This window comes from Mucilaginibacter pankratovii (assembly GCF_014773265.1).
In the GTDB taxonomy this organism is placed as follows: domain Bacteria; phylum Bacteroidota; class Bacteroidia; order Sphingobacteriales; family Sphingobacteriaceae; genus Mucilaginibacter; species Mucilaginibacter pankratovii.
The window spans coordinates 1-114,794 of sequence record NZ_JACWMY010000002.1 but is presented as its reverse complement, the minus strand read 5'-3'; the positions used below and the strand labels follow the sequence as shown (position 1 = coordinate 114,794).

Sequence of the window (114,794 nt, the reverse complement as noted above, 5' to 3'; positions counted from 1 at the left end):
CCTACACGGCATCGGTAGTGGAATATACCGGCAGCGCAGGAGCCGAAACCTACCAGGTAACCGGGGTTACCACCAGGGTAACTACCCCTATTGTTGCCCCTAATTACACAACGTTTGTACGCGCTAATCCCGGTAAAAACCCTGCCACGATGATGGACATTGAATACTTCCCTTTTGGACCGCCACCGGTAGGGCTCGCCATATTTGTGAAAGAAATAGGTTTAGTTAGTAGCACTGCATACCCATGGAATTATAGTGAAATGCCTTTGCCTGGAACAGCCTCTTACGCGGCAAACAATAAATTTGGTACAGGCGAACAAATAGGCAATAGTGGCTGGTTTTGCGTTTACAATGGCGAATATTCGCAGAACGCGGTAAGCGTAACCGGTTTGCGGCCTGCTGCATATTACCGTGTTGTTGCTGTTAACTATAACGGAAGCAAGACAATCCCGGTTTACACTGAGCCGGAATATATGGGTAATACGGGTAATACATATAGAACAAATAGCTTTGACCCGCCAACAGGTTATGCCACCGCTTTAACATTTAGTAACACCACAGCAACATCCAGCACTTTAAGCTGGACTAACGGAACAGGTGCTTCGCGCGCAGTATTTATCAAAGCAGGCTCGTTGGGTGCGCCGGCACTCTTAGATGGATATTTTCCCACTGCAAGTAATCCCTATACGCAGGGTGAGCCGATAGATTCTTCAGGAGATAATCAAAATTGGTATTGCGTTTATACAGGTACAGGTAACTCGGTAAATTTATTGGGCCTATCACCTTCAACAACTTACCGTGTTGCCGTGGTTGATTACAATGGCGACAGTGGTTTAGCAACAGTAGCTTTTGTAGCGCGTTTTAACGGCGCAAATGTGACCACCCCTGCACCTGTTGGTGCGCCGGCAACGCCACCAACAGGCTACGCAACGGCTTACGTATTCAGTAACACGGCAGCAACATCAACCACGCTAAGCTGGGCGAAAAGCAACGGCAGTGCACGCGCGGTATTCTTACATTTAGGCACCAGCGGTGCGCTTAATGTAGTACAGGGGCGCACCTATACTGGCAACAGCACATTTAAGCTGGGTACCCAGGCGGGTACCAATGGCTGGTACTGCGTTTACAATGGTACGGGCAGCAGTGTAAATATCAAAGGCTTAATAGCATCAAGCACCTACCGCGCTATACTTCTGGAGTACAACGGCACTGCTGGTTCGGAAGGTTACAACCTGAGCAGGTATAATGCGGCTAACGTAACCACAACTGTAGCCCCGGTTATGCTGTTAACCACCAATCAAAAAAGGATGCTTGTAGAACAGGATGTACTAACAGACGATGCCGCTGCTGAATTGAATGTGCATCAGGGGGTGTCTCCAAACGGTGATGGCGTGAATGATGTATTTACCATAGATGGGATAGGTGCTTATCCGGAGAATATCTTGAAGGTTATAAACAATAACGGCGACGTGATCTACAGCGCTACAGGTTACAATAACTACAGCAAAGCTTTCGACGGCCGCGCGGCTAACGGAACGCTTCAAAAAGCGGGCACTTACTTTTATTCGTTAGAGTATAAAAAAGGAGCGGAGGTGATACGGAAAACGGGTTATTTGATCCTCAAATTCTAATACAATGGTGATGAGCTAAGCTATTACCTATAAGCAAAGGCCACAGGGGATCTCCTTGTGGCCTTTGTTATTTAATATTTATAAGGTACTTAGGATAGTGTTAAAGCCTGATTTACTCAACACGAATTACGCCTGCTCTTCGCCTTCTTTTTTTAGCAGTTCCAGCTTGCCATTCTCGTTTACGCCGTAAATGGAATGGATCTCGGTTTGCTTTTTAAAATCAATTTCGCGCCGCCTGGTTTTGGGGCCAAACAAGGGCATCAGCACCAAAAGGGCGGTAACAATAATCTGTAAAATAACATCTTCCATAAATTCCTTTTTTACTGCTGCCGTGCAAATGCCCGTTGGGTGATATAACGTTGTAATGGCCTGTTTTGTTGGGCGTAACTAAGTATTAGTCAGGCTGGGGGGGATAAATGTTACGCCTGTTACGCCAATTTTTAGCGAATGGGTTATTTAGCCCTCACCGGGATCCATATTTCCTCTTCAGAATCCGCCGAATCGCTTTTGTACTTTTCGCCCATGATGGCAAAATGAGGGCGCTGGTCAACCACGTAAGCTGAGGAGGGGAGCCATTCAGTAAAAATATAACGGAACGTTACAGGGCCGGTACTGGCGGGCCCGTAATGTACAAATACCGCGTATAGCCCTGCGGGCGATAAAAGCGTTTCCATCCCTTCGGGGACACTTGCAACGGACGATACCTCCACGGCGGCCCATTTCTCAAACTGCGCCGCCGGGTTAAAGCCGATGAAAAAATCCTCCGGGTAAACCTCTATCGAATAGAGTTCGGTGCCGATGGTGTTGGCTATCTCCCGCCGCTTTGGCATAAATCCGCGCCATAATTCGCCCGTTTTATTATCCGTATAAGACATAGTAAGGTGCCTGCCGATAAACTTTTTTTCGGGCAGGGTTTCAAACCGGGGCTGCATTATTTCCCTTCGAGGTTTTTAAGCGCGGCCTGCTGTTCCGCCGATGGGCTGGCCATCGGTGCCAGGTAGTTTTTGGTTTTAAAATGGCCGTCGAAGATGGGGCCCTTCATTGTTTTTTCTTTGCCATCGCGCAATACGGTTATCTCAATTTCGGGATGTTTGGTGTTTTCGTTGAAATAGTTATCCCATATATCGTCTACGTTACTTTGCGTTACTTCCACGCCATCCATCTTTTTAAAAATGTCGCCTTCTTTTACCTTTAAAGGATTATCGCCCACGTTCATAAAAACAAAGGCATTGTTTTCAAACTTCAGGCCCATTTTACCGGGATAGTACGATTGTACGTCTTTTGACGCGGCATACTCGTAGCCCACCATTGCCAGGTAATCTCCGTAAGGAACAGTCTCACTGCCGATGATATATTTATCTACAAACTGCCTTACATCCGGATGCGAAGCGGCTACGAAGTCGTTAAAGAACTCATCGTCGTTAAATGGTTTGCTTGGCCCGTATTTTTGGGTGAGCGATATAATAACGCTTTTCAGGTCCTTGGTGCCGCCCGTTTTTTGGCGGATGAACATATCCAATGCAAAGCCTATTAAAGCGCCTTTGCTGTACACGCTGCTGTACTTTTTCTGGAAGCTGTCTTCCATCACGCGCTTGCTCATTTCCGTCATCGAGAAGTTGCCAAACTCCTCTGCCGAATTCATCTTGTCGCGCATTTCTTTAAAATAGCCTTTCTCATCTACCAGCCCGTTCTGCAATTGTATCAGGTGGGCAAAATACTCGGTAACGCCCTCGTACATCCAAAGGTGGGCCGACATTTTCGGGTCGGTAAAATCAAAATTCTCTATCTCGAAGCTATGCAGGTTCAGCGGTGTCAGGATGTGCAAAAACTCGTGCGATGATACATCGTTAACCATAGATATCAATCGTTTTTCATAATCTACCTCGGGCAGGTAATACAACGACGAATAATTATGTTCCAGCGCGCCGTAGCCGCCTTCGCCGTTCTTGCGGTCGGCAAGGGCTTTTTTAGGGTCCTCAAAATAATACAGGAATTGGTACGATTTTACCGGCAGGCCCTTAAAGAAGGCGTTGAGCGATGCCGCGATAGGTTTTAAATACCCCGCCACCTGCGCGCTTTTCACCTTCCCGGTGGCCGAAAATACAAACACGTTTATTTTGCTTTGGCCCACGTAAAACGAAGTAGTATCCGGGCGGGAGTAGATCACCGGGTTATCGGCCAGGTAAACAAAATCTTTTGCTTTGATCACATCCAGGTTGGCAGACGGGTGCTCCACATCCAAGTGGGTGGCACCAAAAAAATCCTGGGGTTTAGTAATTGTTACTTCTATCGGTAGCTTTTTATAATCCTCAAAATAACCGTAGAAGGCATGGTTGTTCATCACCACGTTTACACCCGCTTCGATGTTGCTGCCGCCCGGCTGAAAAATAAAGTCGTCGTGCTTTTGATCCCAGGTATCGTTCACCCTGTATTTGATTATGGAGAGCGTATTGGCCTTGCTGATGCGGTATTGATCTTTATTCAGTTTTTCCACCTTTAGTTTTTCGCCTTCTTTATCAAAGGCCTCAAAGTTGACGATGAAGCGGCCAAAATCCTTGCGGGCGTAGGAGCCGGGTATCGCCTTGGCGAAAGAAAACACGGTGCTCTCCTGCGAAATAGCCGGAGTGGTTAGCGTAACGGCCACCTGATCGTTAATGATGTGCATCAGATCTATCGCGTACTCGTATTTCTGCTGCGCATAGCTGCAGATGGAAATGGCAGAAAATAATAAGCTGAAAGTGATGAATTTCTTCATGGAAATGGAATAAGGTTTATGGGTATGAAAATAGGGGTTTGGTTACATTTTACAAATTATTTAATAAAATATAACAGGTATAAAAAAGCCGCCCCCGTGCAATGGGGCGGCTAAACTATATAAAGGAAATTATATAGTTTTTGGGGTGTAAACTTTTATAACGCCGTCGTTCTCGCTGCTCACCAATAACAAGCTCTTTTTGGTAGGGCTGTTTTTGGCAGGGATGATCAGCACGCCTTCGGGCGCGTCGCCGCATTTTAAAAGCTGCAGAAACGCTGGTTTGGTAGCATCGGTAACATCGTAAACAGCAACTGCGTCGGCGCGTTCCATACCTACAAAAGCCACTTGTTTGTTGCCTATTTTGCCTATGGTGATACCTTCGGGCTCAACAGATTTATCATCGCTGCGGGCATCGTCGTAAGCGTTTGCTGCATTAACTTTTATATCAAGCTCGTTCTTACTATCAAACACCTGGTTTCCGGTGCTGCCGTTCCAAACGCTGAAAGAACGTGCGCCGAGCGAATAAAGCGCCTCGAAGGTGCCATCGGCTTTTGCGCCAAGCGTGGTGGTGATGTTTAGCCTGCCCAATTGTGCATCGGTTCTTAAAGTGGCAGCATTAGGGAAAGCAGTTGTGTTAAGCGTAATATCTTTTACGCGTTTAACCTCTGTTAAAGCGGTGTACTCGCGGGCATCACCTTCGTTGGCGGTGAACAGGTAGGGGATGCCGTTCTGTTCCAGCACCACAATGGCGTCGGGCATATAGATGCCCTTTACCGGCCATTTAGCCAATGCAAATTTATCGTCCTTGTCGCTTGGGTCAATTTCGTTGCCGGCGGCGTTGTAATCTTTAAAGCCGAGCGGGAATATATTGGTGATGCTTTTGGCCGCGATATCAATTTTGGCGATACCGTTGTTCTCCTGCAAGGTTACCCAGGCCGTTTTCGAATCGGCCGAAATAGTGATATATTCCGGTTCGATATCCTTTACAAAATCATTACCCACGCCAAATATACGGAAGCCTTTTGCCATCAGGTCGGCCTTTTGGCCCACATAGCCAGCAAAATCGATGGTGTTTACGCTGTAATTATCGGCCACAGAGATAATGGATATGGTACCTGCCGGGTCGTTAGTATAAGTGGTGTTAGGTTCGCCTTCGTTTGCCGTTAAAATGTATTTACCATCCGGCGAGTAGGTGATCATATCCGGCAGGGCGCCAACGTTTATCACTTTCACTTCGCTCAGGTCGTCGGTTTTAAATACGGCCACTTTGCCGTTAGCCTGCTTGTCTACCGATTCTATAGCAGCGGCCAGCTTGCCGCCATATACAGCAACGCTATTTACTGCGCCGCCGTAAGGTGCCATGTTGATGGAGTTGATAACCACCATGTGCTGCGGGTCTTTAAAGTCTATTACATCTATTTTGTTTACCGTACCATTGTTTACCACAAATAAGCGGTTGGTGGCCGGGTCGAACGCGGTTATTTCGGCTGCGCCTACGTCGCCGATATCAATACTGCCTATCTCCTCAAAAGTGGCAGGGTCTTCATTCACAAAAAATTCAGGTTCGGGCGCCGAATCTTTTTTACAGCTCACCAGGAAAATACATAATAAAATAGGTAGTAAATAATTCTTCATACGATAGTGTTTTATCTAAGTCGTAAAAGTATTACCACAACGTTAAGTAACTTTAATGTAGGGGTTAAGCCTGTGTTATCATTTGTTACGTCGCATCTCACCCCTTAAATAGCCGTATTTGCACCCGACGGCTTTTTTATTAGGAGCGTACCTTTATCAAAATAAACCAAAGTATCAACCCATTTGTAATCAATATCATGACACAGCAGGCCATTAACGAGTATAAAACCGCTACCGATAATTTTTTGAAGGTTTTGAGTGTATTTAACCAGCAGCAATTTAACATGGTACCTTTTGAGGGCAGCTGGACACCCGCCCAGGTTGCCGACCATATGCTGAAATCGCAGTGGGGGTTACCCGAAGTGCTCACCGGCAACACCAAACCCGCCGACCGCAAACCCGATGCAAGTAATGCGATGATCGAAAATATCTTCCTCGATTTTACCACGAAGCTTAAATCTCCAGAGTTTATTCTACCTGCTGAAGAGCCACAGGACAAGGCCGAAATTTTGAGTAAATATCATAGTAAAAGCGAAGAGATCCGGCAAACCTTTAAACCGCTTGATCCAACCGAAATCTGCCTCGATTTCCAGGTACCAGGCGCGGGGCCTTTCACCCGGTTAGAGTGGCTGCATTTTGTGGCCTGCCATACCATCAGGCATACCCGGCAGCTGGAGAATATCCACCAGGTGCTGGTAAACTAAAGTAGCTAAGAAACAAGGTAGAGAATCAATATAGAATAATGAATTTTGAATATCGAACGCCGAAGGTTTAACTTCATCATTCGGTATTGGATATTCGGTGTTCGATATTAAAATTGGGTTTGTCTGTAAGAGAAGGGCGCTTACACCACCAGCTTCCCCTTCATCACCATACTCTTCCAAAAGTAGGGGAGCCTGCCGCAGCCAACAAAATTGGTAACCTCAAAACCGGTTTGGGTAAGCAGCTGGCTCAACGATGCTTTCGACCAGAATTTGATATGCCCGCCAACGGCGACCGCGTTGGTATGCTTATCCCATTTATTAAAAATGCTCAGCATCAGGTTTTTAAGATAGCCATGGTAGGGGGTGGTTAATATCAGCTCTCCGCCGCCATTTTTGGTCAGCACATCCTTACAAAGCGCCATAAAAATGAAGGGGTTGTAAATATGCTCTATCACCTCGGTAGATACGATGGTATCAAAAGGCATATCGCGTATTTCGGCGGGGAGTTGGTTATCGTCAAGGTCCTGTATAAAAAAGCGGCCGGGGTTAACCTTGTTGGCAATGGCTATACCCGTTTGCGAGGCATCAATGCCATAGGCATTATACCCCTGCGAAATAAGGAAGTTTACCAGGTAGCCGTTACCGCATCCCAGATCCAGTATGCAACGGTTTTTATCTTTGCTTAAAAGCGAGATCATAGTGGCTTGAACGTATTGCCAAAACGGGCGGGCATGTTCGCTAAAAAAACTATGTTCCTGGTATTCTGCCATAAATATTATATTATTTGCCGCAATATAATACATTTTTGATAACGGATATGGCATTTATCTAACAAAAATGAATGGGTAAAACACATGGCATAGTTTTGTGTTATAAAGCATAACTTTTATAAATTAGCCCCTTATTTTCCGTTCCGCAGCATGTTACCATCCGCCATTTAAGAAGATATATTTCACGTATGCCTACATCCACCCCCGAGATCGGTTATCAGGATATTTTTAAAAGCAGCCCCGCTGCAATACTTATTATTGATATAGATGCACCCCATTATACTATACTGGATGCCAATGATGCCTATTGCCACGCCACCAATACGCAGCGCTGCGATATGATAGGCACGTCGGTTTTTGGCTCGTTTCCCGCTAACCCAACAGATGAGGTATCGCGCAATATCGAAATGACCCATTATTCGTTTCAGCAGGCCATTCAAACCAAACAATCGCATACCATGGCCAACTACCGCTATGATATCCCCATCCGCGGTACGGGTGAGTTTGAGGAACGATACTGGACAACCACCAACACCCCTATACTGGATGCCAGCGGCGAGGTAAGATATTTTATCCATTCGCCCGCCAACGTTACCGAATTGTATAAGCTAAACCAAAAAGAACAAGCCGGCATCGACGCGCTGAAAAATCAGCGGCAGCAGTTATATTCCTCATTTATGCAGGCGCCACTGGGCATCTGTATCATTAGCAGCGGCGACCTGGTAGTGCAGATGGTGAACGATAGCTACCTGGAACTGGTTGGCAAAGACCGCAGTGAATTAGAGCACAAGGGCATTTGGGAGGCCGTGCCTGAAGCAGCCGACGCTTACGCGCCGATATTAAACCAGGTGATTAATACCGGCGAGCCGTTTTTTGCCAAAGAACACGAAGTTGTGTTCATTCGCAACGGTACGCCCGAAAGCCTCTTTCTTGATTTTGTGTACGAACCCATAAGCCATGTGGCCGGCGAAAACAACGCCGTTATGGTAATAGTGATAGATGTTACCGATAAGGTTTTGGCCCGCCGCCGTATCGAGGAAGCCGAAGAACGCGCCCGGCTGGCCATAGAAGCAGCCGAGATTGGCACTTTTGATTTCGACCCGGCTAATGATACCGTGGTTACATCGGAAAGGTTTAATGCCATTTTTGGTTTTGATGGCACACGTACCCGCGAAGAGTTCAGGCAGCGCATACACAAAGAGGACCTTGCCGCGCGCCAGGCCGCGCATGAGCGCGCGGCGGAAACCGGCAAATTATTTTATGAGGCCCGCCTCATCTGGCCCGACGGCAGCCTGCACTGGATCCGCATACAGGCCGATGTGTATTATAACGGCGGCGATAAACCCTATCGAATGCTGGGCACCGTTTTAGATATTACTGAATTTAAACGCCTGCAGCAGCAGAAGGACGATTTTATAAGTGTTGCCAGCCACGAATTGAAGACCCCCATGACGTCGGTGAAAGCATCTATGCAGCTGCTGGAGCGACTGATAAAAACGCAGCCGTCGTCTGATAAGATCCCGGCGTTTTTGGAGAAGGCCAACACCAGCCTTACTAAAATGCAGCACCTGGTTGATGCGCTTTTAAATGTATCAAAAATAGCGGCCGGGCAGCTGGCGCTGCATAAAAGCGATTTTGTAGCGGCCGATATGGCCAACGAGTGCTGCGATCATGTACGCCTTATGGGTACACATGAACTTATCCTGACCGGCGATACCCGGCTGCAGGTTTACGCCGACAAAGAACGGATTGACCAGGTAGTGGTAAACCTGGTGAACAATGCTGTAAAATACGCTCCCGACTCCAACAAGATCTTCCTCCATATCGCCCAAACAGGCAAAATGGCCAAAATATCCGTGCAGGATTTTGGGAGGGGCATTCCGCCCGAGAAGCTGCCGCATTTGTTTGAACGTTACTACCGGGTTGATGCCAGCGGCGTACAGTTCAGCGGCCTCGGCCTGGGGCTTTACATCAGCGCCGAAATTATCGAACGCCACGGCGGGCAGATAGGTGTAAACAGCGTAGTAGGCGAGGGGAGCACCTTTTGGTTCACACTGCCGTTGAGCTCAAGCTAAATTATACCACGAACTAAATATTATTGGTGCTCTTTAACGCCCAAAAAACCAGCACGGGCTGAAAGAACAGCCTCACCAGTCGTTTCCTGTCGGTATCCAGCCCAAAGGCGCTGCGCTTATGCTGGTATTGCGAAATATTGCCGGGGAAAACGCCCACAAAAAATGCCGCCGCCGCTTTACCAACCGCCTCCTGGTATTTGTCTGGTGTAAGCACCAGCGCGCTGCCCAGAGCAATTTCGGCAATGCCGGAGTATACTACGGTATCATCTTTGTCCAAAGGCACCCAATCGGGCACCTGCGCCTTAAACGCGTTACGGGCAAAGGTAAGGTGGCTTATCCCCGCGAATATCAAATTGGCCCCCAGTAGTATCCTCGCTGCTTTTCTTATATGTTTTGCCTTCACAGTGTTGCTTTTGCTTGATGGTATGCAAATATTGTTCCAAGGGGATTAAAACAAATGATTGCGTTATCGCCCGTGCCTCCACAGGGTCGCTCGAAGAGGGCCTTGCGCGAGCAAAAAAATTAAAAATATATAATTCATAAAACAGTAGGAATCGATTTGTAAAATAATAAATTGCGTAATGTTGTAACTAACTCATCGTCAGTTTATAATACCGGCGTTTTGATATAGGGTTTCACAACTATCACAAAAATAAATTGCGATTATATGCCTAAATTCGGTTCACACATCATTTTTGCAGAGGAGGCTCACAAAAGACGACCAGACCTTTTCCCAAACTTTAATTTAAATGCTTACAGGTTTGGCGCGGTTGGGCCCGATGTTACGCTATTTATGTTTGACCCCGCAACGTCAAATCCCGATATCCGAAAAGGTTTTAAAGTGTGCCTGGATGTGTTGGAGTCGATACAGGATATTAAAAAGCAAATTGAAGACGTGGTTGACAAATTAACTCAACCAATCAGCGACATTCAAGACTGGCTTTCCGGAGGGCTTTCCACCGATCTTTCATATACAGTGAATACTGCTATCGAAACGATGTTGTTAGCGGTAAAGTTAGGTATGGCCGAGGGCTCAAGCTCAATTAATTTAAAAAATCCGTTGATCGGGTTTTTTACTAATCCGAATTTCCCCGTCGATTTTATAAAAAATGAAGACTGGAAAAACCCAACCATCTTAATTTCTGCATTAGATAATTATGGCTTTCCTTTTAGGATGTTTGGGCATCCGTATACAGATGATGGTACATGGAAACAACCGGAGCCAACCGGGGATTATTCTAACTGGTGGAGGATGGATATGCTTCATTACCGAAAAACAGCAACTTTTGCTTATGAAATGCTGAGCAAAGCAACCACTTCTGCCCAACAATCGTACGCGCGGGGCTACATGACTCATGTTGCAGGCGACATAACAGGGCATCCATTTATTAATTCATTAGTGGGAGGCCCATTTAGAAATCACGCATTTCGGCATTTGGTTTTAGAAACGCTCGCAGATACCTGGCTGTGGGACCAACAAGGCCGGGGAGATGTTTTAGATTCCAGATTGAATGAAAAAATTGACGTAACCAATAGCGAAGCGGAAGAAATTGCCAACTTAGTCACCGCCGCTATGAAAGAGGTTTATAAAAGCCCGATGGTGCCGAAATTACTAAGCGGAGGCTACCCATCCAATGAAGAGTTTTTGTTTGGATACGACGCACTAAAGCAATATCTAAGACTCTCTACCGGTGGCAGCGTAAAACGGCCAACAGCGCCGCCAGATACCCCAAAAGAGTTATTTAAAGAGATACAGGAATTATTGCAGAATAACCTGCCGGGGAATCCGCCTGTTTGGAAGGGGGATCTGGCAAGTTTCCTGGAAGCACTTTTTGCGTGGTTTGGTAAAGGATTGGCGTTACTTGCCATGATCGCAACTTTGCCGTATGCAGTTATGATGAGGTTTTTAGCCATTGCCCCAAGGTGGATATTGTACTTTTTAAACTTAGGGATATTTTATATTCATAGTGCAATAAGAACGATGATCTGTATGGTAGGGTGGGGTTACGCCGGCAAGGAGGATTTTGACAATTTTTCTTTCCTCGAAAACCTGATTACTTCAAAACAATACAGTGGAGAAAACAATCAATACCCGTATAAAACGCTGCCCAATCCTAAGTTGCCATTTTATTGGTTACAACCGCCTTCCTGGTTGGGCGAGATCGAAAAAAGAGGCCTTCATCCTCAAGCGGTAAACAAAGCGGTACAGCCCGATTGGATGTTAAGTATTGATAACACAATGAACCCTGAAATTGTAGATGCTTTAATAAATGCTGCAACACCTGCTGCTACTTTGGCAATTCAGAATCAAATTGGCAAGTACCCGCATGGTTTTGGCAATGCCATAGATTTTGGTATTAACATACTCGATGGCACCATAAAAATTCCGGATTTTGACCTTGACGGCGACAGGGGGTATGGCTATAAGGGCTGGGAAGAACTACCACCAAATGAATATTACGTATAAAAATTATAATTATGGAACCAGTAATTGAGATCCCCTGCTGTGGAGGCGAGAATGGTGAAGTTGGCAATCCGTACCTTTTTTTACCATTATATGATGGCGACATTGGGGTAAGGTATGACAGAACAACAAAAAGTGAATTTATTACAAGGAAACCATTTGCAGTAAGCGACTTTACCCAAAATGGGTTGAATTTAACTATTGCTAATTCGGGCCTTGTACCAAGCGATTTGGTAATGATCGAATACCAGATTGTTTATTGTACGGCACCCGGCCATAACGCGCAAGATGGATTTATTCCGGGTCAAAGTTATACAATACATGCAGGTGAGGTAACCAGTAATGAAATTGATTCGTATCAAACAATTGATTTTGTTCCGGCAAAAAATACGGTGATTAAGCAAATTAAATTCCCTAATATTGGTTACGGGGTTTATAATATGTACTTCAGGGCAAAAGTGTCTACTGTGTGGCACAAAAGTGTTCCGATGGAAGAATGGGATTTTGCTACCGATGTTACCGTTATAGAAGCGCATCTGAGAGTTAGGCCCTAACGACGGGCTAATCTCACTCTAAGCATCAAATTGCTCCCACTACAAAGGCTGTATCATAACTTGCATTGCGCAGCCTTTTTACTTAAATGCTAAAAAAAAAGGAGCTAAGAAGAAGCGGTTTACCAGAGGCAATGCCAATAACCACTAAAAGTAATTACAACCGCTTGATCTTAATATTTTTTAACCAAACTTTTTGCCCGTGATGTTGAAACATAATATGTCCGCTGGTTGCTTTGGCAAAATTAGGGTTGGTGCTGTATTTACTTTTGGCTATCAGGTCGTTCAGTTCCTTCGACCCTAATTCGTATTCCACTACTTTTTTGCCATTAAGCCATTGCTCTACATGGCCATGGTTAACCAGTAACCGCGCGGTATTATATTCTCCAACCGGTTTTAGATGTTTGTTAACGGGGGTTATCAGATCATATAACGACCCTGCGGATCGCCGTGGTTCATGGTCATTAAAATCAATATCATCCAATAGCTGGAATTCAAAATTATCCAGCCAGTTTGGGCTGTTTCCATTCCCCGACTCGTGGCTTGAGTTTTCCTGCACGTTATAAAAAATGCCGCTATTACCGGCTTTTGAAACCGCCCATTCAAACGTCAGGTCGAAATTCGTATAAGTGCCCTTACTCACAAGATCTACATTGGGTACATCTGTAAGGGCTACTAAAGCACCGTCTTCAATTTTCCAGGCATCCGGAAATGTGTTCATCTTATAGCCCCGTAATTCATTTACAGCTTTGCCATCGAATAAATAATGCTATTTATGATCGTTTTGCGCGTGCAGATTTAGGCTGATGGTAAAAAGGGCAATTGATAGGAGGATTTTTTTCATTACCGGATGTTTACTGAATATAACGGTGGTTTAATTCAAAGGTAAAACATAAGCATCTACTATTAGCGTCACAACTTCATTACCTTTCCCTGCCCGATGGGGCATTATGTACCCGCAAGGTCTCTTGATAGATAAAAGTTGGCCTTCGTTCCCGCAGGGGGCCTTCATAGCGAACCTGGAATAATAACTTACTTTAAGGATATGCTGCGGACCGTGTTTGCCAAATCGTCGGTAAAATAAATGATGTTCTCGCCCTTGCCCAGCGCCAGGCTGTTTGCATGTACATCGGCCGTTAAATTAGCACCATCCCTGCCGTCGTCTGTGCCGCGTGGCCCGGCTATAACCGTTAGCTTACCACTGTCTACCCGTTTAATGTAGCCGTTATCCGCCACGTACATGGTACGGCTGTCTTTATTAAATATCATGCTGGTAATGTGGCTAAAGTTGAGATCTGTAAAAACCCGTTCGGTTACGCCCCCGGGCGTGTATTTATAAATACGGCCGCTGGTAGTAAAATACACCACTTTGTTGTAGCCTACTGCAATTGCATCCCAACTAAACCCTCTCCTCGCTTCATTTTCCGGATAAAGCAGTTTATCCCTGTTAAACGGTACATTCATTCCATAAATTTCCCCTTCCGGCTGTGCAAGGTGTTGTGTTATGCCTCCGCCCTGGCTGTAGTAAAAAATGTCGGTGTAAGGGTCGCGGGCAAGGACTGTTGCGTTTACGTAGTAGATGTACGATAGCGTTATAACATCGCCATTTGGCTTAAATATCCACGATTGATCGTACGGATCTCCATCACCATTACCATCCTGAACGATATGTATTTTACCGGTATTATATTCAACGCCGATATAAACGGGCTTAGTAAGAATGCCTCCGTATTCGGTTGGTTTTAACGGCACGGTTGACACTACGCCATCAGTGGAAATTTTCCGGACGGCGTTGTTTTTGGTATCGGCCACGTACAAGCTGCCATCAGGCATTAATTGCAGCCCGTGCGGACTGTTGAAACGCGCCTGCATACCTTGCCCATCGGCAAGTGCCCCGGCCGCATACGGCGACCCGTACAGCGTTTGCACATTTATGCTGGCAACGGCTGCCCTGGCCAACGAAAGTTCTGCACTGGGGCTCGCGGTTTTATTTGGTTGAGCAATTTGCTCTTTTTTGCAATTAGATAATGAAAGCGCAATGCAAAGTGCGGCCACATAGTTAAAATTTATTTTCATAATAATAGGTTGGGCAACTGGTAATGCCTCAATCAAAGCTATTTATATGTAAAAAAAGTTTATGGTACTTTTGCGGGATGTATACAAAAATGTATAGTGGTGTGCTAATAAGGGCATTAGCTTGTGTTAGTATGATTACCCATGTCTATGTAGGGCTCTCTATTGATAGACCCTGCGAGGACGGTGACTGACAGATGTTTTACCTTAACTCCGCCTTCGCAGTAGGGATTGATAGGGGAAGCCGCCTGCGCCAGCGGTTGAGCGGCAGGTAGGCGGCCGAAGCGCAGCGTAGCCCGGTAAAGCCCGGCCCGCTTCTATCAGCGGGACTGCCATAATATTTTGGTACCAACCAATCAACCATTCCACAATCTCCCCCTTTGTAATAAACTCTTTACTTCCCCCTCCACAATAACCCGCCGCAGCAGCTGTTAATATCCTATCTATTAACACATCACAGCCCCAACGATGAAAACTCCCGTTCGTTATTTTTTGCTGGCCGCTTTTGCGCTGCCGCTAACTGTTTGCGCCCAATCTAAAAACGAAAAACCTGTTCTGCAATTGCCACCTGCCACTGTTGTGGTTGATGGCAAGCTTAGCGAGTGGGGCGACAGCCTGCGCTATATCAACGAAGAGAAAAAGATCCCTTACACTATTGCCAACGATAAGGATAATATTTACGTGGCCCTGCGCATCAGCGACCGTACCGAACAGCGCCGCGCCCTGATGGCCGGCATTACGTTCTCTATCGACCCGAAAGGGAAGAAAAAAGAGGCTTTTAGCGTAACCTTTCCTTATACCGATCCGGAGGCCATGCCCGCCGAAAGGATAATGCCACCACCGGCAGACGGCGGGCAAGCCCAGCCCGGCAGCGATGACGACCGGCAGGAGCGGATGGAGGCCAGCCTTACCCGCCTCAAACAAATAAAAGCCACCGGCTTTGCCGATGTGCTGAACGAGGTGATGATCACCGCGAACACCTACGGCATTAAAACCGCGCTCGGCGTGGACCGCGACGGTTACCTGGTATACGAAGCCGCGGTACCCATTGCCATGCTGCATGCAGGCAATGCGGATAAGAACGAATGGGCCTTCAATATCAAAATTAACGGCATCACCCGGCCAAAACAGGGCGATAAGCCCGAAGGCGGCGGTCGCGGTGGGATGGATGGCGGCATGGGCGGTGGTCGTGGCGGTATGGGCGGCGGAGGCGGCATGGGTGGCGGTCGCGGCGGAATGGGTGGCGGCGGTGGCCGAAGGGGTGGTGGCATGCGAGGCGGTGCCGGTGGTAATACTACCTTCGACAGGAGCGAGATGACCAAAACGGTAGACTTTTGGGAGAAATTTTACCTGGCCGGAAAATAGAACCGGCTTGTCCGTTTTGTTTAGGGGGCCCAAAAAACAAGAATTTTAGGGTTTAAATAGGTCGCTTTTTTGATGAAAAAAGCCCTTTTTTTTGATAAAAAATGTAAAAAGGTGTAAATTTTTGTAAGTAAAAACGAGCTTTTCTTTACCAATAGTTTGAATTATGTAACTTTGCTTTATGGCAACTACAGAAACACTCGAGGATTTTTACCGGCAAAAGTTTAACTGGATGCCCGATAACCTGAGCCAGGATATCGGCCACTTCAACGTTTTCCGCACGGAGGACTGCTACATGCCGGGGGCAAAACCCGTGGTATACAGCCGCCGCGATTTTTATAAGGTGAGCCTTTTCAGAGGGAAGGGTGTTGTCCATTATGCCGATAAAAGCATCGAGATGGATGGCAGCGCCCTGGTGTTTTTTAACCCCTTTGTGCCTTATACCTTTGAGAACCTGAATGATACGCATTCGGGGCGATTTTGTATCTACAAGGAGTCGTTCTTTACCGAAACGATGCGCGGCAGTATCCACGAGCTACCCATGTTTGCGCCCGGTGCAAACCCGGTATATGTGCTTAATAGCGAGCAGGATGCGTACGTGTTCGCCATATTTGAGAAGATGCTCGCCGAGATCAATTCCGATTACCGCTTTAAGTACGATCTGTTGCGCAGCTATATCACCGAACTGATCCATTATGCCATGAAGATCCAACCGTCGGACAGGCTGTACCAGCACCCTGATGCCAATTCCCGCATCACCTCCGTGTTCACCGAGCTGCTGGAGCGCCAGTTCCCGATAGAGTCGCCCGCGCAGCGCTTCGGGCTGCGTTCGGCCAAGGATTTTGCGGATCAGTTGTCGGTACACGTAAACCACCTTAACCGGGCAATCCGCCAAACCACCGGCAAAACCACCACCGATCATATTATGGAACGCCTCGCCAGCGAAGCCAAGGCCCTCCTCCGCCACACCAACTGGAATGTATCCGAGATCAGCTACAGCCTGGGGTTTGAAGAGCCGGCGCATTTTAATAACTTTTTCAAAAAACAAACCAGTAAAACACCCTCCGCGTTTCGTGTTGTTTGAATTTTGCAATAATTGGTTTGAATAACGTAAACGCTTGCCCTGTGTTTCGCCCTACTTTTGTTTTATCAAACAAACAAACTTATGGAAAACACAAAAACATGGTTCATCACAGGCGCTTCCAAAGGATTTGGTTTGAGCCTGGTGAAGCAATTATTAAATGCCGGGCAAAATGTTGCCGCTACCTCCCGTAACATAACCGAACTTGTAAAAGCTGTTGGTGTAACCGCCCCTAACTTTTTGCCCTTAGAAGTAGAATTGGGTAACGAGGACAGTGTTGGCTGCGCCATCCATCAAACAAAAGCGGCTTTTGGCAGCATTGATGTAGTTATAAACAACGCCGGCTACGGCGTTGGCGGCAGTATAGAAGAACTTACCGACCGCGAAACCCGCGACAATTTTGAAGTGAATGTATTTGGTACACTGAACGTTATCCGTATGGTGATGCCTTATATGAGGTATCAGCAGTCGGGGCATATTATCAATGTATCGTCTATAGCGGGATTCGCAGGGGCCACCGGTTGGTCTGTTTATGCGGCTACTAAATCCTCGGTAGTGGGCCTTTCAGAGGTATTGGCGCAGGATGTGGCCGAGTTTGGCGTAAAGGTTACCGTAGTTGCGCCGGGGGCATTCCGCACCAGTTTCTTAACGGAAGAATCACTCAATATTGCTAAACACACTATTGAAGGTTATACCGCGGTACATGCTACGCAGTCGCGTTACCTGCAAATGGATGGCCAGCAAAGCGGCGACCCCGAAAAAGCTGCGGCGGCTATAATTGAAATAGGCCAAATGGAAAATCCGCCTCTATACTTACTGCTTGGCGAAGATGCCTATGACCGCGCTATGGCAAAGCTCGAAAAACTGGAGCGGGAGTTTCGGGTGAACGAAGCGATAACCAAATCAATGGCCTATAACGCTTAATGAATAAAGATCTACTCACACAAAACAAATAAAAAAATGAACACTCAAAAAACATGGTTCGTAACCGGCGCCTCTAAAGGTTTAGGGCTTAGCCTGGTAAATCAATTATTAAATAAAGGGTACAATGTAGCAGCAACAAGCCGCAGCATTACCGATCTTACTAAGGTGGTTGGCGAGCATCCAAACTTCCTTCCCCTTTCGGTAAATATTAAAGCTGAAGACAGCGTAAAAAATGCCATTGATCAAACTATCAGCCACTTTGGCAAGATCGATGTAGTGGTTAACAACGCCGGGTACGGTTTAACAGGTAGCTTAGAAGAACTAAGCGATGAAGAAGCCCGCGAAAACTTCGATGTAAATGTATTTGGCTCGCTAAATGTGATCCGCGCGGTGATGCCACATCTGCGTGCGCAGCAGTCGGGCCATATATTTAACGTATCGTCTATCGGCGGTTTTACCGGTAACTTCCCGGGCTTTGGTATCTATTGCGCCACTAAGTTTGCCGTACAGGGCTTTACCGAATCGCTGGCTGCGGAGAGTAAATCATTCGGTATAAAAGCTACTGTCGTTTCTCCTGGATACTTTCGTACTAACTTTCTAATGCCGGATTCGTTGAGCACACCCAAAAACGAGATCCAGGAGTACAAAGAGGTACGCGCCGTGCAGGCCGCTCATCAAAACGATATCAATGGCAACCAAGCTGGCGATCCGGATAAAGCCGCATTGGTAATGATAGCCGCAGCCGAATCTGCAGAAGCGCCCATGCACCTATTTTTAGGTGCCGATGCCTACGGCATTGCCGATCAAAAAATAGCGGATGTAAAAGCCGATATGGAGGCATGGAGAGAACTAGCCACCTCTACTGGGTTTGATGTAGAGGCATAGGCAAATCCGAACCCCGGCATTTAAAGCGGACGAATCCTATCGTCCGCTTTTTTAGCTATGGAGCTTTTAAGAGGTCATGTACTGTTGTATTTAAGTAATTTTTTTACACTGTAGTTAATATTGTAATTGATTTAGTTGATTATTTCTATCTTTAATCCGTATATCAATGCCCTAATAATTTTAACTGCTTGAGTAATTTATCCTATCCCTTACCCGAAAATGAAGACGAGCGCCTTGAAGCGCTGGCATCTTATAATATTCTGGATACGATGCCCGAGGACGATTTTGAGGAATTAACTCACCTGGCATCCGAGATCTGCCAAACATCAGTCGCGTTGATCAGCCTGCTTGATGACAAAAGGCAATGGTTTAAAGCTATCCTGGGGCATGATGTAAGGGAAACGCCAAGGGAATACGCCTTCTGCTCGCATACCATCCTCAATAAAAATGATATTATGGTTGTGCCCGACGCCCGTAAGGACGAGCGTTTTTTGGCAAACCCGCTGGTTACCGGCAACCCTAACATTGTTTTTTATGCCGGTGTACCCCTGGTGAATGAGGATGGGTTTGCCCTTGGTTCATTATGCGTGATAGACACCATCCCGAAGGAGCTGAACGCGCGCCAGCTAAAATCTTTACGGATCTTAGCCAAGCAGGTAATTACTCAAATGGAGCTGAGGCGGAAGCTGGCCAGATTAGAGCGGAGCAATCAAAACCTACTGGAAACAAATTCCTTTATCCAAAAATTCGCGTCGACTGCTGCGCACGATATTAAAAACCCGCTGAGCAGTATGCTGCTTACTTCGCAGGCACTGCAAATGCGCCTGGGCAAAAGCGGCGATGATAAAAGCAAGGGATTGCTGGATCTGAACATCACTTCTACCAAAAGGCTGTTAACGCTGGTTGATGAAATGCTGGCGTACTCGTCGAAGCCCTCATCATTGCTTACCAACCAAAAATGTTTGGAGCTAAACACCCTTTTAAAAAATGTAGTTAGCCTGATAGATGTGCCCTACGGTGTAAAAATTAACCTGCCGCAGGTAGATCATACGCTTACCTGCTCATCGGTAGCACTGGAGCAGATCTTTATTAACCTACTAACCAATGCCATTCGCTATAACGATAAAGAGGCCGGTATTATCACCATACAGTTTCGCGAAGAAGGCGATTTTTACAACTTTAAGGTAACCGATAACGGTATGGGTATAGCCGAAAAGAATCTCGGTAAGATATTTTATAAGGAAGTTACGCTGGACGTTATCGATAGGTTTAACCAGAAAGGCACGGGCGTTGGTTTATATACCGTTAAAGCGTTGGTTGAGAAACTAAAGGGCAGCATAAAGGTAGACTCGCATATAGGCTCGGGCACTACCTTTACATTCTCTGTAAAAAAGAATGCCGGGGTAGGCGAAGACGACGAGTTGTTGTAGTTACCGTTTCATATCTGCCAGCACCTCATCTAATCTCACATTAAATTCTTTCGGCGCTTCTACCATCGGGAAATGCCCGGTGTTGTGCACGATCAGCAGTTTGTATGGAATTTTATTTTTAACCAGCCACGTGGTATCATTAGGCTGGTAATCGCTGTTGATCAGGTAAAGCTTCTTTTTCGATTTAATGAGATTGGGTACGTCATCATAAGCCTGCTGTTCCATCGATCCTATAGCGGCCGCTGTATCGGCATGGGCAACATCGTTCAGTATCCGCGCTCGGATAGCTTTGCTGGTAGTTTTATAGAAAAGCCCCTCGTTGAACCATTGGGACGCTACCTGTTTAAAATCTTTTCGCATGGCAGCTATGGCATCTGCAATCTCTTTTTTCTGCGCGGTGGTTTGCGGTGGCGTGCCCTGCCCTTTAAAATTATCAACGCCCACAATGCCTATTACTTTATCCGGTTGGTTGATAGCTGCCTGCAACACAATTGTGCCCGACATAGAGTGCCCCACCAGGATCACATTTTTTAGTTTCAGCTGATCTATCACGGCATTTACATCCGTAGCAAAAGTATTCACATCCCATGCCTTGCGGTTTTTACCCGATTGGCCATAGCCCGGCAAATCGATAGCCACCACGCGGTATCTTTTTTCGAAATAGGCAGCCTGGTCGGCCCAGTAACTTTTGTTGATACACCAGCCATGCACAAAAAGCAGGGTGGTATCGCCTTTACCCGTGTCGGTATAAGAAATAGGGATGCCATTATTTTGGATGTGCGCGCGCACATCTGCTTTTTTATCATTAGTTTTACGCTGCGGGTTACCGCAGGCAAACAATAAAGTACATAAAGCAATTATGGGCAGGAGGCGGTGATTTTTCATGTGCTTTGGTTTACAGGATGCAAATTAGCGTTAAAAATATTAACGTTCAATTTGTGGCAGATGTTTAACTTTATTTAACAAAACGAGCGCTAACCGGCTCATCCTAAATTATAAACAATTGAAAACCCACACCCAACCAAACGATGTCCCGGTAATTGCGCCTGTGGCGAGTAACCGCCTTATATCCCTGGACGCCTATCGGGGCTTTGTTATGCTGCTGATGATGGGGGAGGTGCTATCCTTTCAGCACGTTTCCCAATCCTTACCAGGGAACGGTTTTTGGCGTTTTCTGTATTTTAACCAGGATCATGTGCAATGGGCGGGATGCTCCCTGCACGATCTTATTCAGCCTTCGTTTTCTTTTATGGTAGGTGTGGCCCTGCCTTTCTCCATAGCCGGGCGTATGGCCAAGGGCGGCAAATTTGGCGAACTGCTGAAGCACGCGCTCATACGGTCAGTTATTTTGATCGCACTGGGCATTTTTCTGCGCTCGTTGTGGAGCAACCAAACCTACTTCACCTTTGAGGATACACTGAGCCAGATCGGTTTAGGTTACACTTTTTTATTCATACTGGGCTTTAGCAAACCACGTACCCAACTAATAGCGTTGGTAGTGATATTGGTAGGTTACTGGGCCGCATTCGCTTTATACCCGCTGCCCGGCGCGGGCTTCGATTATGCTGCCGCCGGTGTTACGCCCGATTGGGCGGGTAACTTTAAAGGCTTTGCCGCACACTGGAACAAGAATACCAACCTGGCCTGGGCGGTTGATAAATGGTTTCTGAACCTTTTCCCGCGCGAACAGTATTTTAACTTTAACGCTGGTGGTTACTCCACTTTAAGTTTTATCCCTACGCTTGGTACTATGATAGTTGGTTTGCTGGCCGGCAATATGCTCCGTTCGGGCAAGGCTCCGTTTGTTTTGGTAAGGCGCTTTGTGGTGCTCGGCATAGCTTTATTGGCCCTCGCTGGCATCCTACATTTTACGGGTATCGCCCCGGTTGTAAAACGGATATGGACACCCGGCTGGGTTATCTTCAGCGGGGGCTGCTGCTTTTTGCTGCTGGCTTTGTTTTATGGTATTATAGATGCCGGCAAGCACAAACGCTGGACGCTGTTTTTTGTGGTGGTAGGCACCAACTCTATTGTGGCTTACGTGCTGGCAGATGGCTTCGGCAGCTTTATCACTAAAACGCTGTACACCCACCTGGGCCAGCATTACGACCAGCTTTTTGGTGATGCCTACAGCACGCTGGTAAAAGGCGCGCTGGTGTTACTGATTGACTGGCTGATACTTTACTGGCTTTACCGTAAGAAAATATTTATAAAGATCTAAGCTTGAAAAACTGATCAGTCCTACACAATATACCAGGTACCGTCGTCCTTTTTGGCGTAGCTTAAGCTATCGCTCATCTGGTACACATCGCGGTCTTCTTTTTGATTGTAATAATTTTTCTTTTCATAGACGCGCATTCCGCCGTTTTCTTTTTGCAGAAACACCAGCAGGGCATTCATGGATGGACCTATCTCGTGCAGCCACTGGTTTTCTCCCTCTTTTACAAATGCCAAACTCATAATCTTTAAGTATTAGTTATGTTTACCACAACACTTTTTGTGCCGAAATGTTAATTTACCCAAATGGAACAGCTCAGCTTTTTTGATGGCGGCCTGCAAAGCCCTAAACTGCCCGCCGACTTGATGGAATACAAGCCCGGCTTTTTTACAAAAGCCGAGTGCAACGCGCTTATCCCATCATTAAAAACCAACATTCGCTGGAACCAGGAAACCATACAGATGTACGGCAAACTGCTGAACACACCACGTCTTACGGCATGGTATGGCGACAACAGCAAAACCTACGCCTTCTCCGGCAAAAAGTACGACCCATACCCATGGACGAATGAGTTGCTCTTTATTAAGAGTAGGGTAGATGCCGCCGCCGGTATCACGTTTAACAGCGTTCTGCTGAACCTTTACCGCAATGGCAATGATTCTGTTGCCTGGCATGCCGATGATGAGCCTGAGCTGGGCGTTAACCCCGTTATCGCCTCGGTAAGCTTTGGACAGATTCGTAGGTTTGATGTAAGGCATAAAACGGATAAGAAACAGAAGTACTCGGTAGAGCTGGAGAATGGTTCGCTGCTTATGATGAAAGGCGACCTGCAGCACCAATGGGAGCACCAGGTGCCTAAATCCGCAACGGCGTTAGGGGAGAGGATCAATCTTACATTTAGGGTGATATCGTAGAATAATAATCTCAATTCCACTTTCTTTAAAGTAAAATAAGTTTGTTAATCAAATGTCTATGAACATTATTTAAAGTAAAACTTATAGTCGGCCGATAGACGACGCATCTTTTCGATCTGTAGAAGTACTTCTTTAACCTGGGATGCGCTTATCAGGAATCAGTATAAACTAATTAGGAAATGTACGCCTTATTATCTTATTTTTGTGAGGCATATCTATTATCAAAAACCAAATTAACCATATGAAAGCTATAGCATTATTGATGATCTGCCTTTGCTTTTCGGCAGTAACTTTTGCGCAAACAAATATTAAACCCGCCGATGCCGGTGTAACTTATGGCAAAACCGTAACCGCCGATAACGCTTTAACTACCGCTGCGTTGAAAACCACCCTAAGTGCCGATACCGCCTATACAGGTAAAGTTACAGGTACCGTGGTAGAGGTTTGCAAAAAGAAAGGTTGCTTTATGAAACTGGCACAGGAGGATGGCAAAACCATTATGGTGCAGTTTACAGATTACGCTTACTTTATGCCGCAGAATATTGTTGGTAAAACCGTTGTGGTTGAAGGCCTTGCCAAGGTTAAAGAAACCTCGGTTGAGCGTTTGGTACACTACGCTAAAGACGCTGGTAAAAGCGAAGCCGAAATTGCCGCTATAAAAGAGCCTAAAAAAGATATCTCCATTATGGCCGATGGTGTTTTGGTGGTAAAGTAACGAGACCATAACAACCGTGATATTTAAAGCCTGTGACCACCTCACAGGTTTTTTTGTTTTATCAGGATGTGCCATTTCGCATCTTCCGGCAACGTTTTCGTAGATAAATTTTTAGTATTTGGCAGAATAACCCTATAATTACAAATCCCGGAATTATTATACCTATGAAGACCTTTCTCGACAAGGATTTTTTGCTGCAAACGGATACGGCGAGGCGTTTATACCACGACTTTGCCGCCGATATGCCCATTATAGATTACCATTGCCACCTGCCGCCAAACGAAATTGCCAACGATATCAGGTTCGACAATATCACTTCGGTATGGCTGCACGGCGACCATTACAAGTGGCGGGCCATGCGCGCCAACGGCGTAGATGAAAGTTACATCACCGGCGGGCGCAGCGATAAAGAGAAATTTGAGCAATGGGCGGCAACCGTGCCCTACACACTGCGCAACCCCCTTTACCATTGGACACATTTGGAGCTGCAGCGCTACTTCGGTATCACCTCCAGGTTGATGCCGGGCACCGCGGATTTTATTTACGATGATTGCACGGCCAAATTGCAAAGTCCCCAGTACAGTGTGCGCAACCTCATCACAAAAATGAATGTGGAGGTGATCTGCACTACAGACGACCCTATCGACAACCTGGAGCATCACAAAAAAATAAAAGCCGATAACTTCGGTGTGAAGGTATTGCCCGCGTTTAGGCCCGATAAGGCAATGAACAGCGATAATATTCCCGCGCTTAACAGTTATATCAACCAACTGGAAAAGGTTGTGGATAGTGAGATAACTGATTTTTACCGTTATATCTCCGCTTTAAAAAAACGCCATAACTACTTTGCTGTCAACGGCTGTACGGTGTCTGACCATGGGATTGACCAAATGTATGCGGAAGATTGCACCGAGAAGGAAGCAAGTGACATCTTTGCGAAAATAAGGAGCAACCAGACCATCAGCACTACGGAGAATAACAAGTTTAAATCGTACATGTTGTACCAGTTTGCCATCTGGGATTACGAGAAGGGCTGGGTGCAGCAGTACCACATTGGCGCCTTGCGCAATAACAGCACACGCGGCTTTAAACAAGCGGGCCCGGATACCGGCCGCGATTCTATCGGTGATTTTCACCAGGGAAAAAGCCTCTCCAAATTTTTGGACAGGCTGGACGCCGAGGATAAACTGGCTAAAACCATCCTGTATAACCTCAACCCTGCAGATAACGAACTGATGGCAACCATGGCCGGCAACTTTCAGGATGGCTCGGTGGCAGGTAAAATTCAATGGGGCTCTGCATGGTGGTTCCTGGATCAGAAGGACGGCATGACCAAGCAGCTCAACGCGCTCTCCAATATGGGGCTTATCAGCCGCATGGTAGGGATGCTGACGGATTCGCGCAGTTTCCTATCGTTTCCCCGCCACGAATATTTCAGGCGGATACTATGCAACCTGTTCGCGGATGATATAGAGAACGGAGAACTACCAAACGATATCGGCTGGACGGGCAAGATCATTCAGGATATCTGCTACTTTAACGCAAAGAATTACTTTGATTTTGATAAGAAATGAGCAAGGGGTTATCAAAGAACTATAAAGATGGCGCGGTACTTTCCTTCGGCGAATTACTGTTAAGGCTTAGTCCGGATGATGGCGGGCAATGGCTGGCCGACAATGCCTTATCAGTTTTTGTTGGCGGTGCCGAATTGAACGTGGCTTCGGCCTTATCCCTTTGGGATGTGCCATCGCAATATTTTACGGCCCTGCCAAAAAACGGCTTGTCGGATCAGGTGATCGGTTATGTAAATCAGAAAGGCATCAGCACCTCCAAAGTGTTTTATGGCGGCAGCAGGATAGGGCTTTATTTCCTCACCAAAGGAAAAGACCTGAAGCACGACGCGCTGATATACGACCGCGCCAACTCCGCTTTTGCCGAACTAACACCCGGCACGGTGGATTGGGATAAGGCGCTCACGGGTGTTACCTGGTTTCATTTCAGCGCGATATGCCCCGCCATCAGCCAGCAAACTGCGGATGTATGCCTGGAGGTTTTACAGGCGGCATCTGCAAGGGGTATCACCATATCGGTGGATCTGAATTACCGCTCTAAGCTATGGCAGTACGGCAAACAACCACAGGATGTTATGACAGAGCTGGTAAAGTACTGCGATGTAATAATGGGCAATATCTGGGCAGCCGAAACGATGCTCGGCATCCCCGTTTTGGGGGATATCCACGAGAGCGGGCAAAAGAGTATTTACCTCAAGGAAGCGCTGTCTACCTCTAAAAGAATGGTGGAGCTTTTCCCAAAATGCAAGGCTGTTGCCAATACCTTCAGGTTTGATGGTTCGGGCGAAATTGAATACTATGCCGCCCTGTATGCCGAAGGTGATTTTTACAGCTCGCACGAATACAGCGCAAAAGAAATAGTAAGTAAAGTAGGCTCGGGCGATTGCTTTATGGCCGGGCTGATATACGGTTTTTATAACAACCTGTCGCCGCAGCAAACATTAGAGTATGCAACCGCGGCGGCATTCAAAAAACTTTTTGTGGCAAGCGATGCTACCACAAATACAGTTGAAGAAATTACTAATACGATAGAGGATGGCAAATAAAGAAGAAGTATTAGACAGCATACTAACGCAGGGGATGCTTCCCTTGTTTTTTTATGAAGATGCGGAGGTGAGTGTAGAAATTGTGCGAACCCTGTATAAAGCAGGCGTACGGGTATTGGAATATACCAATAGAGGCAAAGAGGCGTTGCATAATTTCCGCTTGATTAAAAAGGCGGTGGTTGAAGAAATGCCGTGTTTATACTTAGGTATTGGCACCATAAAAACCGGGCTGGAAGCTGAGACTTTTGTAGATGCAGGTGCCGATTTTTTGGTATCGCCGATAGTGGATAACGAAGTTGCCATGGTGGCATCAAACTATAAAATGCTTTGGATCCCGGGATGTATGACACCTACCGAGATCCATATCGCGCAGCAGTATAAAGCGATGCTGATCAAGCTGTTCCCGGCCAATATCTTAGGTCCGGCTTTTATGTCATCGATAAGGGAATTATTCGCGGGGCAGCTGTTTATCCCAACCGGTGGTGTGGAGATAGAAGCAGGCAATATATCGGGTTGGTTCCGTTCGGGGGTATGCGCGGTGGGCATGGGCAGCAAGCTGATCAGCAAGCAGGTGCTCGACGAGCGTTTGTACGAGCAGCTATATGCCGATACCGTAAAAGCATTAGAATTGGTGCAGTTAAGTAAATAATTACCAGTACAATAATGGCACAACCCAAAAGTGTTACTTACAGATGGGGCGTGGTGGCGCTGCTGTTTTTCGCTACCAGCATCAACTATCTCGACAGGCAGGTTATCGGCCTGCTGAAACCCACGCTGGAAAACGAACTGCACTGGACGGAAACCGACTACGGCCACATTGTGATGGCTTTCCAGGCGGCATATGCGCTTGGTTTGCTGGCTTTTGGCGGCATTATTGATAAGTTGGGTACAAAGATGGGTTATACCATATCCATTATCTTCTGGAGCGTATCTGCCGTGCTAACGGCCGCCGTTAAAACAACTTTTGGCTTTATTGCCGTAAGAGCCGCACTGGGGCTTGGCGAATCGGGTAACTTTCCGGCGGCTATTAAAACCGTGGCCGAGTGGTTCCCCAAGCGCGAGCGGGCGCTGGCAACGGGGATCTTTAATTCGGGTGCTAATATAGGCGCGGTGGTTGCCCCTGTAATGGTACCCTGGATCCTGGGCGTTTACAACTGGCAAATGGCCTTTATCATCACCGGCGCTATCGGGTTTGTATGGCTGATATTTTGGCGCATCTTTTACGAAACGCCGGCCAAACACAAAAAGATCTCTACCGAGGAATTTGAATTCATCAACAGCGATACTTCCGAAGCTGCCGCCGCAGGTACACCCGAAACCAAAATAAAATGGCTGGAACTTTTTGGCATCAGGCAAACATGGGCCTTTGTGGCGGGCAAGCTGTTGACAGATCCTATCTGGTATTTCTTCTTGTTCTGGCTGCCTTCCTACTTTGCCACTACGTTTAACCTCGATCTTAAAAAGCCGAGCTTGCCTTTAGTGCTGGTTTACACCGCTACTACCATTGGCAGCATTGGTGGCGGGTATCTGTCGTCGTGGTTTATTAAACGGGGGATGCCTGTCTTTAGGGCGCGTAAAACAGCGATGTTTTTATTTGCCCTTTGCGTGCTGCCGATATTCGCGGCGAGGTATGCAACCAATGTATGGCAGGCAGTGGCGCTTATAAGCCTCGCTGCAGCCGCTCACCAGGCCTGGAGCGCCAATATCTTCACCACCGCGTCGGATATGTTCCCTAAGCAGGCTGTAAGCTCTGTGGTGGGCATTGGGAGTATGGCAGGTTCGGTAGGCGGGATCTTCTTCCCGTTGCTCATCAGCTATATTTTGGAAGCGAATAAAGAGGCCGGGCATATCACCGCCGGTTACAATATCATATTCGCTATTTGTGCCTGCGCTTATTTAGCGGCCTGGCTCATCATGCACCTGCTAACGCCCACCATGAAGCCTGTGCAATTGCACGGCAAGGATGTATAAACTGTGTAAATGGTTACCTTTGCGTTATGGAGCAAAAACCTAAGGACCCGCTGCAGGGCAAAACATTAGAGGCCATCATCAACGCCCTGGTGGCGCATTTTGGCTGGGCCGAGTTGGGTTACCGCATCCGCATTAATTGCTTTTTGGAAGATCCGAGTGTAAACTCCAGCCTTAAATTTTTGCGTAAAACCCCTTGGGCGCGCAAAAAGGTAGAAGATTTATACGTTAAATATCACAAGGAGATGCCCACGGATAAGGCTTAGCGCTATCCGGCTGTCCCACTTCTAAATGTGGGACACTTGTTTTCGAAAAAGTATTGATTATCAGTGATTTACAGTTTTTCGTGAAACACTTTGGGACATCCCTACTCTTTAGGTAATGGCTGTAAATATTTGTAAGTTAAACTATTAAATAAAATAGCTGTGCGCGCAATAAAATGCCTGGAACACCTAAAGTGGGACACCTAAAACCGCACAAAACCAGCCCGGTGGCATTTTAAAAGATCAAATCTTAATGATTTTTCTTCTTATTCATCTTGGCCTTCTTATTTGCACTGAGGTTGTAAGTCTTGGCATTTTCCGGTTTCTTTTCATGAAAAGCTTCTCCCGGTACGTGTTTGTTAGGGTCAACTTTTACAGGCTTTACAGCTTTCTCGCTTTCCTTTTGCTTGCGGGTTTTTTCAATAACTAATTCTTCCGGTAATTCCACACTTTGCATTTTTTGCCCGGTAGCCTGTTCTATCTTGCGCACCTGGTCTAGCTCAATATCGGTAGCAAAAGTAATGGCCAGGGTTTCTTCTTCGGCAGTAGTATTGGTATTGATGATATGGTTGATGAATACTTCCTTCTCCAGCGGCAAATCGAAATGCAGGATGAATGGGATCTCCTTTAAGTCGATAGATTCAACGCTCTCATTTGCTATGATCAATACCCTTAAAGCCTCATTCGCCTTAAATTCGCTGATATCCTTTACCTGGTTATATTCAAAAAAAGCGGGAGCTAATAGAGCTACCGATTTACGCAAACGGTTCTCCAGGCTCTTATAAAGCGTTTCCGCGGTAGTTTTTGTATTGGCGAAGACAACCGTTTTGGTAAACAGTTCCTCATCGTACATAAATAGGCTCAGCAGGTTTAGCTTGGTGCCAAAGTTGGGTACATGGTACAGCATCTGCGGGTGGGTAGCTACCTTTTCTTCGGGGAGTTCATCAACCTCTATCGTAGCCGGGTTCACCATAAACGGTGCTATCATCTTGTGCAGCTTATCGTGCAATACCTCGCTGAATACAATATGCTGGCCTTTATCTATACTGTTAGCCAGTTCAACCACAGGGAGTTGCAGGCCTTGTTTAACAATAAGGTGAGCATCATCTACCACCAAAAATTTTACCTTGTTCAGGTTCAAACCAAGTTTCAGGTAAATGGCACGGGCGCGATCAGGCGTGGCCACTACAATGTCGGCGCCATCGGCCAGGTCATCCATTTGCTGGTCAACCGGGGTGCCATTATGCAGACTTACGATGCGGATGGATGCATTTCGGTTTAATCTTTCAAATTGTTCTACTATCTCAAAAACGCGTTCCTGGTCGGGAGCTAAAACTAAAGCGCGTGGCACACCATCGGCTTTGTGGTTAAAGCGGTTAAGAGTAGCCAAAACCAGGGTGGTGGTTTTGCCGCAACCTTCGGGACCGATGCCAATAACATCCTGCCCGCCGGTTATGCGGGTCAGCGTTTTTAGCTGTATTTCCTTCGGTACATCGAAGCCTGCTTCGGTTACCGATTTTACCAATTGTTTATTCAGCTTAAATTTATCTGCCCACACCATTGTACTAATTTTGAGGGTGCAAAGATACTTTTTTTAGTTGGCAGTTACCAGTTTGCAGTTTGCGGTGGGCAGCTCGCAGTTTGTGCGGTGGGTAGTGGGCAGTTCAGGTTAGTTAGTTTTGCATGAGTGGCTTAGTATTGCGTCTAACTGGAAACTCCGAACTAAGCAAACTGCCCACTGCCAACTGCAAACTATTTCCTACTTTTATTTTTATAAACCTCAATTATGAAGAAGCATTTATTTTTAGCGGGGATGCTGTGCGCCCTTGCCTTTGTTGCGCGTGCGCAGCAAAAATACGATGGGTTAAATAACAACATGGGCAACATCTTCCGTACCTCGGATGCCATCAGTCGCTCCATTAGTCCCGAAAATTTTAACGGCGAAAAAGGCAAAGGCGGCATGGCCACCACCGGTACCGGAGCCGGCGCTTCCCGTGAACTGGGCCAAACCTGGAAGGTGAGCCCCAGCGTTGTCATCAAAAAACATACTACTTATACCGTTGCCGAAATAGACGGACCGGGCTCTGTTCAGCATATCTGGATGACTCCTACCGGCAACTGGCGTTATTCTATCATCCGTTTTTATTGGGACGATGAAACCACACCATCGGTAGAGGCCCCTGTAGGCGATTTCTTTTGCATGGGTTGGGGTAAGTATGCGCCTATTACTTCTTTGGCAGTGGTAGTGAACCCGGGCAGCGCGTTCAACTGCTATTGGCCCATGCCTTTTAAAAAGAAATGCCGCATCACCATGGAGAATATCGACAATGAAGACATGGTGCTGTATTACCAGGTAGATTACACGCTGACCAAAGTACCCGAGGATGCCGGCTATTTCCACGCGCAGTTCCGCCGGATAAACCCGCTGCCGTATAAAAAGGACTATGTTTTGGTAGATAGCATACAGGGCAAAGGGCAATATGTGGGTACTTACCTGGCTTATGGATCTAACAAAAATGGCTGGTGGGGCGAGGGGGAGATCAAATTTTTTATGGATGGCGATACCAAATTCCCAACCATTATTGGTACGGGTACGGAGGATTATTTCTGCGGATCGTACAATTTTGATACCCGCCGCAAAAACCCGGATGGCTCCGAAACCCATGCCTACACCGAGTTTAGCGGGCCATACACCGGCCTGCCGCAGGTAATAAAAGGCGACGGTCTGTATAATGTTGCCCAGCGTTTTGGCCTGTACCGCTGGCACATTGCCGACCCTATCCGTTTTGAAAAGAACCTGAAAGTAACCCTGCAGGCTTTAGGCTGGCGTGCCGGTGGCCGGTACCTGCCTTTACAGGACGACCTGGCATCGGTAGTATTCTGGTATCAGACCGGGCCCCATGGCGCCTTCCCTAAACTACCATCGAAGGATGATTTGGAGGTGAACTAAGCACAAAAGCAATCCGCACACGGTATTTTGTTTTACAGGGGAATATTAAGCGTTAAACGCAATTGCTAACACTATTTTGGCAATTTCGCTTAATGGTATACAAGCTGTCTTTAAATAATATATATTCAGCCCACCAATTTAAGATTTTAACTAAATGCAAAAAAACAGCAACGTAATAGCAGTAGCGCTCATCACTTCCCTTTTCTTTTTATGGGGATTTGCCCTGAACCTTAACCCGATATTGATCCCGCACCTTAAGAAGGCTTGTCAGTTAACCGATTTTCAATCCTCTCTAATTGACTCGGCTTCTTACATTGCCTACTTCCTATTGCCTATACCGGCAGCGCTGTTTATGAAGAAATACGGCTATAAAGGCGGTATTGTGTTGGGCTTGCTGCTGTTTTCTTTCGGTGCCATCCTGTTTTATCCGGCCGCCGCCGTTAGGAACTACGCGTTCTTCCTGGGCGCTTTATTTATCGTATTTTCGGGTATGGCCTTTTTAGAAACCGCCGCCAATCCGCTCATCACGGTACTTGGTGATCCGGCAAAGGCTACACAACGTATCAATTTTTCACAATCGTTTAACGGCCTTGCAGCCACCGTTGCACCGTTGATGGGGGGCTTTTTTATCCTCTCCGGCAAAACCCTAACCGAAGCTGAAGAAAAGGCGATGTCGCCTGCGCAACTGAACGAATATTTAAATCATGAAGCCTCATCGGTACAAATACCGTTTATCGTAATAAGCATTGTAGTATTTATAGTGGCAGTAATGGTATGGCGTACCACCTTCCCCGTGATCCACGAGGAAAGTGCAGGTGAGGCCAATGAAGAAAAACGCCCCCTTGGCGACCGTATTGCCGAACTGTTGAAAAACAAGCAACTGATGAGCGGCGTACTGGCCGAGTTCTTTTATGTGGGCGGACAGGCATGTGTAAGCAGCTTCTTTATCCGCTTTAGCGAAAAGGTAGCGGGCCTGTCAGAAAAAGTCGCATCCACCATTTATTTACCTGCGGCCTTTGCAGGCTTTATGGCAGGCAGGTTCATTGGTACATTGCTTATGCGCTACTTTAACCCGGTAAAGCTGCTGGTTATTTACGCTGTCATCAACATTGTACTTATTATATCGGCTGTTAACCTAACTGGCAACGCGGCAGTTTATACGCTGATGGCTGTTTGGTTCTTTATGTCTATCATGTTCCCAACCATATTTTCTCTCAGCATCCGCGATCTTACTGCCAAAACCAAAAAGCTCGGTTCATCGCTGGTTATTATGGGTATTGTAGGTGGTGCTATTATGCCGCCAATAATGGGCCGCGTGTCAGATATGTTTAATATCCAGGTTGCCTATTTGGTTCCGGGTATCAGTTTCGTCGCCATCCTTTGGTTTGCCTTAAAGAACTTGAAAGTGAAGAAGGTGGAGATGGTAGGTGGACATTAAAAATCAGACACGAATTTCACGAATTATTCTAATTTCACGAATCTTATAAGCGGCTAAAATACCGAATAGCCAAGTTCTAAAAATTAGTGGAATTCGCGGCATTCGTAAAATTCGTGTCTATAATATCTCTTTCAGTTTTTCCCAAACATTTGCACCCAAAATTTTAGCGCCTTCTTCGGTTGGGTGGATACCATCGGCCTGGTTTAGTTTACGTACGCCACCCACACCCTGCAGCAGAAAGGGTACAAGCGTCATCTTGTTTTTGGTGGCCAGTTCAGGGAAGATGTTTTTGAAATCGGATGAGTAGGCAGCGCCCATATTGGTTGGTACCTGCATCCCCAGCATTACCAGTTTAGCCTGCGGATATTTGGCTTTTACTTTATCAATAATAGCCTGCAGGTTTTTTTCTGTATCAGCCACGGGCAGGCCGCGCAGGCCGTCGTTAGCACCCAGTTCCAGCACAAAAATATCGAAGGGTTGCTGTTTTAGCAGCCAGTCTATACGGCTTCTTCCGCCTGCGGACGTTTCGCCGCTTAGTCCGCCGTTTATAATGATGTACGGCAATTTTGCCGAATCTATCTTAGTCTGCACAACACCCGGGAAGGCCTGCGTAGCATCATCCAAACCATAGCCGGCTGTTAAACTATCGCCAAAAAATAAAATTACCTTTTTTGGTTTGCCGGCTGCAGCGGTTCCGGTTGAAGTGCTATCGCTTTGCGCCGGTTTTTTATCGCCGCCACATGCTGTTAAAAATAAAGTTAACACCAGTACAGATGTTATCCTGAATAAATGTTTCATCTTATAATTATGCGTTTGAACGTAACACCTCCAGCGGTGGTTTGTTTAAAATACCCCGGCTGTTAAGCAGGCCAATGATCACCGTTAAAAAGGTGATCGCAAAAAATATGGCTGCCACCGGCCATAGGTTAACGTTATAAGGCATATCAAAAGTGTATTTGGCCAGCAGCCAGCTTGAAGCAATGGCTATGACGATACCCGTTAAAGCCGATAGGGTGCCCAAAAACAGGTACTCCAAAGCGGTGATAGAAAAGATCTGGCCTCGGCTGGCGCCCATGGTCCGCAATAAAACGCTCTCCTTTATCCGCTGGTATTTGCTGATGCGCACAGATGAAATAAGTACGATGATACCAGTGATGATGCTAAAGCCGCTCATGAATTTGATCACGTAGCCTATTTTGTCAAGCAGTTCGTCAAGTACGGTAAGCACTAAGCCCAGATCGATAATAGAGACGTTGGGAAAAGACTGCACGACGGCCTGCTGATACTTTGCCGATACGGGCTGCGATGGCACATGCGTAAGCAAAACATGAAACTGCGGCGCATCTTCCAATACACCGGCGGGGAACACTACCTGGAAATTGGTTTGCACCTTATTCCAGTTTACCTTGCGGATGCTGCTTACATAGGCATTCATCATTACGCCCTGTACGTTAAAAATCAGCTTATCGCCAACTTTTACGTTGATCCGTTTGGCAAAGCGCTCCTCTGCCGATACCGGGATATCCTTACCAGGCTCGGCCTTGCCAATGAATTTTCCCGAACTGATCTGTTCCGAATTGGTGAGCGAGTCGCGGTAGGTAACGCGGTATTCCCAGGCAAAAGCACGTGGTGAAATATGCAGGGTACTGTCCTTTTTAGCATCGGCGGCGGTTTTGCCGTTCACGCGGTCCAATCGCATGGTAATGATGGGCACTTGCGATAGTACCGGCAGGCCTTGTTTGCGGGTAAGCTCGGCAAGCGCTTTTTCCTGGCTATTTTGGATATCGAACAGGATCATGTTGCTTTGGTTGCCGCTGGATGAAAGCGATACCTGGCTGATGAGTAGTTGCTGGACCAAAAACAGCGTACAGATAAAAGCGGTACTTAAACCAATGGATACCGTAAGAATGATGGTTTGGTTATTTGGCCGGTATAAGTTGGCGAAGCCCTGCCGCCAGATATAGCTCCAACTGCTCATGATAAGCACGCGGGTAAAGCGGATAAGCAGCCAGGCAATAGCGGTAAGGATGAGGAAGGCCACTAAAATGCCGATGGTAAACACCACGGCGCCTATCCAATCATTTAATTGTAAATAAGAGAAGCCTACCACAAATAGCACCACAAGCAAATAAACCAGCCAGCGGAACGGGTCGCGTTTGGTGGCGGTTTCCTCGAACGACATGCGCAGCGTATTAAGCGGCGAAATGTTGCGGATATTGATGAGCGGCAATAATGCGAACAAAACCGAGATGATAATACCCAGGCCAATACCCTGCCAGATGGCCATCCAGGAGATTTGCACCGATATGGTTATCTGCAAAAAATCTTTTAAAACATAAGGCAGCAAATGCTGGATGGAAGTACCCAAAATTGCACCCGCTACCGAGCCAATAAGCCCGATGCCGGTTATCTGGATCAGATAAATTAAAAACGCTTCGGATGCTTTTACGCCCATGCAGCGCATAATGGCTATGGAGGCTATCTTTTCGCGGATGTAAATATTAATGGCGCTTGCCACACCAACGCAGCCCAACAACAGGGCAATAAAGCCTACCAGTGATAAAAACCGCGACAGGTCGCCAAAGGAACGGCCGGTGTTTTCTTTGCGGTTCTCTACCGTATCTGAGCCATAGTCTGCTTTATCAAGCGCGGGGTCTATCTTCTTTGCCAGCTTCTCTACATCAAAACCGGGTTTAAACTTGTAGTAATAGGCATAGTTAATGCGGCTGCCCGTGCCGATGAGTTTTGTATCAGCCAAATATTTAAACGGGATATAAACAATAGGCGCTATGCCCGATGACAGCCCCGTTTGCCCGGGAGCTTTGTTCAGGATACCCGCTATTACAAAGGTGGCGTTCCCTATTTTAATAGAATCGTTTACCCTGGCGTTAAACTGTAGCATCAGGGTTTTATCTACCAAAGCATATTTACCGGTTTTAAAATCTGCCCCGGCCTGCAATGGTGTGGTTTCTAAACTGCCATAATAGGGGAAGGCACCTTTTAATGCTTTGATGTTTACCAGCCTTGTACCTTTTGTGCGGGTAAAATAGATCATGGATGCAAAACTGCGCTCTTCCGAGCGTTCGCTGCCAATGGAATCCAGCAGTGTTTGCAGTTTTTTATCGGGTTCCTTATTGCCATTGATGCTGAGGTCGGCACCAATTAGGGTAGCGGCCTGCGCGTTAATATCGTTTTGGATATTGTATTTAAACGAGTAAATGGCAACCAGCGCCGCTATCCCAAACACTATGGAGGAGATAAACAGGAGCAACCTTGCCCGGTTACGGCGACTATCGCGCACGGCCATTTTAAACAGCCAGCCGAAGTTTATTTTGCGGTTATAATTTACGTTATCCATTTACCGCCTGTTCGTTACCGGTTTTTTCATCAGATACCAGCTTGCCGCCTTTTATTTTTAATATGCGATGTGTTTTGGCCGCCAGTTCCAGATCGTGCGTTACCAAAACCAGGGTGGTACCTGCTTCAGTATTCAGATCAAAGATCAGCTTCACCACTTTTTCGCTGGTTTCGGCGTCCAAATTCCCGGTTGGTTCATCAGCAAATAATATTTTTGGCGAATTGGAGAAAGCCCTGGCCAATGATACCCTTTGCTGCTCGCCGCCCGAAAGCTGGGCAGGGTAGTGGTGCCCCCGGTCTGCAAGGCCTACCTTATCCAGCAGGTCTAAAGAACGGGCCTTAATGTTCTTCTCTCCGCGAAGCTCCAGCGGAACCATTACGTTCTCTAAAGCAGTTAATGTAGGCAGCAGCTGAAAATTCTGGAAGATAAAGCCCACATACTGGTTGCGTACCTGCGCGCGTTTATCCTCGCCCAGCGAGCCAAGGTTAACGCCATTTAACTCCACAATGCCCGATGAGGCGCTATCCAGCCCGGCACAAAGCCCAAGCAAAGTAGTTTTGCCGCTGCCCGATGGGCCAACTATGGCATTGGTAGAGCCTGCAGCGATGGCGAAATTGATATTGTCTAAAACCGTTAACATGCGCCCGGCGCTTTTATAAGTTTTATTGAGGTTGGATATGTTTAAGATAGTTTCCAAATTTTGTATATTTTGCTGAGCTAATGTAAATATCAAAGTATTATTAAGATTGTTGGGCGCTATTATGTTTACTTACAAACGCATTACATTTTGGCTGTTTCTTTTTAAATGGGGATATTATTTTTACACTTGTAAATAAAAGTACTTCGCATGCATGAATATCCCGGGCAACATCGAATTTTAGTTGCCGTAGACTGTATCATATTTGGTTTTGATGGTGTAAACGTTAAATTGTTACTGGTAAAGCGCAGTTTAACCCCCGAGCAGGGTAAATGGAGTTTAATGGGTGGTTTTATCAATCCGTCAGAAAGCCCGGATGATGCCGCAAACCGCGTGCTGGAAGAGCGCACCGGGCTTAAAGATGTTTATATGGATCAGTTTATGGTGTTTGGTAACCCAAAACGCGATCCCGTGGAACGTACCCTGTCGGTAACGTACTTTGCTCTTATCGATATTCATCAATACGAGGAGCAGCTAAGCGGCGAGCACAGCCCGGAGTGGTTCTTGCTGGATAATATGCCCGATATGGTTTTCGACCATGCCGAAATGGTGACGATAGCTTTGAAACAACTGCGTTACAAAGCCGCACTGCACCCCATTTTATTCCAGTTGCTGCCGGGTAAGTTTACTATCCCGCAATTGCAGGCCCTGTACGAGGGCGTGTACCAAACCGAGTTTGACGACCGTAATTTTAGCCGCAAGCTACTTTCTACGGGCCTTTTGGTGAAGCTGGCCGAAAAGGACAAGCAGTCGTCAAAAAAAGGCGCTTTTTATTACCGGCTGGATCAATCGCACTACGAAGAGAACTTTGAGAAATTTTTAAACCTGGTACCCAATCCCGATAAGTTTTTTTAATCGCAAAAAACAATATATTTACCTACCAATTTGGTGTTTTGCAGCATGCTAAACGCTTAAGCTATATTTATTTAAATAGCTTGTGTGTTTCATTACTCGGGCAAGCTGTTACAGGTAGTTTAAATTATAAAAACAAACAATTAAATTGAATAGGGTAAAGGCGATAGGTGCAGCAATAGCATTCATTTTAATTTGTTGCGCCCGCGCAGGCTTAGCCCAATCTAACCAGGGCAAAGAGTTTTGGACGGCCTACATGTCGCACATAGAGAGTACCGGCCAAAGCCAAATGAGCCTTTACATTACCAGTGGTACCAACACCTCCGGAAAAGTAGAATTTGCCGATGGCAGCAAATCCATTCTTTTTACGGTAACTGCAAACGAGGTTACTACCGTACAAATTCCGCGCAGTGCTTATTTAAAAAGCCAGGGCCAATTTTTAAAAGGCGTGCATATTACCGCGCTAAAAAGTGTAGCCGTGTACGCGCATATTTATGCCAGCAGCGTGTCAGGCGCAACGTTGTTGCTACCTGTAAACGCACTGGGCAAAAATTATTACTCTATCAATTACACACAGCAGTCTAATTCCGAGATGGATAACCTGCGCTCGTATTCTTGCTTTATGGTTATCGGCACTGAGGATAATACCATTGTGGAGGTAATACCTACCGCCGACCTGTTAGACGGATCGAAAGCAGGGGTGGTGTTAACACTCACCCTAAGGAAAGGCGAAGTTTACCAGGGGCTTGCATTGTCGGATCTAACCAATACCATTATCCGCACCAAAAGCAATAATGGCGATTGCAAACGGATAGCGGTTTTCTCGGGCAGTACAAAAATTGGCATAGGCTGCCGCCAGGCAGGTTTTACTTCCGATAATTTTTTTCAGCAGGTTTACCCAACCGCTTCCTGGGGTAAAAGTTATATCACTGTGCCGCTTAAACACCGCAACTATGATATTTTCAGGGTGATAATGAGCGATGATAATACTAACCTGACGGTTAACGGGCAGAAAACGTTTATTCCAACCCGGGGGCAATATAATTACGAGTTCAGCTCGCAACAACCCAATATTATAACCGCCGATAAACCGATACAGGTGGTACAATATGCCGTATCGCAGGGACAGCAGTTGAATAGTTGCCAAACAGATTTTTTTGACCTCGGCGACCCTGAAATGATCCTGTTGACCCCTACGGAGCAAACGCTGGATCATGTTACCTTGTATTCCAGCCCTTATTACAATATAGCAGCACACTATATCAACGTGGTTATTAAGGATGCGCAGAAATCTACCTTTACACTTGATGGCCGGCCGTATACCGATTTTACGCAGCTTAGCAGCGATCCCACATACGCTTATGCGCAGATAGAGGTTTCCAGCGGTACCCATAACATACGGGCGGCAGATGGCTTTAACGCCATTGCCTATGGTTTTGGCCAGTACGAATCTTACGGCTATGCGGCTGGTGCCAGCCTTAAAAATTTAAACCAGTTTATAGCACTGCAGGATAATACGCCTAACAGCCCTACAAAGATTAGTGGCTGCAAAGATATTGAGTATAAGATACAGCTCACGCTACCTTATCAAACAACAAAAATAGACTGGGATTTTAAAGACGGCAGCCCTGTTTTTACAGACAATAACCCTTTGGTGGCCTCCACTACCGTTAAAGAAGGAAAAACGCTATACAATTACGATTACTATAAAACGGTGAAGTTTAATACGGGAGACTATGGTGTAACCGCTACCGTAATAAACCCTAATGGTGATGTATGCGGTTTAACTACAGATATAGATTTTGATTTTAATATTACCGATTATCCCGACGCTAAGTTTACCTACCTGGGTAATTGCCCCGGCGAACCTGTACAGTTTACAGATGCTACCGATGCCAAGGGCGCCGAATTGAAAACCTGGCTATGGGATTTTGGTGATGGTAAAACCAGCACACAGCAAAACCCCGAACATATTTACTCTGCAGCGGGCGATTACAACGTGATTTTAACAACCCAAAATGTAAACGACTGCTCTAATACTTCAGGTGCGACGAAGGTGCATATATCCAAGCTTCCGGTTGCCCTGTTTAATGTAAGCACCCCTTTTTGCGCCGATAGGGATATTACTATTACAGATGCATCGACGCCGGGTGATGGCCCTATTGTGAAATGGTTATACGATTTTGGCGACGGAACTACCGAAACACGCACAGATAAGACTCCATTTACGCCTTTGTATGCTGCTACGGGCACTTACAAAATTAAACTTACACTAATAAACGATAAGGAGTGCAGCAGTGCAGTCGCCGAAAAAAGCATTACGGTTGGCCCTATACCGGTTGTAGATTTTTCGCTGCCCGATGTTTGTATATCTGATGCCGCAAAATTTACCGATAAAAGTACGATAGCGGATAACACCGAAAGTGGCTTTACCTATTTATGGAACTTTGGTGATGCCAACGCCAATGCTGCCAACCCCAATACCTCAACCGCGAAAAGCGCGCAGCACAGATATACCGTGGCGGCTGTGTACACGGTTACTTTAACGGTTACATCGACTGGCGGCTGCTCGTTCACCAAATCGCAGCAGTTTACCGTGAATGGCGCCCAGCCTGTGGCTAAGTTTAGTATAGATAACAAAGACGCGCTTTGCAGCAGCAGCCCGGTTATCTTCCACGAATCATCTACTCTTGATTTTGGCAGCTTTACTAAAATAGTTTGGTATTACGATTACAATGGCAATCGCCAGGATGCCGAAACCTTTACCCGTGCCGACTTGCCTGCCAGCCGGACGTATAACCACAGTTACACCTTATTCAATACCCCGGCCAGTAAAACTTACCGGGTACGCATGGAAGCATACTCCGGCGAAACCTGCGTGGATGTTGCCGAGCAGGATATTGAGATAAAAGCCAATCCGGTAGTGTCGCTTTCGCCAATAGGCACAGTTTGCCAGGAGGTTGAACCTATTCAAATTGTTGTTAATAAAAACGGCTTTGCCGGTACGGGTGTTTTTAGTGGTAAGGATGTAAGCGCTACCGGCTTATTTAGCCCTGCCGTGGCCGGCGTTGGTACTTTTACCATTACCTACAAATTTACGGCTCAAAACGGCTGCGATTTTACAACATCGCAGGATATTGTAGTAAACCCTACACCAACTGTTAATGCAGGCGGAAATACCGGGCTGCTGGAAGGAGGGACCGTATTACTAAAAGCACAAGCGGCAGGTAAGAGTTTAAGCTATAAATGGGTACCAGCTACCGGGCTGGATCATGATGATGTTTTAAATCCTGTTTGCTCGGCAGTTGACGACATACGTTATACCTTAACCGTAACCAGCAGCGACGGCTGCCAGGCATCTGACGAAATTTTTGTTAAAGTGCTGAAAAAGTTAGCCGTAATAAATACCTTTACGCCTAACGGCGACGGCTTTAACGATACCTGGACCATAAAATACTTAGAAAGCTACCCCGGAAACACAGTTGATGTATACAACCGATATGGAGAAAAGGTATATTCGTCTACTGGTTATGGTATTCCATGGGACGGAACGTACAAGGGCGCCAACTTACCATCAGGAACATATTATTATATTATAAATCCCAAAAATGGCCGTAAGGTTGTCTCGGGCAGTGTCACAATTATCAGATGAAGAAAAATTTACTTTTACTCGTATTGCTTTCCTTTTGTATGCAAACCGCTTTTAGTCAACAGCGGCCACAATACACGCAGTACGTTTTTAATAACTATTTGTTAAACCCGGCGGTAACCGGCATAGAAAATTATACCGATGCCAAACTGGGCTACCGCAGCCAGTGGACCGGCCTGCAGGGCGCACCTGTAACCAGCTACTTCAGTATAAATGCACCTATAGGCGATAATTTTGTGCAGGGTGATGCAACAGCGTTCCCGGCATCGGGCGGCGAAAATCCATCAAGCAGGCTGTTTACCCAATACTACCGCGCTGCCGAACCTCACCATGGTATCGGCTTCATGATCGTGTCTGATAAAGCAGGCCCCATTACGCAAACCAATATCGATGCTACTTATGCTTATCACCTGGGCATAACCGATCGGCTTAACCTGGCCGTTGGTGTATCGGCAGGGGTGAGCCATATCAACCTCAATACCGATATGATAACACTGGAAAATTCCAACGACCCGGTTTTAAACAATATCAATAACAGCCAGTGGAAACCCGACTTGGGCGTAGGTGTTTGGGCGTACTCTTCAAGGTTTTATTTCGGGATATCGGCACAGCAAATATTACCGCAAAACCTTTATATCACTACAGGTAATACCGCCAACCAAAGCAAAACAGTGCCACACTTTTTTGCTACCGGCGGCTACAAGATCTTCTTATCAGATGATGTTACCCTATTGCCATCGGCATTGTTAAAATTCATCGACCCTGCACCAATAACATTTGATGTTACCATGAAGCTTTCCTTTCGCGATAGATTTTGGTTCGGCGGCTCTTTCCGTAAGGACGATTCGTACGCCGTGCTGGCGGGCTTTAACCTAAGCAGCGTGGTAAACGTAGGTTACTCTTACGACGTTACCACATCGGCACTACGTACAGTAAGCAACGGCTCGCACGAAATTGTGTTAGGTATCTTACTCAACAACCGCTATAATTTAAAGAGCCCGCAGCACGGATTTTAACCCCCCAGCCCCCTGAAGGGGGAGCAGAAGTTATAATAAGCTGCGATGAGATAATATAAAAAATGCCCTTTAGCGTAAGTCAAAGGGCATTTTGCTTTTCAAAAACTCCCTTCTTGCTGACTTGCGTGGCTTCTAATAATTATGGAAACACAAGCGGTGGGTATGACGGCATAGATTATAATCGTTAAGAGATTATATTATTAAAAAATACCGTTTTTTCACGGTATGTAATTGTTTTATTGTATAGCTATATTTGCTTGCAAGTAACTTATTCACAAATCATTAATCCTATACCTTGTCTTATGAATACACCACATGGTTATCACGAAATAAACGCGCTGTTTGGCAACCCAGCCAACACCGACGGTTCTGAGAATAAAGCGTGGGTCCACGCCCATATTCAACTGGTAAAGCCACCAGCAGGTTGGAAATTATATTACCAACGAGACAATGGTTCGCTGACTCCGTACTCCGGCTTGCAAATGCATATTTTACTTGCGCCTATTTTTACAAACGTTATGAACGAGATATGGGCCTATGCCGCTGCACAATTGAACAACCCTACTGACGACGACATCCGCGCCTGGCTACACAAATACAGGTTGGATATCACCGCCGGCTGTTTTAATTTCAGACCCAACACCAGCGACCCCACGAAATTATCATTGCACAGTTATGGTATAGCCATTGATTGGGATCCGCTCCATAATCCGCGTAAGAAACCAATGACCAAAAGCTTGCCGGACTGGTGGTATGATATCTGGGTGAAACACGGTTGGAGCGACGGTCGGCATTTTCACACACCAGACCCAATGCACGTACAATTCGCTACCGGAGCCTGAAGGAATAATTAATCAGCCTATCCATTGATTTCGCGCTGGCGAATAGAGGCAAGAGTTCAAGAATCAAGACAAATATTCAAAAATAAAGCCCTTTAATTAATTTAAAGGGCTTTATGCTTTTTTATCTTATCGTCTTGCTTTCTGATTCTAAACTCCTGCTCCCGCTTAAGGGGGGCCGGGGGGCTTGCCATTATTAAAGCTCTTTCCTCAGCCTCGCTACCGGGATATTCATTTGTTCGCGGTATTTGGCTACCGTGCGGCGTGCGATGTTGTAGCCGGCATCTTTTAATATATCGGTTAGTTTTTCATCGGCAAGGGGGTGGCGTTTATCTTCCTGGCCAATGTGTTCTTCCAATATCTTCTTCACCTCTTTGTTTGATACCTCTTCACCGCTTTCGGTTTGGATAGCTTCACTGAAGAAGGATTTCAGCAGGAAGGTGCCATGTTCTGTTTGTACGTATTTGGAATTTGCTACGCGCGATACGGTGGAGATATCCATGCCTATCCGGTCGGCAATATCTTTTAAGATCATCGGCTTCAGGTTTTTATCATCGCCGGTTAAAAAGAAATCGTACTGGTATTGCATAATGGCGTTCATGGTTTTCAGCAGGGTTTGCTGGCGCTGTTTTATGGCGTCGATAAACCACTTGGCCGAATCGAGCTTCTGCTTTACAAACTGTACCGCTTCCTTTAGCTTTTTATCTTTTTGGGAAGCCTTATCGTAATGCTGAAACATCTCCTGGTAAGAGCGGCTCACTTTTAGTTCGGGCGCGTTTTTGGAGTTGAGCGTAAGTATCAGCGTGCCATCATTATTACTAATGTGGAAATCTGGTATCACCTGCATTTGCTTGGTGCTTACCTCATTGCTGTCGCCCGGTTTCGGGTTAAGTTTTAATATTTCGTTAACAACACCGCGCAACTCTATCGAGTTCATGTTTAACGAGCGCTCCAGCTTATCGTAGTGTTTGCGGGTAAATTCGTCCAGGTAATCCTCAACCACCATTATCGCTTTTTTGATGATAGGGTCGTTTGGGTCTTTTTTACGGAGCTGGATCAGCAGGCATTCCTGCAGGCTGCGTGCGCCAACACCCGCAGGGTCGAAGCTTTGGATCACCTTAAGCATATCCTCAACCTCTTCATCTTCGGCCATAACGTTCTGCGAAAAAGCCAGGTCGTCGGTTAACGACATGATGGGCCTGCGCAGGTAACCGTCATCATCCAGGCTGCCTATGATTTGCTTGCCAATGGCAAAATCTTTATCTGATACCGGCAGCAGGTCCAGCTGCGATTGCAGGCTCTCAAAAAACGAGCTTTGCACGGCAATAGGGATCTCTTTACGTTCGTCTTCATCATCACCGTTTTGGTCATACCGCGAACCGTAGTCGTTTACGTTATCTTCCTGCAGGTAATCATCAATATTAAACTCGTCCATTTCACCTTTTTCCTCGTCGCCGTTGTAGGTGTCTTCGTCGGGGTCGCGATCGGGGTATTGTTCCTCGGGTTCGTTTATATTGGCTAAGCTGATATCTTCAAGTGCGGGATTTTCTTCCAATTCTTCCTTAATACGCGTATCAAGCGATACGGTTGGCACCTGCAACAGCTTTATAAATTGTATTTGCTGCGGCGAAAGTTTTTGTAAAAGTTTTTGTTGAAGGTTCTGTTTAAGCATAATTAAGACAAGGGCAAAAGTACATCAATTACCTTAACTTATAAAATAAAGAAGCGGTAAGCAGTGTAAAGGTGTAAATGCTTTTAACTTTAATTTGTTTGCAATAGTCAAATATTGATAACTTTAAAAATACATAAACATTTACATTATGGGATTCTCAAAAGAATTTAAGGAGTTTGCCGTTCAGGGCAACGTTATTGATTTAGCAGTGGGGGTGGTTATCGGCGCGGCTTTCGGTAAGATAGTCACCTCTTTAGTGTCTGACGTGATTATGCCACCTATCGGATATCTTACGGGCGGCGTAGATTTTGCCGATAAAAAAATAGTACTTACTCCGGCAGATGCCACGGCGAAAGTAGCCGAGGTAGCCATTCATTACGGCCTGTTCATTAACGCAATTATCCAGTTTTTGATCATAGCCCTTTGCATATTTGCCGCGATAAAAACCATTAACGCGCTTAGAAGGAAAGAGGAGGAGGCCCCGTCTGCGCCACCTGCACCAAGTAAAGAAGAAGTTTTACTGGCTGAGATAAGGGATATTTTGGCTGCGAAGAAGTAATGTTGGCCAGGAGGATATTTACCGGAAGCATTGCGGCATTGATTCTTGTAAGTGGTTACGTATTTATACGTTACTCACATCGTTACAATTCGCATTATGAGATAGGCTCCTTAGTTGGTATTTGTGGCGGATTTATAGTTTTAATTGCTGTTAGGGTAAACGGCCAGACATCGGAAGAACAGCGCAATTCAATCATCGTTACTTCAATAGGGCTAATGGTTAGTTGCGTTTTAGGAGCGTATGGATTGAGATGGGCTTACAAAAAATACGAACTTGCAGCGCACGGGCTGGTTGCAAAAGGCACGGTTATTGGATTTAACCGCAAGACTATAAAAGGCGCACTTAGCTACCACGCAATTGTCGATTATGAATTTAATAACCAGGCTTACACACAGCAGTTCAGGGATGACGATTATGTGTTTCTCACCTCAGATTCAGTTACAATGTTGTGTTCATCAACCGACCCGGAACTTTGTACGATAACAGCTTATCAACGAAATGGGGTTCAAATAAAATGGTGAATGTAGGTTTTTTCAAGCGTGAAGCGTTATCGCTACCAGATTCGGTTGAAGATGCGCATTTCGAAAATCGCTCGTTCAAAATATCTAAAAAAATATTTGCCACACTGAACGCTGCGGAAAACCGGGCAACCGTAAAGCTATCCCCGGCCGACCAGGATATCTTTTGCCTTGCCGATAATAATAGCGTTTATCCTGTACCCAACAAATGGGGTAAACTGGGGTGGACACATATAAACCTGCAAATAGTTAAACCGGAGATGTGCACCGAACTATTGAAAGTAGCTTATTGCGAAGTAGCGCCAAAGAAGTATGCTGCGTTAATTAATTTTGATGAGTAACGAACCAATTAACGCGAAAGCAAATTTCAACTAATGAACTAATGAACTAATGAACTAAAACGTCTTCGGCAACTTAGGATTAGTCAGAATAATATAGTCGCCAAACTTGGTAAACTTGCCCCAATCCGGTGTCTCGAAGCTATCATCTGCGTACGCCTGGGTATTGATCACTTTAATACCAGGCGCATATTTCTTTAGCTGCGCAACCGTCCCCAGTTTTTCCTCGCTGTGGAAGCCGCCATTCACCTGGAATATTTTGATGCCTTTGTTGGCTTTGTAAAACCGGGCTATGGAGTAGGCCATGGTAGCATCCCACAGGTTTTGCGATTGATATACTTTCATGGGGCCGCCATGGCCACCCATTATCTCACCAAATTTTTCATAGTAGCGGCCCGTGGCGGTATCAATTGGCAGGGGAGGGAGCCAGCTTTTTGCTGTGGCATCCAGTTTTTGCAGGTCGCCCAGCCCAACGCGGGTAACCATATTGGTGTAGCGGGTAGGGGCATTGGCGGCAATAACCGGCAAGTGGTTGTCTTTGGCAGCATCAACCATTGCGCGGTAGTCTTTATAGTTTTTCCAGGCGCGGCCTTCGGTGATCAGGTTCTTCTCGCGGATAAACCCAGCGAGGTATTCATTCAAAACGGTTTGGCAATCGGTTTGGAACATCTCCATCGATAGCGCCATTTTTGCCGGGTATTTCTCGATCAGTTTTTTAAATATCAGCGCTTCCAAATAGTGCCCGGTGCTGTCGTTATGCTCCTCGCCAAAGAAAAGCACGTCGGCTTTTGCCATATCGTTCACCATATCATCTATAGTCGCAGGGGCGTTTTTGGCCGTATTGTATACCTTATAGTGCGCAGCCATGGGGTCCTGGCAAAAGGCAGCGATCGGCAATATCAGAAACAAAAGGGCGGCAGTAAATTTCATAGCTTAAACAGGGATGTTAATATGTTAATAAATACGCGTTATCAAATTACAACATTTCTATTTGAATAAACTAAAAAATACGCTACATTTGCACTCTTGTTTTTTAAAAGGAAGATTAAGGATAATAAGAATAAAATATAGCCATGAAAAGAACGTTTCAGCCCTCACAAAGGAAAAGAAGAAATAAACACGGTTTCCGTGAGCGCATGTCAACTGCTAACGGCAGAAGGATATTAGCAGCAAGAAGAGCCAAAGGCCGCAAAAGATTGTCAGTTTCTGACGAGCGCAGCCACAAAGCTTAATCTACTGGTTGTTTCTCCTTATTAAATAAGGGGCCGAACCGGTTACAAGCTTAATTTAGGTTCAGCACTAACAACTATGCATACTTTTAAAAAAGAAGAACGGTTATGTAACAAGAAGCTTATCGACGGGCTTTTTCATAACGGTTCTTCTTTTTTATGTTACCCCTTCAGGGCTTCCTGGATGCTCTCGGATCCCGGGCAGCAATTCCCCGTGCAGGTATTATTCGCGGTAGCTAAGAAGCGCTATAAACGCGCCGTAGACCGTAATTTGATAAAGCGCCTCATGCGCGAAGCCTACCGCTTAAACAAACAATCGCTTTTATACTCACCGCTTACCGATGCCGATAAACGTATAGTTTTATCCATTGGCTATATTGGTAAGGAGATAAGCGATTATTCGTTCATCGAAAAAAAGATGCTGAAGCTTTTAGCGCAAATGGCGGCGGAGGTATCCAAATGAAATTTTTGTGGGATATATTTGCCGGCCTTATTGGTGGTGTTTTTTTGCTGCTGATAAAGTTTTACCAGTACTTTATATCGCCATTAACCGGGGCATCGTGCCGTTATACGCCAACATGCTCGCAGTACGGCGTAGATGCCATAAAAAAATACGGGGCCTTTAAAGGCGGTTGGCTAACCATAAAACGCATAGCCAGTTGTAATCCATGGGGCGGACACGGGCACGATCCGGTACCATGATATTGGTTCATAGTTGATGGTTCATGGTTAATGGCACCAACCTGGTGCGTAATTTTCCTAATAAACTGTCAACCAAAATCACCCATGAACCATCATCTATGAACTATGAACCATTTACTAACATGACCATACTACAAATAGAAACCGCCACTACCTCCTGCTCCGTAGCGCTTGCGCGTAATGGGGAGGTGCTGGGTTTTAAAGAGATAGACCAGCGTAATATACATGCCGAGGTTATCACCGTTTATATTGACGGACTGGTAAGGGCGGCCGGCATTACTTATGCCGATATTGATGCTGTTGCGGTAAGTTGCGGGCCGGGGTCGTACACGGGTTTACGTATAGGGGTGTCTACAGCCAAGGGACTTTGCTTTGCGCTGGATAAGCCGCTGATAGCCGTAGAAACTTTAACAGCTATGGCCAATGGTGTTGCACAGGATGATGCCGGAATGCTGTTATGCCCTATGATAGACGCACGCCGCATGGAAGTGTTCACCGCTGTATTTGATGCGCAAGGTAATACAATTAAACCCACAGCTGCCGAAATTGTAGATAGTAATAGCTTTGCAGATGTGCTGGCTGCTCATAAAATTTTATTTTTTGGTGATGGTGCCGAAAAATGCAGGGAGGCTTTGGGCCAAAACCCCAATGCCCACTTTTTACCGGGCTTCACAAACTCGGCAGTTCATCTTACTGCCATAGCCCTTACTAAATTCAATAAAAAAGATTTTGTGGATGTGGCCTATTTTGAGCCCTATTACCTTAAGGATTTTATTGCAGGTAAAAAAGCAAACGCCTAATACTCGTCGTCTTTCCCGAAGATGCGGCTAAACATCCGTTTAAAGAACCCCGGCTTATTTTCAATTGGGATAAAGCTGGCGTTAAGCGGATGCTCTATCAGCGGGCCAAATTTAAAGGTAACACCCAAAAATATATCGGCTGCAGTATAAGAAGCATTACGGTTTATTTGTGAATTACTTTTGGCGGATGCCAACACCAGGCTGCCTGTTTGAAACAGCCTTTCGCTACCAATAAAAAACTCTGCATTGGGTGTTTTTATCATAAACTGGCCGCCTAAACTCAATAACTTATAATTGTTGTAAGCTGTGGTAAACGTTAGCGTGTAATTATTATGCGTTATGGGGTTAACCAATGCAGCGGTAAAGCCATCGAAAAATACTTCCTTTGACAGTATCAGCGTAGGTGAGTACCGGTATTGGCTGTTGTAATCTAACCAGTATGTTTTGTTGGCACTGATCTCAAATTTGGCATTTGTAGCGGTTACAAATGATCCTAAAACCTCGTTGGTTTTTGCCACGTTTTTTGCCGCTTCGTAAATATTACGTTCGCGCCTTGAAGTAGAAAAGGCGGAGATGGTGTCCATCGACGCGAAGTCATACGTGGTCGACCGGCTGCTCCAACGGATAAAACCAAGATCTTTTACATTGAATTGCAGGTTAAAAGCATCGCGTGTACGTAACGAAACACCCGCGCCGATGGCTGCCCCGGGGTTTCTCAATGTGGGCAGGTAATCATGCGTAGTAAAACCACCCGGTACATAGTTTAATTTGTATTTACCGGTCATGGATAAAAAAGCCTGGTCGTTCGGCCTGTCTATATCCAGGGCAGAAGTGGCGACATCTATCTTTTGATAGCGGAACCCCATCAAAGCGCTTAGCTTAACGCCCACGGCAAATTTTTTGTTTATTTTTTCGCGGTAGCTGAAACTAACCTGGTGATAGGCCTGGTAGGTTCCGCTGTTATTAAAAATATTATCGTAATGGTCGTCTGCGAACGCGGTAGGGCCATTAAATAAAGCTACAGATTCATCACTGAAAAGGCCCCTTCCTTCTGCCTTTGTTTGGGTGGATATACCAATCTCGGCATCACCATCCAGGTTGGTATACGCCTTATACATAATGGAGTAATAATTGATGTTGGCGTTGAAACGGTTAAACCTGTTCTCGCCAAATTTTAAATTGGTAGTGGTATAATTTCCTAAAAAGGCCCTGGTTTTTAATGGTACCTGCGAATTACCCGTTAAAAACGAGTTTACCGAAAAGTTTGGCAAAAAGAAGTTGAAGGCGTATTTTCTGCTGGAATCGGGCGTGAAGGAGGCACGCGAGGGGTTTTCGAAAGAATCGTAAAGGGTGCCGGTGTTGTATTGAGAAAATTGTTGGCCAAAAGAATGGAGTGTAAAAAGTAGTAAGGAAAGTGCCAATAAAAATTTCTTCATAAAATCTCGCCGTATCTATGCTCGCGCTAAACGCCCCTAAATATATAAATGCAATTTGACTTGGGGGTTAGCTTAGCCAAATATTATACCTTTTAACGGAATAAAGCGCTTAGGGTTGTATTTATTGGAGACTTTTGGCTGTTTTAACACTACCGGTTGTATCAATTGCATTTTGCAACATACAGAAATTGGTATAAAAGTTATTATCGGTAGCGGTAAGCTGGTAAGATGCGGCGTAAAAGTTTTCCAGCGATAATTTGTTGCTTCTGTAAGCATTAAAGAAATTGTCTTTCAGGTCGTTCTCTAATATCAATTGGGCATTTTTAAAGTTGATAAAAAACGTAACGTTGCTGCGCTCGCCCATTAAATTATCAAAGCGATTGTATTGTACAGTTTTGTTTAAAAATTTACGGTTAAGGTAACTATCGCTGTAGCTATCCAATTCTTTTAAGCTATTTGCCAGTACCAGGTAGTTATCAATAATGCGGAAGTACGGGCGTTTAAAAGAATTGAAAGCATCACCTAATAAAAAGTAGGGGAGTTTATTATAATTAAACTCGCCGGTTTCGTCATTTATCATGGTGCTTATGTTGGTCATCACCGGGCGCAACTTCGAACCATCTTTTATGGCTATCAGGGCAAACCGCTCGCGGTAACGTGTGGTAACCACTGCAAATTCATTGCTTAATTCTCTGCTAAACTCTGTCCGCAGGTCGATCCCCGTTTCGGCTTTTATACGTGTAAAGAGGGTATCCTTCTCTGTTTTTAAACCGGCTTTATCATGAAACACTGCCAGGTCGGCAAGGAATTTTACCGGGTTAGAAACAGCCATATCCATAGAGTAAGCGATGGTTGAAGGGAAGATCTCCTTCAGGTTGTTTAGTACCGGTAGCTGGCTGGTAAACAGGTTTAGGTAACTTGCCGGTTTATCGGTTTGTATATTGGTGTACCCGTTAAACATCAATGCATCTGTTTTATAATTAAGGTTTAACGCGGCCGACGCAGGCAGTAGCCGGAAGCTTTTAAACAGGTCTTGGTTTTTGCTTTTAAACAACTGATCGAATAAGGGCGAGAGCTGGCTGTAGTTGATGTATAAATTGGCCAGCGAGTTTGAGTTTTGCTGATCGGGCAGGGGGATGAACGTTTCGGTTTCTTTATCGTTTTTGTATAAGGCGGCCCTGGTAAGTAATTCTTTAGAGAAACTTGCTGAGTAGATGTTTTCGTCGGTATTAATAATATAAAAGCGCTTTTTTAATTGGGCGAAGAAGATAGTGTAGCCCTTTTTTTCGTCGATAGTTAGTGGGCTTATCAACATGCCGGTCTTCTTTTGTTTGGCAAGGGCATCAAATGCAACCATATCTGCATCTTTTGCGGCTGCTGCTGTAAGCAGTAATTCTGTTTCGGGCTGGCCGGATGAGTGGAGCGAGATGAAAATATTGCTGCCATCAAACAGCTGCTGCAATAAGGGATTGGCGAAGAGTGTTTTTCTAACAATGTCCAGCTCGCTCATTTTTTGTTCGCCAACCAAGCTGCCCAGTAAAGTATTGTCGGCAAAAATATCGTAAAAACCCTTATCGTTGCTAAACTCAAACACGGCAACGGCACTATCCGGAATGGTACGCATAATATTGCCGGCGTGCATACCTGATGACTTTAAGCTTTTAAAGTACTTAACGGTAATATACCCGGTTGCGGCAACTAAAATAAGTGTAAATAGAATGAGTTTTTTCATCTCGGTTTTGCGAACGCAAGTTAGAATTTTACCGTACCACAATAAAGTAATACTTTCATTTGGTTAACTTAGCCTTTTATATCTGCATGAACAAACAAATTATTATAACCGCGGCGCTGTTTGGCGCTATTGCTGTTATTTGTGGCGCTTTTGGGGCGCATGCCCTAAAGGGATCGCTTGAGCCCCGGCAATTGGAAGTATGGCAAACCGCGGTGCAATACCAGTTCTACCACGTTTTAGCCTTGTTGTTTTTGTCCACGTTTTCCCAGTTTAAAAATGGGCCGTTAATTGCCACTTATTATTTGTTCACATTTGGTATTATCCTTTTCTCGGGCTCGCTTTATTTACTGGCTTGCCGCGACCTGCTGAAAATGCCCGGCCTAAAGGCCATTGGCCCGGTTACTCCTGTTGGTGGCTTGCTGTTTATAATTGGCTGGGTAACACTGGCACTTGCCGCTTTCCGAAACAAATAACCTGATGTTAGAATTTGCTGAGGTGCAGCTGCACAACCGTAAAACGCTTTTTGTTGAGGTGATATTGCCTTTGGCTATCAGCCGCAACTATACCTATCGAGTGCCGTTCGAGATGAACGATGCAGCCGTAGTGGGTAAAAGGGTGGTGGTGCAGTTTGGCAAAAGCAAGCTCTACACGGCCATTATCGCAGCCATCAGCGAGCATGCGCCAGAAAAATACGAAGCGAAATACATTATCGAAATATTGGACGATGCACCGGTAGTTACCCAACGACAGCTGCAGTTTTGGCACTGGCTTGCCGAATATTATATGTGCAATGAAGGAGAAGTGATGAACGCAGCTTTGCCTTCGGCCCTAAAACTGGCCAGCGAAACAAAGGTGATGCTGAACCGGGAGTTTGAGTACGATAAAACCCAACTGAACGATAAGGAATACCTCATTACCGAAGCGCTTGATATTCAGCCGGAGTTAACGGTAAGCGATATTGTGAAACTGCTGGGCCAAAAAACGGTAATGCCGATATTGAAATCGCTTTTCGAGAAGAATATCATTACGATATCCGAAGAAGTAAGCGAACGGTATAAGCCGCGCAAGAAAACTTATATCACTTTAAACCCCGTTTACCACAACTCCGACAACCGTAAAGAGCTTTTTGAGATCCTGGAAAAGCGCGCGCCAAAACAAGCCGATGCGCTGCTGACCTACCTGAAATTATCGCGCCAGCAAAAAGCGGTAGCAAAAAACGAGTTGATAGAAGAAAGCGGTGCGGGCGAGTCAAGTATCAAATCTCTTATAGAAAAGGAGGTGTTTTTTGCCGAGCACAAAACGATAAGTCGCCTTGGCTATGAAGAAGACGACGAGGCGATAAGCAATTTTACGCTGAGCGAAGCCCAGCAACTGGCTTTGGGCGAAGCACAGCAATATTTTGAAAAGAAGGACGTGGTGCTGCTGCATGGCGTAACAGCCTCGGGTAAAACGCAGATCTATATCAAGCTGATAGAAGAGATGATAGCAACCGGCCGGCAGGTACTTTATTTGCTGCCCGAAATTGCTTTAACTACTCACATCATCGAAAGGTTGCGCATTTATTTTGGTGGTACCATAGGTGTTTATCACTCGCGCTTTAATGATAACGAGCGGGTGGAGGTTTGGCAAAAGGTTCTTCGTAATGAATACAAGGTTGTGCTTGGCGCGCGCTCGTCGGTATTCCTGCCTTTTCATGATCTGGGATTGATCATTGTAGATGAAGAACACGAAACCTCCTATAAACAATACGACCCCGCGCCACGATACAATGCCCGCGATACAGCTATTTATTTGGCTAACATGCACAGCGGCAAAGTGCTTTTAGGCTCGGCTACACCCTCGTTTGAAACTTATTACAATGCGCGCACCCATAAATATGGCCTGGTTGAACTAACCGAGCGTTACGGCGGTGTACAGTTGCCCTTGGTGGAGGTAGTAAGCATTTCTAAAGAACTGAAGCAAAAAACCATGCAATCGCACTTTACCAGCGTGCTGATGGCGGATATGCAGCTGGCGCTGGAGAACAAAGAACAGGTGATCCTCTTCCAAAACCGCAGGGGTTATGCGCCGGTGCTGATGTGCCGGGTTTGTGCCTACACCCCAAAATGTATCAACTGCGATGTGAGCCTTACCTACCACAAACATACTACCAAGCTGCATTGCCATTATTGCGGTTACAAAGAAGATACGCCATCGGTTTGCCCTGCATGTGGTTCTACTCATTTAGAATACAAGGGATTTGGTACCGAGAAGGTAGAGGATGAATTATCGGTATTAATGCCCGATGTTCGCCTGGCGAGGATGGACCTGGATACCACTCGCTCCCGCAATTCGCTGCAAACCATTTTGAATAATCTGGAAGAAAAAAAGATAGATATATTAATAGGTACCCAAATGGTTGCCAAAGGGCTCGATTTTGCGGATGTAACCGTGATAGGCATAATTAATGCCGATAGCCTTTTAAAATATCCCGACTACCGTGCCAATGAGCGCAGCTTCCAGATGCTGGCGCAGGTGAGCGGCAGGGCAGGTCGCCGGGGCAAGCAGGGTAAAGTAGTTATACAAACCTACGACCCCGGCCACCGCGTGATAAAACAGGTGATAGAGAACGACTACGCCGACCTGTACTTTACGGAAATGGAAGAGCGCAAAAGCTTTAAATACCCGCCATTTTACCGCATTATCAGTGTAGATGTAAAGCACAAGAACCCCGAGATATTATATAACCAGGCCGAATATCTTACCAACGAACTCCGCAAGCACTTCGGCGACCGTGTCATAGGCCCTGAAGCGCCGCTTATCAACCGCATCCGCAACTACTACATCAAAACCATTATGCTGAAGTTTGAGCGGGATAGTATCTCTGTAGTAAAGGCAAAAGCCTTAATGCGCGATGTGATCACGCAATTTCAGACCACGAAGTTGAGTAAGGGATGTATTGTGCAGCCGGATGTTGATCCCTATTAATGGTTGTGTATAACTATTTCGCCTCTTAGTCAACTAAATAAAGCTAAATCTTTTGGCAAACTTATTAGGTTAATCGTTAAATCCTTTAATCGTGTTAATTTTGTAACGATGGCGTACAAGTTTATTGATAATTACCGCGAGCAAGGTGCACGAAAAAGACTGGTTGAGGTTTTACGAAAAAAAGGAATTGAAGACGAGCGGGTATTAACAGCCATTGGCAAAGTACCCCGGCACTATTTTTTTGATGAAACTTTTTGGAACCAGGCTTACAAGGACATTGCCTTCCCGATAGGGGCAGGGCAAACCATTTCGCAGCCTTATACGGTAGCTTATCAAACCGAATTGCTCCACATTCGTAAAGGCGATAAAGTATTAGAGATTGGCACCGGCTGTGGTTATCAAACCTGTGTATTGATGGAGGTTGGTGCCAAAGTATTCACCATAGAGCGCCAGGAAAAACTTTACGAACGTACCATACAAGTATTGCCTTATATGGGTTACAAGCCAAAATTCTTTTTGGGCGATGGCTCGATAGGCATAGCAAGTGATGCGCCGTATGACAAGATCATTGTAACCGCCGGCGCCCCAACCGTGCCCGATCTGCTATTAAAACAGCTCAATATCGGCGGTATTTTAGTTATCCCCGTTGGCGACGAAAAATCCCAGAAAATGGTTACCGTATTAAAAACCAGCGAAAATGATTACGAAAGGCATGTGCTGGATACCTTTAGATTTGTGCCGTTAGTAGGGGATAGGGCGTGGTGAGCCAGTTGGCAGTTTTCAGATAACGGTTTGCAGTCAGTAAAGCGCTGCAAACTGCAAACTGCAAACTGCAAACTGCAAACTGCAAACTGCAAACTGCAAACTGCAAACTGCAAACTGCAAACTACCTTTTCATCGCCCTATCCATCTCAATCTTCGTATCGCGCTCCTTCATGGTCTCGCGCTTGTCGAAGGTTTTTTTACCTTGTGCAAGGCCTATTTCTACTTTGGCAAAACCACGCTCGCTGATAAACAAGGCAAGGGGGATAATGGTTAACCCTTTTTCCTCACCACGGGTAAGTAGTTTTTTTAGTTCTTTTTTGTTGAGCAGCAGCACGCGATCGCGTTTGGCCTCGTGATTGTAGAACGAGCCGAAGGAATACTCGGAAATATGCAGATTACGGATGTAAAGCTGGTTGCCAATAAAAGTGCAAAAAGCATCGTTCACGTTGGCTTTACCTTCACGGATGGATTTTATCTCGGTACCCAGCAGTTGTATACCCGCTACGTATTTATCTAGTATGTGGTACTCAAAGTATGCCTTTTTATTCTTGATGTAGATATCCTGCTTCATTACGCTGCAAATATGCAAATTATTTTGCGGCCGGCTTAACAACCAGCACCGGTACATTTACCTTGTGCCTTACGCTGTTAACGGTGGTGCCAAATATCAGGTCCTTAAGCGCTTTGTGCCCATGCGAACCCATTACAATAAAATCGATGCCTTCGGTATTAACAATTTCGGCAATAGCAGTTGCCGCAACACCATAGCCTATCCTGGCTTCCACTTTGTAATTTAGTTTGGTTAAGGCATCCACATACTTTTCTAAATTGTTTACGTCGCTTTGGGTTTCGTTGTCCATTACCTGTTTGCCGTAGTACCGTGCACCGGCCGTTTCTACCACGTGTATCAGGCTGTACCTGGCCTTCTTGCCGCCCTGCATTAAAGCATGGCGTATACAGTCCTGGTCGTTCTTAGAGAAATCGATCGTTACTGCAATATGGTTGTAATGTACGGGCTCCAAATTATCCAGCGAAGCCGCGATACCATGGGGGATGTAAACTCGCTGATCGGTATGTTTCCATAACAGCGGGCGCAGGAAAACGTAAAGCAGCAGCGCCGCAACACCAACAGCTATCGGCGTTATTACAAAGTGCACTAAATTGGCCGAGCCCTGGTTAGCATCTGCCCAGTTGCCTATCTCTTGTATAACCAGCCTTGCATTCAATCCAACTATCAACACTGCAAATACCCAGGCCAAAACCCTTAAAGGCAGGCTGGTAGCAAATTTGCCCATCCGTTTTTTATCAGATGTAAAATGGATCAGCGGGATAATGGCAAAACCCAGTTGCAGGCTTAACACCACCTGGCTTAGTATCAACAGCTTGCCTAACCCTTCTTCGCCGGCATACAATATGGTGAAAAACGCGGGCACTATGGCAAATATCCGGGTGATCAAACGCCGTAGCCATGGCGCAATACGCAGGTTTAAGTGCCCCTCCATAATAATTTGCCCGGCAAGTGTACCGGTTACGGTGGAGCTTTGCCCGGCGGCTATCAGCGCTATAGCAAACAGTGCCGGTGCCAGCTTACCAAAGATATTGCTAAGCAATTTATGCGCATCCTGTATTTCGGCCACCTCGTGGTAGCCCCTGCCAAAAAAGGCGGTTGCTGCCAGTATCAGTATCGCGGCATTTACAAAAAAGGCAAGGTTAAGCGCGATGGTGGTATCCCAAAAGTTATAACGGATGGCGGTTTTGATGCCTTCTTCCGTGCGGTCTATCTTCCTGGTTTGCACCAGTGATGAGTGGAGGTAAAGATTATGCGGCATTACTGTGGCACCGATAATACCAATGGCTAAATACAAAGACCGCTCATTTAATGCCGTGGGGATAAAACCTTTGGCAACATCTATTACATGTGGCTGCACAATAAACATCTCCAATAAAAAGGCCAGCCCTACAATAAATATCAATGAGATAATAAATCCTTCCAGCTTGCGCATCCCTTTGTTCAGTAAAAACAAAAGCAGCAGGGTATCCAACATGGTAATAGATACGCCCCATATCAGGGGCAGGCCAAATAGCAGGTTTAAACCGATGGCCATGCCTATCACCTCTGCCAGGTCGCAGGCGATTATAGAGATCTGCGCCAATATGTATAGGCAAAAATTCACAAAACGCGGGTACGAGTGCTTGGATGCCTGCGCCAGATCAAGCCCGCGCACTATGCCCAGCCTTACGCAAAGGTTCTGCAAAAGCAGGGCAATCATATTTGATAACAACAACACCCATATTAGCTTGTAACCAAACTGGCTGCCGGCAGCCAAATCCGTTGCCCAGTTGCCGGGATCCATATAACCTACACTTACCAAATAGGCCGGGCCTAAAAAGGAAAGCAATTTGCGCCAGCCGGTTTTATTTTCGGTACCTACCGAGTTGTGTACATTGCCTAACGATTCGTTTGTTATCATATAGCTATTAAAAGGTTATTGGCCACCTCGCGGCTTATTTGTAAAGTTTTGTTATCCATTTGCAGTACTACTGTGTTATCGTAACTGATAACCTCTTTTATCATTATTTTTTTGCCGATGATGAGCCCCTGTTTCTCCAGGTATTGTAAAAATACTGACGTGTGGTCCCTAACTCCCGAAATGATACCCCCGGCACTAACAGCCAGCGCTGAAATTGGTTTAAGATCATTTGTTTTAAACTGCCCGTTGCAATCGGGGATCGGGTCGCCGTGCGGGTCGCGCTTTGGGAAGCCCATAAACTCATCCAGCCGGTCTATTAATTCGTTAGAGGAGATATGCTCCATTTCTTCGGCCATATCGTGCACCTCATCCCATTTAAAATTCAGCTTCTCTACCAAAAAGTACTCCCAAAGCCGGTGCTTACGGATGATGTTGATAGCCACTTTTTCGCCGGCCTCGGTAAGGCTCACGCCCTGGTAGCGGGTATAATTAATGAGGGTTTTATCTGACAGCTTGCGCAACATATCTGTAACCGACGAGGCTTTTGTTTCCAGCGATGCCGCTATTTGGTTAGTGCTCACGTTTTCTGTAAGCGAGGCTAACTTATAGATGGCCTTTAAGTAATTTTCCTCGGCTAATGTATTCATTTAGGCAAATATAATATTATTTTTAGACTCGTCTAAAAAAATGAAATTATTCTTAAATTGTTTTGTTAAATGATATTTATATGGAATTATATTTTGTGTGAAGCAGATTATTTTATATTTGCATGTACCATGGCAGCTGAATTAGATAAGATAGACCTCCAAATACTCAAGATATTACAAGAAAACGGCCGCATAACCAACTTGCAGCTATCTAACGAAATAGGGCTTTCGCCGGCACCTACGTTAGAACGTGTGCGCAAACTGGAGAACGCCGAGTACATTAAAAGCTATCACGCTTTAGTGGACGAGGAGAAATTGGGTTTGGGCATTAAGACCTTTATACAGATCTCACTGGATTTTCATCAGAAGAATACCATCCAAACATTTTTGGACGAGATCCAAACTATTAAAGAAGTTACCGAGTGCCATCACGTAACCGGGCAATGCGATTTTCTGCTGAAGGTATACGTGCGCGATATTAAATCGTACGAACGCCTTATTATGGATAAGATAAGCCGCATCACCGTGGTAAAAACTTTCCAAACCATGATGATCATGAGCACCAGCAAGAAAGAGCCGATAGTGCCGCTGGAATATTAGAAATTAGATACAAGAATTCAAGAGCCAGGAATCAAGACTTTTTTTTGATTCCTGGCTTTTTTGTGTCTCGTACCTTAATTGTTTTGCCTTTAAATATCCGCTGTAACACAATTATGGTTTTAATGGTCTAAACAGCAATGAAACTTAAAAACCTACCCTGGATCCCATTCGCTTTTTTTGCCATTGCTATTGGCCTGTATCCCTTACTTTATTTTTTGGTCGATATGCGGTCGAACGGTTTATTGCAGTCAAAACCAAAAGCTATTCTGAATAGTGATATCTGGAACACCGCTTTTTATATTCACATTATTTTTGGCGGGGTGGCCCTTTTAATCGGCTGGACGCAATTTAGCGCCCGTTTACGCCGGCGTTACTTACAAATACACCGCGTAGTGGGTAAAGTATATGTTATAGCTGTGGCGCTGAGTAGTATAGCGGCCTTATACATCGCGTTTTTTGCTACAGGCGGACTGATTTGTGTATTGGGCTTTGGCTCGTTAGCCATTATCTGGCTAATTAGTGACGTAAAAGCATATACCACTATAAGGCAGGGCCATGTCAGTCTACACCAAAAATGGATGATCTGTAATTATGCGCTCACGTTTGCAGCTGTTACCTTGCGTATTTGGTTGCCGCTACTATCAGCCTTTGTGTTTCATGATTTTATCCCTGCCTATCGCATTGTTTCGTGGCTGTGTTGGGTGCCTAATCTTGTAGTCGCCCTTATCATTGTAAATAAAAGGAATGGTATCTCCAGTCCCCAAACCCCCTGAATGTGGAACAAAGTTTTAATAAAGTCCTTTGACGAATGTTAAAGGGCTTTCACTTTTGAAAAACTCCCTCTTCAGGGGGGCGTGGGGGCCGCGCTTGGGCTCATATCTGCCAATCGATTTCTTCCTTACCCTCTTTCTTCAAAAACTCATTTGTTTTAGAAAACGGTTTGGATCCGAAGAACCCGCCGTGGCTTACCGCCAGGGGCGAAGGATGGGTTGATTTAATGATGAGGTGGTTATTGTTGGGATTAATGAGCACGCTTTTTGATTGGGCGTAGGCACCCCAAAGAATAAACACCAGGCCGGTCTTCTCGTCCGACAGGGTTTTGATGGCGGCATCGGTAAATTTTTCCCAGCCTTTTTTTTGATGCGAGCCGGCAGTAGCCGCGCGAACAGTTAGCGTTGCGTTTAATAATAGTACGCCTTGTTCGGCCCATTTGGTGAGGTCGCCGGTTTGGGGGATGCGGAAGCCGGGGATATCGGTAGCTAATTCTTTATAAATGTTTTTTAAGGATGGTGGAACTGGTACCCCTTCGCGTACCGAAAAGGAAAGCCCGTGTGCCTGGTTGGGGCCGTGGTAAGGGTCTTGCCCGATAATTACTACCTCTACCTTATCAAAAGGTGTAATATTAAAAGCGTTAAAAATTTCCTTGTTTTTTGGGTAAGTAATATGGCCGGCTTCCTTCTCCTGCATCAGGAAATTTTTCAGATCCAGCATATACGGTTTTGTTAATTCGGTGCCGATGGCTTTCTGCCAGCCGGGCTCTAATTCTCCTGCCATAAATATTAATACAGATGTTTTATTTAGCTTACAAATAACGATATTTGCACTTTGATTATACTAATACAAATTATGTCGAATATAGTTAGGTTAATTATTGCTTGTGTTACAATGGGTGGCGGTGTTGCCCTGTGTGTGTTTGGTTTTTGGGGATGGGGGATACCTGTGTTTTTAATTGGCGGTTTAATACTGCTTACCTTCTTTTTTAACGAGAACATGCTGATTGCGCAGTACTACCTGCGTAAAGAAAATACCGATGAATCCGGAAAATGGCTGCTAAAAATTACCGACTACGAAAAACAACTGTATAAAGGCCAGCATGGTTACTACAACCTGCTTATCGGCTTGATAGAATCGCGCAAGGCGCCGCTAAAATCTGAGAAATACTTTAAGAAGGCGCTAAGCCTGGGAATGGGCATGAGCCACAACACTGCGCTGGCTAAACTGAGCCTTGCAGGTATTGCGATGGCAAAACGCGATAAGCGTAACGCCGAAATTTATTTAAAGGAAGCTGCTAAGGACGATAAGAACAAACTGCTTGCCGACCAGATAAAAATGATGAAAGGCCAGATGGCACAGATGGATAAGCAGCAGGTAGTACGCGGCGGCTTCCGTCAGCAGAAATTCTAAGCAGGAAAGATCTTATTTCTCGTCGAGCGAGCTGAAATAATCCGGCTCCGAAGAATGATTTTGATTTGCGGCGATATGCCTGTCTACCACATTAAAAGCTTTCTCTTCGGATGGCTCGGCCACCTCCACCATTTTAAGCAGGCTGCGTATAAACGATAGATTGAAAGTATTTCTGTTTAGTTTTATCAGGTATTCGTTTTCGGTTATCTCGAGGATCGAATTAGTCATGGTATTCTTATTAGTGTGTTTGATATAAAGTTAAACATGTTAGTTAAAACGAAAGTTTGGTTAGTTTTATCATTCTGTTAAGGAATTGTAATTAACCGGGCCAATTGTTTTTCACAATTGTGGAAGACCGGTGTTGATAAAACTATCAGGAATAGAATGAGTTACAAATTTCTATTTGTGTGTAATAAGCCTTAATTCACACTTTATTGTTTTAATCATAACGAACAGCGTGAATTTATTGCGGCGTTTGTTGCAATTGAGTTAATGCAAACCTCCCGGCTTTTATCAGCAAATATTTAGGCCTATAAACATGCCTTTTCTGAACGGATTTGGACATGATTATATCCAATTGCGGTGGACTCTGCTACTTCCTGTCAGATTTGCGAATATCTTTCGCGCTATTAAAAGTTGCCAAACAACTATTCAGCGATTTACCTTGTTTATAAATGCAATCACAGAAAACCTGGCAGGCCGCGGGGTTTTTGCTGCCGGCACATTGATTTCTGCACTCTTCTTCAGAGTTACCCGGCACTATCTCATATAAATAGAAGTACCGATGATGATAAATGCTATGATTGCTAAGGAGCCTCCAAAAAACCAGATCCGAAGGCGCACACCCAGCGGTCTTTTTAACACAGGGGGCTCTGTTTCAGGCTGCTTAAATGGCAAAATGTGTTTCAACCGGTCGTAATTCCAGGCCAATAAAAACAAACTGGCCAATAACATAAAGGTGATGCCCCGGGTACCGTCAAACCGGGTAGCATAAGTAAGCACGCAAATATTAACGATAAAGGCAAAATACATCAATGCACCCAGAAGGGACGTTCTCGGGATCAGCAATAATATAGCTGTTATAATTTGAGCAATTCCAATAAAGGTATAGTAATACCCGGTAACATGTAAAGCATCGAAGTAATGCCCTAAAGGATTGTTAGACGGCAGGCCGGCGGCGAATCTTTCACCTGCGATCTTGACATAGCCTGCGGGAATAAAGCTCGCTGCTAAGGCGACGCGGCAGAAAACAGCAAATCGCTTAAACCACTTATCGGCCTTTGCCTCATAGTATAGTTCTTCAAGTCTATTCATAACGATATATTAAAACATAAGAGGCCGAATTTTTTTGGTGGTTTTACGCCAAACGTCATGCTTTTTTACGGGTGATTATTTTATTGAGGAGATAATAAAGAACTAAGGCTATCACAGTCCAGTATAAAGCAAACGCGAAAACTAAAATTGGCGGTGCCGGATCCGGATCTGTAAATAATGGCAATAAAGGGCCTATCAAAGCAATTTTGATAGGGTATATAATTGTGGCTGCCGTACTCTTCCAGGCAATTGCCGATCCTGTTCCCGGGAACCACTCGCCGTTTACGGGAAAGAGCCGGACCTCGGATCCCAAAAGTGAATTGGAGATGAATTGAAATGCAAACCCCGAAACGAGGAAGAGCGTAACGAATTTTGTTTTTGAGATCTTCATGTCATTGAGTCTATTGAGTAACTAAAAGTACTTTGTTATTCAAAGTTAAATAAAACACTTGTATTTCAAAGTATTTTTAAGAAAATTTAAACGGAGACAAACCGGCTAATAATTATCTTTATCAATCCTATTTAAACTTCAACATATCGCCATGCGAGTTTTCTTTTCCGCGCTTTTTGCCTGTCTCTTATCACTTAACGGTTATGGCCAATTAGCGCCATCCAAGTTATTTAGTAACCATATGGTTTTGCAACGAAACCAAACCATCCCTGTATGGGGTGTGGCCGCAAAGCGCGCTAAGGTGAGCGTTAGCTTAAACAACTTGATTAAAACCGCCATTGCGGACGCTCAGGGTAACTGGAAGTTAAGCTTCCTGCCGATGAAAGAGGGCGGCCCTTATACCATGAAAGTTTCTTCGGGTAAAGAAAGTATAATGTACACAGATGTTATGCTTGGTGAGGTATGGCTTTGCTCCGGTCAATCTAATATGGAATTCCAGCTAAAGAACGCATATGGCTACAAGGCGGAGCGCAAGGTTGCCGCGAATGTTCCCGTGCGCCAGTTTTATGTTCCGCATAAAGTTAGCCTGAAGCCGGAAACCGAACTGACAGGCGGCGAATGGAAGTTGGCAAATGCCGGTACCGTTGGCGATTTTTCTGCCGTGGGGTATTTTTACGCTAAACGCTTAGCCGAGAACTTACACGTTACCGTAGGCATTATCAATAGCAGCTGGGGAGGTACCGAAGCCGAGGACTGGATAAGCCGGGACGCCATGCTTTCCTCGCCCGAATTAGCCGCCGTGGTGCCGGGCTTGCCTGTAAATGATAAAGAATTAACAGCAAGAGCGGATAAGCGTTTAAAACTATGGGCGTATCGCGGTGCGCCTGTTGTAAATTATACAGCCGCAGAACTGGCCACAAAGTCGGCAAGTTTTTTTGATAACTGGCAGCAGGGATATATGCCCAGCTCCTGGGAATGGGTTGGAAGATTATATTCGTACCGCGGGCAAGGGTTTATGCAGCGCACCATTATTTTAGATAGCACGTACGCAGCTGAACCATCGGTTATTATGTTGGGGCAAACCAGTATCGACGCCAACCTGTTTAATACACAAGGGATGCCCGTAAGCCCGTTTCGTACGGATGATTGGCCAAGTGTATCGGCAGGGAAGAAATTTGAATAACTGTTAAACAGAAAAAGGCCCGTTAAGGCCTTTTGTATGCTATCTGGTTTTGCATTATGCAAACCAAGCCATCACCTCATCTTTAGTAGGCATAGCAATGTCTAATTTTAATTTTTTGCGCATTCCGCCCAAATCGTTAAACACTTTGTTGGGGTTGCCTGCTTTTAATTCTTCTACGGTGTTAAAGCCCATTTTATTCAGCACTGGCACCCATTCGGCAGGTACACCAATGGCTATAAAATCATCAGCAGTAGCAACCTTTGCTTTTTTCTCCGGGCGCATCTGCGGGAAGAATAATACTTCCTGTATGGTGCTTTGGTTGGTCATCAGCATCACCAAACGGTCGATACCAATACCCAGGCCCGATGTTGGCGGCATGCCGTACTCCAGTGCACGCAGGAAGTCGTCGTCCATCGCCATTGCCTCGTCGTCGCCGCGGCCGGCCAATACCAGCTGCTCTTCTAAACGCTCGCGCTGGTCTATCGGGTCGTTCAATTCCGAGTAAGCGTTGGCAATTTCCTTACCATTCACAAACAACTCAAAGCGTTCTACCAAACCGTCTTTTGTACGGTGTTTTTTGGCAAGCGGCGTCATCTCGATAGGGTAATCGGTAATGTACGTTGGCTGTATAAGGTTGTGCTCTACTTTTGCGCTGAAGATCTCGTCAACCAGTTTACCTTTGCCCATGGTTGCATTGGTCTCAATCCCCAGGTCGGCACAAACTTTAAGCAAACCTGCCTCGTCCATTGCAGATACGTCGATCCCGGTATATTTCAGGATAGAATCGTACATGCTTAATTTTTCGTAAGGGCCGGCAAAATTTATCTCATGCTTTCCAACCTGCACCACCGGGATCCCGTGAACGGCTTTGGCAACAGTTTCTAAACACTCCTCCACCATGGCCATCATCCAGATATAATCTTTATAGGCCACGTAAATTTCCATAGCGGTAAATTCCGGGTTATGGGTACGGTCCATACCCTCGTTACGGAACATCTTGCCAAATTCGTAAACGCCATCAAAACCCGCAACGATCAGCCTTTTCAGATAAAGCTCGTTGGCAATACGCAGAAAAAGCGGCATGTCCAGCGTGTTATGGTGGGTATTGAACGGACGAGCCGCTGCACCGCCATGTATAGACTGTAATATGGGCGTTTCCACCTCCATCCAGCCCTGGATGTTAAAATAATCGCGCATAGCGCTGATCACTTTAGAGCGGTTGATGAAGATGTTTTTATATTCCGGGTTAACGGTTAAATCCACATAACGCTGGCGGTAACGCATTTCCGGGTCGGTAAAACCATCGTGTATGGTGCCGTCTTCTTCGCGTTTTACAACGGGTAAAGGCTTAAGCGATTTGGATAAAATAGTTAACTCCTGAACGTGTACCGAGATCTCTCCGGTTTGGGTTAGGAAAACGTAGCCTTTTACGCCAACGTAATCGCCTATATCTAATAGTTTTTTAAATACGATGTTGTAGAGCGTTTTATCTTCGTCGGGGCAAATATCATCGCGTTTAATGTATACCTGCACCCTGCCGGTGCTATCCTGAAGTTCAAAAAAAGAAGCGCTGCCCATAATACGGCGCGTCATGATACGGCCGGCTACGGTAACCTGTTTATACTTATCTGGGGCGGCGTTAAAATTGTCATTAATATCTTGTGCCCAGGCGTCAACTTCATAAGCTTCGGCAGGGTAGGGATTGATGCCCAGGTCGCGAAGTTTTTGTAACGATTCGCGGCGAATAAGTTCCTGTTCGGATAGCGCAATACTCATATGAATACGGTGTATTTTAAGGGTGCAAAAATAGGGTTTTTGAGCGAGATATGAGATGTTAGATATGAGATTTGAGAACCAAACAACGTTATCCTACGATAATTAACGCACGATGTAATTTTGTCGGGTTTTATTTTGTCGGTAAATAAATACCTTTACCGCATGAACATCAAAGTTATCGCGTTCGACGCTGATGATACCCTTTGGGTGAACGAACCTTATTTCAGACAAACAGAAGAACGTTTTTGTGAATTACTGAGTGATTACCTGTCGCGCCACGACCTGGAGCGCGAACTGCTGCGCATCGAGATAGAGAACCTTGGTTTATACGGCTATGGTATAAAAGGCTTTATCCTCTCTATGATAGAGGCTGCCATGAAGATCACCAACGATACGCTAACTATAGATGTGGTTAAGCAAATTATGGATCTGGGTAAGCAAATGCTTAATCAACCCATAGAACTGCTGGATGGAGTAGAAGAAGTGTTGGAGGCCCTTAAAGGTAAATATCGCCTGGTAGTAGCCACCAAAGGCGATTTACTGGACCAGGAACGCAAGCTGCGTAAATCGGGTTTAAACCCGTATTTTCACCATATCGAGATCATGAGCGAAAAGGATGATGCCAATTATCTTAAATTGCTTAAACATCTGGATATTCAGCCATCGGAGCTGCTGATGGTTGGCAACTCATTAAAAAGCGATATTTTACCGGTGCTAAACGTAGGCGGATACGCCGTACACGTACCTTACCACATTACCTGGGCACACGAGCATATTGAAGACAGCATAGATAACGAGCGTTTTAAAAGCGTAGAAAGCATAAAAGATATACTGGAGTTATTGTAGATGAGAACCAAAATTGAACTGGAAGGCTGGCTGCGCGAAGACCATTTTAAACTCTTCAATAGTTTTGAAGAGCCTTATTTTAGTGTAAATGTAGACATAGATGTTACCAGGGCTTATGCAAAAGCAAAAGAACTGGGCGTATCTTTTTATATGTACTACATGTACTGTGCTATTACGGCTATAAACAGGCACGAGAACTTTAGGTACCGCGCTATTAACAACGAGGTTTTTTTATACGACCAGATAGATGTTACCCACGTGGTGCTTCGTCCCAACGGCACATTTGGTTTCGGTTTTGTGCCCTTTATGCCAACGCTTGATGAATTTGTCGCTTTAGCTAAAACAGATAGCGAACGGATACTGGCCACTAACGGGCTCGACCTGAGCATCCCTCACGAAAATATCATCCACTTTTCGGCAATGCCGGGGATAAAATTCAGTGGCTTAACTCATGCCCGCAGCTTTTCTTATCAGGATAGCTCCACCAAGCTATCGGTAGGAAAGGTTACCGAAGTGCACGGCAAAAAGATGATGCCCTTATCTATCACCGTTCATCATGGCTTAACAGATGGGCTGCATGTAGGGCAGTTTATTGATATTTACCAGGAGCTGCTAAACGCTTAACAAGCAACCGTGCCCGGCATAATCGCGTATTTATGAAGTAAGTATATCGGTACATTATAAAATGTAAATGATATATTTACTTTATCTCGCCAACCAATTATGCCTGTTAAAAAAGTATTCCTGTTATTTATTGCCCTTGCTATGCTTGTTTCCTGTAAAAAGGAAAAGCCTTTTGTGCCTAACTATGAGAACGCTTTACCAGGTTTATGGAAACAGCTTGGCGATTTCCCCGGCGTAGGAAGGGTGCGCGCTTATGCGTTCACCATTGGTAGTAAAGCTTATATTATTGGCGGTAATGCGGGTTCGGGGTTTAATGTGGTGCCTCTTTATGATTTTTGGGAATACGACCCCGCCACAGATAAATGGACGCGCAAAGCGGATTACCCCGGGCAGGCTGCCGAATATATCCGCGGTTTTAGCATTAACGGTAAAGCTTATTTGGGCACAGGATACGGAATACAATACGATGACCCCGGCGCTACCCCGCAGAACAAAGATTTTTGGGAGTATAACCCTGCAACAGATGTTTGGACGCAAAAGGCGAACTTTCCCGGCATAGAACGCGAAAACGTTAGAGCGTTTGAGATAAACGGTACAGGCTACCTGGGCTTGGGTACCGATAATAACTACGCCGCCAGTTATAAGGATTTTTGGAAGTACGACGCCACCGCCGATAAATGGACGCGCCTTGCCGATTATCCCGGCAATGGCAGTTTTGGTGTAGCTGCCTTTGCCATAGGTGGTAAAGGTTATGCAGGCCTGGGCGGCTCATCGCCGGATATTGTAAAAAAAGATTTTTGGGAATATGATCCCGCCACCAATAAATGGTCAGCCAAAGCAGATTTTACCGGCAAAGTGCGCGTTTTTAGCAGCCAGTTTGTGATTGGTACCGATGGCTACGTAGGCCTGGGCACTACTGCCTCCTCATCGGCAGACGATTGGTACAAATACGACAGCCTTAAAGATAGCTGGATAAAAATAACCACCTACGGCGGTGAGGCACGTTACGATGCCGTAAGCTTTTCCATCAACGGAATAGGCTACGCGGGCACAGGCAACCCCAACTTAAAGAAAGATTTTTGGAAGTATACGCCGACTAAGAAGCAGTAACGGGGGGGTTACTCCGCCTCCGCTTCCTGCAGATACAATTCGTCTATCGCTTCGGCGTATTTCTTTTCTATCACTTTGCGTTTGGCTTTTAGGGTGGGGGTTATCTCACCTTCCTCCATGCTAAATGGTACTCGTTTCAGCTTAAAGTTTTTGATGCGTTCGAATTTGGCCAACTCATGAGAATACTTTTTAACGTCCTGGTTTATCCATTCTATGATCTCCGGGTCTTCTATGAATACATCCGGTTTCTCAAAAAAGTCGTTACCCAGGTGAAAAGTTTCCTGCAATAATTCGCGGCCGGGGACTAATATGGCGGTGATGTATTCGCGTTTATCGCCTAATAAAAACACGTGTTCAATTTTAGGGCTTTTCAGGTAAGTGTTTTCTACCGGGGTAGGGTAAATGTTTTTTCCGTAAGCATTTACCAGCATATTCTTCAGCCTGTCGGTAATTTGCAGGTTGCCTTTGTAAAATCTGCCAATATCGCCCGTATGGAACCAGCCTTCGCTGTCTATCACGGCCGCGGTTTCCTCCGGCTTACGCCAGTAACCCTTCATCACACAATGCCCCCGAACAACGATCTCGCCCTCTTCTGAAGTGAAATCGGGCTTGAAATTATCATGCGTTTGTATGGTGTAGATCTTTTTGGTATCCACGTTTTGAATAGCCACCTCAATGCCCGGTATAATGCGGCCAACGGTGCCTATAATAATACGGTGGTCTTCGGTTACGGCCATTACCGGTGAAGTTTCCGTTAAACCAAAACCCTCTAATACCATGATACCGATATTGCCGAAAAACTCGCCGATGTTTTTTGGCAAAGCGCCACCGCCAGATACCAGCAGCTTTAACCGCCCGCCGGTTTTCTCTTTTATTTTGCTGAAAACAAGCTTATCTGCAAGTTTATGCTGGGTTGCTAAAACCAGTCCCGGTTTTTTGCCTGCCTCGGTGGTGTGGCGTACTTCCTCGCCTATTTTTAAGGCCCAGGTAAATATTTTGGTTTTCATGCCGCCTGCGGCAAGGCCGTTCTTCATGGCCTTATCGTGGATCCGTTCCAGCAATCGCGGTACGCAGCACATTACCGTTGGCTTAACCTCCATCATATTCTTGGCCAAAAGCTCCAGGCTTTGTGCAAAAGCAATGGTACAACCTTTGTTTAAGCAAATATAATAGGTGGCCATACGCTCAAACACGTGCGAAAGCGGGAGGAATGAAAGGAACAGGTCGCTACTCTCTATGATCGGGATCTGTACTAAACTCCACCTTACATTTTGCGTGAGATTGCTATGGGTAAGCATTACGCCCTTGGGCGTTCCGGTTGTGCCCGATGTATAAATAAGGCAGGAAACATCGGAGGTTAAAATAGCTTCGCGTGCAGCCTTGATGGCCCGTGCATATTTTTCAACACAAGCCAGCCCTTCTTCAATTACTTTTTTAAACCCTACAACACCGGCGTTCAGGTTCAGCTTATCGCTGAATTTTTCAAAATCATCAAAAGCCGGGATGATGCGGATAAGTGAGTTACAGTTATTGGCAATCTTTAAAACCTTGCGAAACAGGAAAGGGTTGCCGCAAAGGATGGTACGTGCTTCCGAATCGTTCAGGATATATTCTACCTCGGCTTCCGAAAGGGTAGGGTATATAGATGTATTTATGGCGCCAATTTGCTGTAGCGCCTGGTCATAATAAACGTAATCAGGGCCGTTCTCTATCAGGAGGGCCAGCCGGTCGCCTTTTTGTATGCCAATATCCAGGAACCAGGCCGACACAGCGTCGATTTTTTCGAGGGCTTGTTTGTACGTAATCTCTACCCAGGCATCCTTTACCTTATGCATCATAAAGGTATGGGTGTCGGGGTGTATGTTTGCTACAACATTACGGATGAGTCCCGGAATAGTTGATTGCTCCGCTACGATGTTCATTAAGTTTATATCAGGTTTATACTAAAACAAAGCTATATTAATTTCATAATAATAGCAATGTCTTTATTCCCCAAGAAAATAGCGGTTTTGGAAGTATCAATATAATTTTAATATATTAACCGTCAAATTAACAGGTAATATAAACGGTAAATTTAGTTATGAAACAATTTGGTGTGCTATTATTAATGCTTGGTGTGTTATGCAGCAAAGTTTATGCGCAAAAAACACCCGCAGTTATTAACGTAAACTTGCAACAGGAGCAAGGCGATATGAGGCCATTATGGGCATGGTTTGGTTATGACGAGCCAAATTATACCTATATGAAAGACGGACGCAAACTCCTTACCGAAATTGCGAAGCTAAGCCCCGTACCGGTATACGTGCGTGCACACAACCTGTTAACCACCGGCGACGGCACACCCGCCCTTAAATGGGGATCGACCAATATATATACCGAAGATGCCAATGGGAAGCCTGTTTACGACTACCGCATAGTAGATAGCATTTTTGATACGTACGTTAAACGGGGTATGAAACCCCTGGCGCAAATTGGGTTTATGCCCAAAGCATTATCTATAATGCCCGAGCCGTACCAGCATCAATGGAAGCCCGGTATGAGTTATCAGAAAATAGAAACCGGCTGGGCATATCCGCCCAAAGACTATAAAAAATGGGGCGAATTGGTTTACCAATGGGTGAGCCATTGCGTAGCCCGTTACGGAAAAAAGGAAGTAGAAAGCTGGTATTGGGAGGTATGGAACGAAGCAAACGGCGCTTACTGGAAAGGCACCCCGGCCGAATTTTACAAGTTGTATGATTATGCTGCCGACGGGCTGAAACGTGCGCTGCCTACGGCCCGCATTGGCGGCCCAAATGTTACAGGCGGGGGCGAAAAATGGCTCGACGGATTTTTGCGGCATTGCCTGGTTGATACCAATTACGTAACCGGCCGTATTGGTTCGCCGCTGGATTTGGTGTTGTTTCATGCCAAAGGCGCACCAAGTTTAGTGAAAGATACCGTTGTGATGAGTATAAGGCGCCAGCTTAATGATATTGTAGGCCATTTTAAAAAGATCAACTCGTTTGCGGCGCTTAAGAATATACCCATCGTAATCGGCGAATCGGACCCGGAGGGATGTGCTGCCTGCGGAATGTCGACCAACCCCGAGAACGCCTACCGTAACGGTACGATGTATTCGAGTTATACGGCGGCTTCGTTTGCCCGGGTTTACGAACTGATGGACGCCTACAAAACTAATTTGATCGGTGCAGTGAGCTGGTCGTTCGAGTTTGAAAACCAGCCCTGGTTTGCGGGCTTCCGCGATTTGGCGACTAACGGCGTTGATAAACCCGTGCTGAATGTTTTCCGGATGTTTGGTATGATGAAAGGTGCGAGGGTGCAGGTTACAGGTAACCGCATGTACGATCTTAAAACCGTACTCGATTCCAGCATCCGTGGTTCACAAACGGATATCGGCGGACTGGCAGCAAAAAACGACCGGCAAGTAACCGTTATGGTTTGGAACTATGCGGATAAAGATAAGCAAAGCAATGCCGAGCCTGTTGCGGTAAATATCACGGGCTTGCGTAGCGGCGCGAAAAAAGTTAAACTAACCGAATATCGCATTGATGATGAGCACAGTAATTCCTATGCAGTGTGGAAAAAGATGGGTTCGCCGGCGGCACCCACCACAGCCCAGGTTGCGCAATTGGAGCAGGCTGGAAAGTTGAAAACTATTGGTAAACCCATGGTTTTGAAAGTCGCTAACGGAAGTATCAATAAAGTGATAAACCTGCCCCGGCAGGGGGTATCCTTGCTATATGTAAGCTACCTTAAATAGGATTGTATAATTAAAACAACAAAGGCTCCGTTTTGCGGAGCCTTTGTTCTATTTGATATTGAACTGTCTGATCGAATCCATGTTAAAATCATATTGTTCCTGCACCGGAACAATTTTGCGAGTGTCTTTTTGGATATCCCGGCCTTCTTTGCTCCATAATGTTGGGTAAAAGTTGTAAACACTGTCGCCATGCAATCCCTTAACCCCCGTTTGCCAGTCTTTCCAACGATACGCCTCATAAAATTTATCCAAATCCCCATTGAGGCAAAAATCCACAAAGTCTGAATACCCTTTCTGGAGCGATTCCCATTTCAACGTTTCCGGCGCGAGGTAATACACTTTGCCCATTTCTGGCCCCAGGGCACCGCCGTTTATAGCGAAGAAGCCTCCAATAGCATCATCACCAATCAATAGATAGCCCGGGCGTTCGCCAAATTCTTTAAAAGTTTTGCCTTTGTTCCAGCCGGGTAGCGTACGGGTAAACCGCGGGCTGCCAGATCCTAACAGCCTTATCCAGCCATTATCTATCAGCAATCCGCCTGTGTAGTAAATTATAGCACCCATATAAGAATGTGTAGTAACCTGGGTTTGGTATAAGGCTTCCGCTGCCTTCGCGCTGTTTGTAGCTGGCAGAACATCTACCTTGTTTTTGGCGGTTTTAAACAACTCCTTTAATAATACCCAACCGGATGTGTCAGCTTTCAACTCCGTTAAGGGGCGCATTTTAGGTTGTGAAAATGAATATTGGGCGGAAAATAAGACAAGTAGTAGTGCGGGGGCGGTAATTTTAAATTTCATGCTAAGATTTGTGGTTTAAATATAGCATTTAGCTTTAAAACAAAAATAGCTCCGCAAAACGGAGCTATTTAAATATTATAAAGGGAGGAATTTATACCGAGAAACTTTCGCCACAACCGCAGGTGCGGGTTGCATTTGGGTTATGGAAGTTAAAGCCTTTGCCGTTCAGTCCATCGCTAAAATCAAGCTCCGTACCCGCAAGGTACAGGAACGATTTCATATCCAGCGCGAAACGTACGCCGCGGTCTTCAAAAAACTGGTCGCCCTTTTTTTCTTCGTTATCAAAATCGAGATTGTAGGATAACCCCGAGCAGCCGCCACCCTGTACCGAAACGCGCAGAAAATAAGAGGCATCGAGCCCGCTATCCTGCATCAGGTGGTCTATTTTAGCTTTTGCTTTATCAGTTACAGTAACCATGGTGAGTAGTGAAAAGGGAGTGGTGAATGGTTGTAAATAGCGGTGCAGATTAACTACTCACTATTCTCCACTCACCACTCTCCGAATTAATGATGTGATTTTTCAAGCACAATTGGCTCCATGCCATTTTTTACGCGGAAATCGTTGATAGCCGCTTTGATGGCATCTTCTGCCAAAACAGAGCAGTGGATCTTCACCGGCGGAAGAGCAAGCTCTTCTACGATATCCATATTGTCTATCTTCATGGCATCATCTACGCTTTTACCTTTAAGCCACTCGGTAGCCAAAGATGAAGAAGCGATAGCCGAACCACAGCCAAATGTTTTAAATTTTGCGTCGGTGATGATGTTGTTATCATCAACCTGTATTTGTAAACGCATTACGTCGCCACACTCGGGCGCACCAACTAAGCCGGTACCCACTTTGTGGCTGCTTTTATCAAGCGTACCCACGTTGCGGGGGTTAGTGTAATGGTCGATAACTTTATCTGAATAAGCCATAGCTTTTTAATTTAGTAATTTGAAAATTTGATGATTTGAAAATGAATCAAACCGTGTTATTATAGTTTATTAAAGACGAGGTAATTTTCAAATCTTCAAATTACCACATCTTCAAATTGAATTAGTGTTCTGCCCACTCAATCGAATCCAGGTCGATGCCTTCTTTAAACATCTCCCAAAGCGGTGAAAGTTCGCGCAGATGGGTAACCGATTTTTTGGTTACTTCGATGGCGTAATCAACTTCTTCTTCGGTAGTAAAGCGGCCCAAGCCAAAACGGATGGAGGAGTGTGCCAGGTCGTCAGACAAGCCAAGGCTTTTCAGCACGTATGATGGCTCCAAAGACGCTGATGTACAAGCCGAACCAGACGATACCGCCAGATCTTTCATCGCCATCATTAAACCTTCACCTTCTACATATTTAAAAGAGATATTAGCAACGTGTGGCAAGCGGTAGTTAACGTTCCCGTTTACATAGCTTTCCTCCAGCACGGTTAAAGCGCCTTCCAGTTTATTGCGAAGAGTAGAAAGGCGGATCGCCTCACTTTCCATTTCCAAACCGGCAATCTCGCAGGCTTTACCTAAACCAACTATACCCGGTACGTTGAGGGTGCCCGAACGCATACCGCGCTCGTGACCGCCACCGTCCATTTGTGCGGTAACTTTTACACGCGGTCCTTTACGGCGTACGTATAAAGCGCCAACACCTTTAGGGCCGTACATTTTATGTGCCGATAAAGCTAACAGGTCGATACCATCGGCAATAACGTTTACCGGTATTTTACCAACCGCTTGTGTAGCATCCGTCATAAATAAAGCGCCATACTTGTGGGCAATAGCGGCAATCTCTTTAACGGGTTGTATTACGCCAATTTCGTTGTTACCATACATGATAGATACCAGGATGGTTTCGCTGGTCATAGCTGCTTCCAATACAGCAAGGTCTACCAGGCCGTCTTCTTTCACAGGAAGGTAAGTAACCTTACCACCAAGCTTTTCAACGTGTTTGCAGGCGTCTAATATTGCTTTATGCTCGGTAACCGCAGTGATGATGTGGTTGCCTTTTTCTTTATACATTTCAAACACGCCTTTAATAGCCAGGTTGTCTGATTCGGTTGCGCCCGAAGTAAAGATGATCTCTTTTTCTGAAGCGCCTATCAGTTTGGCCACTTGCTCGCGTGCATAATCAACGCCTTCTTCTGCTACCCAGCCAAAAGGGTGGTTGCGGCTGGCCGCGTTACCAAACTTTTCGTTGAAATAAGGCAGCATGGCTTCCAGCACCCGGGGGTCCATTGGTGTGGTGGCGTTGTTATCTAAATAAATTGGGATGTTCATGGTTAAAAATTAACAACACAAATATACGCAAACTTTTACTTTAATACTTTGCAAGCCCTGTAAATTGCATTTTGATGCCAATAATTTACAATATTTGGACATGAACAAGATAGAGCACATCGGCATAGCGGTGAAGGATATGCAGGCCGCTAAGAACATATACGAGCTGCTGCTGAATACCGTTGTCTACAAAACCGAGGAAGTGCCCTCCGAAGGTGTTAATACCGCCTTTTTGCAAAGCGGCCCCAATAAAATAGAACTGCTGGAGGCTACCACTGCCGATAGCCCCATTGCTAAATTCCTGGAGAAAAAAGGGGAGGGGATCCATCATATCGCATTTGATGTTGTTGATATAGAAGCCGAGATGGCACGTTTAAAAGCGGAAGGTTTTATTTTGCTGAACGATAAACCCAAGCGCGGGGCTGATAATAAGCTGGTTTGCTTTGTACATCCCAAGAGCGCCAATGGGGTTTTGGTGGAGTTATGCCAGGAGAGCCCCCTGGCTCATGGAGGGAGAGCGGAAGTTTGAATTCGAGGGGTGATAAGTTAAGGGTCTACGGTTTAAAAGCCCATAGGCTATTAACCAATAAGTAAATATGTGCCTGCGTCTGTGTTAACCCTCAAAAATATAATTATTTGATAATCAATTAACTAAAATGTTTACACTTTGAATTGTGTTAACTTTTGTAAACTTTTTTGCAGCCAGCTGGCGCAGTATTGTAATCTATAGGAAATACAGTTTAAATAATGTTAGTGGCATAAGAGCTGACAGTTGCACATCAAATCCCAGCTATAAAAATCTACCAAAGCAACAATCCCATCAAAGCCACGTATAATAACTTTTGCAAAAGCGGGTTTTGAATTATAGCTAATAATTGTACCTTGGTTATCCAATTATTTACGGCCTGCCTGAGTTTTCACGAATGGGAATTAAAAGTTACATCATGCGCATAGTAGCAGTTATATTGGTGGTATCATCATTAATGATGTGTGCCAAAAAGATAAATAAAATTGAAGGAGGGCCAAACTCAAATGCAGACACGGATACCGAAACTCAGATAAATTCTTCTGATCCCGGCGTAAACTGCACCTATACCGTTAAGCCTTCCGAATGGTTTGTAGATGGTACAGGTATTCCCGCCGGGTCTACCATCTGCATTCCGGCCGGTACCAGGGGCCCTCTTTTGCTTAAAAATTTTAAAGGCACGGCTGCAAAGCCAATTATTATTATCAATAAAGGTGGCAGAGTAACTTTTACGGAACAAGCTACCGCGTCCTATGCCTTTAAAACACAGAACTGCCAATATTTTAAGATAACAGGTAATGGCAACCCCGCGATAAAGTATGGGTTTGTTGTAAATGGCGGCAACATCGGCATGACGATGGACGACCTCAGCTCGGATTTTGAGATTGCCAATGTAGAGGTGCGCAATAGCGCATTTGCAGGCATTATGGCGAAAACCGACCCGTCCTGCGATGTAGCAACGCAGCGCGGCCACTTTATCATGAGGAATATATTGCTTCACGATAATTATGTGCACAAAACAGGCGGCGAAGGATTTTATGTAGGTAATTCTTTTTATGCTAACGGAGTTTCGCTGGCCTGTGGCAAGGTTTTACCACATGACGTGGCTAATGTTAAAGTATATAACAATATCATCGACTCTACAGGTTGCGAAGGCATACAGGTTGGTAGCGCAACAGCCGGGGCCGAAATTTATAACAATACAGTTAGGTCGCCGGGATTAAAGCCCTTTGCTGCCGGGCAGGATAACGGTATACAAATAGGGGAAGGCACCGGTGGCAAATGTTATAACAACCTGGTAAAAGATGCGCCGGGTAATGGCATTATTGTTCTTGGGCTGGGGGATAACCTGGTGTTTAATAATTATATCCTCAATTCGGGGGCTCATGGTATTTTCGCGGATTCGAGATATACCCCGGGGCTTAACTTTCAGTTTATTAATAATACCATTATTGCTCCAGCTTTAAACGGCATAAAATTAAATTCCGAAATTATTCCGATGAATACGGTTATCAACAATGTTATTATCAGCGCGGGATCGGGCATTGCCATAGCCAGGAACAATCTGGGTGTGGAGCTTACCTCGTTAAATAATTATGTAAATAACGATATAAACACCTGTAAGTTTGTAAATTATAGTGCTGATGATTTTCATTTGCAGTCATCATCTCCTTTAATAAATGCAGGGGCAAACGTTTTGCCATACGGGGTGGGTTTTGATTATTACAGTACCGCACGCCCTGCCGGGAGCACTTTTGATATTGGCGCTACGGAGTATTAATGCCAAAAATCTGCTGCTATGGAAGCCAATCCAAATCCAGCAAAGCGGGAAAACTCCCTGATCCCGTTTTCGGGCAGCAATAATTTCTGTATGCTAATTTATTGCTTCGGAGGAAAACTTTACAACCTTTAGAAGTAACCATTTGATAAAACCGTCGTATAACAGCTTTTATCGCAATTAGCTCAAGCTAAACAGCTATGGGCCGTCTGCAGCTTGATTACTCTACCAAATGGGAAAGATAAAATACGTAATGCGCGTAACCGCGTTTTTATTGATCGCATCATCTTGTATGATGTGTAGCAAAAATGACATTAAAACTGAAGCGCAACGGAACGCAAAGAAGATCGCTTTAGTTTCCGGTGAAACACCGGAAATAGTTAACAACTGCACCTACACCGTTATGCCTAATGAATGGTTTGTTGATGGAACAAATATTCCGCCGGGCTCTGTGATATGTATTCCTGCCGGCATCAGGGGTGCCTTGTTACTCAAAAACTTTAAAGGGACGGCTGCAAACCCCATTATTATTACCAACAAGGGCGGCAGGGTAACCTTATCTACAACAATTACTGCATCTTATGGGTTTAAAACTATCAATTGCCAGTACTTTAAAATAATGGGCAACGGCGATCCGGCAACTAAGTACGGCATTGACGTAAATGGTGGTAACATCGGTATGACGATGGACGATCTTAGCTCGGATTTTGAAATAGCAAACGTTGAGGTGCGTAACAGCGGATTTGCCGGGATCATGGCTAAAACAGATCCAACCTGCGATGAGGAAACGCAACGCGGCCATTTTATCATGAGCAATGTAATTATACACGATAATTATGTGCACCAAACGGGTGGAGAAGGTTTGTATATAGGGAATTCCTTTTATGCCGAAGGGAGGTCACTTGCCTGCGGTACCGTTTTGCCTCACGATGTGCTGAACGTTAAGATCTACAAAAATATTACAGATTCTACAGGTTGCGAAGGTATACAAGTGGGCAGCGCCATAGCCGGGGCAGAAATTTATAATAATACCGTTAAATCGCCCGGATTAACGCCCTTTGCAAGCGGCCAGAACAACGGGATCCAGATAGGGGAAGGTACGGGTGGCAAATGCTATAATAACCTGATAAAAAATGCGCCTGGTAACGGTATTATCGTTCTGGGGCTTGGCGATAACCTGGTGTGTAATAACTATATTCTTAATGCAGGGGCTCACGGTATTTTCGCCGATTCGAGGTACACCCCGGGGCTTAACTTTCAATTTATAAATAATACCATCATTTATCCTGCTTTGGATGGGATAAAATTAAATTCCGAAACGATCCCCATGAACACCGTTCTTAATAATGTTATCATAATAAGGGAAGGCGGTGTTTCCGTAAACAGAAAAAGCAAGTATGTTAAAGTAAACATTTTACGTAATTACGTGCACAGTGATGTTAATAGCTGTAGATTTATAAATTATAATGCGGGAGATTTTCATTTGCAGTCATGGTCGCCATTGATCAATGCAGGGACAAACGTTTTATTAAACGGTGTAAGTATGGATTATTATGGCACTGCACGCCCTGCCGGCGGCGCATTTGATGTTGGTGCTACGGAGTATTAATGCAAGCTTGCTGTAGTTAATAAATAGCGAAACAAGGTGATATAAATCAGAAAGACCGGCATAATCCCGGCTGCAAGCGTCATCTCTCCACAGGTGTTAAAAACTTTTTAATTTTGACTTTCAACTTTTGAATTAATTCATTACATTTGCACCTCTTTTATAAGAAAGAAAAGTATACAATAGCAATGAAAAAAGATCTGCATCCATCAAACTATAGGTTAGTTGTTTTCAAGGATATGTCTAACGACTATTCTTTCATAACCAAATCATGCATCGATAGCCGCGAAACCGTAAAATGGGAAGATGGCAATGAATATCCGCTGATTAAATTAGAAATTTCACACACTTCGCACCCGTTCTATACAGGTAAAATGAAGTTAGTTGACACTGCCGGACGTATAGACAAGTTCCGCAGCCGTTACAACAAAAAATAAGTGTTTTTTCAATAAAATATTTACAGGTCCCCCGTTTACCGGGGGACTTTTTTTATTTTTGGCCCATGGCAATCATTCTCTTCGACGATAACGCCCGCAATACGCTTCTGCCTTTAACGTTCACCCGCCCGGTTGCCGATCTGCGCTTAGGTATCCTTACCATTGCCCAAAAATGGGGCAAACACCTCGCCCGGGAATTTTCGTTTTACACCGAAGAATACCTGCAGGCCAAGTTTCCGATGGTTGTGGAGAGCGATAATTTTTTCATCAACGGCTCCATCTGCCCCGACGAAAGCCTGGTAGCCATCATTAGCGAATTGCAAACCGGCGAGGCCATTGCTTTAGATGATGTATTGATCGCCGTTCGCCTGAACATGGCGGAAGCAAAAAACTTTTCGCCGGATATTTACCTGGCCGGCGCGCTTAAATACGACAGTGGGTTTACCCGCATCCAATACCCGGAACATATTTTTAGAAAGAATGATGCCGAGCTGCGCAAGGATTTTGCCCTGCTGACCATTGGCCGCACCAGCGCAACCATCAGCAGCACGAATACCATCATAGGTGATGGTTTTTTTGCCGAAGAAGGCGTACAGGCCGAATGCTGCACGTTCAGCACCGTTAACGGCCCTATTTATTTGGCTAACAATACCGAAGTTTGGGAAGGTACCAACATCCGCGGCCCTTTTGCTTTATGCGAGCACTCGCAGCTGAAAATGGGGACTAAGGTGTACGGCGCCACAACTATTGGCCCATATTGCCGCATTGGCGGCGAGGTAAACAATGCCGTGGTTTGGGGTTACTCCAACAAAGGGCACGAAGGTTATTTGGGTAATGCTGTAGTGGGCGAATGGTGCAATTTAGGCGCCGATACCAATAACTCTAACTTAAAAAATAATTATTCGCCTGTAAAACTGTGGGATTATACCACGCAGAGCTACCGTGATACCGGCTTGCAGTTTTGCGGCCTCATTATGGCCGATCATGCTAAAAGTGGTATCAATACCATGTTTAACACGGGTACTGTAGTAGGGGTAAATGCCAATGTTTTTGGCGGTGGCTATCCAAGCAACCACATTCCCGATTTTGCATGGGGAGGCAGCGATGGATTTGAGGAATATGCTTACGATAAAGCTATGGAGACCACGGCCCGCGTATTTGCCCGCCGCGAGCACCGCAAGTTTGATGAAGCAGAAAGGGCCATCTTAACAGAGGTTTTTAATTTGACTGCTTCTTACAGGGAATTTTAAAAGAGTTCATAGTCAATGGTCGATAGTCCATGGCTATGATTGAATTATAACTAAACATTAAATAATAATACAATGGACTATCGACCATCGTCCATGGACTAAACAAAACACAATGAGAAAGAAAATTGTAGCCGGAAACTGGAAAATGAACCTTGATTATAACGAAGGTTTAGCCTTGTTTTCTGAAGTGGTAAACATGGTAAAAGACGAAGCAACCGGCGATCAGCAAGCGGTTGTTTGCAGTCCGTTTATTCACTTGCACAGCTTGGCGGCTTTGGCTAAAGGCTATAGCAATGTTGCCATTGGTGCGCAAAACGCTCACCAGGCCGAATCTGGTGCTTATACCGGCGAGATCTCTGCAAAACAAGTAAAATCTACCGGTGCCGAATATGTTATTTTAGGCCACTCGGAACGTCGCCAGTACTTTGGCGAAAGTAACGAACTGCTTGCTAAAAAAACAGATACCGCCCTTAAAAACGGCTTAAAGCCAATCTTCTGTATCGGCGAAACTTTGCAGGAACGCGAAGCTAATACGCACTTTGATATTATTAAAAGTCAGTTAGTGGAAGGTGTTTTTCATTTAGATGCTGATGCTTTCGGCACTATCGTTTTGGCTTATGAGCCGGTTTGGGCTATTGGTACAGGTGTAACTGCAACATCAGACCAGGCACAGGAGATCCATGCCTTTATCCGCGCCGAAATTGCTGCTAAATACAGCCAGGCAGTGGCCGATGCAACTACCATCCTTTACGGCGGCAGCTGTAACCCAAAAAACGCGGCCGAGCTATTTGCCTGTGCAGATATCGATGGCGGCCTGATAGGTGGCGCATCCCTAAAATCGCGCGACTTTACGGATATTGTTAAAGCGTTTAATTAATTGTTAGAGGCTGGAGGTTAGTTAATTAAAGGTTAGAATACTCATTTCTAACCAGCGTTTTAACTAACCTCTATTCTCCAACCTCTAATCTCCTCCCATGAACTACTACGAACTTCTTTTCACTACCATTACAACCGAAGATTACCAGCAGGACCTGCTGATAGCTGCCCTTGGTGAGATAGGTTTTGATACTTTTGAAGAGGTCGACCTTGGCTTTAAAGCCTACATCCCGGTGGATGATTTTAACCAGGAAGCGCTCGATGATCAACTTGCTGATTACCGGGAGATGTTCACTTTCAGCTATGATATCACCCTTATTCCGCAGAAAAACTGGAACGAAGTTTGGGAAAGTAATTTTGAACCGATTGAGGTAAGCGGGCAGGTGTTTGTAAGGGCTACTTTCCATGCCCCTAAACCGGAATTTCCGTATGAGATCGTTATCGACCCTAAAATGGCCTTCGGTACCGGGCATCATCAAACAACGGCCATGATGATGGCGTTGATGCTAGAGAATGATTTTAAAGGCAAAAAGGTGCTGGATATGGGCTGCGGTACCGGCATTTTGGCCATTCTCGCCGCCAAATTAGGCGCTGCAGAACTAACCGCTATCGACTATGATATTGTTTGTTACGAGAGCACTATCGAAAACTCTGCGCTTAATAATAGTCAGAATATAAAGGCTTTATGCGGCTCCAAAGAGGTAATTCCAAACGAGCAATACGACATTATCCTGGCCAATATCAACCGCAATATCCTGCTGGATCAGATGGAGAGTTACGCCAAAGTTTTAAAACCCGGCGGCGAGATCTACTTCAGCGGGTTTTATGAAACACCCGACCTGGATATCATCACCGATGAAGCCCGGAAATACGGGCTAAAATACATCATCCACAAAAAAGATAAGGATTGGGTGGCGGCAAAGTTCGTTTCATAAACCACGTCGTGCTGAACTTGTTTCAGCAACCCATAATACAGGTAGCCACCATGCATTATTCGTATGCATGGTGGCTACTTTGCAAGTGGGGTGCCGAAATAAATTCGGCATGACGTTTTTATTAATATCCCAGTGTAAACCTGCTTTTCACAAATTGGTTATTTTCCAATTCATCAAAAATGGAAACGGCCAGATCGGCCACCGAAATATCATTTTTGCCATGCTCATCAAACACCGGGTTTTCGGTACCTAAACGGAAGTTGCCGGTTCGTTCGCCCGGGTGCAGGTTTATGGACGGGCTCAGGAAGGTCCAGTCCAGTTCTTCTTCTTTGCGCAGGGCGGCAAGGTAATCGCGGGCGGCGGAGGCACCTGCATAATACTCTTTCGGGAATTGTGGAGAATCTACCAACTGGTGCCCGCCAATGTATAAGCTGCCTGCGCCGCCAACGGTTAAGTAACGTTTTACCCCTGCCTTTTTCGTAGCCGCCTGGATGCTGTTGCAGCCCTTTGTAAAATCATCGTACAGGTTGGGGTTTGTCCACCCGGCGTTGAAGGCGTTTACTACGGCATCGTGGCCGGATAGTGCGACTGCCAGCGCATCTACATCATATACATCTGCAGATACCGCAGTTACACCTGCCGCTTTTTGAACTTTTGCCGTATCGCGCACGATAGCGGTTATCTCATACCCGCGCAAAATACCTTCTGTTACTACCGCGCTGCCTACAAAGCCTGTTGCGCCTATTATTGCTACTTTCATAAAATTGTGTTTGTTTAATTGTAATTAAATATGTTACAGTTTTGTTTAAATTTTTTTAATTGAATTTGGCTACAAATGCCAGCAAAGTTGTATTCCCCAGCTTTTGCATCAATACTTTATCTACATCTATATATAGCTCCGTTATATGCTGATTGATCTGCTTGCCGATAGGGCAGGCCGGGTTAGGCTGGTTTTTTGCCTGACCCAAAACGGCTTCGGGTTTTACAGTTTCGTAGATTTCGGCCAGCGTGATCTGTGCTGCTGGGCGGGCGAGGGTATAACCACCGTTTTTTCCTTCCTGGCTGCTTACCAATTTGTTTTTAATGAGGTTGCTGAGTTCCTTACGCACCAAAACCGAATTTACATTAATGCTGCCGGCCATATATTCTGACGACAGCAGGCCCTCTGCACTGCAAAGCAGCGTCATGATGTGTAATGCTATGGGGAACCGTCCGTTCAATTGCTTATTTGTAATAATTTTTATTACAGTACAAATGTAGCTTTGTTTTCTAATAAATCAATACCTTTAAACTACCTATTATAAAAATGAACCCCGGTTGACAATGCCGGCCCTGGGGTTAGCTAAATTTGTATTGCATTAACTTTTAGACTAAAATAGTCAGAAAGTATTAAATTATCGATATGAAAACTTATCTTGTACCTATCGACTTCTCCGAAGCCGCCTTTAACGCCGCTCACTACGCCGCCCAGCTAAGCCACGAAACTGATGTGGAGCGTATTATACTCATCAATGCCTATTACGTTTCTCCCTATGAGTCGCTTTTGCCCAACGCGGATATGATGATGCTGCGCGAGAGCGAAATTGAGGAGGAGGTCGGAATCCGTATAGGCCAGTTGGAGACCCTGAAATATACACTACAAAGCAGGGTGCGGGAAGGAGTGATTATTCAAACGCGCCTGCACCGCTCGCATTTGCTGCGCGCCGTTGTCGATGCCGTTGCACAAAACAAGGTGAGCCTTGTTATTTTAGGGAGCATTGGCAATAGCACCGTGCGCGAAAAAAATATTGGCATTGGCAGCCACGTAATTGCTATATCTAAAACCTGCCCGGTGCCGGTAATGGTAGTACCCCCCGCATATAAATACCAGCGAATTGACATGGCCCTGGTGGCCTGCGACTTTAAAAAAGTGAAGGATACCGTGCCTGCCGCGGCCCTGCATAAATTGCTGGAGAAGCGGCCCATCAAGCTATTGGTGGTGCATGCGGTAGCTAAGGGTAAACCAGGTGTTGCCGGCGGCGAACTACTTGCCGAAGAAACGGCCCTGCATCAAATGCTTAAAGAACTCAAACCCGAGTATCATTACATCGACGACCCCGAAATTATAAAAGGTGTGCTTGATTTCGCAGTGGAAAAAGGCGCGCAGCTGGTGATAGCCTTGCCACACACCTATAGCTTTCTGCAATCGATATTACATAACAGCATATCGCAGCAGCTGGCGGCCAGTTCGCCGGTGCCGGTGCTGTTGTTGAAGTAGGGGTGTGTGTTTCTCCGATAACCAATGCCGCACCAAATGATTTGCTTTGAACAATAGTTTATTACCCTACTTGATTGACTGCATAGAATTGTATACATTTAGCTGTTTAAAGGATGTTTTGTGCGGCATCGTGTGCGATAGTATTATTTAACCATAAAATACTCAGGGTAAGGGAGATATGCTGTTTGCCGGCAAACCGGGAGTAAAACTATGCAGAATGAATTTGCAAGGTTTTGAAACCCGATCTGAGGAAAATTAATTTGGGCGACCAAATAAATAATTATTATAAATAATATTAGTAATTAGTTTATTATTCAAATTAATTGTAACTTTATTAACTATTGAGAAACCCTTATCCTAATTAACCATATATGAAGACACTTGGAAAAAAGATCCGGTTGTTACGCCACCAAAAAGGCTGGAGCCAGGAAGAAGTAGCTAAGCGATTAGATATTTCTATTCCCGCCTTTTCGAAGATCGAAACCGGAATTACTGACATCAACCTATCCCGCCTGGAGCAGATCGCTGCTTTATTTGAGATGTCGGTTGTAGCTTTGCTTACTTATAACGAAACTGAGCACGATCAAAAGATCGCCAGTGAGTTAGAGAACGTCAATAAAAAACTAATGGATCGAGAAACCGAAGTTATCGACCTCCAGAAGAAAGTTATTGAGCTTTTTGAAGAATTAAGGCACAAAAAAGTTACCGCATAAATTTTAAGGCCCGGGAGTTTATTCCCCGGGCTTAAAAATATAGCGCATAGTTAAATGCCTTTTGCCAAATGTAGCGCCCACCGCTGCGTGCATGGCTATCATTTTGTCGTTAAAATCGCCCACCCAGGATAATTCAAGCTCATCATACTGTTTCAGGGGCAAAACATATTCTTTCAGTTTGATAAATATGGCCGATTCCAACCCGTGATTTTGGAATTTTTGCTTGGTACCCATTACAATAGCCCGCATACGCGATACCCCTTTCCAGCGGCGATAAACAAACAACAATTTACCTATCAGGTTTAATTTTCCATTCAGCGGTTTTATCATCTGGTTGGCATCGGGCAGTATAACAATAAAAGATGCCGGTTCGTTGTTAATGTAGGCAAACCATATCAGCCGCTCATCCATAATGGCTTTCATTTTTTCAAAACTCTCCAGGATGGTGGTGTGATTTATGGGCACAAAGTTTTCAAAATCCTGCCAGCCATCGTTATAGATCTCTATAAAATCGGCCGCGTACTTCTCAATTTCCTTAATTTTAAAATGCTCGAAACTGTAGCCAGGCTTTTTGATGACCCAATTGGCAATTTTGGTGAACCTTTCGGAGAAGGGCTTGTGTACATCCAGGTGATTGGTGATCTGTTCGTATTGTGTTTTAAATCCGTAATCGTCAAAAAAACCTTTGTAGTAGGGCAGGTGGTAGTTCATTCCGTAGGACGGAGGCGTAAAGCCTTCTACCAACAGGCCCCAAAAATTATCGTTTTCGCCAAAGTTGATGGGGCCATCCATAGCTTGCATGCCGTTTGCCTGCAGCCAGTCTTTCGCGGTATCGAAGAGTAGAAAGACGGCTTCTTTATTATCTATGCATTCAAAAAAACCCATGCCTCCGGTTGGCTGCTCGTATTGGTAAGCCTTTTTTTCGTTGACGAATGCAGCCACACGGCCTATGAGATGGCCCTCGTCGTTGCTCAGGATCCATCGGGTAGCCTTGCCATGGGTATGGAAGTTGTTGCGCGCGGGGTCGAAAACGGCTTCGATATCGTTATCCAGCGGGCACACCCAGTTATCATCGTTTTTATAAACGGTCCGTGCAACCTCCAGGAATGCTTTTTTATCTGCCTTGCTTTTTACTTCGGTTATCTTCATCGGGTAGCAAAAATGCCCTTTACAAAAAAAGCATCCAGCGGGCTACTGAATGCTTTACAAAATATTTTTATGCGGCTGCGTTAGTCGTCGTCCTCGTCATCATAAGGGTCAAAAGCGTCGAATCTACCCAGGTCGTCGTCCAGCGGTATCTCGTCATCAAAATCATCATCGTCGTCTGCTACTTTTTTGCCCGGTGTTGCGTCATCATCCAAGTCGTCATCCTCGTCGTCGGCAATTTTCTTGGTAACAGGTTTTTTTGGAGTTGCCATTTTAATAAATGTTTATTTGTTAAAATTTTTCGGTTAACCTAATTGTTTTTAAATGTAAAGGTTGTTGTTGAATAATCAACTTATTAAGAGTAAAAATAATTAAAATCATTTTCAATAAAAATATCTTTTGAATTTATTCTGAAGGCTCGCCAATAGTGCTGGTGCTTTCTGTAAATTCCTTTAGCTGTGGTAGTTCGGTAATGCTGTTTATACCAAAATAGTCCATGAAGAGGCTGCTTGTGCCATAAAGGATGGGTTTGCCAACGCTTTCGGCCTTCCCTGTAATGGCAATTAGCTCCTTTTCCAGCAGTTTTTGTATCGAATAATCGCAGTTTACACCGCGTATCTGCTCTACGTCCAGCTTGGTTACGGGCTGTTTATAGGCGATAATGGCGAGAGTTTCCAGCGCTGCCTGGCTCAGTTTCTTTTTAGAACGTTGCAACTGCAGCAGGCTGATAACCGGGTGATACTGCTTTTTGGTGAGGAACTGGTAACCGTTGTTGATCTTCACCACCTCAATGGCGTACTGGCTCTCGCCGTATTTTGCGCGGATGATATCGATATGCCCGTTCACCTCATCGGCGGTAAAACCATGCTCGAAGGCAGCCTGCAGGCAGTACAGAATTTCTTCCATGCGGATGCCTTGTTCTGACGCGAAAATGAGTGCCTCGATGTATTGCCCGATATTTTCCATATAGTCCGTAAGTCGGCAAGTCCGAAAGTAAGAAAAAGTTGGGAGGTTGAGAAGTCGGTAAGTCCGAAAGTCAGGAAGACCGAAAGAAGAATTTTTTAGGATAGAAATATGCTACATCCAGTGATGCACTTCTATCTCATCGGCCAGCAGGTTTAAAATCTCCGGGGATACGGTGCCTTTATCATTACAAAGGTGAAGGACGTTCTGTTCATCGGGGTTAAAGCCGGCAACCAGTACGCCATTCTGGTACACGTCAAATTTACAATGATCGTGTGTGTGGTGTGGATAATCGCTTATCTCGAAGCTGAATGTTTCATCGTTGTTGGTAATGCTGAGGTTGTGACGTTCCATGATTGGATAACAGGAAGGAGGGGGGATTGTTTCGCACAAAGTTCGCTCTCTATGCCGTCCGTCCCATAAATGGGACGGCAATGAAGGTGGATTACTCAATATTTGTCGGTGATGTATCCGCAATCCCACCTTCATTGCCGTCGGTTTTAACCGACGGTTTGAGGTTCTAAATTTTCTCGTCGCCCTTTCAACCTTCCCCACGTGCTCATGGTAGTTTTTAATTGCTACAATACAAATCAAAAGCTCCCCCTTCAGGGGGTTGGGGGGCCTCGCCTAATAATCTATCACCTGCTCTTCAATCTCCACTGGTACATCACGCCAATCGTACTTTTGGGTGCGAAGCTGTGGTTCGAAACCGGCTTCTTTAATAGAATCCTGGATGCCTTTGGCAGTAAAGCGGTGTGGCGCGCCTGCGGCAGATACCACGTTCTCTTCTATCATGATAGAGCCAAAATCGTTTGCGCCCGCGTGCAGGCACAATTGTGCAACTTGCTTGCCTACAGTTAACCAGCTGGCTTGTATGTTTTTAATGTTCGGCAGCATAATTCGGCTCAGGGCTATCATGCGGATGTACTCATCGCCGGTTACGTTGTTGGTGATGCCACGGACTTTGCGAAGCAGCGTACCGTCATCCTGGAAAGGCCATGGTATAAAGGCCACAAAGCCGTAATGGCCCTCGGGTTTTTCTGATTGTACCTCGCGGATCCAAACCAAATGCTCAAAGCGCTCTTCGATGGTTTCGATATGCCCGAACATCATGGTGGCTGAGCTTGGCAGGTTGAGCTGGTGCGCGGCACGCATTACATCCAGCCATTCCTTGCCACCGCATTTACCTTTAGAGATAAGGCGGCGTACACGGTCGTTCAATATCTCTGCACCTGCACCCGGCAGGGAATCCAGCCCCGATTCCTTCATAGCTTTCAGCACATCGTAATGGCTCATGCCTTCTAGTTTGGCTACGTGGGCAATCTCGGGCGGACCTAAGGAGTGAAGTTTCAGCTTAGGGTAAAGCTGTTTCAACTCGCGGAACAGGTCGGTATAAAATTGAAGGCCGAGATCCGGGTGGTGACCGCCTTGCAGTAAAAGCTGGTCGCCGCCGTAGCGGAAGGTTTCTTCTATCTTCTTTTTGTAGGTCTCAATATCGGTGATGTAAGCATCATCATGCCCCGGGCGGCGGAAAAAGTTGCAGAACTTACAGTTGGCGATGCAAACGTTGGTGGTGTTAACGTTACGGTCTATCTGCCAGGTAACTTTGCCGTGGGGCACCTGTATCTTGCGCAGTTCGTTAGCAGTGTACATGAGGTCGGCAGTGGAGGCGTTATTGTAGAGGTAAACTCCTTCCTCCATGCTTAGGAAATCGAAAGCTAAAGCGCGCTGCAACAGATCGGCTGTATTCATATACAAATATACGTGGTAGGAGGGAAAAGGTGAAAGCAGAAAGGTAAAAGCTTAAAGGTAAAAGGCGAAAGGTGGTATTGGGTTGACAAAGGCGCGATTTATGTTTAGATTTGAGTAAGCCTAACCCGATGAAAAAAACTATTTTTTCCCGCATCTATTTCCCCGGACTTATCAGTTTGGTGTTTTTGCCATTGGTAGTTGTGTACATTTATCTTCATAGACTTAAGACGGAAGCAAAGTGGGGAATTGAGATTGGGTGGAACAATGACACAAGTATAAAAGATGCAAATAAATTTAAAACGCAAAAGCTAAATATCCTCGATTATAAAAATTTCCCGGTTGTAACAATTAACGGGAATAAAGAAAATAACAACGAGTCGCTGCACCAACTGGCAATCGCATGCGCTAAAATTGTCAGCAATCAAAATGGGAAGAATGGGATAGTAGCAGAGCTAAAAGATAACGCAAGTTATGGCGATTTAGTTGATGTGCTTGACGTAGGTTTGCGTTTTAAGGATAAAATTGATATTATCCCTTATAATGATAGGGTTTATTTTACCACATTTCCCCGTAAAAAAGCCGGTGCTGATGTTAAGGAAACAATTCCACTTTTTATTATTTGCGGCAACGCCCTCTGGGGCGAGCGACGTGATAGGATTGCCCAATCCAAAGAGCTATTTAATGACACCGCTAAATCTTTTTGGCCTGCTTTGATACCTTTCTCGCTAATGGTCTTCTTCGCAATCCGCAACAGACGCCGACTGCGACCTGCACACTGCTAACTGTCAACTGCCTCCCCCTTATCCAGTCTCAAAACCTTATCCACGCTATCCGGTATCTCATGCTGATAATGCGTAACGTAGATCAGCGTTACGTTGCTGATGCTGCAGATGGTATCTACCACGGTTTTAAAGTGGAGCTGCTGGTGGTCGTCCAGTCCCTGGCAGGGTTCGTCGAAAATTAATAGCGCCGGGTTTTTGATGAGTGCCCTCGCCAATAAGCATAAGCGTTGCGCACTGGCCGGGATGTTCTTTAGTAGCACACGGGCGTATTTGTCTATCTCCAATGCCTTCATCCAACTTAAAGCCAAGGCTGCTTTGGTCGGACTGCTTTGCCGGAACAAGCCCAGTGTATCATAAAAACCCGATTCGATCACCTGCAGGCAGGAGTTATCGGTAGGGAAGTACTGGTACAGCTCGGGCGATACAAAACCTATTTTGCTTTTGATATCCCAGATGCTTTCGCCGGTGCCGCGCTTTTTATCAAACAATACAATATCATTGGCATAGGCTTGCGGGTTATCGCCGTTTAGTAAACTCAGCAGCGTGCTTTTACCGGCACCGTTGGGGCCAAGTAATGCCCAGCGCTCGCCGGGGTTCACGCTCCAGTTGATGTGGTTGAGGATGGTTTTCTCACCGTAGCGGATCACCACGTTGTTCATGGCCACAATTTCGGCGTAATTGTGCGGTTTCGCATTTGTGCTGATGAGCGCTTTTAAAGCATCCGTGTCCACATTCGGTTTCTCGGGATGGCTCTCCAGATCTGCCAGGAACTGCTGCTTATTTAGTGTTTTAGTGATGATGCCATTATCTAATACCGCTACATTACTGATCACATCGGGTATCTCATGCGCCGAAGTGGCCATCACCAGGGTAATGCCCGATGCACTTATTTCGCCCAACAAGGTGTTGAAATACTGGCGGGTAGCCGCATCCAGTCCGGTAAGCGGGTTATCAAGCAACAACAGTGTTGGATTTTTAAGTAAAGCGGCGGCTATCATCAACCGTTTTGTTTCGCCGTTTGATAGTTTTATCACCTGCTTATCGCGCAGGTGCTGCAGGTTTAGCGCGGCGATTGTTTTTTCGAATACCCAGTAAACAGGGGAATGGGTGTTGGGCTTAATAACCTGCAGGTATTGCTCTGCGGTAAGCGCATCTTCCGAATCGGAGGAGTTGTAGCGCTGCTGATAATAAAAATTACTGGTGTTTGCCAGGTTTTTAAAATGGTGCCGGGCACCTGCGAAAGCAATGTAAGGATGAAAATCGATAGCGGGTTTGCCTTGCCCGTTGGTAAAATTATAAGCAAGCGTACCGCCGCTGATACTTATATTGCCGGCTATAACTTGCAGCAATACGCTTTTACCCGAGCCGCTGTTACCTGTTAGCACCCAATGCTGCCCTTTGTTTACGGCGAAGCTTAGCTGATTTATAGCGGTGTGCCCCGCAAACTTTACAATAATTTTATTTAGCGAAAATAGTAAATTCATATTTGCGGCCAATTTACATTCTTTTACTGCAGGGTGCCCATAATTTCTAATTAATGTATACTTAACATTAATTAGAAACGTTTTTTATTTTCTTATAAATTATGTTTTTAAAAAATTTCATCTTTTTTTCATGAAAGTGTTTTTTTTCTCGAAACCAATCTATAAATTAGTAGAACCTATCTGATAAACAGCGCTTTTGAGCCGGTACGCCAACCTAAATTTAATTATTAACGGTGCTTGCACCCGCTAATTTTTTGAAATGAATTTACTATTGATACTGGAGACAGTGCTGCCACTGTTTGCCATGAGTTTTTTTATTGTATTGATTGCTGTACGCTTTTTGCCTGCAGAAGCCAATAATATAGAAGAAAACTAAGCTATCTTTCGCTATTTTAAATAGGGTGCGATTATTGTATTGGATTTTCCATCAAAAATCTATCAATAATCTACCATGAAAAAAATAAACATTTTATTAATTGTACTGGCAATGGTTGCCCTCAGTAGCTGCTCTGTTATAAGCGGCATATTTAAGGCCGGCGCTGCGGTTGGCGTTATAGCCGTTATTGTTATTATAGGCATTATCCTTTGGATCATCTCTGCATTCAGGGGGAAACAATAAACAAAAAAATTATTTAAATTAACTATGAAATATTGTTTCTTAATTGAAACAATATTTTTTTTATGTGGTTTTATTTACCAGGAGGAACAAAATCATGGGAAATACCAAAGTTGCTATTGAAACCCTTAACGATCTGATCTTGATCAACAACGACCGTATAGCCGGATTTGAACGCGCGCTAAGCGAACTAAAACATGAGGATACCGATCTTAAATACACTTTTATCAACCTTATTGGCGATAGCCACAGGTTTAAAATGGAAATTGCTACTGAAGTAGCTGCCCTTGGTAAAGATATAGAGACCGGCACATCTACCAGTGGTAAGCTGCACCGCACCTGGCTGGATCTGAAGGCTGCCTTTAACGGGCATAGCAAACACAGTATTTTAGAGGAATGCGAATTTGGCGAAGACACGATAAAGAAAGCCTACCAAACCGCGCTCGATGAAGATAATCTGCCGGCTTTTATCCGCGAAATACTGAGTAAACAACAAGTTGAATTGAATGCCGCGCACGATACTGTAAAGGCATTACGCGATGGTGTGCTGCACTGAAAAAAAGGATAAATTAAAATGAAAGAAGCGCTTAACAGGCGCTTTTTTCATTTCCGTTAGTGACTCATATTTAGGTTAACCACTCGCCAACTGCTGGTATCGGCCCAATCGCCGCCGGTGTAGGCCATATTTATTTGCCAGGTTGTTTTTGAGGAACGACCGGTGTTATCATGCGCATTGATGTACGACGATATATTGTATGAATTTTTAGCGGTATCTATCACCGCTTCAAATTTATTAAGGGGGAAGCTTGCCATGGCCGGTTGCTTCAATTTGCCTTTTATAAACATTTTAGCAACGCTGAATGCTTCCATGCCGTTTGGCTTACGGTTAACATGAACGCGCTTGTTTTTAAAAATGCGCAAAAGCGCCACCGCGAAAACAATTGCAAACAGTATAGAGAAAATGGTAGCAACCTTTATACGCGGGTGATGTTTCCAATGTGTGCTTTTCTTTTCTTCGCCGGTGAGGGTATTCCATTCTTTATATCTCATGTAAACTGCGCTTTCAGCAATAAACAAATACCGGCATAAATGTTTTACAGAAATTTATGCAACAAAAAAGCCCTTCGGAATAAACCGGAGGGCTTTTTGTTGTACTAAAAAATGAATTACATTTTTTTAGCTGTGTCCATTTTAGCAGTGTCCATCTTTGCAGTGTCCATTTTAGCTGTGTCCATCTTTGCTGAATCCATTTTAGCTGAATCCATAGCAGCTGAATCTGTAGCAGCAGCGTCAGTTTTACCTTTACAAGCAACAGCAGATACCGCGATAGCTAAGGCTAAAAAGCCAATTTTGAATGCATTTTTCATGTTTGTGTTTTTTTAAGTGATTTAATAGTTTTCACTCCTTAATACCACAAACAAAAAAAGGTAACCCATGTATTTAAAAAAAAATACACGGATCACCTTTTTTCAAAAAAAAAACTAAATAGTCTTTAAACCTTAGGGTTTAAGATTATTTTTTAGTTGTGTCTTTTTTAGTTGTGTCAACTACAGTAGAATCAACTTTAACAGTAGAATCAACTTTAACGGTAGAATCAACTTTAACAGTTGTATCTGCACCTTCAGAAGCAGATTTACCTTTACAAGCTACAGCAGAAACAGAGATAGCTAAAGCTAAAACTGCAAGTTTGAATGAATTTTTCATGTTTTTTTGTTTTGGGAGTTATAAATATATTTATCCTTACGCTGGTTAATACCAAGAACTTAAAAAGGTAACCCAAGTATTCAAAAAAATACAAGCGTTACCTTTTACTAAAGAAAACTAATAAATCTTTAAACCTAAAAGGTTAAGGATTATTTTTTTACAGTGTCTTTCTTAGTAACTACAACAGTAGTATCTTTTACAGTAGAATCAACTTTTACAGTAGAATCAACTTTAACAGTAGTATCTTTTACAGTTGTATCTGCACCTTCAGAAGCAGATTTACCTTTACAAGCTACAGCAGAAACAGCGATAGCTAAAGCTAGAACTGCAAGTTTGAATGAATTTTTCATGTTTTTCGTGTTTTGGGAGTTTATAAATATATTTATTCTTACAAGTTATTAATACCAGAAACCTAAAAAGGTAACCCATTATTAAAAATTATTTTTTAATTGTATCCTTTTTTGTAGTATCGGCCTTAACTACGGTATCTTTTGAAGCAGAATCTGCCACAATGGTGGTTTTGGTAGTTGTGCTGTCTACAGTGGTAGTAGTGTCAGCTCCATCCTTTTTTGCTTCGCCACCGCAGGCGGCAGCAGAAACGGCTATCACTAAAGTTACAATTGCTAATTTGAATGAATTTTTCATTGTAGGTGTTTTTATTAGTGGCTACCTTAATATCTTAAATTGAAGAAGGTACCCCATCAAATTTTAAATATTAAAATAAAATCCATGGATTTAGTGGTTAATACTTAAGATTTGAAAAGGTAACCCTGTTTTTTAATTATTTTTTTACTGAATCGATTTTTACCGAATCGGCCTTCATAACAACCGAATCTTTTTTGAGGGTATCGATCGCTTTTAACGAGTCGGTCTTTTCAACTTCTTCGGGTTTGGGTTTTGGCGGGTCGCAGGCAATAATGGTGACAGATGTTACAAGAGCCACCAGGGCGAGTTTGATTAGATTTTTCATGTTTGTTTTGTTTAGTATTAATATGCTGTACATGAAAAAGGTAACCCATGGGTATAAAGTATGATCGCAGGAGGAATATCGAACACCGAACTTTGAATATCGAATTTCGATTTATTTCATCATTCATTATTCGAAATTGGGCGTTCGATATTCATATTCTTTTATGGCTTCTTCGTTGTGTCCGTACCGCCCGCGCCCGATTTATCCAGCCCCGTATCAGCCGATATGGCCGAGCCGTTGGAGCCCGGTGCCGGTTGCACCTGCCTGTTGGTAGAATCAGACATTACAGAGGTGTCTGCCTTAAGCGAATCGGGATGCCGACCGCCATGGTCGCCGCCGCATGCCGTGGCGGCTATCGTGATAGCTAAAGCCGCGAAAGTGTATTTGATGGAGTTTTTCATGTTGAATGTTTTAGCGTTTGTAAGTATTTAAATACAAGTTTAATACGTACGCAAATTCAATTATTATGCCACAGCCCGCTTAAGCTCTCAAATATTAACCCGATATTGCAGGTTGATTCGGGCGGTTTTTGTCGCCATTTATCGTACAGAAGTGGATGATTTTCCCGCTAAGAAAAAATAGTTGATAATATTGGGTTACAATTTAGTATAAAGAGTATTAAGTAGTGAATAATCATTTAAATGTGGAGATACCGGCGGATAGCGAAGTAATACTGGGTATACTTAATAATTCCGACGTTGTTCTTAAAAAGCTTTACCTGGCGTACTTTCCGATGATATTGCAGCTGGTTATCAATAATAACGGTAACGAGGACGATGCAAAGGATGTTTACCAGGAAGCGATCATAGTTCTTTATAATAAGGTTAAACGGGGCGATTTTGAACTGAGTAGTAAGCTCAAAACCTATATCTACTCTATCTGCAGGCGGCTTTGGCTTAAACGGCTAAAGCAAATGAACCGGTACGGTGGCGATATTAAGGATTTTGAAGATTACCTGCCGGTAGAGGATGAGGTTGAAAAGCACCAGGACAGGGATCTGCAGCTCAATAAGATGGGCGAGGCGCTGAAATTACTGGGCGAACCCTGTAAGACTATTATGGAAGATTTTTACATGCACAATAAATCGATGCAGGACATCTGTGAGCGATTTGGATATACAAACGCGGATAACGCGAAAACGCAGAAATACAAATGCCTGCAAAGGCTAAAAAAATTGTTTTTTCAGCAACAATAGAAAGAGGGGCGAAGAATGAAAAATGATCAACTATTGGAGATGATCGAACGTTACTTAAACGGCGAAATGACGATTGAGGAACGTGCGGAATTTGATGCATTGCGTAACAAGGATGCAGCGGTTGAAACAAAACTGGAGGAGCATAAAAACTTCACCGGCTTATTAAAGCAGTATAACGACAGGCATACCATGGAGTTAAGGCTAAACGCCATCCATGATGAGATAGATGTGCACACCCTGGCGCACGATCTGATGGCGCACCCATCCATCGTGGTGCGTTTATGGAGGCAGCATCACTCTAAAATATCGGTAGCAGCATCGATAGCGATATTTGCGATGTTGGTTACCTTGTATTTTACAGGTAACCTTACCAATCAGGACCCACGCGTTGAACAATTGAAGAAGGAAGTTGACGGCGTTAAGGATCGGCAGAAAAAATTGGAAAAAAATGCAGGAGGTATTACTGGTAAATCTGTTAAAACAGGCCCTACTATTATAGCTAAATATCGTGGAACGGGTTTTGCCCTTTCATCTAACGGCTACATTTTAACCAACCTGCACGTTGTAAACGGTGCAGATTCTGTATACGTGCAAAACGCCGATGGCGAATCATTCCATACCAAGGTTATTGCTACCGATGCAAGCCATGACATAGCTGTATTGCAGATAAACGATCCTGCATTTAAAAACCTTGGGCCGGTTCCTTACGGTTTCAAAAAAGGGAAAAGCGATTTAGGCGAAGATGTTTATACGTTGGGTTACCCTACAGATGCAGCAGTTTTTGGCCCGGGTGCACTAACTTCCGATGCCGGTTTCCAGGGTGATACAGCCGAATATATGGTTTCGGTACCGGTAAACCAGGGTAACAGCGGCGGTCCTCTTTTTGATGCTAAAGGTAATGTTATTGGTATTATCAGCGGAAGACAAACTCAAACTCAAGGTGTTACATTTGCAAAGAAATCAGCATTTATCTTAAAAACTATACAAGATATCCCGGCAGATTCATTGACAAAAGCACTAACTCTTAATACTAAAAATACATTGGCCGGTTTAAGTCGCAAAGACCAAATTAAAAAGCTGAAAAACTATGTATTTATAGTGAAAGTTTATAATCAGTAATATCCAAAAAAATCAATATAAAGAGGAGAGGCGAGAAATTGCTTCTCCTTTTTTGTTGGGGTATAACGGTTGCAACATCTCATCTGCCCGACGTTTTCGCCACCACGTCATTGCGAGGTACGAAGCAATCTCCCGATTAGAGGAGCGGCTTTGCAAGGCGGCATGTCCTGCGTAGAGATTGCTTCGTACCTCGCAATGACGCGGCGGATTTACCTATCCACTTCCCCCAATACAAAATCAAGTGAGCCGATGGTGGCGATCAGGTCGGCTATCATCACGCCTTTGCCCAATTCTTCCAATACGGAGAGGTTACAAAAACTCGGTCCGCGGGATTTTACGCGGAATGGGATCTCTTTGCGGTCGCTGTCATGTATAAAATAAAAACCCAGTTCGCCTTTGGTACCTTCGGCGCGCATGTAGTAATCTTGTGGTTTCGGGGTAAGCTTACGGGGCAATTTGGCACGCGGGTCGAAATCCGGGGTGCGTTTCAGTTCTTTTTGCAGGCGGTTAAGGCACTGCTCAATTATTTTAAGCGATTCGTCAACTTCGTCAACACGTACTTTGTACCTGTCCCAGCAATCGCCGGTTTTACCCATCAGACCTGTGCCAATGGGTATTTCAAAATCCAATTCAGGGTAAGCGGAGTAATTATCGATGCGGCGCAAATCGTACTTCAATCCCGAGCCGCGCAACACCGGGCCGCTGCAACCGTAGTTTATGGCCACATCCAGGGGCAGCACGCCGACGTTAGCGGTGCGACTAATAAAAATCTGGTTATCGGTAAGCAGGCGATTAAGCTCTACCATTTTGGGTTTAAAGTAATCCAGGAACTCGCGGCAGCGTTCTTCAAAACCCACCGGCAAATCGTAAAACAAGCCACCCACCCATATATAATTATACAGCATGCGCGAGCCAGATGCCCATTCCAGCATCCCCATGATATGCTCGCGGTCGCGGAAACACCATAGGAAAGGCGTAAAAGCGCCGATATCGATGCCATAAGTGCCAATGGCTATCAGGTGCGATGCAATGCGGTTGAGTTCGCAAACCAGCACGCGGATGTATTCGATGCGTTTGGGGATGTCCTTATCAATGCCCAGCATGCGTTCCACACCCATTACCCAGGCGTGGCTGTTGTTCATAGATGCCAGGTAATCCATCCTGTCGGTAAAAGGGATAGTTTGCTGATACGTAAGCGATTCGGCGTGTTTTTCGAAACAGCGGTGCAGGTAGCCAATATGCGGAATAACCTCCTTAACGATCTCGCCATCAGTGATCAACTCCAGCCGCAAAACCCCGTGTGTAGACGGATGCTGCGGCCCCATGTTCAGCACCATGTCTTCAACGGCGGCATCAGCTATTTTCTGATGGTAGCGCTCGAGAGCAACGTTATATTTTGAATTTGTGGTAATCAATTCAATGTTTTTTATTCTTCACCGCGTCATTGCGAGGAACGAAGCAATCCCCGGCATGCAAAGCGGATTTGCATGGTGGCTCTGCATGCCGGGGATTGCCACGCTATCGCTCGCAATGCTGCGGGTTTTTATTAATCTATTTTAATCCCTTTATAATATTCCGCATTCTGGTAATCCTTCCTCAACGGAAACCCCTCCCAATCATCAGGCATCAACAGCCTCCGCAGATCCGGGTGGCCTTCAAAATAGATCCCAAGCATATCGTATGCTTCACGTTCGTACCAATCGGCAGCGCGGTAAACGGATGTGATGCTGGGGAAGGAGGGCAGCTCCTCCAGATCGCGGCTGTTAGCTTTGCTGATCTTTAAAACAAGCTGCAAATTATAGGGTATGGATGACAGGTGATACACCACGCCAAAACGACCGGCTTCCACGCCATAATCTACACCGCTAAGGCAGCCCAGGAAATCAAAATATGTACGCGGATTATTGCGCAGCTCCAGGCAAACCTCGGCAATCCTGTCGGCATCAATCAGCAACGCAGGCTGCATGCCGGTACGTTCTTCACCGACGATGATGCCTTCGCCAAATTTATCGGTAAGCAATAATTTGATCTCGTCGAAACTCATGGTGCCAGGCGAACTATCTTCCAGGTTTTATTATCGGTTTTTTTATAAACTATCCTGTCGTGTAAGCGACTGCGGCGGCCCTGCCAAAACTCTATCAGGCGCGGGCGAAGCACGTATCCACCCCAAAAAGATGGTTTTGGTACATCTTTATCAGCGTATTCCGCTTCCAGTTCGGCCATTTTTTGTTCCAGTAATTCGCGGCCGCTAATTTCCTGGCTTTGCGGGGAAACTACAGCGCCAAGCTGGCTGGCTTTTGGGCGCGAGTGAAAGTATTTTTCAGAATAATCGCGGTCGAGTTTTTCTATTGTGCCCTCCACGCGGATCTGGCGTTCCATATCACCCCAGTGAAAAATCAAGGCACCCAGTGGGTTTTTGGCTATTTCTTTACCTTTACGGCTGAGGTAGTTGGTGTAAAATTTAAAACCATCATCGCTAAAGCCTTTCAGCAAAACAATACGTGCCGAAGGGCGGCCATCGTGTGTGGCTGTGGCCAATGTCATGGCATTTGGCTCGTGTACTTTGTAGTTGATGGCCTCGTTAAACCACTTATCAAACTGGCGCATCGGGTTGGCATCTACGTCGGTTTCGTTTAACGAAGCGGCGGCGTAATCCTGCCTTAAATTTTCTATATCTTGTTCGTTCATTATCGCAAACTTACAAATTAATTATACCGTACTTATTGTATAAGTCTCCATTTTAAATGATATTGAACATAATTTTACAATTTGCGTTATAACATAATAAATTTTACACCCATGCTTAGTCAAATTCCGGCAGCCGCAGGGCGCTTATTAATATCACAACCATTTATGCCCGACCCAAACTTTAAGCGGTCGGTTATTATACTTACCGAGTATTCGGCAGGCGGTGCTATGGGTTTTATCCTTAACCACCAAACCGACTACCTGCTGGGCGATATCCTGCCCGATGTATCCTATTCGGAGATCCCGGTTTACATGGGCGGCCCCGTGGCAGAGAATACACTACATTATATCCATCGCTGCCCCGAAAAAATTGACGGCGGTATAGAAATAGCCGAAGGCATTTTTTGGGGAGGTGATTTTGATAAGATAAAAGAGCTGATAACCAGTTATCAGCTTACTGAAGCGGAGATCAAATTCTTCACGGGCTACAGCGGCTGGACGCCCGACCAGCTGGATAACGAGCTGCGCGAAGACGCCTGGATAGTAACCAATAAATTTGAAGCGGATGCGGTGTTCGCCAATAACGAGCACAACCTCTGGAAGGAAACCGTGATCAGCCTGGGGCAACGCTATGCGCACATCGCTAATTTCCCGGAGAACCCGTTGTTGAATTAGTTTATTGGTTCATTAGTTCATTGGTGTATAGCTCAATTATTATACTTGTCTGTGACAAGTATAAATTTGTTTTACCGAATTTCGCGATAGGGATTGGAAGGGTTTAGCCACGGCGCGGTTGGATGGAGCGGGGCAAACGGGGCCGGAGCGCAGCCCTGAAAAGCCCGGGCCGCAGGCATCGCCCATACCTCCTCTTAAAAATATACTTCCTTTCACCATTCAATATTTAAACTTTATTTTCTCCACGCGTTTCCGCCCACACCCATCGGTGAAATCAAAAAATCAATCGGTGTAATCCCAAAAAAATCTTAAATTCACCACCTCGTAATAAACCCGGTTAATTTGCTACTATGTTAAAAAAGATTCCCTCGTTGCTTTTTGCGCTATTAATTACCGCTGCTACAACTGTAAACGCCCAGGATGCCGATCCGAATATGGGGATCATTCCCGCCCCGGTTTCTGTTAAAAAGTCTGTTGGCACTTTTGTGCTCAGTCAGGAAACCAAAATACTGGCAGATACGCCAAATAATAAGGCGGTGCTGTTCTTCTCTTCCTTCCTGTCTAACAATATGGCTTACAACAAGCAGGTTGGCTTGCGCAATACAAATGCGGGCTCGAACGTGATCTACCTAACCTCAACAGGCACCGAAGGGCTTGCTGCCGAGGGTTACCGCCTAACCATAACACCACAACAAATTACCATTGCCGGTAAAGGGGCCGGCTTGTTTTATGGCATACAAACGCTAATGCAGCTGATGCCTTTGGAACGTGCCGCCACCGTGAAGATCCCTTGCGCTACCATTGAAGATTTCCCTCGCTTTGGCTATCGCGGTGTAATGCTGGATGTTTGCCGTCACTTTTTTTCGGTAGAAATGGTGAAACGCTATATCGACCTGATGGCCGGTTATAAACTCAATAACTTCCATTGGCACCTTACCGACGACCAGGGCTGGCGCATCGAAATAAAGAAATACCCGCGCCTTACCCAGGTGGCCAGCGTGCGCGCGCAAACCGTTATTGGCAACTACCGCGACCGTACCCCGCAGCAATTTGATAATACCCCTGTAAGCGGCTATTACACACAAGATCAGATCCGCGATGTGATCAAATATGCAGCCGACCGCTACATCAACATTGTACCCGAAATTGAGATGCCGGGCCATGCACAGGCTGCTTTAGCCGCCTTCCCGGAGCTGAGCTGCGACCCTAAAATAGACTATAAGGTAGCCGAAACCTGGGGTGTGTTCAATAACATTTATTGCCCGTCGGAAAAAACATTTGCTTTTTTGCAGGATGTGTTAACGGAAGTTATCGACCTGTTCCCAAGTAAATATATCCATATCGGCGGCGATGAAGCGCCAAAAACGGTTTGGAAAAACTCTAAATTTTGCCAGGACCTGATCAAAAAGTTAAAGTTGAAGGACGAGCACGGCTTACAAAGCTACTTCATTCAACGAATGGAGAAATTTGTGAACAGCAAAGGCCGCAGCATTATTGGCTGGGACGAGATCTTGGAGGGCGGCCTTGCTCCGAACGCCACCGTAATGAGCTGGAGGGGCGAAGAAGGTGGGATAGCCGCCGCGCAGCAAAACCACGATGTGATTATGACCCCCGGCAGCCAGGGTCTTTATATCGACCACGGCCAGGGTAAAATGAACCAGGAGCCCTTAAGCATCGGCGGTAACGAACCGCTATCAAAAATTTACAGCTACAACCCAACACCGGCAGTTTTAACACCCGAGCAACAGGCACATATTAAAGGTGTACAGGCCAACCTTTGGACGGAATACATTACAACCGATAAAAAAGTGGAGTTTATGTTGCTGCCGAGGATGCTGGCTTTGTCAGAAATTGCATGGGCACCTGTGGCCAATAAAAACTATAAGGATTTTGCCGAAACCCGCCTACCGGGACATTTGGCCTGGCTGGATAAGGCAGGTTATGAATATCACGTGCCCATTGCCATTGGTAGTGCCGATACCACCATTATTGGTACGCAGCTAACGGTGAACTTAAAATCGCCGGTAGAGGGTGCTAAAATGTACTATACTATTGACGGCTACACCCCGCGCGAAACCGAAATGGTTTACACCAAACCTATGACCTACGAGGTGCCTATAGACCAGTACCGCGAGCTGCAAACCATTGTGGTTACGCCATCGGGCAAGCGCAGTAACATCACCAAAACGGTGGTTTACAATAAGGCGCCGCTGCCTGCAGTTGATTTCACGGGTACCAATACGGGGCTTAAATACCAGGTATCGCAGGGCACTTATGTAAATACTACGCAGATAAACCCGGCCGCGGTGATAGACACGGGTATTGCCAAAAGCTTCCAAACGGCAAATTCGGCGTTCAAAAAAGCTTTTGGTAAATATGGCGTGGTTTACACAGGCTACCTTAAAGCCGATGTGGATGGCAATTATGGCTTCTCCACGCAATCCTACAATGGTTCGGTGTTGTATATAGACGACCTGCCTTTGGTAGATAACGATGGGCGCAAAGGTGTTAACGAAACAAACGCTGTTGTGCCATTGCTGAAAGGTTTCCACAAGATCACCATTAAGTATGTGGATGCTTATACCAGCAACAGCATGCTGCGTGTTTACATGACTATCCCCGGCAAGCCAAAAGGAGAGGTATCGCCGGAAATGCTTTACAACTAAGCCGATATAAAGATGAATGCAAGATATTGTTTATTAACAGCTACGGTTTGCATACTATTAACAGCATGCAGTAGCGACCCGAAAAAAGCCGTCCTGGCGAAATTAGCGCCGGCGAAACCAACCGTTATGGAGCCATTCCGCTTTCATAAAGCGATAGAGGTATCGCCGGGGCAAACATACGATGTGTTAAGTTGGGGCCGCGGTGCGAGCGCTGTGGGCGCCTTTATGATACTGCACTCCGATTCGGCTGCCGCAAAGTATACCACTACCACCGGCGACCTGGATGGTACTATAGCCGATGTGTACAATGCCGATATGGATACCGACGGTAACGCCGAGATATTGATACAGGCAAGGGCTATGGATACAGTGAAGTACGCCAAGATATACGCCTATGAGTTTAATAACAATAATGCCAATAAGCTCGATTTTCCAAAGCTGACCAGTTCGCAACGCAAAGGTTACAGGGGGGACGATAACTTTTATATTAAAGACGGGCTGCTGATCCGCGAGTTTCCGATATACGACCGGAACGATAGCCTGGCCAAGCCGACCGGCGCAAAAAGGCAAATTCAATACGGCCTTAGAAACAACGATTTCACAGTAAAGCAATTAAGTAAAGATTCGGTAGATGAAAAGGACGATAAACCTGTTGCACAAACCGTTAAGCAGGCTGAGCCGGAGAAGAAAACGGTAACCAAAAAATCTACCAAAAAGAAAAGAACGGAAGCGAAAAAGAAAAGGAGAAGAAGGAGGGTTTAAGTATAGCTTAACCGTTTACCAGTTCCATCATTTCTTTGGCGTTCCAAATGGCGGCGGTATCTACATCATTATTAAAATAAAACCAGGCTTCTTTAGTATTTTCATTCGATTTAACAGTGTCTGCAACTTTTTGCAGGTTGGATTTTGAGTAGGGCGACCTGTACAGATCAGGTACGCCATGAAAGCGATAATAAACCACCGTTGTGTTTTGAATAACTTCATCAGGCAAAGCAGGGTGGCTCATGCCGCAAAAACTGATATTATGTTTTGCGAGCCGCTCTTGTATTTCCGGTTGCCACCAGCTTACATGTCTTGGTTCCAATACATTTTTAAATGCTGGGCTAAGCGCATTTAATATTTTATCAAGCTTTTCTTCGGTGTAATTATAGTTTGGAGGGATTTGAAAAAGTATGGGCCCGAGTTTCTCTTTCAAGCCTTCGTTCACTGTGTCGTAAAAGCTGGTTAGTAGTTTTGTGGTGTCGTTAAATTTCTTGTAATGTGTAATAGCCCTCGGCGCTTTAACCGCGAATCTGAAATCGGAAGCGCTTTTATCATACCAGGTTTGCAGGAATGATAATTGCGGGAAGCGATAAAAAGTAACATTTAGCTCCAGCGTGCTAAAGTGCTGGATGTAGTAATTAAACCAATTGGCCATGGCCAGCTTTTCGGGGTAGAACGTGCCACGCCAGTGCTTATAATGAAATCCGGAACATCCCATTTAAGCGAAATGATGTTACGCGATAAATCCCGGAAAGGGTTTCATCGAAAAATGGATCTCTTTCAATTCCATTATCTTTTTTGCAAACAGGCTAACTATTGTGCACGAATCCTTTTTTACGGCTTTTGTTTTTTTGAATACAACTTTCATATGGAGTGTTAAGCCAAAGCCGTGCCAAAAACTTGCAGCTATTAGTATTTAGGGGTAATTAATTGCGTCTCTACGAAATATTTACCGGCAAACTTAGTTAGTAATAAGGCCACGAAGAAATCCTTCAATAGGTTAAATCTGCTTCATCCCGGTTCGGTTTATTTTTCGCAAATTTGTATCACATCCAATCCGCATCAATGCACTTTTTGTACCCGGCTTTCCTGTTTGCGTTGTTCACCCTGGCTATTCCCATATTGGTACACCTGTTCAATTTCAGGAGGTACAAAAAGGTTTACTTCAGCAATGTACAGTTCCTGAAAGAAGTGCAGGAGCAACAGGCATCGCGCCGGAACATCAAAGAGCGTTTGATCTTAGCCGCGCGGATGCTCACTTTAGCTTTTTTGGTTTTTGCTTTCGCGAGGCCATTTATTCCCGGCAAGGACAGCGCCGATGCCGGCAAACAACAGCTGGTGAGCATTTTTGTAGATAATTCCTATTCCATGCAAACCCTTAACCGCGAGGGCAGCCTGCTTGACGAAGCCAAACAAAAGGCCAGGCAAATAGCATCGGCTTATTCTATCAACGACCGCTTTCAGCTGCTGACGCAGGGCTTTGAAGGCAAACACCAGCGCCTGCTCAACCGCGATGAGTTTAACGATGCGGTGAATGCAGTGAAGATAAGTCCGCAAAGCAGGAGCATCGCCCAGATCACCGCCCGCCAGCAAAGCCTGCTGGGGATGACAGCCGGGGCGGTGAAGCACAGCTATATTATTTCCGATTTTCAAAAGAATATTTCCGGCAATGCCGATGCTGCCAAATCTGATATCGCGGTAAACCTGGTACAGCTTAAGGCAAACGAGCTGCCCAATGTGGCCGTAGATTCGGTATGGTTATTAAACGCCACGCATCGCCCCGGCGAAAGCGAAAAACTAATGGTAAGGTTGCGCAACTATGCCGGTAAATCTGCAGAGAAAATACCGCTGAAGCTGCTGATCAACGGTGTGCAAAAATCATTAGGGAGTTTTACGGTGGCAGCGGGGGCTTCGCAGGTTGATACGCTTGCTTTCTCCGGCTTAACGGCCGGCTGGCAGCGTGGCGAGATCCAGCTGCAGGATAACCCGGTGACCTTCGATAACAGCTTTTACTTCACCTTCAACGTAAATAGTAAACTGCCGGTATTGCTGGTAGATGGCGGTACGCCCAATAGATATTTAAACGCCGTTTTTGCTGCCGATCCATTCTTCAGCATCAAACGCACGCAGGATGGCAATGTAGATTATGCCGCACTGAGTACTTATCCGCTCATCGTTTTAAGTGATATTGATAATGTTTCGGCAGGCCTGGCGCAACAATTAAAAACCTATGTAAACAAAGGCGGCACGCTGATGGTGTTTCCTTCCGCTGAAGCGGAGCTATTAAGCTACCGGGCATTTTTACAGCCGATGGGCGCGGCTTACCCCGGCAAGATCGTTACGGAGGCTAATAAAGTATCCGGCCTAAACCTGCAAAGCCAGGTGTTTAAAAATATCTTCGAGTCTTTCCCGCAAAACCCCGATCTGCCGATGGTGAAGAAATATTACACCTTAAGTGGTAACACCAAACAAGCCGAAAGCCTGATGAAGCTGCAAACCGGGCAATCGCTTTGGGAGGGCTATAGCTTGGGTAAGGGAAAACTTTATGTGGCTGCCGTTGCACTGAATGAAGACTTTAGCAACCTGCCCGTACATGCCTTGTTTGTGCCGGTGATGTTTAGGGTGGCCCTGCTGAGCGGGCACGACCAGTCCCTTTTCTACACCCTTGGCAGTAACCAGGCCATAGAGACCGTGCCGCTGCAATCTACCGAGAAACAGGTGGTAAAACTGGTAAGGGGGAACGAATCTATCATCCCTGATGTTAAACAACAGGAGGGGAGCACTGTGCTTTACCTGCCCGGCCAATTGAACCAAACCGGTATTTACGATCTGAAAAAACAGGACAGCACGGCCGCCGTATTGGCCTTTAACGATAACCGGAGCGAGTCGGACCTGTCGTATCTCAACAGTAATGATCTGGCTAAACTCCTCCCGCAAAAAAGCAATTTTATAGCGGGCGATAAATTTAATGTGAACAATATCAACACTGCCGAAAATTCTGGTCTTCAATTATGGAAACTTTGTATAATTTTGGCTTTGATATTTTTGGCCGCCGAAACATTGCTCATCCGGTTCTATAAAACCGATATAAGCATAGCCACGCAAGCCGGATAGATCATTAAACCCACCTTAAACAGCGATAATGAATTTGCTTATCAAATCTGCCACTGTTGTATATCCCGCTTCTCCGTTTCATAATCAGGTTGCCGATATTTTAATTCAAAAAGGCATTATTACCAAAATAGGCTCAGGCCTTAGCGACGATAAAGCGGAGGTGATAGACGCCACCGGCAAGTACCTTGCGCCCGGCTTTTTCGACCTTAACTGCAATGTTGGCGAATTGGGCCTGGAAACCAAGGAAGACCTGCAAACCGGTACCGCTGCGGCAGCAGCTGGTGGTTTTACCGGAATAGCGCTTATGCCTAATACCCATCCGCCGGTACATTCCAAGGCCGAAGTAGAATACCTGCTTAACCGTGCCAAAGGCAATCTCGTAGATATTTACCCGCTCGGCACCATCTCGCACAAACGGGAGGGTAAAGATCTATCAGAAATGTACGATATGTATAAAAGCGGCGCCAGAGCCTTTACCGATGGCAACCGCCCCGTACAGGACGCCGGACTGATGGAACGCGCTTTATTGTATGTGCAGGGCTTCGGTGCAAAAGTAATTTCTTATGCTGAAGATGCTTTTATCGCTGGCAAAGCAAAAATGAACGAGGGTGTGGTAAGCACCATGCTGGGCATGAAGGGGATCCCTTCGCTTGCCGAAGAACTGATGATAGCCCGCGATATTTACCTCGCCGAGGATTCGGGTACGGATATCCATTTTACTACCATATCTACCGCCCGCTCGGTAGAACTGATCCGCGAAGCAAAAAAACGCGGGCTAAAAGTAACCTGCGATACGGCGATACACAATATAGTTTTGACGGATGAGGCCTTGATGGGCTTCGACAGCCTTTATAAAGTAAAACCACCGCTACGCACCCAGGCTGACGTAGACGCGCTGATAGCGGGCCTGAAAGACGGCACCATCGACGCCTTAGTTACCCAGCATACCCCGCACGAGATAGAGTTTAAGGATGTGGAGTTCGAGGTGGCTGAATATGGCATCATCGGCATGCAAACAGCCTTCTCAATGGCGATAAAGGTGGGTTTGCCGGTGGAGCTTATTGTGGAGAAACTGGCCATCAATCCGCGTAAGATCTTAAATGTGGCTATACCTACACTGGCCGAAGGCGAAAAAGCAAACCTTGTTTTGCTGGATACCAAAGCCGAGTGGGAATACAGCCGAACAGCCAATCGCTCTAAAAGCTATAACTCGCCATTTCTTGGGCAGAACCTTAAGGGAAAAGTTTTGTTAACCTGTAATAATAATCAAACATCTAACTCTAATTAACCATGACTGACCCAAAAATAAGCGCAGCTATCACCGGCGCGCTGGCGGCTTTCTCTAAATATGATAGCTTTGACGCTACCGCGCTTAATGCCAAATTCGAATCCGTTTTTTCGTCAGACGATACTTTCCTGAAAAAGGTTGACGCGATGGACGAGGTATTTAACGATAATCCTAAACTTGAAGAATTGCACGAAGTATTCTTCGACCTGCTTTTAGTGAACTTTTTTGGCGAAGACGTTAAAAAACTGGAAGATGATTACCTGGAAACTCCGGAGTGGGAAAAAATTGAAGAGCAAACCCTGGATAGGGGCACCGAACTGCTTAACCTGCTGCTTTACCTTAACGAATGCGAGGATGAAGACATCGACCCGGAACTGGAAGATTACCTGAAGGAATTTTTACTGGTTGATGAGGACGAGTTTCAGGATGAGTACCGTATTTACGAGCCGGTAATTGCCAACCAGATCCTGATTGAAAGCCCGGCTGCCGAGATAGCGAAAGTTGCGGGCACTTTAGATGAAGATTCGGAACTGAAAGAGCTGTTTTACCCGATGATCTGCTTTTTCCAAAACCCGGAGCCAAGCGAGGCTGAAAGAATTACTTATGCCGATAATGCGGTAAGTAAATCTTTTGATATGGCAGTGTTGGAAATATTAGTTAGCTTTAAATAAAATTTAAACTTATAATTAATCCTTATCAAACCCAAAAAATGGAAACCAAACCAAACAACGTAAAAATTGCCACCAAGTGGGCGGTTATTTATACTATCACAACAATTGTAATTACCTACGGAACAGAAATGCTGAACCTGGATCCAAATTCTCCGGTGAAGTATGTTAGTTATTTACCATTTATCGCTTTTTGCTTTTTAGCGCAAAAAGAGTTTAAAGATTCGTTGGGTGGTTACATATCATTTGGACAGGGGTTTAACACAGGGTTTAAATACTCGCTCTTTTCGGGCTTTTTGCTGGCTATTTTCTTTTACGTTTACCTTGCCTTTTTAAATCCGGGTGCTCTGGATAAAGCTGCCGAGCAACAACAAACCGTGTTGGCAGAAAAAAATATGTCGCAGGAACAGATAGACCAGGCAATTGAAATGACAAAAAAATATGGTGCTATGTTCGGCGCGGTTGCTGCGGCTATCGGGTCGTTAATATCAGGCTGTATTATTGCATTGATAACTGCTGCTATCTTAAAAAAGGAACGTTCTCCATTTGACGCGGTAGATACAACTGCAGATGAACCAGCCGTTTAATTAAAAATAGCCGTCACTATAGAACACAAAAAAGGCCCCGAAAATTTCGGGGCCTTTTTAATTGTTGAGTCTGGAGATTCCTTTTTCTAACAGGACCGCTTATTCCATGGTATCTATGGCAGATGTTACCGCCTTTAATAATTTGTTATCCAGTTCTTCACCGATGATAACTGCCCAGGTTTTACCCTGGCGTTGCAGCCAGTGCATAGTGGTACCGTTGTTAAGACTGCAAGGCATTACTACCTTATATAAAGCGTCTTTATTGGCGTAAAGCACTTTCATTACCTTGGTACGGTAGGCCTTTTGCTGATAGCCGAAAGATATATTGAATATTTTCGATGACGCTACCCCAGTAGTTGCCGCAGCGTTTGGCGCTTTGTTTACATTCACAACTTTAAGTTGTACATCTGCCGGTTGTTGGTATGCTGAGATTGACATGGTGTAAATAGTTGAGTTTTTGTGTTCGTTTAACCGATAATCAAAATCTTTGCCAAAGTGTAGTTTATGCGTATAAGTTAATATTAACCCCGGCGTTGCCTAATTTTAAATACAGTATAGCATACAATAAAAAACAGCAGGCCAGGCAATCGCTTGCCCGGCCTGCTGCCAATTTAACTATAACTGATCGTACTTATTATTTCGCTTTTTTGGTGTAGATGTAAACCACACCGTATTTGGCCTTAGCGCCGTATTTTTTAACCGCATCGGCATCTGATGAAGTGCTCATCCGGTCGATATCGAAAGCAGAGAGTTTTTTCAGGTCTTTTTCAGTGGCTTCCTTTCCATCTATCACGATCAGCTTATCAGAGATCCGGCTGATATTTTTATCGCTGTAAAATATGTTGCCCTGCAGGGCACGTACTTCGGCAATGTCAGCATTTCTTACCCTGGCCCGCCCTGTTACTGTAACGGAATTCAATTTTTTGCTCAAATCTGCAGGGGTGCTATAAGTAAAAGTTGATTGAATATTTTTTGTGGTTGCCAGGTCGCCGCTTAACTGGTGAAGTTTTAGCATCGGCCCGCCGCGTAATACGGTTATCGAATCCAATTCCCGGGGCGACAACCCATCCACATTTTTACCGTTTATCCTTAACTTAACGACATCGCCATTTACGCTGCCGTAGCCCCTCACGATGACCACAGAATCTGCAATGCGCGGGCTAAGGTCGCTTGCCAGTGTCCGACTTTTTCCATTTATACGGATGGCGGTTATCCGGGTATCGTTCAGTTTATCTGCCAGTTGTTTGCCTTTTTCCGAATCGCTGGTGGTAACAAAAAGGATCTTGCTGTGTGGTTTAAAACCCATGCTATCATAATCGTTCAGCATGGTTTTAGCTGTTTCGGCGGTTACAATGTTCACAGCGATAATCTTGTTCGGGTCTATCTTATTAAACTCATCAATACTTATCTTTTTACCGTTGAGCACGTAGTTGAGGGAATCCAGCAGGCTGATGTTATTGGTAGTGAAGGTGAAGGACGTTTTATGGGTAGTATCGGTAACCAGTGCACCATAGTTCTCCTTTTGTGGCACCGATACGAAATTGGCTTTTGTATCTGGGAAGCGAGATTCCAATTCGGCCAGCTTGGTATTAATCTTTGTAATTCCTGCAGGGCTAACCTGGTCGCGCTTTAGTTTGTTTTCGGATATCAATTTTTCAATTTTGTTTTTAAGGTCATTGCCATCAGTAGAATTGGCGGTGAAAGTAAATGTAACCTGTCCGTGTCCATCGCCGATATGAAGATATTTTTTAGCATCTCCGCCACTTATGAGATAAATGCTTTCATTATTATGTGGAAAAGGCTCCTGAGTGCTTTTTTTAATTCCGTTTATATAAATAGGGTGGCCAAAATCGTTTTCTTCTCCCACTAAGGTATCTGGCTTAATAATTTCAGCAATCCTATCAGTAAATGCATGCGGTATTACCGATTTCAAATCGATAGCGTTTAAATTGGCAGAAATAGTTTTGCTTATTGCTTTATATGCCTTTGCACCATTCCTTTTAACAATAGCAGCCTTAGAAAAACTGAACACCAGTAGCAGCGCCACTGCAGGCACCACAAAGGCGTAGCGGGTGAGGTTCACCCTCGAAGATCTTTTCGCGTTCATCATGATTATACGTTTTTTAATGGTTGAAATATTAAAGTGATTTACAATGCCGGGTGTGGTAGCGTTAAAGCTTACGTTCACCAGGCTGTATTGGTAAGCTTTGGTATCAATACCCTTGTTCAGGATCTTACGGTCGGTAATAAACTCGATGTTCTCGCGCACCGCCTTCTTCATCAGCCATACACCGGGATTGAACCAGTAGAAGATGCTGCTGAGCTCGGCCAATAGAATATCGATGGTATGCCAGCCGTTTACGTGCACCTGTTCGTGCAGCAGGATGGCCTTCAGGTCGGCAGCGGAATGGTTGGCAGGGTTTACGTAGATGCTGCGCCAGAAACTGAATGGAGCCGCCTCGCCGCTGATGAGCCTTACCTCGTGGTTAAGCACATTGGCCGATGTTGATCTGCGGTGAAGTTTTAATAATGAAAATAGCTGCACCAATAAGCGTACGGCCAGCAGCGCCGCGCCTGCCCAGAAAACTATGGTTGCCCATTGCCAGTAATCGGGCTGGGTGAGGGGTTTCACTAATTTTGCCGCCGGGGCCTGCCAGTTTAATATTACCGACTGTACCGGAAGGGCAATATTTTCGTGCCGTTGGGCAAAAGCCGTCAGATCTATTTTTGGGTAGATGCTGGCAAATATGATGGCCGTTATTAAATAAACCCTGTTGAGCGAATAAAAAGTAAGGTGGCGCAGCACCAGGTAATAGCCCGCGCAGAAGATCAGGAGGGCCATGTTCACTTTAAATAAAAAAACAAATAAGGTTGGCATTGTAGTGGTTATTAAGGTTTTTCTATCAGTTTAATGATCTCTTTCAGTTCGCTGGCGCTTATCTTTTTCTCGTTGGCAAAAAAGGTAACCAGGTCTTTATAAGAGTTTTTAAAGTAATCGCTTACAAAGCCGCTCATAAAGCGTTTTTTGTACTCTTCTTCCTGTATAGCGGGCGTGTACCGATAGGAGTTACCAAGCTTTTCACTTTTTAAGAAACCCTTGTTCTCCAGGTTTTTTATGGTGGATGCCAGGGTGGTATAAGGTGGCTTCGGCTCGTTTAGTAATTCCAGAAAATCCCTTATAAAACCGGTACCCACCTGCCAGGCTGCCTGCATGGCTTCTTCTTCTTGCTGTGATAATTTCTCCATCTTTCTACGATTGTTTCGTAAAACTACGATTATTTCGTAAATAACAAAATGTTTTAACAAATTTTAACAAAAAAGACAGGATTAAAGGGATTAACCGATTGACACGATAAGTTATCAGAACGTCATGTTGAACTTGTTTCAACACCCCACACGGCAGGTAACCCGCTATGCTTAGCTGCTTTGCATCGTCGATAGCTTTGCATATGGGGTGCCGAAATAAATTCGGCATGACGTGTTTTTTTCGCCTTTGTTGGTGTTGTCACCAACAAACCCGTTAAGCAATAAGATACGTGATACCGACAAGGCCCTTTTACGATTGCCGCCAGCTCTATCTATTTACAAGCATCCGCGTTGTTGGTGATAACACCATAGCCGTTAACTTAAGGGATTAAATATATCATCAACAATCTGAAAAGCCGCTTTTTTGCCTTTTTTGGGTTCAATAAGCAAATGTTTTATAATGGGAAAGATGAATAATTCGC

115 protein-coding genes and 1 pseudogene (1 of these 116 running past the window's edge) are annotated in these 114,794 nt (G+C 45.2%); 63 read left to right on the top strand and 53 right to left on the bottom strand.

Features of this window, described 5'->3' with window-relative positions; all coding sequences use genetic code 11:
* On the top strand, positions 1-1,631 hold the 3' portion of the coding sequence (locus IDJ77_RS03500; RefSeq protein WP_191187544.1) for a T9SS type B sorting domain-containing protein. Its footprint begins 1,798 nt before the window's first position; 1,631 of the gene's 3,429 nt are visible here — the last part of the coding sequence; its start codon lies beyond the left edge, outside the window; the stop codon is at positions 1,629-1,631.
* 126 nt (positions 1,632-1,757) lie between these two features.
* On the opposite strand, the gene IDJ77_RS03495 is transcribed toward IDJ77_RS03500, so the two are convergent.
* The 4 genes from IDJ77_RS03495 to IDJ77_RS03480 form a co-directional block, all read right to left on the bottom strand.
* Positions 1,758-1,940 carry a hypothetical protein gene (locus IDJ77_RS03495; RefSeq protein ID WP_191187543.1) on the bottom strand — a complete coding sequence of 61 codons (183 nt, stop codon included), beginning with the start codon at positions 1,938-1,940 and terminating at the stop codon, positions 1,758-1,760.
* A gap of 143 nt (positions 1,941-2,083) precedes the next feature.
* Positions 2,084-2,563: a GyrI-like domain-containing protein gene (locus IDJ77_RS03490; protein ID WP_191187542.1), complete on the bottom strand. Its 480-nt coding sequence runs from the start codon at positions 2,561-2,563 to the stop codon at positions 2,084-2,086.
* Positions 2,563-4,386: a M61 family metallopeptidase gene (locus IDJ77_RS03485; protein WP_191187541.1), complete on the bottom strand. Its 1,824-nt coding sequence runs from the start codon at positions 4,384-4,386 to the stop codon at positions 2,563-2,565. The genes IDJ77_RS03490 and IDJ77_RS03485 overlap by 1 nt, the downstream gene beginning before the upstream one ends.
* Before the next feature lie 129 nt (positions 4,387-4,515).
* Positions 4,516-6,021 (bottom strand): choice-of-anchor I family protein, encoded by a 1,506-nt coding sequence (locus tag IDJ77_RS03480; protein ID WP_191187540.1) that lies wholly within the window; start codon positions 6,019-6,021, stop codon positions 4,516-4,518.
* 197 nt (positions 6,022-6,218) lie between these two features.
* On the opposite strand from IDJ77_RS03480, the gene IDJ77_RS03475 reads away from it, so the two are divergent.
* Positions 6,219-6,725 (top strand): DinB family protein, encoded by a 507-nt coding sequence (locus IDJ77_RS03475; RefSeq protein WP_191187539.1) that lies wholly within the window; start codon positions 6,219-6,221, stop codon positions 6,723-6,725.
* A gap of 140 nt (positions 6,726-6,865) precedes the next feature.
* On the opposite strand, the gene IDJ77_RS03470 is transcribed toward IDJ77_RS03475, so the two are convergent.
* A complete protein-coding gene (locus IDJ77_RS03470) occupies positions 6,866-7,495 on the bottom strand; it encodes a class I SAM-dependent methyltransferase (RefSeq protein WP_191187538.1) in 630 nt (209 codons plus the stop codon).
* Positions 7,496-7,683: 188 nt separating this feature from the next.
* Here IDJ77_RS03470 and IDJ77_RS03465 point away from each other — a divergent pair, with 188 nt between their 5' ends.
* On the top strand, positions 7,684-9,570 hold the full coding sequence (locus IDJ77_RS03465) for a PAS domain-containing sensor histidine kinase (protein WP_191187537.1): 1,887 nt from the start codon (positions 7,684-7,686) through the stop codon (positions 9,568-9,570).
* Between the two features lie 13 nt (positions 9,571-9,583).
* Here IDJ77_RS03465 and IDJ77_RS03460 read toward each other — a convergent pair whose 3' ends face one another.
* Positions 9,584-9,973, bottom strand: a complete 390-nt coding sequence (locus IDJ77_RS03460; RefSeq protein WP_191187536.1) for a DoxX family protein — start codon at positions 9,971-9,973, stop codon at positions 9,584-9,586.
* Positions 9,974-10,237: 264 nt separating this feature from the next.
* On the opposite strand from IDJ77_RS03460, the gene IDJ77_RS03455 reads away from it, so the two are divergent.
* Positions 10,238-12,037, top strand: a complete 1,800-nt coding sequence (locus IDJ77_RS03455; RefSeq protein ID WP_191187535.1) for a zinc dependent phospholipase C family protein — start codon at positions 10,238-10,240, stop codon at positions 12,035-12,037.
* An 11-nt stretch (positions 12,038-12,048) separates the two neighbouring features.
* The gene (locus tag IDJ77_RS03450; RefSeq protein ID WP_191187534.1) at positions 12,049-12,588 is read left to right on the top strand and encodes a hypothetical protein; all 540 of its coding nucleotides are present in this window, start codon (positions 12,049-12,051) and stop codon (positions 12,586-12,588) included.
* Between the two features lie 154 nt (positions 12,589-12,742).
* Here IDJ77_RS03450 and IDJ77_RS03445 read toward each other — a convergent pair.
* Positions 12,743-13,336, bottom strand: a pseudogene (locus IDJ77_RS03445) (3-keto-disaccharide hydrolase); the annotation flags it as partial.
* 281 nt (positions 13,337-13,617) lie between these two features.
* The gene (locus tag IDJ77_RS03440; RefSeq protein WP_191187533.1) at positions 13,618-14,661 is read right to left on the bottom strand and encodes an NHL repeat-containing protein; all 1,044 of its coding nucleotides are present in this window, start codon (positions 14,659-14,661) and stop codon (positions 13,618-13,620) included.
* Positions 14,662-15,126: 465 nt separating this feature from the next.
* Between IDJ77_RS03440 and IDJ77_RS03435 the strand changes: the two genes are divergently transcribed.
* The 5 genes from IDJ77_RS03435 (at position 15,127) to IDJ77_RS03415 (ending at position 20,340) form a co-directional block, all read left to right on the top strand.
* Positions 15,127-16,023 (top strand): hypothetical protein, encoded by an 897-nt coding sequence (locus IDJ77_RS03435; RefSeq protein WP_191187532.1) that lies wholly within the window; start codon positions 15,127-15,129, stop codon positions 16,021-16,023.
* A gap of 178 nt (positions 16,024-16,201) precedes the next feature.
* Positions 16,202-17,104: a helix-turn-helix domain-containing protein gene (locus IDJ77_RS03430; protein ID WP_191187531.1), complete on the top strand. Its 903-nt coding sequence runs from the start codon at positions 16,202-16,204 to the stop codon at positions 17,102-17,104.
* A gap of 81 nt (positions 17,105-17,185) precedes the next feature.
* On the top strand, positions 17,186-18,025 hold the full coding sequence (locus IDJ77_RS03425; RefSeq protein ID WP_191187530.1) for an SDR family NAD(P)-dependent oxidoreductase: 840 nt from the start codon (positions 17,186-17,188) through the stop codon (positions 18,023-18,025).
* Positions 18,026-18,061: 36 nt separating this feature from the next.
* Entirely contained in the window at positions 18,062-18,910 is an 849-nt protein-coding gene (locus tag IDJ77_RS03420; protein ID WP_191187529.1) for an SDR family NAD(P)-dependent oxidoreductase, read from the top strand.
* Positions 18,911-19,098: 188 nt separating this feature from the next.
* Entirely contained in the window at positions 19,099-20,340 is a 1,242-nt protein-coding gene (locus IDJ77_RS03415; protein WP_191187528.1) for a sensor histidine kinase, read from the top strand.
* Here IDJ77_RS03415 and IDJ77_RS03410 read toward each other — a convergent pair whose 3' ends face one another.
* Entirely contained in the window at positions 20,341-21,225 is an 885-nt protein-coding gene (locus IDJ77_RS03410) for an alpha/beta fold hydrolase (protein WP_191187527.1), read from the bottom strand.
* Between the two features lie 118 nt (positions 21,226-21,343).
* On the opposite strand from IDJ77_RS03410, the gene IDJ77_RS03405 reads away from it, so the two are divergent.
* Complete coding sequence (locus IDJ77_RS03405; protein WP_224750951.1) at positions 21,344-22,561, top strand: acyltransferase family protein; 1,218 nt, start codon at positions 21,344-21,346, stop codon at positions 22,559-22,561.
* Between the two features lie 20 nt (positions 22,562-22,581).
* On the opposite strand, the gene IDJ77_RS03400 is transcribed toward IDJ77_RS03405, so the two are convergent.
* On the bottom strand, positions 22,582-22,800 hold the full coding sequence (locus IDJ77_RS03400) for a hypothetical protein (RefSeq protein WP_191187526.1): 219 nt from the start codon (positions 22,798-22,800) through the stop codon (positions 22,582-22,584).
* 63 nt (positions 22,801-22,863) lie between these two features.
* Between IDJ77_RS03400 and IDJ77_RS03395 the strand changes: the two genes are divergently transcribed.
* The 7 genes from IDJ77_RS03395 to IDJ77_RS03365 all read left to right on the top strand — a co-directional run bounded on the left by IDJ77_RS03395 (position 22,864) and on the right by IDJ77_RS03365 (position 29,038).
* The gene (locus IDJ77_RS03395; protein ID WP_191187525.1) at positions 22,864-23,472 is read left to right on the top strand and encodes an alpha-ketoglutarate-dependent dioxygenase AlkB family protein; all 609 of its coding nucleotides are present in this window, start codon (positions 22,864-22,866) and stop codon (positions 23,470-23,472) included.
* 241 nt (positions 23,473-23,713) lie between these two features.
* On the top strand, positions 23,714-24,187 hold the full coding sequence (locus tag IDJ77_RS03390) for a DUF4920 domain-containing protein (RefSeq protein ID WP_191187524.1): 474 nt from the start codon (positions 23,714-23,716) through the stop codon (positions 24,185-24,187).
* Between the two features lie 164 nt (positions 24,188-24,351).
* Positions 24,352-25,761 (top strand): glucuronate isomerase, encoded by a 1,410-nt coding sequence (gene uxaC / locus IDJ77_RS03385; RefSeq protein ID WP_191187523.1) that lies wholly within the window; start codon positions 24,352-24,354, stop codon positions 25,759-25,761.
* The gene (locus IDJ77_RS03380) at positions 25,758-26,804 is read left to right on the top strand and encodes a sugar kinase (protein WP_191187522.1); all 1,047 of its coding nucleotides are present in this window, start codon (positions 25,758-25,760) and stop codon (positions 26,802-26,804) included. The genes uxaC and IDJ77_RS03380 overlap by 4 nt, the downstream gene beginning before the upstream one ends.
* The gene (locus IDJ77_RS03375) at positions 26,794-27,453 is read left to right on the top strand and encodes a beta/alpha barrel domain-containing protein (RefSeq protein WP_191187521.1); all 660 of its coding nucleotides are present in this window, start codon (positions 26,794-26,796) and stop codon (positions 27,451-27,453) included. Before IDJ77_RS03380 ends, IDJ77_RS03375 begins: the two co-directional genes overlap by 11 nt.
* A 14-nt stretch (positions 27,454-27,467) precedes the next feature.
* Entirely contained in the window at positions 27,468-28,775 is a 1,308-nt protein-coding gene (locus IDJ77_RS03370; protein WP_191187520.1) for an MFS transporter, read from the top strand.
* 26 nt (positions 28,776-28,801) lie between these two features.
* Positions 28,802-29,038, top strand: coding sequence for a VF530 family protein (locus tag IDJ77_RS03365; RefSeq protein ID WP_191187519.1), 237 nt, complete (start codon positions 28,802-28,804; stop codon positions 29,036-29,038).
* A gap of 247 nt (positions 29,039-29,285) precedes the next feature.
* On the opposite strand, the gene IDJ77_RS03360 is transcribed toward IDJ77_RS03365, so the two are convergent.
* Complete coding sequence (locus IDJ77_RS03360) at positions 29,286-30,596, bottom strand: DEAD/DEAH box helicase (protein WP_224750950.1); 1,311 nt, start codon at positions 30,594-30,596, stop codon at positions 29,286-29,288.
* 225 nt (positions 30,597-30,821) lie between these two features.
* Here IDJ77_RS03360 and IDJ77_RS03355 point away from each other — a divergent pair, with 225 nt between their 5' ends.
* Both IDJ77_RS03355 and fucP read left to right on the top strand, forming a co-directional pair.
* Positions 30,822-31,985 carry a glycoside hydrolase family 172 protein gene (locus IDJ77_RS03355; protein ID WP_191187518.1) on the top strand — a complete coding sequence of 388 codons (1,164 nt, stop codon included), beginning with the start codon at positions 30,822-30,824 and terminating at the stop codon, positions 31,983-31,985.
* A 154-nt stretch (positions 31,986-32,139) separates the two neighbouring features.
* Positions 32,140-33,423, top strand: coding sequence for an L-fucose:H+ symporter permease (gene fucP, locus IDJ77_RS03350; RefSeq protein WP_191187517.1), 1,284 nt, complete (start codon positions 32,140-32,142; stop codon positions 33,421-33,423).
* Between the two features lie 117 nt (positions 33,424-33,540).
* On the opposite strand, the gene IDJ77_RS03345 is transcribed toward fucP, so the two are convergent.
* Genes IDJ77_RS03345 through IDJ77_RS03335 form a run of 3 tightly spaced genes read right to left on the bottom strand, consistent with a single transcriptional unit; the run spans position 33,541 to position 37,478 of the window.
* Positions 33,541-34,221: an arylesterase gene (locus IDJ77_RS03345; RefSeq protein ID WP_191187516.1), complete on the bottom strand. Its 681-nt coding sequence runs from the start codon at positions 34,219-34,221 to the stop codon at positions 33,541-33,543.
* 7 nt (positions 34,222-34,228) lie between these two features.
* Positions 34,229-36,781 (bottom strand): ABC transporter permease, encoded by a 2,553-nt coding sequence (locus IDJ77_RS03340; RefSeq protein WP_224750949.1) that lies wholly within the window; start codon positions 36,779-36,781, stop codon positions 34,229-34,231.
* Positions 36,774-37,478 (bottom strand): ABC transporter ATP-binding protein, encoded by a 705-nt coding sequence (locus IDJ77_RS03335; protein ID WP_191187515.1) that lies wholly within the window; start codon positions 37,476-37,478, stop codon positions 36,774-36,776. Before IDJ77_RS03335 ends, IDJ77_RS03340 begins: the two co-directional genes overlap by 8 nt.
* Positions 37,479-37,628: 150 nt before the next feature.
* Here IDJ77_RS03335 and IDJ77_RS03330 point away from each other — a divergent pair, with 150 nt between their 5' ends.
* From IDJ77_RS03330 to IDJ77_RS03315, 4 genes are all read left to right on the top strand, one after another.
* A complete protein-coding gene (locus IDJ77_RS03330) occupies positions 37,629-38,333 on the top strand; it encodes an NUDIX hydrolase (protein WP_191187514.1) in 705 nt (234 codons plus the stop codon).
* Positions 38,334-38,478: 145 nt separating this feature from the next.
* Entirely contained in the window at positions 38,479-41,982 is a 3,504-nt protein-coding gene (locus tag IDJ77_RS03325) for a PKD domain-containing protein (protein ID WP_191187513.1), read from the top strand.
* Positions 41,979-42,995 carry a PorP/SprF family type IX secretion system membrane protein gene (locus IDJ77_RS03320; RefSeq protein ID WP_191187512.1) on the top strand — a complete coding sequence of 339 codons (1,017 nt, stop codon included), beginning with the start codon at positions 41,979-41,981 and terminating at the stop codon, positions 42,993-42,995. Before IDJ77_RS03325 ends, IDJ77_RS03320 begins: the two co-directional genes overlap by 4 nt.
* 518 nt (positions 42,996-43,513) lie before the next feature.
* A complete protein-coding gene (locus IDJ77_RS03315; protein ID WP_191187511.1) occupies positions 43,514-43,837 on the top strand; it encodes a M15 family metallopeptidase in 324 nt (107 codons plus the stop codon).
* 193 nt (positions 43,838-44,030) lie between these two features.
* On the opposite strand, the gene rpoN is transcribed toward IDJ77_RS03315, so the two are convergent.
* Entirely contained in the window at positions 44,031-45,506 is a 1,476-nt protein-coding gene (gene rpoN, locus IDJ77_RS03310; RefSeq protein WP_191187510.1) for an RNA polymerase factor sigma-54, read from the bottom strand.
* A 148-nt stretch (positions 45,507-45,654) separates the two neighbouring features.
* Here rpoN and mscL point away from each other — a divergent pair, with 148 nt between their 5' ends.
* From mscL to IDJ77_RS03295, 3 genes are read left to right on the top strand one after another with little or no spacing between them, the layout of a single operon-like run.
* Positions 45,655-46,065, top strand: a complete 411-nt coding sequence (mscL, locus tag IDJ77_RS03305) for a large-conductance mechanosensitive channel protein MscL (protein ID WP_191187509.1) — start codon at positions 45,655-45,657, stop codon at positions 46,063-46,065.
* Entirely contained in the window at positions 46,065-46,586 is a 522-nt protein-coding gene (locus IDJ77_RS03300; protein ID WP_191187508.1) for a hypothetical protein, read from the top strand. The genes mscL and IDJ77_RS03300 overlap by 1 nt, the downstream gene beginning before the upstream one ends.
* Positions 46,580-46,924 carry an MmcQ/YjbR family DNA-binding protein gene (locus tag IDJ77_RS03295; protein ID WP_191187507.1) on the top strand — a complete coding sequence of 115 codons (345 nt, stop codon included), beginning with the start codon at positions 46,580-46,582 and terminating at the stop codon, positions 46,922-46,924. Before IDJ77_RS03300 ends, IDJ77_RS03295 begins: the two co-directional genes overlap by 7 nt.
* Before the next feature lie 54 nt (positions 46,925-46,978).
* On the opposite strand, the gene IDJ77_RS03290 is transcribed toward IDJ77_RS03295, so the two are convergent.
* Positions 46,979-47,851, bottom strand: a complete 873-nt coding sequence (locus tag IDJ77_RS03290) for a ChaN family lipoprotein (protein WP_191187506.1) — start codon at positions 47,849-47,851, stop codon at positions 46,979-46,981.
* Positions 47,852-47,994: 143 nt separating this feature from the next.
* On the opposite strand from IDJ77_RS03290, the gene rpmH reads away from it, so the two are divergent.
* The 4 genes from rpmH (at position 47,995) to tsaB (ending at position 49,652) form a co-directional block, all read left to right on the top strand.
* Positions 47,995-48,153, top strand: coding sequence for a 50S ribosomal protein L34 (gene rpmH, locus IDJ77_RS03285; protein ID WP_096351641.1), 159 nt, complete (start codon positions 47,995-47,997; stop codon positions 48,151-48,153).
* Between the two features lie 76 nt (positions 48,154-48,229).
* A complete protein-coding gene (locus tag IDJ77_RS03280) occupies positions 48,230-48,613 on the top strand; it encodes a ribonuclease P protein component (protein WP_191187505.1) in 384 nt (127 codons plus the stop codon).
* On the top strand, positions 48,610-48,852 hold the full coding sequence (yidD, locus tag IDJ77_RS03275; RefSeq protein WP_191187504.1) for a membrane protein insertion efficiency factor YidD: 243 nt from the start codon (positions 48,610-48,612) through the stop codon (positions 48,850-48,852). The genes IDJ77_RS03280 and yidD overlap by 4 nt, the downstream gene beginning before the upstream one ends.
* A 98-nt stretch (positions 48,853-48,950) precedes the next feature.
* The gene (gene tsaB / locus IDJ77_RS03270; protein ID WP_224750948.1) at positions 48,951-49,652 is read left to right on the top strand and encodes a tRNA (adenosine(37)-N6)-threonylcarbamoyltransferase complex dimerization subunit type 1 TsaB; all 702 of its coding nucleotides are present in this window, start codon (positions 48,951-48,953) and stop codon (positions 49,650-49,652) included.
* Here tsaB and IDJ77_RS03265 read toward each other — a convergent pair.
* Together IDJ77_RS03265 and IDJ77_RS03260 are read right to left on the bottom strand one after the other, a co-directional pair.
* Positions 49,649-51,088 (bottom strand): DUF5723 family protein, encoded by a 1,440-nt coding sequence (locus tag IDJ77_RS03265; RefSeq protein WP_191187503.1) that lies wholly within the window; start codon positions 51,086-51,088, stop codon positions 49,649-49,651. The genes tsaB and IDJ77_RS03265 overlap by 4 nt on opposite strands.
* 121 nt (positions 51,089-51,209) lie before the next feature.
* A complete protein-coding gene (locus IDJ77_RS03260; RefSeq protein WP_191187502.1) occupies positions 51,210-52,820 on the bottom strand; it encodes a hypothetical protein in 1,611 nt (536 codons plus the stop codon).
* Positions 52,821-52,906: 86 nt separating this feature from the next.
* Here IDJ77_RS03260 and IDJ77_RS03255 point away from each other — a divergent pair, with 86 nt between their 5' ends.
* The 3 genes from IDJ77_RS03255 (at position 52,907) to IDJ77_RS03245 (ending at position 56,552) form a co-directional block, all read left to right on the top strand.
* Positions 52,907-53,293 (top strand): DUF423 domain-containing protein, encoded by a 387-nt coding sequence (locus IDJ77_RS03255; RefSeq protein WP_191187501.1) that lies wholly within the window; start codon positions 52,907-52,909, stop codon positions 53,291-53,293.
* 4 nt (positions 53,294-53,297) lie between these two features.
* Positions 53,298-55,787: a replication restart helicase PriA gene (priA, locus tag IDJ77_RS03250; RefSeq protein WP_191187500.1), complete on the top strand. Its 2,490-nt coding sequence runs from the start codon at positions 53,298-53,300 to the stop codon at positions 55,785-55,787.
* A 108-nt stretch (positions 55,788-55,895) separates the two neighbouring features.
* A complete protein-coding gene (locus tag IDJ77_RS03245; protein WP_191187499.1) occupies positions 55,896-56,552 on the top strand; it encodes a protein-L-isoaspartate(D-aspartate) O-methyltransferase in 657 nt (218 codons plus the stop codon).
* Positions 56,553-56,673: 121 nt separating this feature from the next.
* On the opposite strand, the gene smpB is transcribed toward IDJ77_RS03245, so the two are convergent.
* The 3 genes from smpB to IDJ77_RS03230 are packed head-to-tail and all read right to left on the bottom strand — an operon-like array spanning position 56,674 to position 59,670.
* Positions 56,674-57,123 (bottom strand): SsrA-binding protein SmpB, encoded by a 450-nt coding sequence (smpB, locus tag IDJ77_RS03240; RefSeq protein WP_128533165.1) that lies wholly within the window; start codon positions 57,121-57,123, stop codon positions 56,674-56,676.
* A 19-nt stretch (positions 57,124-57,142) separates the two neighbouring features.
* The gene (locus tag IDJ77_RS03235; RefSeq protein ID WP_191187498.1) at positions 57,143-59,023 is read right to left on the bottom strand and encodes an Nramp family divalent metal transporter; all 1,881 of its coding nucleotides are present in this window, start codon (positions 59,021-59,023) and stop codon (positions 57,143-57,145) included.
* Complete coding sequence (locus IDJ77_RS03230) at positions 59,020-59,670, bottom strand: metal-dependent transcriptional regulator (protein WP_191187497.1); 651 nt, start codon at positions 59,668-59,670, stop codon at positions 59,020-59,022. Before IDJ77_RS03230 ends, IDJ77_RS03235 begins: the two co-directional genes overlap by 4 nt.
* 129 nt (positions 59,671-59,799) lie before the next feature.
* On the opposite strand from IDJ77_RS03230, the gene IDJ77_RS03225 reads away from it, so the two are divergent.
* Positions 59,800-60,270 carry an Lrp/AsnC family transcriptional regulator gene (locus tag IDJ77_RS03225; protein WP_191187496.1) on the top strand — a complete coding sequence of 157 codons (471 nt, stop codon included), beginning with the start codon at positions 59,800-59,802 and terminating at the stop codon, positions 60,268-60,270.
* A gap of 137 nt (positions 60,271-60,407) precedes the next feature.
* Positions 60,408-61,043 (top strand): DUF2306 domain-containing protein, encoded by a 636-nt coding sequence (locus IDJ77_RS03220; protein WP_191187495.1) that lies wholly within the window; start codon positions 60,408-60,410, stop codon positions 61,041-61,043.
* A 100-nt stretch (positions 61,044-61,143) separates the two neighbouring features.
* Here IDJ77_RS03220 and ung read toward each other — a convergent pair whose 3' ends face one another.
* Positions 61,144-61,824: a uracil-DNA glycosylase gene (ung, locus tag IDJ77_RS03215; protein WP_191187494.1), complete on the bottom strand. Its 681-nt coding sequence runs from the start codon at positions 61,822-61,824 to the stop codon at positions 61,144-61,146.
* A gap of 72 nt (positions 61,825-61,896) precedes the next feature.
* On the opposite strand from ung, the gene IDJ77_RS03210 reads away from it, so the two are divergent.
* Positions 61,897-62,454, top strand: a complete 558-nt coding sequence (locus tag IDJ77_RS03210; RefSeq protein ID WP_191187493.1) for a DUF2892 domain-containing protein — start codon at positions 61,897-61,899, stop codon at positions 62,452-62,454.
* Positions 62,455-62,466: 12 nt separating this feature from the next.
* On the opposite strand, the gene IDJ77_RS03205 is transcribed toward IDJ77_RS03210, so the two are convergent.
* Positions 62,467-62,682, bottom strand: coding sequence for a hypothetical protein (locus tag IDJ77_RS03205; protein ID WP_191187492.1), 216 nt, complete (start codon positions 62,680-62,682; stop codon positions 62,467-62,469).
* A gap of 531 nt (positions 62,683-63,213) precedes the next feature.
* The gene (locus tag IDJ77_RS03200) at positions 63,214-63,768 is read right to left on the bottom strand and encodes a hypothetical protein (protein ID WP_224750947.1); all 555 of its coding nucleotides are present in this window, start codon (positions 63,766-63,768) and stop codon (positions 63,214-63,216) included.
* Positions 63,769-64,400: 632 nt separating this feature from the next.
* On the opposite strand from IDJ77_RS03200, the gene IDJ77_RS03195 reads away from it, so the two are divergent.
* Positions 64,401-65,342: a hypothetical protein gene (locus IDJ77_RS03195; protein ID WP_191187491.1), complete on the top strand. Its 942-nt coding sequence runs from the start codon at positions 64,401-64,403 to the stop codon at positions 65,340-65,342.
* 54 nt (positions 65,343-65,396) lie between these two features.
* On the opposite strand, the gene lysS is transcribed toward IDJ77_RS03195, so the two are convergent.
* Entirely contained in the window at positions 65,397-67,118 is a 1,722-nt protein-coding gene (lysS, locus tag IDJ77_RS03190) for a lysine--tRNA ligase (RefSeq protein WP_191187490.1), read from the bottom strand.
* A 162-nt stretch (positions 67,119-67,280) separates the two neighbouring features.
* Here lysS and IDJ77_RS03185 point away from each other — a divergent pair, with 162 nt between their 5' ends.
* The 3 genes from IDJ77_RS03185 (at position 67,281) to IDJ77_RS03175 (ending at position 69,698) form a co-directional block, all read left to right on the top strand.
* Positions 67,281-67,964, top strand: coding sequence for an HAD family hydrolase (locus IDJ77_RS03185; protein WP_191187489.1), 684 nt, complete (start codon positions 67,281-67,283; stop codon positions 67,962-67,964).
* Positions 67,965-68,588 carry a CatA-like O-acetyltransferase gene (locus IDJ77_RS03180; protein ID WP_191187488.1) on the top strand — a complete coding sequence of 208 codons (624 nt, stop codon included), beginning with the start codon at positions 67,965-67,967 and terminating at the stop codon, positions 68,586-68,588. It abuts the gene before it with no gap.
* A gap of 99 nt (positions 68,589-68,687) precedes the next feature.
* Positions 68,688-69,698, top strand: a complete 1,011-nt coding sequence (locus IDJ77_RS03175) for a Kelch repeat-containing protein (protein WP_191187487.1) — start codon at positions 68,688-68,690, stop codon at positions 69,696-69,698.
* An 8-nt stretch (positions 69,699-69,706) separates the two neighbouring features.
* On the opposite strand, the gene IDJ77_RS03170 is transcribed toward IDJ77_RS03175, so the two are convergent.
* Entirely contained in the window at positions 69,707-71,620 is a 1,914-nt protein-coding gene (locus IDJ77_RS03170) for an AMP-dependent synthetase/ligase (protein WP_191187486.1), read from the bottom strand.
* Between the two features lie 158 nt (positions 71,621-71,778).
* Here IDJ77_RS03170 and IDJ77_RS03165 point away from each other — a divergent pair, with 158 nt between their 5' ends.
* Positions 71,779-73,461: a GH39 family glycosyl hydrolase gene (locus tag IDJ77_RS03165; RefSeq protein WP_191187485.1), complete on the top strand. Its 1,683-nt coding sequence runs from the start codon at positions 71,779-71,781 to the stop codon at positions 73,459-73,461.
* A gap of 48 nt (positions 73,462-73,509) precedes the next feature.
* On the opposite strand, the gene IDJ77_RS03160 is transcribed toward IDJ77_RS03165, so the two are convergent.
* The 4 genes from IDJ77_RS03160 to IDJ77_RS03145 form a co-directional block, all read right to left on the bottom strand.
* Entirely contained in the window at positions 73,510-74,184 is a 675-nt protein-coding gene (locus IDJ77_RS03160) for a DUF2625 domain-containing protein (RefSeq protein WP_191187484.1), read from the bottom strand.
* A 166-nt stretch (positions 74,185-74,350) separates the two neighbouring features.
* Positions 74,351-74,677, bottom strand: a complete 327-nt coding sequence (locus tag IDJ77_RS03155; protein ID WP_134737978.1) for a HesB/IscA family protein — start codon at positions 74,675-74,677, stop codon at positions 74,351-74,353.
* Between the two features lie 86 nt (positions 74,678-74,763).
* Positions 74,764-75,177, bottom strand: coding sequence for a Fe-S cluster assembly scaffold IscU (gene iscU / locus IDJ77_RS03150; RefSeq protein WP_067192943.1), 414 nt, complete (start codon positions 75,175-75,177; stop codon positions 74,764-74,766).
* A 121-nt stretch (positions 75,178-75,298) separates the two neighbouring features.
* On the bottom strand, positions 75,299-76,510 hold the full coding sequence (locus IDJ77_RS03145) for an IscS subfamily cysteine desulfurase (RefSeq protein WP_191187483.1): 1,212 nt from the start codon (positions 76,508-76,510) through the stop codon (positions 75,299-75,301).
* 100 nt (positions 76,511-76,610) lie between these two features.
* Between IDJ77_RS03145 and mce the strand changes: the two genes are divergently transcribed.
* The 7 genes from mce (at position 76,611) to prmA (ending at position 83,917) form a co-directional block, all read left to right on the top strand.
* Positions 76,611-77,039 (top strand): methylmalonyl-CoA epimerase, encoded by a 429-nt coding sequence (gene mce, locus IDJ77_RS03140; protein WP_191187482.1) that lies wholly within the window; start codon positions 76,611-76,613, stop codon positions 77,037-77,039.
* 415 nt (positions 77,040-77,454) lie between these two features.
* Complete coding sequence (locus tag IDJ77_RS03135) at positions 77,455-78,816, top strand: right-handed parallel beta-helix repeat-containing protein (RefSeq protein WP_191187481.1); 1,362 nt, start codon at positions 77,455-77,457, stop codon at positions 78,814-78,816.
* Positions 78,817-79,045: 229 nt separating this feature from the next.
* Complete coding sequence (locus IDJ77_RS03130) at positions 79,046-80,422, top strand: right-handed parallel beta-helix repeat-containing protein (protein WP_191187480.1); 1,377 nt, start codon at positions 79,046-79,048, stop codon at positions 80,420-80,422.
* Between the two features lie 185 nt (positions 80,423-80,607).
* Positions 80,608-80,856, top strand: a complete 249-nt coding sequence (locus IDJ77_RS03125) for a type B 50S ribosomal protein L31 (protein ID WP_133236702.1) — start codon at positions 80,608-80,610, stop codon at positions 80,854-80,856.
* Between the two features lie 65 nt (positions 80,857-80,921).
* A complete protein-coding gene (locus tag IDJ77_RS03120; protein ID WP_191187479.1) occupies positions 80,922-82,106 on the top strand; it encodes a putative sugar nucleotidyl transferase in 1,185 nt (394 codons plus the stop codon).
* Positions 82,107-82,218: 112 nt separating this feature from the next.
* The gene (tpiA, locus tag IDJ77_RS03115) at positions 82,219-82,983 is read left to right on the top strand and encodes a triose-phosphate isomerase (RefSeq protein WP_191187478.1); all 765 of its coding nucleotides are present in this window, start codon (positions 82,219-82,221) and stop codon (positions 82,981-82,983) included.
* 97 nt (positions 82,984-83,080) lie between these two features.
* A complete protein-coding gene (gene prmA, locus IDJ77_RS03110) occupies positions 83,081-83,917 on the top strand; it encodes a 50S ribosomal protein L11 methyltransferase (RefSeq protein WP_191187477.1) in 837 nt (278 codons plus the stop codon).
* A gap of 121 nt (positions 83,918-84,038) precedes the next feature.
* On the opposite strand, the gene IDJ77_RS03105 is transcribed toward prmA, so the two are convergent.
* A complete protein-coding gene (locus IDJ77_RS03105) occupies positions 84,039-84,677 on the bottom strand; it encodes an NAD(P)-dependent oxidoreductase (protein ID WP_191187476.1) in 639 nt (212 codons plus the stop codon).
* A gap of 55 nt (positions 84,678-84,732) precedes the next feature.
* The gene (locus IDJ77_RS03100) at positions 84,733-85,137 is read right to left on the bottom strand and encodes an Rrf2 family transcriptional regulator (RefSeq protein WP_191187475.1); all 405 of its coding nucleotides are present in this window, start codon (positions 85,135-85,137) and stop codon (positions 84,733-84,735) included.
* Positions 85,138-85,319: 182 nt separating this feature from the next.
* Here IDJ77_RS03100 and IDJ77_RS03095 point away from each other — a divergent pair, with 182 nt between their 5' ends.
* Complete coding sequence (locus tag IDJ77_RS03095) at positions 85,320-86,174, top strand: universal stress protein (protein ID WP_191187474.1); 855 nt, start codon at positions 85,320-85,322, stop codon at positions 86,172-86,174.
* A 371-nt stretch (positions 86,175-86,545) separates the two neighbouring features.
* Entirely contained in the window at positions 86,546-86,887 is a 342-nt protein-coding gene (locus IDJ77_RS03090) for a helix-turn-helix domain-containing protein (RefSeq protein WP_191187473.1), read from the top strand.
* Between the two features lie 18 nt (positions 86,888-86,905).
* Here IDJ77_RS03090 and IDJ77_RS03085 read toward each other — a convergent pair whose 3' ends face one another.
* The 5 genes from IDJ77_RS03085 to mqnC form a co-directional block, all read right to left on the bottom strand.
* Positions 86,906-88,036 carry a GNAT family N-acetyltransferase gene (locus IDJ77_RS03085; RefSeq protein ID WP_191187472.1) on the bottom strand — a complete coding sequence of 377 codons (1,131 nt, stop codon included), beginning with the start codon at positions 88,034-88,036 and terminating at the stop codon, positions 86,906-86,908.
* Positions 88,037-88,116: 80 nt separating this feature from the next.
* Entirely contained in the window at positions 88,117-88,305 is a 189-nt protein-coding gene (locus IDJ77_RS03080) for a hypothetical protein (protein WP_191187471.1), read from the bottom strand.
* Between the two features lie 133 nt (positions 88,306-88,438).
* Positions 88,439-88,999, bottom strand: a complete 561-nt coding sequence (scpB, locus tag IDJ77_RS03075) for an SMC-Scp complex subunit ScpB (protein ID WP_191187470.1) — start codon at positions 88,997-88,999, stop codon at positions 88,439-88,441.
* A gap of 111 nt (positions 89,000-89,110) precedes the next feature.
* Positions 89,111-89,350 carry a hypothetical protein gene (locus tag IDJ77_RS03070; protein WP_191187469.1) on the bottom strand — a complete coding sequence of 80 codons (240 nt, stop codon included), beginning with the start codon at positions 89,348-89,350 and terminating at the stop codon, positions 89,111-89,113.
* 273 nt (positions 89,351-89,623) lie between these two features.
* Positions 89,624-90,748 carry a cyclic dehypoxanthinyl futalosine synthase gene (mqnC, locus tag IDJ77_RS03065; protein ID WP_191187468.1) on the bottom strand — a complete coding sequence of 375 codons (1,125 nt, stop codon included), beginning with the start codon at positions 90,746-90,748 and terminating at the stop codon, positions 89,624-89,626.
* A gap of 128 nt (positions 90,749-90,876) precedes the next feature.
* Between mqnC and IDJ77_RS03060 the strand changes: the two genes are divergently transcribed.
* On the top strand, positions 90,877-91,530 hold the full coding sequence (locus IDJ77_RS03060) for a hypothetical protein (RefSeq protein WP_191187467.1): 654 nt from the start codon (positions 90,877-90,879) through the stop codon (positions 91,528-91,530).
* Here the strand turns inward: IDJ77_RS03060 and IDJ77_RS03055 are convergent.
* Positions 91,527-93,014, bottom strand: coding sequence for an ATP-binding cassette domain-containing protein (locus IDJ77_RS03055; RefSeq protein ID WP_191187466.1), 1,488 nt, complete (start codon positions 93,012-93,014; stop codon positions 91,527-91,529). The two genes, IDJ77_RS03060 and IDJ77_RS03055, sit on opposite strands and share 4 nt — an antisense overlap.
* A 451-nt stretch (positions 93,015-93,465) precedes the next feature.
* On the opposite strand from IDJ77_RS03055, the gene IDJ77_RS03050 reads away from it, so the two are divergent.
* Positions 93,466-93,633, top strand: coding sequence for a phosphatidate cytidylyltransferase (locus tag IDJ77_RS03050; protein WP_191187465.1), 168 nt, complete (start codon positions 93,466-93,468; stop codon positions 93,631-93,633).
* 94 nt (positions 93,634-93,727) lie between these two features.
* Positions 93,728-94,186 (top strand): PA2169 family four-helix-bundle protein, encoded by a 459-nt coding sequence (locus tag IDJ77_RS03045; RefSeq protein WP_191187464.1) that lies wholly within the window; start codon positions 93,728-93,730, stop codon positions 94,184-94,186.
* Between the two features lie 56 nt (positions 94,187-94,242).
* Here IDJ77_RS03045 and IDJ77_RS03040 read toward each other — a convergent pair whose 3' ends face one another.
* The 7 genes from IDJ77_RS03040 to IDJ77_RS03010 form a co-directional block, all read right to left on the bottom strand.
* A complete protein-coding gene (locus IDJ77_RS03040; protein WP_191187463.1) occupies positions 94,243-94,680 on the bottom strand; it encodes a hypothetical protein in 438 nt (145 codons plus the stop codon).
* 116 nt (positions 94,681-94,796) lie between these two features.
* The gene (locus IDJ77_RS03035; protein WP_191187462.1) at positions 94,797-94,997 is read right to left on the bottom strand and encodes a hypothetical protein; all 201 of its coding nucleotides are present in this window, start codon (positions 94,995-94,997) and stop codon (positions 94,797-94,799) included.
* Between the two features lie 145 nt (positions 94,998-95,142).
* A complete protein-coding gene (locus tag IDJ77_RS03030; RefSeq protein ID WP_191187461.1) occupies positions 95,143-95,334 on the bottom strand; it encodes a hypothetical protein in 192 nt (63 codons plus the stop codon).
* A gap of 149 nt (positions 95,335-95,483) precedes the next feature.
* Positions 95,484-95,684 (bottom strand): hypothetical protein, encoded by a 201-nt coding sequence (locus IDJ77_RS03025; protein WP_191187460.1) that lies wholly within the window; start codon positions 95,682-95,684, stop codon positions 95,484-95,486.
* 88 nt (positions 95,685-95,772) lie between these two features.
* Positions 95,773-95,979, bottom strand: coding sequence for a hypothetical protein (locus IDJ77_RS03020; protein WP_191187459.1), 207 nt, complete (start codon positions 95,977-95,979; stop codon positions 95,773-95,775).
* A gap of 136 nt (positions 95,980-96,115) precedes the next feature.
* Positions 96,116-96,304, bottom strand: coding sequence for a hypothetical protein (locus IDJ77_RS03015; RefSeq protein WP_191187458.1), 189 nt, complete (start codon positions 96,302-96,304; stop codon positions 96,116-96,118).
* Positions 96,305-96,465: 161 nt separating this feature from the next.
* Positions 96,466-96,705 carry a hypothetical protein gene (locus IDJ77_RS03010; protein WP_191187457.1) on the bottom strand — a complete coding sequence of 80 codons (240 nt, stop codon included), beginning with the start codon at positions 96,703-96,705 and terminating at the stop codon, positions 96,466-96,468.
* Positions 96,706-96,929: 224 nt separating this feature from the next.
* Between IDJ77_RS03010 and IDJ77_RS03005 the strand changes: the two genes are divergently transcribed.
* Positions 96,930-97,499 carry an RNA polymerase sigma factor gene (locus IDJ77_RS03005; protein ID WP_191187456.1) on the top strand — a complete coding sequence of 190 codons (570 nt, stop codon included), beginning with the start codon at positions 96,930-96,932 and terminating at the stop codon, positions 97,497-97,499.
* Positions 97,500-97,514: 15 nt separating this feature from the next.
* Complete coding sequence (locus IDJ77_RS03000) at positions 97,515-98,618, top strand: S1C family serine protease (protein ID WP_191187455.1); 1,104 nt, start codon at positions 97,515-97,517, stop codon at positions 98,616-98,618.
* Between the two features lie 209 nt (positions 98,619-98,827).
* Here IDJ77_RS03000 and IDJ77_RS02995 read toward each other — a convergent pair whose 3' ends face one another.
* The 3 genes from IDJ77_RS02995 to pdxH all read right to left on the bottom strand — a co-directional run bounded on the left by IDJ77_RS02995 (position 98,828) and on the right by pdxH (position 101,306).
* A complete protein-coding gene (locus IDJ77_RS02995; protein WP_262892791.1) occupies positions 98,828-99,955 on the bottom strand; it encodes an NADH-quinone oxidoreductase subunit D in 1,128 nt (375 codons plus the stop codon).
* A 209-nt stretch (positions 99,956-100,164) separates the two neighbouring features.
* Complete coding sequence (locus IDJ77_RS02990) at positions 100,165-100,662, bottom strand: NADH-quinone oxidoreductase subunit C (RefSeq protein WP_191187454.1); 498 nt, start codon at positions 100,660-100,662, stop codon at positions 100,165-100,167.
* Positions 100,659-101,306, bottom strand: coding sequence for a pyridoxamine 5'-phosphate oxidase (pdxH, locus tag IDJ77_RS02985; RefSeq protein ID WP_191187453.1), 648 nt, complete (start codon positions 101,304-101,306; stop codon positions 100,659-100,661). The genes IDJ77_RS02990 and pdxH overlap by 4 nt, the downstream gene beginning before the upstream one ends.
* A gap of 111 nt (positions 101,307-101,417) precedes the next feature.
* On the opposite strand from pdxH, the gene IDJ77_RS02980 reads away from it, so the two are divergent.
* From IDJ77_RS02980 to IDJ77_RS02970, 3 genes are all read left to right on the top strand, one after another.
* Entirely contained in the window at positions 101,418-101,981 is a 564-nt protein-coding gene (locus IDJ77_RS02980) for a YqgE/AlgH family protein (protein ID WP_191187452.1), read from the top strand.
* A gap of 350 nt (positions 101,982-102,331) precedes the next feature.
* Positions 102,332-104,647 (top strand): family 20 glycosylhydrolase, encoded by a 2,316-nt coding sequence (locus IDJ77_RS02975; protein ID WP_191187451.1) that lies wholly within the window; start codon positions 102,332-102,334, stop codon positions 104,645-104,647.
* Positions 104,648-104,773: 126 nt separating this feature from the next.
* Positions 104,774-105,409: a hypothetical protein gene (locus tag IDJ77_RS02970; RefSeq protein WP_191187450.1), complete on the top strand. Its 636-nt coding sequence runs from the start codon at positions 104,774-104,776 to the stop codon at positions 105,407-105,409.
* Between the two features lie 7 nt (positions 105,410-105,416).
* Here the strand turns inward: IDJ77_RS02970 and IDJ77_RS02965 are convergent, their stop codons facing one another.
* Together IDJ77_RS02965 and IDJ77_RS27810 are read right to left on the bottom strand one after the other, a co-directional pair.
* Positions 105,417-106,127 carry a DUF72 domain-containing protein gene (locus IDJ77_RS02965; RefSeq protein WP_191187449.1) on the bottom strand — a complete coding sequence of 237 codons (711 nt, stop codon included), beginning with the start codon at positions 106,125-106,127 and terminating at the stop codon, positions 105,417-105,419.
* Positions 106,128-106,142: 15 nt separating this feature from the next.
* Positions 106,143-106,277 (bottom strand): hypothetical protein, encoded by a 135-nt coding sequence (locus IDJ77_RS27810; RefSeq protein ID WP_262892788.1) that lies wholly within the window; start codon positions 106,275-106,277, stop codon positions 106,143-106,145.
* Positions 106,278-106,474: 197 nt separating this feature from the next.
* On the opposite strand from IDJ77_RS27810, the gene IDJ77_RS02960 reads away from it, so the two are divergent.
* The 4 genes from IDJ77_RS02960 to IDJ77_RS02945 are packed head-to-tail and all read left to right on the top strand — an operon-like array spanning position 106,475 to position 111,066.
* Positions 106,475-108,523 carry a BatA domain-containing protein gene (locus IDJ77_RS02960; protein WP_191187448.1) on the top strand — a complete coding sequence of 683 codons (2,049 nt, stop codon included), beginning with the start codon at positions 106,475-106,477 and terminating at the stop codon, positions 108,521-108,523.
* 28 nt (positions 108,524-108,551) lie between these two features.
* Positions 108,552-109,811 carry a dihydroorotase gene (locus tag IDJ77_RS02955; protein WP_191187447.1) on the top strand — a complete coding sequence of 420 codons (1,260 nt, stop codon included), beginning with the start codon at positions 108,552-108,554 and terminating at the stop codon, positions 109,809-109,811.
* A gap of 2 nt (positions 109,812-109,813) precedes the next feature.
* On the top strand, positions 109,814-110,482 hold the full coding sequence (locus IDJ77_RS02950; protein ID WP_191187446.1) for a hypothetical protein: 669 nt from the start codon (positions 109,814-109,816) through the stop codon (positions 110,480-110,482).
* A gap of 38 nt (positions 110,483-110,520) precedes the next feature.
* Complete coding sequence (locus IDJ77_RS02945; protein ID WP_191187445.1) at positions 110,521-111,066, top strand: DUF4199 domain-containing protein; 546 nt, start codon at positions 110,521-110,523, stop codon at positions 111,064-111,066.
* Positions 111,067-111,165: 99 nt separating this feature from the next.
* Here the strand turns inward: IDJ77_RS02945 and IDJ77_RS02940 are convergent, their stop codons facing one another.
* From IDJ77_RS02940 to IDJ77_RS02930, 3 genes are all read right to left on the bottom strand, one after another.
* Complete coding sequence (locus IDJ77_RS02940; protein WP_191187444.1) at positions 111,166-111,504, bottom strand: hypothetical protein; 339 nt, start codon at positions 111,502-111,504, stop codon at positions 111,166-111,168.
* A 196-nt stretch (positions 111,505-111,700) separates the two neighbouring features.
* Positions 111,701-113,944, bottom strand: a complete 2,244-nt coding sequence (locus IDJ77_RS02935; RefSeq protein ID WP_191187443.1) for a M56 family metallopeptidase — start codon at positions 113,942-113,944, stop codon at positions 111,701-111,703.
* A gap of 11 nt (positions 113,945-113,955) precedes the next feature.
* Complete coding sequence (locus IDJ77_RS02930; RefSeq protein ID WP_191187442.1) at positions 113,956-114,312, bottom strand: BlaI/MecI/CopY family transcriptional regulator; 357 nt, start codon at positions 114,310-114,312, stop codon at positions 113,956-113,958.
* Positions 114,313-114,794: the final 482 nt, after the last annotated feature.

Bases quoted from the DNA above. Each gene is read 5' to 3' on its own strand.
- IDJ77_RS03495 (WP_191187543.1), bottom strand. From the start codon at position 1,940: ATGGAAGATGTTATTTTACAGATTATTGTTACCGCCCTTTTGGTGCTG.
- IDJ77_RS03490 (WP_191187542.1), bottom strand. From the start codon at position 2,563: ATGCAGCCCCGGTTTGAAACCCTGCCCGAAAAAAAGTTTATCGGCAGG.
- IDJ77_RS03485 (WP_191187541.1), bottom strand. From the start codon at position 4,386: ATGAAGAAATTCATCACTTTCAGCTTATTATTTTCTGCCATTTCCATC.
- IDJ77_RS03480 (WP_191187540.1), bottom strand. From the start codon at position 6,021: ATGAAGAATTATTTACTACCTATTTTATTATGTATTTTCCTGGTGAGC.
- IDJ77_RS03475 (WP_191187539.1), top strand. From the start codon at position 6,219: ATGACACAGCAGGCCATTAACGAGTATAAAACCGCTACCGATAATTTT.
- IDJ77_RS03470 (WP_191187538.1), bottom strand. From the start codon at position 7,495: ATGGCAGAATACCAGGAACATAGTTTTTTTAGCGAACATGCCCGCCCG.
- IDJ77_RS03465 (WP_191187537.1), top strand. From the start codon at position 7,684: ATGCCTACATCCACCCCCGAGATCGGTTATCAGGATATTTTTAAAAGC.
- IDJ77_RS03455 (WP_191187535.1), top strand. From the start codon at position 10,238: ATGCCTAAATTCGGTTCACACATCATTTTTGCAGAGGAGGCTCACAAA.
- IDJ77_RS03450 (WP_191187534.1), top strand. From the start codon at position 12,049: ATGGAACCAGTAATTGAGATCCCCTGCTGTGGAGGCGAGAATGGTGAA.
- IDJ77_RS03440 (WP_191187533.1), bottom strand. From the start codon at position 14,661: ATGAAAATAAATTTTAACTATGTGGCCGCACTTTGCATTGCGCTTTCA.
- IDJ77_RS03435 (WP_191187532.1), top strand. From the start codon at position 15,127: ATGAAAACTCCCGTTCGTTATTTTTTGCTGGCCGCTTTTGCGCTGCCG.
- IDJ77_RS03430 (WP_191187531.1), top strand. From the start codon at position 16,202: ATGGCAACTACAGAAACACTCGAGGATTTTTACCGGCAAAAGTTTAAC.
- IDJ77_RS03425 (WP_191187530.1), top strand. From the start codon at position 17,186: ATGGAAAACACAAAAACATGGTTCATCACAGGCGCTTCCAAAGGATTT.
- IDJ77_RS03420 (WP_191187529.1), top strand. From the start codon at position 18,062: ATGAACACTCAAAAAACATGGTTCGTAACCGGCGCCTCTAAAGGTTTA.
- IDJ77_RS03410 (WP_191187527.1), bottom strand. From the start codon at position 21,225: ATGAAAAATCACCGCCTCCTGCCCATAATTGCTTTATGTACTTTATTG.
- IDJ77_RS03400 (WP_191187526.1), bottom strand. From the start codon at position 22,800: ATGAGTTTGGCATTTGTAAAAGAGGGAGAAAACCAGTGGCTGCACGAG.
- IDJ77_RS03395 (WP_191187525.1), top strand. From the start codon at position 22,864: ATGGAACAGCTCAGCTTTTTTGATGGCGGCCTGCAAAGCCCTAAACTG.
- IDJ77_RS03390 (WP_191187524.1), top strand. From the start codon at position 23,714: ATGAAAGCTATAGCATTATTGATGATCTGCCTTTGCTTTTCGGCAGTA.
- uxaC (WP_191187523.1), top strand. From the start codon at position 24,352: ATGAAGACCTTTCTCGACAAGGATTTTTTGCTGCAAACGGATACGGCG.
- IDJ77_RS03380 (WP_191187522.1), top strand. From the start codon at position 25,758: ATGAGCAAGGGGTTATCAAAGAACTATAAAGATGGCGCGGTACTTTCC.
- IDJ77_RS03375 (WP_191187521.1), top strand. From the start codon at position 26,794: ATGGCAAATAAAGAAGAAGTATTAGACAGCATACTAACGCAGGGGATG.
- IDJ77_RS03370 (WP_191187520.1), top strand. From the start codon at position 27,468: ATGGCACAACCCAAAAGTGTTACTTACAGATGGGGCGTGGTGGCGCTG.
- IDJ77_RS03365 (WP_191187519.1), top strand. From the start codon at position 28,802: ATGGAGCAAAAACCTAAGGACCCGCTGCAGGGCAAAACATTAGAGGCC.
- IDJ77_RS03360 (WP_224750950.1), bottom strand. From the start codon at position 30,596: ATGGTGTGGGCAGATAAATTTAAGCTGAATAAACAATTGGTAAAATCG.
- IDJ77_RS03355 (WP_191187518.1), top strand. From the start codon at position 30,822: ATGAAGAAGCATTTATTTTTAGCGGGGATGCTGTGCGCCCTTGCCTTT.
- fucP (WP_191187517.1), top strand. From the start codon at position 32,140: ATGCAAAAAAACAGCAACGTAATAGCAGTAGCGCTCATCACTTCCCTT.
- IDJ77_RS03345 (WP_191187516.1), bottom strand. From the start codon at position 34,221: ATGAAACATTTATTCAGGATAACATCTGTACTGGTGTTAACTTTATTT.
- IDJ77_RS03340 (WP_224750949.1), bottom strand. From the start codon at position 36,781: ATGGATAACGTAAATTATAACCGCAAAATAAACTTCGGCTGGCTGTTT.
- IDJ77_RS03330 (WP_191187514.1), top strand. From the start codon at position 37,629: ATGCATGAATATCCCGGGCAACATCGAATTTTAGTTGCCGTAGACTGT.
- IDJ77_RS03320 (WP_191187512.1), top strand. From the start codon at position 41,979: ATGAAGAAAAATTTACTTTTACTCGTATTGCTTTCCTTTTGTATGCAA.
- IDJ77_RS03315 (WP_191187511.1), top strand. From the start codon at position 43,514: ATGAACGAGATATGGGCCTATGCCGCTGCACAATTGAACAACCCTACT.
- rpoN (WP_191187510.1), bottom strand. From the start codon at position 45,506: ATGCTTAAACAGAACCTTCAACAAAAACTTTTACAAAAACTTTCGCCG.
- mscL (WP_191187509.1), top strand. From the start codon at position 45,655: ATGGGATTCTCAAAAGAATTTAAGGAGTTTGCCGTTCAGGGCAACGTT.
- IDJ77_RS03300 (WP_191187508.1), top strand. From the start codon at position 46,065: ATGTTGGCCAGGAGGATATTTACCGGAAGCATTGCGGCATTGATTCTT.
- IDJ77_RS03295 (WP_191187507.1), top strand. From the start codon at position 46,580: ATGGTGAATGTAGGTTTTTTCAAGCGTGAAGCGTTATCGCTACCAGAT.
- IDJ77_RS03290 (WP_191187506.1), bottom strand. From the start codon at position 47,851: ATGAAATTTACTGCCGCCCTTTTGTTTCTGATATTGCCGATCGCTGCC.
- rpmH (WP_096351641.1), top strand. From the start codon at position 47,995: ATGAAAAGAACGTTTCAGCCCTCACAAAGGAAAAGAAGAAATAAACAC.
- IDJ77_RS03280 (WP_191187505.1), top strand. From the start codon at position 48,230: ATGCATACTTTTAAAAAAGAAGAACGGTTATGTAACAAGAAGCTTATC.
- yidD (WP_191187504.1), top strand. From the start codon at position 48,610: ATGAAATTTTTGTGGGATATATTTGCCGGCCTTATTGGTGGTGTTTTT.
- tsaB (WP_224750948.1), top strand. From the start codon at position 48,951: ATGAACTATGAACCATTTACTAACATGACCATACTACAAATAGAAACC.
- IDJ77_RS03265 (WP_191187503.1), bottom strand. From the start codon at position 51,088: ATGAAGAAATTTTTATTGGCACTTTCCTTACTACTTTTTACACTCCAT.
- IDJ77_RS03260 (WP_191187502.1), bottom strand. From the start codon at position 52,820: ATGAAAAAACTCATTCTATTTACACTTATTTTAGTTGCCGCAACCGGG.
- IDJ77_RS03255 (WP_191187501.1), top strand. From the start codon at position 52,907: ATGAACAAACAAATTATTATAACCGCGGCGCTGTTTGGCGCTATTGCT.
- priA (WP_191187500.1), top strand. From the start codon at position 53,298: ATGTTAGAATTTGCTGAGGTGCAGCTGCACAACCGTAAAACGCTTTTT.
- IDJ77_RS03245 (WP_191187499.1), top strand. From the start codon at position 55,896: ATGGCGTACAAGTTTATTGATAATTACCGCGAGCAAGGTGCACGAAAA.
- smpB (WP_128533165.1), bottom strand. From the start codon at position 57,123: ATGAAGCAGGATATCTACATCAAGAATAAAAAGGCATACTTTGAGTAC.
- IDJ77_RS03235 (WP_191187498.1), bottom strand. From the start codon at position 59,023: ATGATAACAAACGAATCGTTAGGCAATGTACACAACTCGGTAGGTACC.
- IDJ77_RS03230 (WP_191187497.1), bottom strand. From the start codon at position 59,670: ATGAATACATTAGCCGAGGAAAATTACTTAAAGGCCATCTATAAGTTA.
- IDJ77_RS03225 (WP_191187496.1), top strand. From the start codon at position 59,800: ATGGCAGCTGAATTAGATAAGATAGACCTCCAAATACTCAAGATATTA.
- IDJ77_RS03220 (WP_191187495.1), top strand. From the start codon at position 60,408: ATGAAACTTAAAAACCTACCCTGGATCCCATTCGCTTTTTTTGCCATT.
- ung (WP_191187494.1), bottom strand. From the start codon at position 61,824: ATGGCAGGAGAATTAGAGCCCGGCTGGCAGAAAGCCATCGGCACCGAA.
- IDJ77_RS03210 (WP_191187493.1), top strand. From the start codon at position 61,897: ATGTCGAATATAGTTAGGTTAATTATTGCTTGTGTTACAATGGGTGGC.
- IDJ77_RS03205 (WP_191187492.1), bottom strand. From the start codon at position 62,682: ATGACTAATTCGATCCTCGAGATAACCGAAAACGAATACCTGATAAAA.
- IDJ77_RS03200 (WP_224750947.1), bottom strand. From the start codon at position 63,768: ATGAATAGACTTGAAGAACTATACTATGAGGCAAAGGCCGATAAGTGG.
- IDJ77_RS03195 (WP_191187491.1), top strand. From the start codon at position 64,401: ATGGTTTTGCAACGAAACCAAACCATCCCTGTATGGGGTGTGGCCGCA.
- lysS (WP_191187490.1), bottom strand. From the start codon at position 67,118: ATGAGTATTGCGCTATCCGAACAGGAACTTATTCGCCGCGAATCGTTA.
- IDJ77_RS03185 (WP_191187489.1), top strand. From the start codon at position 67,281: ATGAACATCAAAGTTATCGCGTTCGACGCTGATGATACCCTTTGGGTG.
- IDJ77_RS03180 (WP_191187488.1), top strand. From the start codon at position 67,965: ATGAGAACCAAAATTGAACTGGAAGGCTGGCTGCGCGAAGACCATTTT.
- IDJ77_RS03175 (WP_191187487.1), top strand. From the start codon at position 68,688: ATGCCTGTTAAAAAAGTATTCCTGTTATTTATTGCCCTTGCTATGCTT.
- IDJ77_RS03170 (WP_191187486.1), bottom strand. From the start codon at position 71,620: ATGAACATCGTAGCGGAGCAATCAACTATTCCGGGACTCATCCGTAAT.
- IDJ77_RS03165 (WP_191187485.1), top strand. From the start codon at position 71,779: ATGAAACAATTTGGTGTGCTATTATTAATGCTTGGTGTGTTATGCAGC.
- IDJ77_RS03160 (WP_191187484.1), bottom strand. From the start codon at position 74,184: ATGCGCCCCTTAACGGAGTTGAAAGCTGACACATCCGGTTGGGTATTA.
- IDJ77_RS03155 (WP_134737978.1), bottom strand. From the start codon at position 74,677: ATGGTTACTGTAACTGATAAAGCAAAAGCTAAAATAGACCACCTGATG.
- iscU (WP_067192943.1), bottom strand. From the start codon at position 75,177: ATGGCTTATTCAGATAAAGTTATCGACCATTACACTAACCCCCGCAAC.
- IDJ77_RS03145 (WP_191187483.1), bottom strand. From the start codon at position 76,510: ATGAACATCCCAATTTATTTAGATAACAACGCCACCACACCAATGGAC.
- mce (WP_191187482.1), top strand. From the start codon at position 76,611: ATGAACAAGATAGAGCACATCGGCATAGCGGTGAAGGATATGCAGGCC.
- IDJ77_RS03135 (WP_191187481.1), top strand. From the start codon at position 77,455: ATGCGCATAGTAGCAGTTATATTGGTGGTATCATCATTAATGATGTGT.
- IDJ77_RS03130 (WP_191187480.1), top strand. From the start codon at position 79,046: ATGGGAAAGATAAAATACGTAATGCGCGTAACCGCGTTTTTATTGATC.
- IDJ77_RS03125 (WP_133236702.1), top strand. From the start codon at position 80,608: ATGAAAAAAGATCTGCATCCATCAAACTATAGGTTAGTTGTTTTCAAG.
- IDJ77_RS03120 (WP_191187479.1), top strand. From the start codon at position 80,922: ATGGCAATCATTCTCTTCGACGATAACGCCCGCAATACGCTTCTGCCT.
- tpiA (WP_191187478.1), top strand. From the start codon at position 82,219: ATGAGAAAGAAAATTGTAGCCGGAAACTGGAAAATGAACCTTGATTAT.
- prmA (WP_191187477.1), top strand. From the start codon at position 83,081: ATGAACTACTACGAACTTCTTTTCACTACCATTACAACCGAAGATTAC.
- IDJ77_RS03105 (WP_191187476.1), bottom strand. From the start codon at position 84,677: ATGAAAGTAGCAATAATAGGCGCAACAGGCTTTGTAGGCAGCGCGGTA.
- IDJ77_RS03095 (WP_191187474.1), top strand. From the start codon at position 85,320: ATGAAAACTTATCTTGTACCTATCGACTTCTCCGAAGCCGCCTTTAAC.
- IDJ77_RS03090 (WP_191187473.1), top strand. From the start codon at position 86,546: ATGAAGACACTTGGAAAAAAGATCCGGTTGTTACGCCACCAAAAAGGC.
- IDJ77_RS03085 (WP_191187472.1), bottom strand. From the start codon at position 88,036: ATGAAGATAACCGAAGTAAAAAGCAAGGCAGATAAAAAAGCATTCCTG.
- IDJ77_RS03080 (WP_191187471.1), bottom strand. From the start codon at position 88,305: ATGGCAACTCCAAAAAAACCTGTTACCAAGAAAATTGCCGACGACGAG.
- scpB (WP_191187470.1), bottom strand. From the start codon at position 88,999: ATGGAAAATATCGGGCAATACATCGAGGCACTCATTTTCGCGTCAGAA.
- IDJ77_RS03070 (WP_191187469.1), bottom strand. From the start codon at position 89,350: ATGGAACGTCACAACCTCAGCATTACCAACAACGATGAAACATTCAGC.
- mqnC (WP_191187468.1), bottom strand. From the start codon at position 90,748: ATGAATACAGCCGATCTGTTGCAGCGCGCTTTAGCTTTCGATTTCCTA.
- IDJ77_RS03060 (WP_191187467.1), top strand. From the start codon at position 90,877: ATGAAAAAAACTATTTTTTCCCGCATCTATTTCCCCGGACTTATCAGT.
- IDJ77_RS03055 (WP_191187466.1), bottom strand. From the start codon at position 93,014: ATGAATTTACTATTTTCGCTAAATAAAATTATTGTAAAGTTTGCGGGG.
- IDJ77_RS03050 (WP_191187465.1), top strand. From the start codon at position 93,466: ATGAAAAAAATAAACATTTTATTAATTGTACTGGCAATGGTTGCCCTC.
- IDJ77_RS03045 (WP_191187464.1), top strand. From the start codon at position 93,728: ATGGGAAATACCAAAGTTGCTATTGAAACCCTTAACGATCTGATCTTG.
- IDJ77_RS03040 (WP_191187463.1), bottom strand. From the start codon at position 94,680: ATGAGATATAAAGAATGGAATACCCTCACCGGCGAAGAAAAGAAAAGC.
- IDJ77_RS03035 (WP_191187462.1), bottom strand. From the start codon at position 94,997: ATGAAAAATGCATTCAAAATTGGCTTTTTAGCCTTAGCTATCGCGGTA.
- IDJ77_RS03030 (WP_191187461.1), bottom strand. From the start codon at position 95,334: ATGAAAAATTCATTCAAACTTGCAGTTTTAGCTTTAGCTATCTCTGTT.
- IDJ77_RS03025 (WP_191187460.1), bottom strand. From the start codon at position 95,684: ATGAAAAATTCATTCAAACTTGCAGTTCTAGCTTTAGCTATCGCTGTT.
- IDJ77_RS03020 (WP_191187459.1), bottom strand. From the start codon at position 95,979: ATGAAAAATTCATTCAAATTAGCAATTGTAACTTTAGTGATAGCCGTT.
- IDJ77_RS03015 (WP_191187458.1), bottom strand. From the start codon at position 96,304: ATGAAAAATCTAATCAAACTCGCCCTGGTGGCTCTTGTAACATCTGTC.
- IDJ77_RS03010 (WP_191187457.1), bottom strand. From the start codon at position 96,705: ATGAAAAACTCCATCAAATACACTTTCGCGGCTTTAGCTATCACGATA.
- IDJ77_RS03000 (WP_191187455.1), top strand. From the start codon at position 97,515: ATGAAAAATGATCAACTATTGGAGATGATCGAACGTTACTTAAACGGC.
- IDJ77_RS02995 (WP_262892791.1), bottom strand. From the start codon at position 99,955: ATGGTGCTGAACATGGGGCCGCAGCATCCGTCTACACACGGGGTTTTG.
- IDJ77_RS02990 (WP_191187454.1), bottom strand. From the start codon at position 100,662: ATGAGTTTCGACGAGATCAAATTATTGCTTACCGATAAATTTGGCGAA.
- pdxH (WP_191187453.1), bottom strand. From the start codon at position 101,306: ATGAACGAACAAGATATAGAAAATTTAAGGCAGGATTACGCCGCCGCT.
- IDJ77_RS02980 (WP_191187452.1), top strand. From the start codon at position 101,418: ATGCTTAGTCAAATTCCGGCAGCCGCAGGGCGCTTATTAATATCACAA.
- IDJ77_RS02975 (WP_191187451.1), top strand. From the start codon at position 102,332: ATGTTAAAAAAGATTCCCTCGTTGCTTTTTGCGCTATTAATTACCGCT.
- IDJ77_RS02970 (WP_191187450.1), top strand. From the start codon at position 104,774: ATGGAGCCATTCCGCTTTCATAAAGCGATAGAGGTATCGCCGGGGCAA.
- IDJ77_RS02965 (WP_191187449.1), bottom strand. From the start codon at position 106,127: ATGGGATGTTCCGGATTTCATTATAAGCACTGGCGTGGCACGTTCTAC.
- IDJ77_RS27810 (WP_262892788.1), bottom strand. From the start codon at position 106,277: ATGAAAGTTGTATTCAAAAAAACAAAAGCCGTAAAAAAGGATTCGTGC.
- IDJ77_RS02960 (WP_191187448.1), top strand. From the start codon at position 106,475: ATGCACTTTTTGTACCCGGCTTTCCTGTTTGCGTTGTTCACCCTGGCT.
- IDJ77_RS02955 (WP_191187447.1), top strand. From the start codon at position 108,552: ATGAATTTGCTTATCAAATCTGCCACTGTTGTATATCCCGCTTCTCCG.
- IDJ77_RS02950 (WP_191187446.1), top strand. From the start codon at position 109,814: ATGACTGACCCAAAAATAAGCGCAGCTATCACCGGCGCGCTGGCGGCT.
- IDJ77_RS02945 (WP_191187445.1), top strand. From the start codon at position 110,521: ATGGAAACCAAACCAAACAACGTAAAAATTGCCACCAAGTGGGCGGTT.
- IDJ77_RS02940 (WP_191187444.1), bottom strand. From the start codon at position 111,504: ATGTCAATCTCAGCATACCAACAACCGGCAGATGTACAACTTAAAGTT.
- IDJ77_RS02935 (WP_191187443.1), bottom strand. From the start codon at position 113,944: ATGCCAACCTTATTTGTTTTTTTATTTAAAGTGAACATGGCCCTCCTG.
- IDJ77_RS02930 (WP_191187442.1), bottom strand. From the start codon at position 114,312: ATGGAGAAATTATCACAGCAAGAAGAAGAAGCCATGCAGGCAGCCTGG.